The sequence below is a fragment of the Desulfomicrobium aestuarii genome, assembly GCF_055385525.1.
Window position 1 is genome coordinate 2,778,209 of sequence record NZ_AP042427.1, and the last position, 107,366, is coordinate 2,885,574.

Annotated in this window: 128 protein-coding genes, 1 tRNA gene and 1 other RNA gene (1 of these 130 cut by a window edge); 33 read left to right on the forward strand and 97 right to left on the reverse strand. The window is 63.9% G+C overall.

Annotation, left to right across the window (positions count from 1 at the left end; all coding sequences use genetic code 11):
* The 6 genes from ACZ5AC_RS12595 to upp all read left to right on the forward strand — a co-directional run.
* Positions 1 to 85, forward strand: partial view of a Na+/H+ antiporter subunit C gene (locus ACZ5AC_RS12595; RefSeq protein WP_464247950.1) — the final stretch only. The gene continues 245 nt to the left of window position 1, outside the view; 85 of the gene's 330 nt are visible here — the last part of the coding sequence; the start codon falls outside the window, past its left edge; it ends in the stop codon at positions 83 to 85.
* Positions 82 to 1,578, forward strand: coding sequence for a monovalent cation/H+ antiporter subunit D (locus ACZ5AC_RS12600; RefSeq protein WP_464247951.1), 1,497 nt, complete (start codon positions 82 to 84; stop codon positions 1,576 to 1,578). The genes ACZ5AC_RS12595 and ACZ5AC_RS12600 overlap by 4 nt, the downstream gene beginning before the upstream one ends.
* Positions 1,575 to 2,063, forward strand: coding sequence for a Na+/H+ antiporter subunit E (locus ACZ5AC_RS12605; protein ID WP_464247952.1), 489 nt, complete (start codon positions 1,575 to 1,577; stop codon positions 2,061 to 2,063). The genes ACZ5AC_RS12600 and ACZ5AC_RS12605 overlap by 4 nt, the downstream gene beginning before the upstream one ends.
* Positions 2,057 to 2,326, forward strand: coding sequence for a K+/H+ antiporter subunit F (locus ACZ5AC_RS12610; RefSeq protein WP_464247953.1), 270 nt, complete (start codon positions 2,057 to 2,059; stop codon positions 2,324 to 2,326). Before ACZ5AC_RS12605 ends, ACZ5AC_RS12610 begins: the two co-directional genes overlap by 7 nt.
* Before the next feature lie 10 nt (positions 2,327 to 2,336).
* Positions 2,337 to 2,681, forward strand: a complete 345-nt coding sequence (locus tag ACZ5AC_RS12615; RefSeq protein ID WP_464247954.1) for a Na+/H+ antiporter subunit G — start codon at positions 2,337 to 2,339, stop codon at positions 2,679 to 2,681.
* 65 nt (positions 2,682 to 2,746) lie between these two features.
* On the forward strand, positions 2,747 to 3,373 hold the full coding sequence (upp, locus tag ACZ5AC_RS12620) for a uracil phosphoribosyltransferase (RefSeq protein WP_464247955.1): 627 nt from the start codon (positions 2,747 to 2,749) through the stop codon (positions 3,371 to 3,373).
* A gap of 92 nt (positions 3,374 to 3,465) precedes the next feature.
* On the opposite strand, the gene hisA is transcribed toward upp, so the two are convergent.
* The 19 genes from hisA to ACZ5AC_RS12715 form a co-directional block, all read right to left on the reverse strand.
* On the reverse strand, positions 3,466 to 4,197 hold the full coding sequence (hisA, locus tag ACZ5AC_RS12625) for a 1-(5-phosphoribosyl)-5-[(5-phosphoribosylamino)methylideneamino]imidazole-4-carboxamide isomerase (protein ID WP_464247956.1): 732 nt from the start codon (positions 4,195 to 4,197) through the stop codon (positions 3,466 to 3,468).
* Positions 4,194 to 4,817: a hypothetical protein gene (locus ACZ5AC_RS12630; RefSeq protein WP_464247957.1), complete on the reverse strand. Its 624-nt coding sequence runs from the start codon at positions 4,815 to 4,817 to the stop codon at positions 4,194 to 4,196. The genes hisA and ACZ5AC_RS12630 overlap by 4 nt, the downstream gene beginning before the upstream one ends.
* Complete coding sequence (hisB, locus tag ACZ5AC_RS12635; RefSeq protein ID WP_464247958.1) at positions 4,814 to 5,404, reverse strand: imidazoleglycerol-phosphate dehydratase HisB; 591 nt, start codon at positions 5,402 to 5,404, stop codon at positions 4,814 to 4,816. Before hisB ends, ACZ5AC_RS12630 begins: the two co-directional genes overlap by 4 nt.
* A 59-nt stretch (positions 5,405 to 5,463) precedes the next feature.
* On the reverse strand, positions 5,464 to 6,201 hold the full coding sequence (tatC, locus tag ACZ5AC_RS12640; protein WP_464250616.1) for a twin-arginine translocase subunit TatC: 738 nt from the start codon (positions 6,199 to 6,201) through the stop codon (positions 5,464 to 5,466).
* 260 nt (positions 6,202 to 6,461) lie between these two features.
* Complete coding sequence (tatB, locus tag ACZ5AC_RS12645) at positions 6,462 to 6,785, reverse strand: Sec-independent protein translocase protein TatB (protein ID WP_464247959.1); 324 nt, start codon at positions 6,783 to 6,785, stop codon at positions 6,462 to 6,464.
* A gap of 34 nt (positions 6,786 to 6,819) precedes the next feature.
* Entirely contained in the window at positions 6,820 to 8,367 is a 1,548-nt protein-coding gene (gene guaA / locus ACZ5AC_RS12650; RefSeq protein WP_464247960.1) for a glutamine-hydrolyzing GMP synthase, read from the reverse strand.
* Positions 8,368 to 8,412: 45 nt separating this feature from the next.
* Positions 8,413 to 9,870, reverse strand: a complete 1,458-nt coding sequence (gene guaB, locus ACZ5AC_RS12655; protein ID WP_464247961.1) for an IMP dehydrogenase — start codon at positions 9,868 to 9,870, stop codon at positions 8,413 to 8,415.
* A gap of 55 nt (positions 9,871 to 9,925) precedes the next feature.
* Complete coding sequence (locus tag ACZ5AC_RS12660; RefSeq protein WP_464247962.1) at positions 9,926 to 10,630, reverse strand: ABC transporter ATP-binding protein; 705 nt, start codon at positions 10,628 to 10,630, stop codon at positions 9,926 to 9,928.
* Positions 10,623 to 11,411: an ABC transporter ATP-binding protein gene (locus tag ACZ5AC_RS12665; protein ID WP_464247963.1), complete on the reverse strand. Its 789-nt coding sequence runs from the start codon at positions 11,409 to 11,411 to the stop codon at positions 10,623 to 10,625. Before ACZ5AC_RS12665 ends, ACZ5AC_RS12660 begins: the two co-directional genes overlap by 8 nt.
* Positions 11,412 to 12,635, reverse strand: coding sequence for an ABC transporter permease subunit (locus tag ACZ5AC_RS12670; protein WP_464247964.1), 1,224 nt, complete (start codon positions 12,633 to 12,635; stop codon positions 11,412 to 11,414).
* A 37-nt stretch (positions 12,636 to 12,672) separates the two neighbouring features.
* Positions 12,673 to 13,581: a branched-chain amino acid ABC transporter permease gene (locus tag ACZ5AC_RS12675; protein ID WP_464247965.1), complete on the reverse strand. Its 909-nt coding sequence runs from the start codon at positions 13,579 to 13,581 to the stop codon at positions 12,673 to 12,675.
* 106 nt (positions 13,582 to 13,687) lie between these two features.
* A complete protein-coding gene (locus tag ACZ5AC_RS12680; protein ID WP_464247966.1) occupies positions 13,688 to 14,800 on the reverse strand; it encodes a branched-chain amino acid ABC transporter substrate-binding protein in 1,113 nt (370 codons plus the stop codon).
* A 196-nt stretch (positions 14,801 to 14,996) separates the two neighbouring features.
* Positions 14,997 to 15,578 carry a tetratricopeptide repeat protein gene (locus ACZ5AC_RS12685; RefSeq protein WP_464247967.1) on the reverse strand — a complete coding sequence of 194 codons (582 nt, stop codon included), beginning with the start codon at positions 15,576 to 15,578 and terminating at the stop codon, positions 14,997 to 14,999.
* Complete coding sequence (locus tag ACZ5AC_RS12690) at positions 15,565 to 15,696, reverse strand: CcmD family protein (RefSeq protein WP_464247968.1); 132 nt, start codon at positions 15,694 to 15,696, stop codon at positions 15,565 to 15,567. Before ACZ5AC_RS12690 ends, ACZ5AC_RS12685 begins: the two co-directional genes overlap by 14 nt.
* A gap of 10 nt (positions 15,697 to 15,706) precedes the next feature.
* Positions 15,707 to 16,402 (reverse strand): cytochrome c biogenesis protein, encoded by a 696-nt coding sequence (locus ACZ5AC_RS12695; protein ID WP_464247969.1) that lies wholly within the window; start codon positions 16,400 to 16,402, stop codon positions 15,707 to 15,709.
* A gap of 10 nt (positions 16,403 to 16,412) precedes the next feature.
* On the reverse strand, positions 16,413 to 17,087 hold the full coding sequence (locus tag ACZ5AC_RS12700) for a heme exporter protein CcmB (protein ID WP_464247970.1): 675 nt from the start codon (positions 17,085 to 17,087) through the stop codon (positions 16,413 to 16,415).
* A complete protein-coding gene (locus tag ACZ5AC_RS12705) occupies positions 17,084 to 17,743 on the reverse strand; it encodes an ABC transporter ATP-binding protein (protein WP_464247971.1) in 660 nt (219 codons plus the stop codon). Before ACZ5AC_RS12705 ends, ACZ5AC_RS12700 begins: the two co-directional genes overlap by 4 nt.
* Positions 17,740 to 19,623, reverse strand: coding sequence for a heme lyase CcmF/NrfE family subunit (locus tag ACZ5AC_RS12710; protein WP_464247972.1), 1,884 nt, complete (start codon positions 19,621 to 19,623; stop codon positions 17,740 to 17,742). The genes ACZ5AC_RS12705 and ACZ5AC_RS12710 overlap by 4 nt, the downstream gene beginning before the upstream one ends.
* A 49-nt stretch (positions 19,624 to 19,672) precedes the next feature.
* Entirely contained in the window at positions 19,673 to 20,116 is a 444-nt protein-coding gene (locus tag ACZ5AC_RS12715; protein WP_464247973.1) for a cytochrome c maturation protein CcmE, read from the reverse strand.
* Positions 20,117 to 20,341: 225 nt separating this feature from the next.
* Between ACZ5AC_RS12715 and ACZ5AC_RS12720 the strand changes: the two genes are divergently transcribed.
* From ACZ5AC_RS12720 to cydB, 10 genes are all read left to right on the forward strand, one after another.
* Complete coding sequence (locus tag ACZ5AC_RS12720; RefSeq protein WP_464247974.1) at positions 20,342 to 20,956, forward strand: D-glycero-alpha-D-manno-heptose-1,7-bisphosphate 7-phosphatase; 615 nt, start codon at positions 20,342 to 20,344, stop codon at positions 20,954 to 20,956.
* On the forward strand, positions 20,940 to 22,079 hold the full coding sequence (locus ACZ5AC_RS12725) for a glycosyltransferase family 4 protein (RefSeq protein ID WP_464247975.1): 1,140 nt from the start codon (positions 20,940 to 20,942) through the stop codon (positions 22,077 to 22,079). Before ACZ5AC_RS12720 ends, ACZ5AC_RS12725 begins: the two co-directional genes overlap by 17 nt.
* Positions 22,076 to 23,086, forward strand: a complete 1,011-nt coding sequence (locus ACZ5AC_RS12730; RefSeq protein WP_464247976.1) for a glycosyltransferase family 9 protein — start codon at positions 22,076 to 22,078, stop codon at positions 23,084 to 23,086. Before ACZ5AC_RS12725 ends, ACZ5AC_RS12730 begins: the two co-directional genes overlap by 4 nt.
* A gap of 71 nt (positions 23,087 to 23,157) precedes the next feature.
* The gene (locus tag ACZ5AC_RS12735; protein WP_464247977.1) at positions 23,158 to 23,571 is read left to right on the forward strand and encodes a Fur family transcriptional regulator; all 414 of its coding nucleotides are present in this window, start codon (positions 23,158 to 23,160) and stop codon (positions 23,569 to 23,571) included.
* 109 nt (positions 23,572 to 23,680) lie between these two features.
* Complete coding sequence (locus ACZ5AC_RS12740; protein ID WP_464247978.1) at positions 23,681 to 24,061, forward strand: desulfoferrodoxin; 381 nt, start codon at positions 23,681 to 23,683, stop codon at positions 24,059 to 24,061.
* Positions 24,062 to 24,073: 12 nt separating this feature from the next.
* Positions 24,074 to 24,235 carry a rubredoxin gene (rd, locus tag ACZ5AC_RS12745; protein WP_464247979.1) on the forward strand — a complete coding sequence of 54 codons (162 nt, stop codon included), beginning with the start codon at positions 24,074 to 24,076 and terminating at the stop codon, positions 24,233 to 24,235.
* 105 nt (positions 24,236 to 24,340) lie between these two features.
* A complete protein-coding gene (locus tag ACZ5AC_RS12750) occupies positions 24,341 to 25,552 on the forward strand; it encodes an FprA family A-type flavoprotein (RefSeq protein ID WP_464247980.1) in 1,212 nt (403 codons plus the stop codon).
* 9 nt (positions 25,553 to 25,561) lie between these two features.
* The gene (locus tag ACZ5AC_RS12755) at positions 25,562 to 26,269 is read left to right on the forward strand and encodes a DVU0298 family protein (protein ID WP_464247981.1); all 708 of its coding nucleotides are present in this window, start codon (positions 25,562 to 25,564) and stop codon (positions 26,267 to 26,269) included.
* A gap of 12 nt (positions 26,270 to 26,281) precedes the next feature.
* Positions 26,282 to 27,589 (forward strand): cytochrome ubiquinol oxidase subunit I, encoded by a 1,308-nt coding sequence (locus ACZ5AC_RS12760; RefSeq protein WP_464247982.1) that lies wholly within the window; start codon positions 26,282 to 26,284, stop codon positions 27,587 to 27,589.
* A gap of 28 nt (positions 27,590 to 27,617) precedes the next feature.
* Entirely contained in the window at positions 27,618 to 28,643 is a 1,026-nt protein-coding gene (gene cydB / locus ACZ5AC_RS12765; protein WP_028576482.1) for a cytochrome d ubiquinol oxidase subunit II, read from the forward strand.
* A 117-nt stretch (positions 28,644 to 28,760) separates the two neighbouring features.
* Here the strand turns inward: cydB and ACZ5AC_RS12770 are convergent, their stop codons facing one another.
* A complete protein-coding gene (locus ACZ5AC_RS12770; RefSeq protein ID WP_464247983.1) occupies positions 28,761 to 29,933 on the reverse strand; it encodes a TraB/GumN family protein in 1,173 nt (390 codons plus the stop codon).
* A gap of 191 nt (positions 29,934 to 30,124) precedes the next feature.
* On the opposite strand from ACZ5AC_RS12770, the gene ACZ5AC_RS12775 reads away from it, so the two are divergent.
* From ACZ5AC_RS12775 to ACZ5AC_RS12790, 4 genes are all read left to right on the forward strand, one after another.
* The gene (locus tag ACZ5AC_RS12775; protein ID WP_464247984.1) at positions 30,125 to 31,510 is read left to right on the forward strand and encodes an MATE family efflux transporter; all 1,386 of its coding nucleotides are present in this window, start codon (positions 30,125 to 30,127) and stop codon (positions 31,508 to 31,510) included.
* Positions 31,507 to 31,803, forward strand: coding sequence for a hypothetical protein (locus tag ACZ5AC_RS12780; RefSeq protein ID WP_464247985.1), 297 nt, complete (start codon positions 31,507 to 31,509; stop codon positions 31,801 to 31,803). The genes ACZ5AC_RS12775 and ACZ5AC_RS12780 overlap by 4 nt, the downstream gene beginning before the upstream one ends.
* 4 nt (positions 31,804 to 31,807) lie before the next feature.
* On the forward strand, positions 31,808 to 31,963 hold the full coding sequence (locus tag ACZ5AC_RS12785; protein ID WP_464247986.1) for a hypothetical protein: 156 nt from the start codon (positions 31,808 to 31,810) through the stop codon (positions 31,961 to 31,963).
* A gap of 63 nt (positions 31,964 to 32,026) precedes the next feature.
* Positions 32,027 to 32,114: transfer RNA gene (locus ACZ5AC_RS12790), tRNA-Leu, on the forward strand.
* A 251-nt stretch (positions 32,115 to 32,365) separates the two neighbouring features.
* Here ACZ5AC_RS12790 and ACZ5AC_RS12795 read toward each other — a convergent pair.
* The 8 genes from ACZ5AC_RS12795 to ACZ5AC_RS12830 form a co-directional block, all read right to left on the reverse strand.
* A complete protein-coding gene (locus tag ACZ5AC_RS12795) occupies positions 32,366 to 32,869 on the reverse strand; it encodes a hypothetical protein (protein ID WP_464247987.1) in 504 nt (167 codons plus the stop codon).
* A 9-nt stretch (positions 32,870 to 32,878) separates the two neighbouring features.
* Entirely contained in the window at positions 32,879 to 33,538 is a 660-nt protein-coding gene (locus ACZ5AC_RS12800) for a LamG-like jellyroll fold domain-containing protein (protein ID WP_464247988.1), read from the reverse strand.
* The gene (locus ACZ5AC_RS12805) at positions 33,535 to 33,897 is read right to left on the reverse strand and encodes a hypothetical protein (RefSeq protein ID WP_464247989.1); all 363 of its coding nucleotides are present in this window, start codon (positions 33,895 to 33,897) and stop codon (positions 33,535 to 33,537) included. Before ACZ5AC_RS12805 ends, ACZ5AC_RS12800 begins: the two co-directional genes overlap by 4 nt.
* Positions 33,887 to 36,628, reverse strand: coding sequence for a phage tail protein (locus ACZ5AC_RS12810; protein ID WP_464247990.1), 2,742 nt, complete (start codon positions 36,626 to 36,628; stop codon positions 33,887 to 33,889). The genes ACZ5AC_RS12805 and ACZ5AC_RS12810 overlap by 11 nt, the downstream gene beginning before the upstream one ends.
* A 197-nt stretch (positions 36,629 to 36,825) precedes the next feature.
* Entirely contained in the window at positions 36,826 to 37,056 is a 231-nt protein-coding gene (locus ACZ5AC_RS12815; protein ID WP_464247991.1) for a hypothetical protein, read from the reverse strand.
* Complete coding sequence (locus ACZ5AC_RS12820) at positions 37,056 to 37,865, reverse strand: phage BR0599 family protein (RefSeq protein ID WP_464247992.1); 810 nt, start codon at positions 37,863 to 37,865, stop codon at positions 37,056 to 37,058. The genes ACZ5AC_RS12815 and ACZ5AC_RS12820 overlap by 1 nt, the downstream gene beginning before the upstream one ends.
* Entirely contained in the window at positions 37,862 to 38,776 is a 915-nt protein-coding gene (locus tag ACZ5AC_RS12825; protein WP_464247993.1) for a hypothetical protein, read from the reverse strand. The genes ACZ5AC_RS12820 and ACZ5AC_RS12825 overlap by 4 nt, the downstream gene beginning before the upstream one ends.
* Positions 38,777 to 39,027: 251 nt before the next feature.
* Entirely contained in the window at positions 39,028 to 42,198 is a 3,171-nt protein-coding gene (locus tag ACZ5AC_RS12830) for a tape measure protein (RefSeq protein ID WP_464247994.1), read from the reverse strand.
* On the opposite strand from ACZ5AC_RS12830, the gene ACZ5AC_RS12835 reads away from it, so the two are divergent.
* Positions 42,197 to 42,340 (forward strand): hypothetical protein, encoded by a 144-nt coding sequence (locus ACZ5AC_RS12835; RefSeq protein WP_464247995.1) that lies wholly within the window; start codon positions 42,197 to 42,199, stop codon positions 42,338 to 42,340. The genes ACZ5AC_RS12830 and ACZ5AC_RS12835 overlap by 2 nt on opposite strands.
* On the opposite strand, the gene ACZ5AC_RS12840 is transcribed toward ACZ5AC_RS12835, so the two are convergent.
* The 46 genes from ACZ5AC_RS12840 to ACZ5AC_RS13065 form a co-directional block, all read right to left on the reverse strand.
* A complete protein-coding gene (locus tag ACZ5AC_RS12840; protein ID WP_464247996.1) occupies positions 42,333 to 42,620 on the reverse strand; it encodes a DUF1799 domain-containing protein in 288 nt (95 codons plus the stop codon). The two genes, ACZ5AC_RS12835 and ACZ5AC_RS12840, sit on opposite strands and share 8 nt — an antisense overlap.
* 35 nt (positions 42,621 to 42,655) lie before the next feature.
* The gene (locus tag ACZ5AC_RS12845) at positions 42,656 to 42,982 is read right to left on the reverse strand and encodes a hypothetical protein (protein ID WP_464247997.1); all 327 of its coding nucleotides are present in this window, start codon (positions 42,980 to 42,982) and stop codon (positions 42,656 to 42,658) included.
* 9 nt (positions 42,983 to 42,991) lie between these two features.
* A complete protein-coding gene (locus tag ACZ5AC_RS12850; RefSeq protein WP_464247998.1) occupies positions 42,992 to 43,957 on the reverse strand; it encodes a phage tail tube protein in 966 nt (321 codons plus the stop codon).
* Positions 43,947 to 44,141, reverse strand: coding sequence for a hypothetical protein (locus ACZ5AC_RS12855; protein ID WP_464247999.1), 195 nt, complete (start codon positions 44,139 to 44,141; stop codon positions 43,947 to 43,949). Before ACZ5AC_RS12855 ends, ACZ5AC_RS12850 begins: the two co-directional genes overlap by 11 nt.
* Positions 44,138 to 44,518, reverse strand: a complete 381-nt coding sequence (locus ACZ5AC_RS12860) for a hypothetical protein (protein WP_464248000.1) — start codon at positions 44,516 to 44,518, stop codon at positions 44,138 to 44,140. The genes ACZ5AC_RS12855 and ACZ5AC_RS12860 overlap by 4 nt, the downstream gene beginning before the upstream one ends.
* A 47-nt stretch (positions 44,519 to 44,565) precedes the next feature.
* Entirely contained in the window at positions 44,566 to 45,021 is a 456-nt protein-coding gene (locus ACZ5AC_RS12865; protein WP_464248001.1) for a phage virion morphogenesis protein, read from the reverse strand.
* Positions 45,022 to 45,026: 5 nt separating this feature from the next.
* Complete coding sequence (locus ACZ5AC_RS12870) at positions 45,027 to 45,458, reverse strand: gp436 family protein (protein WP_464248002.1); 432 nt, start codon at positions 45,456 to 45,458, stop codon at positions 45,027 to 45,029.
* Positions 45,459 to 45,461: 3 nt separating this feature from the next.
* Positions 45,462 to 45,794: an HI1506-related protein gene (locus ACZ5AC_RS12875; protein WP_464248003.1), complete on the reverse strand. Its 333-nt coding sequence runs from the start codon at positions 45,792 to 45,794 to the stop codon at positions 45,462 to 45,464.
* Positions 45,795 to 45,847: 53 nt separating this feature from the next.
* Positions 45,848 to 46,891 (reverse strand): Mu-like prophage major head subunit gpT family protein, encoded by a 1,044-nt coding sequence (locus ACZ5AC_RS12880; RefSeq protein ID WP_464248004.1) that lies wholly within the window; start codon positions 46,889 to 46,891, stop codon positions 45,848 to 45,850.
* Between the two features lie 27 nt (positions 46,892 to 46,918).
* Positions 46,919 to 47,797 carry a hypothetical protein gene (locus tag ACZ5AC_RS12885; RefSeq protein ID WP_464248005.1) on the reverse strand — a complete coding sequence of 293 codons (879 nt, stop codon included), beginning with the start codon at positions 47,795 to 47,797 and terminating at the stop codon, positions 46,919 to 46,921.
* A gap of 25 nt (positions 47,798 to 47,822) precedes the next feature.
* Positions 47,823 to 48,857, reverse strand: a complete 1,035-nt coding sequence (locus ACZ5AC_RS12890) for a phage protease (protein WP_464248006.1) — start codon at positions 48,855 to 48,857, stop codon at positions 47,823 to 47,825.
* Positions 48,854 to 49,225 (reverse strand): HU family DNA-binding protein, encoded by a 372-nt coding sequence (locus tag ACZ5AC_RS12895; protein WP_464248007.1) that lies wholly within the window; start codon positions 49,223 to 49,225, stop codon positions 48,854 to 48,856. The genes ACZ5AC_RS12890 and ACZ5AC_RS12895 overlap by 4 nt, the downstream gene beginning before the upstream one ends.
* Before the next feature lie 233 nt (positions 49,226 to 49,458).
* A complete protein-coding gene (locus tag ACZ5AC_RS12900; protein WP_464248008.1) occupies positions 49,459 to 50,196 on the reverse strand; it encodes a phage head morphogenesis protein in 738 nt (245 codons plus the stop codon).
* Positions 50,189 to 51,763 (reverse strand): DUF935 domain-containing protein, encoded by a 1,575-nt coding sequence (locus tag ACZ5AC_RS12905; RefSeq protein WP_464248009.1) that lies wholly within the window; start codon positions 51,761 to 51,763, stop codon positions 50,189 to 50,191. Before ACZ5AC_RS12905 ends, ACZ5AC_RS12900 begins: the two co-directional genes overlap by 8 nt.
* Positions 51,760 to 53,070 carry a terminase large subunit domain-containing protein gene (locus tag ACZ5AC_RS12910; RefSeq protein ID WP_464248010.1) on the reverse strand — a complete coding sequence of 437 codons (1,311 nt, stop codon included), beginning with the start codon at positions 53,068 to 53,070 and terminating at the stop codon, positions 51,760 to 51,762. The genes ACZ5AC_RS12905 and ACZ5AC_RS12910 overlap by 4 nt, the downstream gene beginning before the upstream one ends.
* Positions 53,067 to 53,699, reverse strand: coding sequence for a hypothetical protein (locus ACZ5AC_RS12915; RefSeq protein WP_464248011.1), 633 nt, complete (start codon positions 53,697 to 53,699; stop codon positions 53,067 to 53,069). Before ACZ5AC_RS12915 ends, ACZ5AC_RS12910 begins: the two co-directional genes overlap by 4 nt.
* A gap of 4 nt (positions 53,700 to 53,703) precedes the next feature.
* The gene (locus ACZ5AC_RS12920; protein ID WP_464248012.1) at positions 53,704 to 53,946 is read right to left on the reverse strand and encodes a hypothetical protein; all 243 of its coding nucleotides are present in this window, start codon (positions 53,944 to 53,946) and stop codon (positions 53,704 to 53,706) included.
* Complete coding sequence (locus tag ACZ5AC_RS12925) at positions 53,943 to 54,380, reverse strand: hypothetical protein (protein WP_464248013.1); 438 nt, start codon at positions 54,378 to 54,380, stop codon at positions 53,943 to 53,945. The genes ACZ5AC_RS12920 and ACZ5AC_RS12925 overlap by 4 nt, the downstream gene beginning before the upstream one ends.
* A gap of 13 nt (positions 54,381 to 54,393) precedes the next feature.
* Complete coding sequence (locus tag ACZ5AC_RS12930) at positions 54,394 to 54,609, reverse strand: TraR/DksA C4-type zinc finger protein (RefSeq protein ID WP_464248014.1); 216 nt, start codon at positions 54,607 to 54,609, stop codon at positions 54,394 to 54,396.
* Positions 54,602 to 54,898 carry a hypothetical protein gene (locus ACZ5AC_RS12935; RefSeq protein WP_464248015.1) on the reverse strand — a complete coding sequence of 99 codons (297 nt, stop codon included), beginning with the start codon at positions 54,896 to 54,898 and terminating at the stop codon, positions 54,602 to 54,604. The genes ACZ5AC_RS12930 and ACZ5AC_RS12935 overlap by 8 nt, the downstream gene beginning before the upstream one ends.
* Positions 54,899 to 55,113: 215 nt before the next feature.
* Positions 55,114 to 55,554 carry a hypothetical protein gene (locus ACZ5AC_RS12940; protein WP_464248016.1) on the reverse strand — a complete coding sequence of 147 codons (441 nt, stop codon included), beginning with the start codon at positions 55,552 to 55,554 and terminating at the stop codon, positions 55,114 to 55,116.
* On the reverse strand, positions 55,544 to 56,176 hold the full coding sequence (locus ACZ5AC_RS12945; protein ID WP_464248017.1) for a transglycosylase SLT domain-containing protein: 633 nt from the start codon (positions 56,174 to 56,176) through the stop codon (positions 55,544 to 55,546). Before ACZ5AC_RS12945 ends, ACZ5AC_RS12940 begins: the two co-directional genes overlap by 11 nt.
* Entirely contained in the window at positions 56,173 to 56,565 is a 393-nt protein-coding gene (locus ACZ5AC_RS12950; RefSeq protein WP_464248018.1) for a putative holin, read from the reverse strand. The genes ACZ5AC_RS12945 and ACZ5AC_RS12950 overlap by 4 nt, the downstream gene beginning before the upstream one ends.
* A gap of 205 nt (positions 56,566 to 56,770) precedes the next feature.
* On the reverse strand, positions 56,771 to 57,781 hold the full coding sequence (locus tag ACZ5AC_RS12955) for an LAPAL motif-containing putative phage structural protein (RefSeq protein WP_464248019.1): 1,011 nt from the start codon (positions 57,779 to 57,781) through the stop codon (positions 56,771 to 56,773).
* Between the two features lie 36 nt (positions 57,782 to 57,817).
* Complete coding sequence (locus ACZ5AC_RS12960; protein WP_464248020.1) at positions 57,818 to 58,054, reverse strand: hypothetical protein; 237 nt, start codon at positions 58,052 to 58,054, stop codon at positions 57,818 to 57,820.
* A complete protein-coding gene (locus tag ACZ5AC_RS12965; protein ID WP_464248021.1) occupies positions 58,051 to 58,497 on the reverse strand; it encodes a helix-turn-helix domain-containing protein in 447 nt (148 codons plus the stop codon). Before ACZ5AC_RS12965 ends, ACZ5AC_RS12960 begins: the two co-directional genes overlap by 4 nt.
* 2 nt (positions 58,498 to 58,499) lie before the next feature.
* On the reverse strand, positions 58,500 to 58,862 hold the full coding sequence (locus ACZ5AC_RS12970; RefSeq protein WP_464248022.1) for a hypothetical protein: 363 nt from the start codon (positions 58,860 to 58,862) through the stop codon (positions 58,500 to 58,502).
* Positions 58,855 to 59,496: a regulatory protein GemA gene (locus ACZ5AC_RS12975; RefSeq protein ID WP_464248023.1), complete on the reverse strand. Its 642-nt coding sequence runs from the start codon at positions 59,494 to 59,496 to the stop codon at positions 58,855 to 58,857. The genes ACZ5AC_RS12970 and ACZ5AC_RS12975 overlap by 8 nt, the downstream gene beginning before the upstream one ends.
* Positions 59,480 to 59,917, reverse strand: a complete 438-nt coding sequence (locus tag ACZ5AC_RS12980) for a hypothetical protein (protein ID WP_464248024.1) — start codon at positions 59,915 to 59,917, stop codon at positions 59,480 to 59,482. Before ACZ5AC_RS12980 ends, ACZ5AC_RS12975 begins: the two co-directional genes overlap by 17 nt.
* 11 nt (positions 59,918 to 59,928) lie before the next feature.
* The gene (locus tag ACZ5AC_RS12985; protein ID WP_464248025.1) at positions 59,929 to 60,366 is read right to left on the reverse strand and encodes a hypothetical protein; all 438 of its coding nucleotides are present in this window, start codon (positions 60,364 to 60,366) and stop codon (positions 59,929 to 59,931) included.
* Positions 60,354 to 60,623, reverse strand: coding sequence for a hypothetical protein (locus tag ACZ5AC_RS12990; RefSeq protein ID WP_464248026.1), 270 nt, complete (start codon positions 60,621 to 60,623; stop codon positions 60,354 to 60,356). The genes ACZ5AC_RS12985 and ACZ5AC_RS12990 overlap by 13 nt, the downstream gene beginning before the upstream one ends.
* A gap of 290 nt (positions 60,624 to 60,913) precedes the next feature.
* The gene (locus ACZ5AC_RS12995; RefSeq protein WP_464248027.1) at positions 60,914 to 61,180 is read right to left on the reverse strand and encodes a hypothetical protein; all 267 of its coding nucleotides are present in this window, start codon (positions 61,178 to 61,180) and stop codon (positions 60,914 to 60,916) included.
* Positions 61,177 to 61,350 (reverse strand): hypothetical protein, encoded by a 174-nt coding sequence (locus ACZ5AC_RS13000; protein WP_464248028.1) that lies wholly within the window; start codon positions 61,348 to 61,350, stop codon positions 61,177 to 61,179. The genes ACZ5AC_RS12995 and ACZ5AC_RS13000 overlap by 4 nt, the downstream gene beginning before the upstream one ends.
* Positions 61,347 to 61,901, reverse strand: a complete 555-nt coding sequence (locus ACZ5AC_RS13005; protein WP_464248029.1) for a hypothetical protein — start codon at positions 61,899 to 61,901, stop codon at positions 61,347 to 61,349. Before ACZ5AC_RS13005 ends, ACZ5AC_RS13000 begins: the two co-directional genes overlap by 4 nt.
* Entirely contained in the window at positions 61,898 to 62,149 is a 252-nt protein-coding gene (locus tag ACZ5AC_RS13010) for a hypothetical protein (protein WP_464248030.1), read from the reverse strand. Before ACZ5AC_RS13010 ends, ACZ5AC_RS13005 begins: the two co-directional genes overlap by 4 nt.
* Positions 62,146 to 62,382 carry a hypothetical protein gene (locus tag ACZ5AC_RS13015; protein WP_464248031.1) on the reverse strand — a complete coding sequence of 79 codons (237 nt, stop codon included), beginning with the start codon at positions 62,380 to 62,382 and terminating at the stop codon, positions 62,146 to 62,148. The genes ACZ5AC_RS13010 and ACZ5AC_RS13015 overlap by 4 nt, the downstream gene beginning before the upstream one ends.
* Positions 62,383 to 62,637: 255 nt before the next feature.
* Positions 62,638 to 62,814, reverse strand: coding sequence for a hypothetical protein (locus tag ACZ5AC_RS13020; protein ID WP_464248032.1), 177 nt, complete (start codon positions 62,812 to 62,814; stop codon positions 62,638 to 62,640).
* A 10-nt stretch (positions 62,815 to 62,824) separates the two neighbouring features.
* An RNA gene (locus tag ACZ5AC_RS13025) (hammerhead ribozyme type II) lies at positions 62,825 to 62,889 on the reverse strand.
* A gap of 2 nt (positions 62,890 to 62,891) precedes the next feature.
* Positions 62,892 to 63,491 (reverse strand): DUF3164 family protein, encoded by a 600-nt coding sequence (locus tag ACZ5AC_RS13030; protein ID WP_464248033.1) that lies wholly within the window; start codon positions 63,489 to 63,491, stop codon positions 62,892 to 62,894.
* Complete coding sequence (locus ACZ5AC_RS13035) at positions 63,491 to 63,817, reverse strand: hypothetical protein (protein ID WP_464248034.1); 327 nt, start codon at positions 63,815 to 63,817, stop codon at positions 63,491 to 63,493. Before ACZ5AC_RS13035 ends, ACZ5AC_RS13030 begins: the two co-directional genes overlap by 1 nt.
* Before the next feature lie 94 nt (positions 63,818 to 63,911).
* The gene (locus tag ACZ5AC_RS13040; protein WP_464248035.1) at positions 63,912 to 64,457 is read right to left on the reverse strand and encodes a hypothetical protein; all 546 of its coding nucleotides are present in this window, start codon (positions 64,455 to 64,457) and stop codon (positions 63,912 to 63,914) included.
* Between the two features lies 1 nt (position 64,458).
* On the reverse strand, positions 64,459 to 65,169 hold the full coding sequence (locus ACZ5AC_RS13045; RefSeq protein ID WP_464248036.1) for an AAA family ATPase: 711 nt from the start codon (positions 65,167 to 65,169) through the stop codon (positions 64,459 to 64,461).
* A 61-nt stretch (positions 65,170 to 65,230) separates the two neighbouring features.
* Positions 65,231 to 67,258: a Mu transposase C-terminal domain-containing protein gene (locus ACZ5AC_RS13050; RefSeq protein ID WP_464248037.1), complete on the reverse strand. Its 2,028-nt coding sequence runs from the start codon at positions 67,256 to 67,258 to the stop codon at positions 65,231 to 65,233.
* Positions 67,259 to 68,410: 1,152 nt separating this feature from the next.
* A complete protein-coding gene (locus ACZ5AC_RS13055; RefSeq protein WP_464248038.1) occupies positions 68,411 to 68,569 on the reverse strand; it encodes a hypothetical protein in 159 nt (52 codons plus the stop codon).
* Entirely contained in the window at positions 68,566 to 68,784 is a 219-nt protein-coding gene (locus ACZ5AC_RS13060; protein WP_464248039.1) for a helix-turn-helix domain-containing protein, read from the reverse strand. The genes ACZ5AC_RS13055 and ACZ5AC_RS13060 overlap by 4 nt, the downstream gene beginning before the upstream one ends.
* Complete coding sequence (locus tag ACZ5AC_RS13065; protein WP_464248040.1) at positions 68,781 to 69,053, reverse strand: hypothetical protein; 273 nt, start codon at positions 69,051 to 69,053, stop codon at positions 68,781 to 68,783. Before ACZ5AC_RS13065 ends, ACZ5AC_RS13060 begins: the two co-directional genes overlap by 4 nt.
* Before the next feature lie 335 nt (positions 69,054 to 69,388).
* Between ACZ5AC_RS13065 and ACZ5AC_RS13070 the strand changes: the two genes are divergently transcribed.
* The 5 genes from ACZ5AC_RS13070 to ACZ5AC_RS13090 all read left to right on the forward strand — a co-directional run bounded on the left by ACZ5AC_RS13070 (position 69,389) and on the right by ACZ5AC_RS13090 (position 71,579).
* Positions 69,389 to 70,090, forward strand: coding sequence for a helix-turn-helix domain-containing protein (locus tag ACZ5AC_RS13070; RefSeq protein WP_464248041.1), 702 nt, complete (start codon positions 69,389 to 69,391; stop codon positions 70,088 to 70,090).
* A gap of 126 nt (positions 70,091 to 70,216) precedes the next feature.
* Positions 70,217 to 70,483: a hypothetical protein gene (locus tag ACZ5AC_RS13075; protein ID WP_464248042.1), complete on the forward strand. Its 267-nt coding sequence runs from the start codon at positions 70,217 to 70,219 to the stop codon at positions 70,481 to 70,483.
* A gap of 354 nt (positions 70,484 to 70,837) precedes the next feature.
* Positions 70,838 to 71,116 carry a type II toxin-antitoxin system RelE/ParE family toxin gene (locus tag ACZ5AC_RS13080; protein ID WP_464248043.1) on the forward strand — a complete coding sequence of 93 codons (279 nt, stop codon included), beginning with the start codon at positions 70,838 to 70,840 and terminating at the stop codon, positions 71,114 to 71,116.
* An 8-nt stretch (positions 71,117 to 71,124) separates the two neighbouring features.
* Complete coding sequence (locus ACZ5AC_RS13085) at positions 71,125 to 71,439, forward strand: HigA family addiction module antitoxin (protein ID WP_464248044.1); 315 nt, start codon at positions 71,125 to 71,127, stop codon at positions 71,437 to 71,439.
* Positions 71,361 to 71,579, forward strand: coding sequence for a helix-turn-helix domain-containing protein (locus ACZ5AC_RS13090; RefSeq protein WP_464248045.1), 219 nt, complete (start codon positions 71,361 to 71,363; stop codon positions 71,577 to 71,579). Before ACZ5AC_RS13085 ends, ACZ5AC_RS13090 begins: the two co-directional genes overlap by 79 nt.
* A 119-nt stretch (positions 71,580 to 71,698) precedes the next feature.
* Here ACZ5AC_RS13090 and ACZ5AC_RS13095 read toward each other — a convergent pair whose 3' ends face one another.
* Positions 71,699 to 73,030, reverse strand: coding sequence for a hemolysin family protein (locus ACZ5AC_RS13095; protein ID WP_464248046.1), 1,332 nt, complete (start codon positions 73,028 to 73,030; stop codon positions 71,699 to 71,701).
* Positions 73,031 to 73,558: 528 nt separating this feature from the next.
* Between ACZ5AC_RS13095 and ACZ5AC_RS13100 the strand changes: the two genes are divergently transcribed.
* Complete coding sequence (locus tag ACZ5AC_RS13100) at positions 73,559 to 75,235, forward strand: methyl-accepting chemotaxis protein (protein ID WP_464248047.1); 1,677 nt, start codon at positions 73,559 to 73,561, stop codon at positions 75,233 to 75,235.
* Positions 75,236 to 75,334: 99 nt separating this feature from the next.
* Here ACZ5AC_RS13100 and ACZ5AC_RS13105 read toward each other — a convergent pair whose 3' ends face one another.
* The 4 genes from ACZ5AC_RS13105 to pspA form a co-directional block, all read right to left on the reverse strand.
* The gene (locus ACZ5AC_RS13105; protein WP_464248048.1) at positions 75,335 to 75,904 is read right to left on the reverse strand and encodes a hypothetical protein; all 570 of its coding nucleotides are present in this window, start codon (positions 75,902 to 75,904) and stop codon (positions 75,335 to 75,337) included.
* Between the two features lie 24 nt (positions 75,905 to 75,928).
* Positions 75,929 to 76,369, reverse strand: coding sequence for an envelope stress response membrane protein PspC (gene pspC / locus ACZ5AC_RS13110; protein ID WP_464248049.1), 441 nt, complete (start codon positions 76,367 to 76,369; stop codon positions 75,929 to 75,931).
* Positions 76,366 to 76,593, reverse strand: a complete 228-nt coding sequence (locus tag ACZ5AC_RS13115) for a hypothetical protein (RefSeq protein WP_464248050.1) — start codon at positions 76,591 to 76,593, stop codon at positions 76,366 to 76,368. Before ACZ5AC_RS13115 ends, pspC begins: the two co-directional genes overlap by 4 nt.
* A gap of 73 nt (positions 76,594 to 76,666) precedes the next feature.
* The gene (gene pspA, locus ACZ5AC_RS13120) at positions 76,667 to 77,326 is read right to left on the reverse strand and encodes a phage shock protein PspA (protein WP_464248051.1); all 660 of its coding nucleotides are present in this window, start codon (positions 77,324 to 77,326) and stop codon (positions 76,667 to 76,669) included.
* Positions 77,327 to 77,497: 171 nt separating this feature from the next.
* Here pspA and pspF point away from each other — a divergent pair, with 171 nt between their 5' ends.
* Entirely contained in the window at positions 77,498 to 78,517 is a 1,020-nt protein-coding gene (gene pspF / locus ACZ5AC_RS13125) for a phage shock protein operon transcriptional activator (protein WP_464248052.1), read from the forward strand.
* A 34-nt stretch (positions 78,518 to 78,551) separates the two neighbouring features.
* On the opposite strand, the gene ACZ5AC_RS13130 is transcribed toward pspF, so the two are convergent.
* Together ACZ5AC_RS13130 and pal are read right to left on the reverse strand one after the other, a co-directional pair.
* Complete coding sequence (locus ACZ5AC_RS13130; protein ID WP_464248053.1) at positions 78,552 to 79,976, reverse strand: ferredoxin reductase family protein; 1,425 nt, start codon at positions 79,974 to 79,976, stop codon at positions 78,552 to 78,554.
* Between the two features lie 144 nt (positions 79,977 to 80,120).
* The gene (pal, locus tag ACZ5AC_RS13135; protein WP_459827771.1) at positions 80,121 to 80,627 is read right to left on the reverse strand and encodes a peptidoglycan-associated lipoprotein Pal; all 507 of its coding nucleotides are present in this window, start codon (positions 80,625 to 80,627) and stop codon (positions 80,121 to 80,123) included.
* 295 nt (positions 80,628 to 80,922) lie between these two features.
* Here pal and ACZ5AC_RS13140 point away from each other — a divergent pair, with 295 nt between their 5' ends.
* From ACZ5AC_RS13140 to ACZ5AC_RS13155, 4 genes are read left to right on the forward strand one after another with little or no spacing between them, the layout of a single operon-like run.
* Positions 80,923 to 81,363: a universal stress protein gene (locus ACZ5AC_RS13140; protein ID WP_464248054.1), complete on the forward strand. Its 441-nt coding sequence runs from the start codon at positions 80,923 to 80,925 to the stop codon at positions 81,361 to 81,363.
* A 40-nt stretch (positions 81,364 to 81,403) separates the two neighbouring features.
* A complete protein-coding gene (locus ACZ5AC_RS13145) occupies positions 81,404 to 82,225 on the forward strand; it encodes an amino acid ABC transporter permease (protein ID WP_464248055.1) in 822 nt (273 codons plus the stop codon).
* Positions 82,213 to 83,019 carry a transporter substrate-binding domain-containing protein gene (locus ACZ5AC_RS13150; protein WP_464248056.1) on the forward strand — a complete coding sequence of 269 codons (807 nt, stop codon included), beginning with the start codon at positions 82,213 to 82,215 and terminating at the stop codon, positions 83,017 to 83,019. Before ACZ5AC_RS13145 ends, ACZ5AC_RS13150 begins: the two co-directional genes overlap by 13 nt.
* A gap of 8 nt (positions 83,020 to 83,027) precedes the next feature.
* A complete protein-coding gene (locus ACZ5AC_RS13155; RefSeq protein ID WP_464248057.1) occupies positions 83,028 to 83,933 on the forward strand; it encodes an amino acid ABC transporter permease in 906 nt (301 codons plus the stop codon).
* Between the two features lie 8 nt (positions 83,934 to 83,941).
* Here ACZ5AC_RS13155 and ACZ5AC_RS13160 read toward each other — a convergent pair whose 3' ends face one another.
* Positions 83,942 to 86,563 (reverse strand): TonB-dependent receptor plug domain-containing protein, encoded by a 2,622-nt coding sequence (locus ACZ5AC_RS13160; RefSeq protein ID WP_464248058.1) that lies wholly within the window; start codon positions 86,561 to 86,563, stop codon positions 83,942 to 83,944.
* Positions 86,564 to 86,761: 198 nt separating this feature from the next.
* Between ACZ5AC_RS13160 and ACZ5AC_RS13165 the strand changes: the two genes are divergently transcribed.
* On the forward strand, positions 86,762 to 89,668 hold the full coding sequence (locus tag ACZ5AC_RS13165; RefSeq protein WP_464248059.1) for a diguanylate cyclase: 2,907 nt from the start codon (positions 86,762 to 86,764) through the stop codon (positions 89,666 to 89,668).
* Here ACZ5AC_RS13165 and ACZ5AC_RS13170 read toward each other — a convergent pair.
* The 15 genes from ACZ5AC_RS13170 to mraZ form a co-directional block, all read right to left on the reverse strand.
* Positions 89,648 to 91,306 carry a radical SAM protein gene (locus ACZ5AC_RS13170; RefSeq protein ID WP_464248060.1) on the reverse strand — a complete coding sequence of 553 codons (1,659 nt, stop codon included), beginning with the start codon at positions 91,304 to 91,306 and terminating at the stop codon, positions 89,648 to 89,650. The two genes, ACZ5AC_RS13165 and ACZ5AC_RS13170, sit on opposite strands and share 21 nt — an antisense overlap.
* Before the next feature lie 42 nt (positions 91,307 to 91,348).
* The gene (gene ftsZ, locus ACZ5AC_RS13175; RefSeq protein ID WP_464248061.1) at positions 91,349 to 92,602 is read right to left on the reverse strand and encodes a cell division protein FtsZ; all 1,254 of its coding nucleotides are present in this window, start codon (positions 92,600 to 92,602) and stop codon (positions 91,349 to 91,351) included.
* Between the two features lie 62 nt (positions 92,603 to 92,664).
* A complete protein-coding gene (gene ftsA / locus ACZ5AC_RS13180; protein ID WP_028576503.1) occupies positions 92,665 to 93,894 on the reverse strand; it encodes a cell division protein FtsA in 1,230 nt (409 codons plus the stop codon).
* A gap of 38 nt (positions 93,895 to 93,932) precedes the next feature.
* A complete protein-coding gene (locus ACZ5AC_RS13185; protein WP_464248062.1) occupies positions 93,933 to 94,778 on the reverse strand; it encodes a cell division protein FtsQ/DivIB in 846 nt (281 codons plus the stop codon).
* Positions 94,779 to 94,782: 4 nt separating this feature from the next.
* The gene (gene murC / locus ACZ5AC_RS13190) at positions 94,783 to 96,150 is read right to left on the reverse strand and encodes a UDP-N-acetylmuramate--L-alanine ligase (protein ID WP_464248063.1); all 1,368 of its coding nucleotides are present in this window, start codon (positions 96,148 to 96,150) and stop codon (positions 94,783 to 94,785) included.
* Positions 96,151 to 96,161: 11 nt separating this feature from the next.
* Complete coding sequence (gene murG, locus ACZ5AC_RS13195) at positions 96,162 to 97,238, reverse strand: undecaprenyldiphospho-muramoylpentapeptide beta-N-acetylglucosaminyltransferase (RefSeq protein WP_464248064.1); 1,077 nt, start codon at positions 97,236 to 97,238, stop codon at positions 96,162 to 96,164.
* The gene (gene ftsW, locus ACZ5AC_RS13200; protein WP_464248065.1) at positions 97,235 to 98,356 is read right to left on the reverse strand and encodes a putative lipid II flippase FtsW; all 1,122 of its coding nucleotides are present in this window, start codon (positions 98,354 to 98,356) and stop codon (positions 97,235 to 97,237) included. Before ftsW ends, murG begins: the two co-directional genes overlap by 4 nt.
* A complete protein-coding gene (murD, locus tag ACZ5AC_RS13205; protein ID WP_464248066.1) occupies positions 98,353 to 99,645 on the reverse strand; it encodes a UDP-N-acetylmuramoyl-L-alanine--D-glutamate ligase in 1,293 nt (430 codons plus the stop codon). The genes ftsW and murD overlap by 4 nt, the downstream gene beginning before the upstream one ends.
* A gap of 7 nt (positions 99,646 to 99,652) precedes the next feature.
* Complete coding sequence (gene mraY, locus ACZ5AC_RS13210) at positions 99,653 to 100,729, reverse strand: phospho-N-acetylmuramoyl-pentapeptide-transferase (protein ID WP_464248067.1); 1,077 nt, start codon at positions 100,727 to 100,729, stop codon at positions 99,653 to 99,655.
* Positions 100,726 to 102,084 (reverse strand): UDP-N-acetylmuramoyl-tripeptide--D-alanyl-D-alanine ligase, encoded by a 1,359-nt coding sequence (locus ACZ5AC_RS13215; RefSeq protein WP_464248068.1) that lies wholly within the window; start codon positions 102,082 to 102,084, stop codon positions 100,726 to 100,728. Before ACZ5AC_RS13215 ends, mraY begins: the two co-directional genes overlap by 4 nt.
* Positions 102,081 to 103,499 carry a UDP-N-acetylmuramoyl-L-alanyl-D-glutamate--2,6-diaminopimelate ligase gene (locus ACZ5AC_RS13220; protein ID WP_464248069.1) on the reverse strand — a complete coding sequence of 473 codons (1,419 nt, stop codon included), beginning with the start codon at positions 103,497 to 103,499 and terminating at the stop codon, positions 102,081 to 102,083. The genes ACZ5AC_RS13215 and ACZ5AC_RS13220 overlap by 4 nt, the downstream gene beginning before the upstream one ends.
* 9 nt (positions 103,500 to 103,508) lie before the next feature.
* Entirely contained in the window at positions 103,509 to 105,455 is a 1,947-nt protein-coding gene (locus ACZ5AC_RS13225; RefSeq protein WP_464248070.1) for a penicillin-binding transpeptidase domain-containing protein, read from the reverse strand.
* 11 nt (positions 105,456 to 105,466) lie between these two features.
* Positions 105,467 to 105,742 (reverse strand): hypothetical protein, encoded by a 276-nt coding sequence (locus ACZ5AC_RS13230; protein ID WP_464248071.1) that lies wholly within the window; start codon positions 105,740 to 105,742, stop codon positions 105,467 to 105,469.
* On the reverse strand, positions 105,739 to 106,701 hold the full coding sequence (gene rsmH, locus ACZ5AC_RS13235; RefSeq protein ID WP_464248072.1) for a 16S rRNA (cytosine(1402)-N(4))-methyltransferase RsmH: 963 nt from the start codon (positions 106,699 to 106,701) through the stop codon (positions 105,739 to 105,741). Before rsmH ends, ACZ5AC_RS13230 begins: the two co-directional genes overlap by 4 nt.
* A 12-nt stretch (positions 106,702 to 106,713) precedes the next feature.
* Positions 106,714 to 107,169, reverse strand: coding sequence for a division/cell wall cluster transcriptional repressor MraZ (gene mraZ, locus ACZ5AC_RS13240; protein ID WP_464248073.1), 456 nt, complete (start codon positions 107,167 to 107,169; stop codon positions 106,714 to 106,716).
* Positions 107,170 to 107,366 lie beyond the last annotated feature (197 nt).

Here is a 107,366-nt window from a genome sequence, read left to right on the forward strand (position 1 = left end):
GACCGCCTTCGCGGTCATTCTGGCCCTGCGCGCCCGAGGCGAACTGGGCAACGACCATGTCGACGGGAAGGAAGACAACGCATGAGCCACTGGATCGCCTTCCCCCTGCTGCTGCCCCTGGCCGCCGGCATGCTCAACCTGCTGCTGGTGCGCGCCGGAACCGGCCCGCAGCGCGCAGTGTCCCTGCTCACGGGCTTTGCCCTGCTCGTCTTCGCGCTGCTGCTCATGGGCCGCGCCGCGTCGGGGCACATCGACGTGTACGAACTCGGCAACTGGCCCGCGCCGTTCGGCATCGTCCTGGTCCTGGACCGCCTGAGCGCCCTCATGCTCGCGCTGACCGCGCTCCTGGCCCTGCCCGTGCTCGCCCACGCCTGCTGCGGCGACGACCGGCGGGGCAGGGATTTCCACGTCCTCTTCCCCCTGCAGCTCATGGGCATAAACGGCGCCTTCCTGACCGGCGACCTGTTCAACCTCTTCGTCTTCTTCGAGATCCTGCTCATCGCCTCCTACTGCCTGGCCCTGCACGGCCAAGGCCCCCAGCGCACGCGAAACGCCCTGCGCTACGTGGTCCTGAACCTTGTCGGGTCCAGCCTCTTTCTCGTCGCTCTCGGCGTCGTCTACGGGGTCTGCGGGACCCTGAACATGGCCGATCTGGCCCTCAAGGCGGCAGGCAGCACCCCGGACCAGGCTCCACTGCTGCAGGCCGCGGCCCTGCTGCTTCTGACCGTGTTCGGCCTCAAATCCGCGCTGCTTCCCCTGTTTTTGTGGCTGCCCGGGCTCTACGCCGCGGTGCTGCCGTCCGTAGCCGCCCTGTTCGCCATCATGACCAAGGTCGGGGTGTACGCAATCCTGCGCACCCAGTCCCTGATCTTCACGACCCATGGTCCCCTGGCCCAAAGCGCGGCCCTGCTCCTGCCCCTGGCCTTGGCCACCCTGGCGGCGGGGGCCCTGTGCGCGCTGGGCAGCAGGGGCCTGCGGGAGCTTCTGGCCTGGCTGGTCATCGTCTCCGTGGGCACCCTGCTGGCGGGCATCGGCCTGTGGAACGAGGCCGGAATCAGCGCGAGCCTCTATTACCTGCCGCATTCCACCCTGGTCTCGGCCGGGCTCTTCCTGCTGGCCGACCACCTCACGCGCCAGCGCGGCATCGCGGCAGCCCACCTCGAACCGGGACCGCCCTTGTCCCAGCCGGATCTGCTTGGGACCCTTTTCCTGCTCGGGGCCATGGCCTCGGCGGGGCTGCCGCCCCTGTCCGGGTTCGTGGGCAAGGTGCTGCTCCTGCAAGCGGCCGCCCCGACCCACGCTCCCTGGCTGTGGACCGCCGTGCTGGGCGGCAGCCTCCTGTGCCTGATCGCCTTGGGCCGCTGCGGGGGCGTGCTGTTCTGGAAGACCGAGGGCGTGCCCGTATCCGGAACCACCGTGTCCTGGCCGCGACTTGCGCCCGCCGCGGCCCTGATCCTGTCCGGGGCAGCCCTGGCCGTCCTAGCCGGTCCCGTGACCGCCTACACCGACGCCGCCGCCGCGCAGATCCTGTCCCCCGGCAACTACATCGAAGCCGTTCTCGGCGGAGTGAACCCATGAACCGCCTCGTGCCGCAACCCATGTTCAGCCTTTTCCTTTGGCTGGTCTGGCTTCTGCTCGTCAACGCCCTGGATCCCGGACACGTGGTCCTGGGGGCCTTTCTGGCCCTGGCCCTGCCCCTCTTCACGGCCAGATTCTGGCCCGACCAGCCCTGCATGGGCCGGCCCCTGATCCTCCTGGCCTATCTGGGCGTATTCCTGTGGGACATCGTCGTGGCCAACCTGACCGTGGCCCGCCTCATCCTCGGGCCAGTGGGGCGGCTGCGCCCGGCCTTCGTCACCATTCCCCTGGACCTGAAGAACGATTTCGCCATCACCGTGCTGGCCCACTCCATCTCCCTGACCCCGGGCACGGTGTCCGCCATGGTCTCGGAGGACCGGCTCAGCCTGCTCGTGCATGTCCTGGACCTGGACGACGAGGCCCTGCTCGTGCAGCGCATCAAAAAGCGCTATGAAGCCCCCCTGAAGGAGATATTCCCATGTTGAGCGTCGCCGTGCTCATCGCCTTTTTCTGCATCGCCACAGCTCTGGCCCTCAATTTCTGGCGGCTCTTCGCCGGGCCCAGCCTGCCGGACCGCATCCTGGCCCTGGACACCATGGCCATCAACACTATCGCCCTGCTGGTCCTCCTGGGCATCCACCAGAACCTGACCGAATTCTTCGAGGCGGCCCTGCTCATCGCCATGATGGGCTTCATCGGAACCGTGGCCCTGTGCAAGTACCTGCTGCGCGGGGACATCATCGAATAGGAGCCGGTCCATGCCCAAAATCCTGATCGAAGCCGTCATCTCCTTTTTCCTGCTTCTCGGCGGGGCATTCGCCCTCATCGGGTCCATCGGGCTGGCCCGCCTACCCGACCTGTTCACCCGCCTGCACGGGCCGACCAAGGCCACCACCCTGGGAGTCGGCGGCATTCTCGTCGCCTCGGCCCTGCACTTCAGCACCGGCGGGCGGACCTTGAGCCTGCACGAACTGCTCGTAACCCTCTTCCTCTTCGCCACCGCCCCGGTCAGCGCGTACCTCATCGCCCGCGCCGCGCTGCATCTGCGCGCACCGTCCGAACCGGACAAACAGCGCCTTGACCGGACCGGGGCGGAAGAATAGGAAGGGCAACAAAAATCAGGCAATCTGGGCAGCAATCCACTAGTACAGATCAAGGAGACATTCTCATGGCAGTTTACGTGGCGGAACACCCCCTGATCAGGCACAAGCTCGGCCTCATGCGCAAGCACGACATCAGCACCAAGAATTTTCGGGAGCTCGCCTCGGAAATCGCCAGACTGCTGACCTACGAAGCCACCAAGGACCTGGAGACGGAAAAGAAGACCACCCAGGGATGGGCCGGCCCGGTGGAAGTCGACGTCATCAAGGGCAAGAAGATCACGGTGGTGCCGATTCTGCGCGCAGGGCTCGGCATGCAGGACGGCGTGCTGGATCTGGTTCCCGGGGCCAAGGTCAGCGTGGTCGGATTCTACCGCAACGAGGAGACCCTGCAGCCCGTGGAGTACTACGTGAAGCTGGCCAAGAACATCAACAAGCGCATGGCCATCATCCTCGACCCCATGCTGGCCACTGGCGGGACCCTCGACGCCACCATCCGCTGCCTGAAGAACGCCGGCTGCACGAGCATCCGGGGCCTGTTCCTGGTGGCCGCCCCCGAGGGCCTCAAGCGCATCACGGAAGCCCATCCCGACGTGGACATCTATGTCGCGGCCGTTGACGAGCGCCTGAACGAAAACGGCTATATCCTGCCCGGTCTCGGCGATGCCGGGGACAAGATTTTCGGCACGAAGTGATTTTCGGGCGAAGCGCCCTGACGAATACCGATACAACGAGAAACGCCCGGTCACATGGCCGGGCGTTTCTCGTTTTCCATGGCGCAATGAATTCAGGCCTGTGCGGCGAGCCAGTCCAGGGCGGCTTTCAGGTCGAGACTGCCGGCGTAGATGGCCTTGCCGGTGACGATGCCGGCCAGCCCCTTCTCGCGCAGAGGGAAGACGGCCTGCACGTCCTCCAGGGTGGAGATGCCGCCGGCGATGAGCACAGGCAGCCTTGTCATGCCGAGCAGGGCTTCGAGGGCCGGGATGTTCACCCCGGACTGCATGCCGTCGCGGCTGATGTCGGTGTAGATGAAGAACGACGCGCCTGCGGCCTCCAGTTCCGGGACCACGTCGGCCACGGTCTTGCCCGCGTCCTCGACCCAGCCCTTGGTTTTCAGGCTGCCGTCGCGGGCGTCGAGGGAGACGCCGATGCGACCGGGGAAAGCCGCGCACAGTTCGCGGAACAGGGGCGGGTTCTCAAGGGCCACGGTGCCGATGATGAGGCGCTCCACGCCGGCCTCGAGATACTTCGCCGCAACGTCGACGCTGCGGATGCCGCCGCCGAGCTGCACCGGGATGGACACGCCGGAGCACAGTTCGCGGATCAGGTCCATGTTGCGCGGGATGCCGCTGAAGGCCCCGTCCAGATCGATGACGTGCAGCCACCGGGCCCCGACCGCCACCCACTGGCGGGCCATGGCCGCGGGGTCGTCCGAAAAGACCGTGACCTGATCCTCAACGCCCTGTCTCAGGCGGACGCACTTGCCGTCCTTGATGTCGACTGCCGGAAAGATGTTCATAAACCAAGCGCCTTCGTACCTTCTTCGATTGCTTCCGCCGCGATTTCCAGCGGTGTGACCCAACGTCCCTTGCGCTTCACGAAGCGCCTGCCCTGAAGCAGATTCTCGGCCAGCCCCTTCTGCTCCTCCTCGAAATGATACCGTCTCAACTCCCCGCTGGCCGTGGCGATCAGGTAAAGGTCCACGGTCAGGCTGGCCGGACGGGTCACGCCCCACTCGCCGCCTTCACGCTCCTGCCAACGCGTGACGAAGGGCACGAGCAGATAGTCGGCCTTCATGCATTTTCCGACTTCCTTCCAGTATTCGACGGACTCGAAGCGTTGCCGCTCCTTGTTTGCCGTCACGATCTCCTCGCACTGCCGGACCATGGCCTGGTTCATGACCACGCGCCCGGGGGCCTTGGTCAGGGCGGAAAGCAGCTGCTCGTCTATGGCGTCCATGGATTCGGGCGCAATGACGGACGGCTCGTCGGGAAGGACCCCGGCCATGAGTTCCCAGTCGTTTTCGGGATGGACGAAGTGCGCCACGGCCAGAGTCGCCGAAGTCGGCACGGCCTGCCACTGCGTCGGCTTGGCGCAGGCGGCGCAGAGCAGAACGAGTGCCACAAGATAGTATTTCATGCGTCAAGACCTCCCTTGGTGCTGAGCACATCCTCGCGCTCCAGCCGCACCGCCTGCCGCAGGGCCAGCCCCAGGCCCTTGAAGACCGATTCGAGCAGGTGGTGTCCGTTCTGGCCGTAGAACATGCGGACGTGCAGGTTCATGCCCGCCTTGGAGGAGAGCGATTTCAGGAACTCCCTCCACAGATCCTTTTCCTGTCCGGCGATGATGGCGGGCAACACGGCCTCCTCATACACCAGATACGCGCGGCCGGAAAGGTCGAGACACACTTCGGTCAGCGATTCGTCCATGGGCACCTTGGCGCACCCCACGCGGGCGATGCCCTTGCGTTCCCCCAGGGCCGAACTGATGGCGCTCCCCAGGCACAGGCCGATGTCCTCCAGCGAATGGTGGGCGTCGATGTGCATGTCGCCTTCGCAGGAAATTTCGAGATCGAAGCCGGCCCAGTGGCCCATCAGATCGAGCATGTGGTCCGCAAAGCCGAACCCGGTGCGGATGCGGCATGCCCCGGTCCCGTCGATGTTCACGGCCACGGAGATCTTCGTCTCACGGGTTTCGCGGTCCATTCTTCCTGTACGAGCGTTCATGACGACTCCTTGTCAAAGCAAAAGGGCAGGTCCTGGGGCCTGCCCGTTCTCCTTGCGGCTTACGATGCGGCGACCTCCGCCTCGGGTTCCTTGGGCTTCTTGCCGAAGATGTAGGCCACCCAGATGCCTATTTCATAGAGGACGCACAGGGGGCCGGCCATGAGACACTGCGAAACCACGTCCGGCGGGGTGAGGATGGCCGCGACGACGAAATTCCCGAGAATGGCGAATTTCCTGTACTTCCGCAGGGTCTTGTGCGTGACGATGCCCATGACCGAAAGGAAGAACATGAACAGCGGCAGCTCGAAAATGAACCCGAAGGCGAAGAGCATGCTGGTTGAAAAGCTGAAGTACTCTTTGACCGACGGCATGGGCTTGATGAATTCCGTGGCATACCCGAGGAAAAACTGGAAGCCGTACGGAAAGACGACGTAATACCCGAACAGCGCGCCGAGCACGAAACACAAGGCCGAAAAGAAGGCGACGGGAATCATGTACTTGCGCTCGCCTTCGTAGAGGCCGGGCGCAATGAACATCCAGAGCTGGTAGAAGATGTAGGGGCTGGCGACGAACACGCCGGCAATGGCCGCGACTTTCAGGTGCGTGAAGAAGGCCTCGGGCAGCCCGGTGTAGATGAGCGCCCCGCCCGTGGGCTGGAGCAGATCCATCAGGGGCTTCATAAGCAGTTCGAAGAGCTGCTCGGCAAAACCGTAACAGACCAGAAAGCCCACGAAGGCGCCGATGATGCACCGCACCAGACGAATGCGCAATTCGTTCAGGTGCTCGGTGAAGGTCATCTCGTGGACTTCCTCCTTGCCGCCTTCGGCGGGCTCGTCCGATGGCTGGACAGGGGCGTCCGAAGCGAGTTCGGGACTGCCCCCCTCCTTCTCGGCGGGCACATTCTCTTCGGCCTCCGGCGACTCCGGGGCAGCATCTGGACCGGAGTCGCCGTCGACGGCAACGTCTTCGGCCTGCGGCTCGGCCACCGGCACAGTCTCTGCGAACCCGGCCTCGTCCGAGGCCGGCAGATCGTCCCGTTCCGTGGTCCGCTCCTCGCTCATGCCTTGTCCTTATCCGGCCCCGCGGCCGGAACTTCGGCCTGGTCCTTGACGGGCGCCGCGTCCTTCTGAGCGGCCGCAGGAGCAGCCTGCGACGCATCCGTCTCGGGGAAGAGCTCTTTCTTGGCCTGCTCGGTGCGGGCCTTCTGGTCGGCCTGTTCGGCCTCCATTTCGATGGTCCGCTTCACGTCGGTGCTGACGCGGCGGAATTCGCCGAGGGCCTTGCCCAACGACTTGGCCATTTCGGGAAGCTTGGCCGGGCCGATGACGATCAGCGCGACGATGAGAATGACGATGAGTTCCGTGGAACCGATTCCAAACATAAGCGCGTCTCCGGAAAAGGATTGTTGCGGTCGGCTATTCCCACTCGATGGTGCTCGGCGGCTTGGACGAAATGTCGTAGACCACCCTGTTCACGCCTTTGACCTCGTTGATGATGCGGTTGGAGATGCGGCCGAGGATTTCCGTGGGAATGCGGGACCAGTCCGCCGTCATGGCGTCGATGGAGTCGACGATGCGCAGGGCGATGACGTGCTCGTAGGTCCGCTCGTCGCCCATGACGCCCACGGTCTTCAGCGGCAGCAGCACGGCGAAGCCCTGCCAGACCTTGTAGTACCAGTTGGAGGCCATGAGCTCGTGCTGCACGATCTTGTCGGCCTGGCGCAGGATTTCGAGGCGCTCGTCCGTGATCTCGCCGATGACGCGGATGGCCAGGCCGGGACCGGGGAACGGGTGCCGCCAGACGATGAAGTCCGGCAGGCCGAGTTCCTGGGCGACCTTGCGTACCTCGTCCTTGAAGAGCTCACGCAGGGGCTCCACCAGGGCCAGGTCCATCTTCTCCGGAAGCCCGCCGACGTTGTGGTGGCTCTTGATGACGGCCGAGGGGCCCTTGAAGCTGACGGACTCGATGACGTCCGGGTACAGGGTGCCCTGGGCCAGGTACTTGACGCCGGGGATCTTCTTGGCTTCCTCCTCGAAGACCTCGATGAAGGTGTAGCCGATGATCTTGCGCTTCTGCTCCGGGTCGTCGAGGCCCTCCAGGCGGGACAGGAACCGGTCCTGGGCCTGGACGTAGTGGAGATTCAGGTCGAAGTGCTCGCGCAGGTAGCCGACCACCTCGTCGCCTTCGCCGGCGCGCAGGAGGCCGTTGTCGACGAAGATGCAGTGCAGGTTCTTGCCGATGGCCTTGTTCAGGAGCACGGCCACCACCGTTGAGTCGATGCCGCCGGACAGGCCGCAAACGACCTTGTCCTCGCCGATCTGGACGGGCAGGGCGTGCAGCATGGAGTCCACGAAGGAGGACATGGTCCAGGTCGACTTGAGGCCGGCGACGTGGAAGAGGAAATTGCGCAGGATCTCGTCGCCCTGCTCGGTGTGCGCCACCTCCGGGTGGAACTGCAGCGCGTACATCCGGCGCTCGACGTCGGCCATGGCCGCGATCTCGATGCTCTGGGTCTTGGCCGTGACCGTGAAGCCGGGCGGGACTTCGAGGACATGGTCGCCGTGGGACATCCAGACGGTGAGCTTCTCGCCGTCAGCGACGCGGTCCCACAGGGGGCACTGCCGCTGGAAGCGCAGCTCGCTGCGGCCGTACTCGCGGTCCAGGGACGGGTTGACCTTGCCGCCCAGGACATGAGCCATGAGCTGCATGCCGTAGCAGATGCCCAGGACCGGCAGGCCCCAGTCGAAGATGACCGGGTCCACGCCGGGCGAGTCGGGGCTCGTGACCGAGGCGGGACCGCCGGAAAGGATGATGGCGCTGGGCTGCAGGGCCTTCAGTTCGTCAGCGGTGATGGTGCACGGGTGAATCTCGGAGTAGACCCCGGATTCGCGCGTGCGGCGTGCGATGAGCTGCGTGTATTGTGACCCGAAATCGAGGATGATGACTTTTTCTTGAATATCCATGTGGTTCCTCCATCCGTATTGTGGATGGTCATGTTCTCGAAAATTCTAGTACGCGTCCACCCTGTAGTTGGGCGCTTCCTTGGTGATGATGACGTCGTGGACATGGCTCTCGCGCAGGCCCGCGGCCGAGATCTCCACGAACTGGGCCTTGTCCTGCAGGGTCGGGATGTCCCCGGCGCCGAGATAGCCCATGCCGGAGCGCACGCCGCCGACCAGCTGGTCGATGGTTTCCAGCACCGACCCCTTGTAGGGCACGCGGCCGACGATGCCTTCGGGCACCAGCTTCTTGGAGCCCTCCTGGAAATATCGGTCGCTGCTGCCGTCCTTCATGGCGTCGATGGAGCCCATGCCGCGGTAGATCTTGTAGGTGCGGCCCTGGTAGAGAATCTTCTCGCCCGGGCTCTCCTCGGTGCCGGCGAACATGGAGCCCATCATGACCGTGTCGGCACCGGCCACCAGGGCCTTGACCACGTCGCCGGAGAACTTGACCCCGCCGTCGGCGATGCAGCAGCGGCCGGCCTCGCGGCAGGCCCGCACGCATTCCATGATGGCCGTGATCTGCGGCACGCCGACGCCCGCCACGATGCGCGTGGTGCAGATGGAGCCGGGGCCGATGCCGACCTTGACGGAGTCCACGCCGGCCTCGATGAGGGCCTTGGCGCCTTCGTAGGTCGCCACGTTGCCGCCGATGATCTGTGCGCTGGGCCATTCGGCGCGCGTGGCCCGCACGGCGTCGAGGATGTTGCGGGAATGGCCGTGAGCCGAATCGAGGACGATGACGTCCGCGCCGGCCTTGATCAGGGCCTCCACTCGCTCGGCCCGTCCCTTGCCCACGCCCACCGCGCCGCCGACGCGCAGGCGGCCGAGGTCGTCCTTGCAGGCGTTGGGGTATTTGCGGACCTTGTCGATGTCCTTGATGGTCAGCAGACCTTTGAGCTTGTTGCTCTCGTCGACGACCAGGAGCTTTTCGATCCGGTTTTCGTGCAGGTGGCGCTTGGCCTCCTCCAGGGAGATGCCCACGGGCACGGTGACCAGGTTGCGGCTGGTCATGACGTCCCGCACCAGCGTCGACATCTCTGTCACGAAACGCACGTCGCGGTTGGTGACGATGCCGACCAGATGGTCGCCGGCAATGACGGGCAGGCCGGAGATGCGGTAGTCCCGCATGAGCTCCAGGGCGTGCCCGACGGTATCGTCGGGGTCCACGGTGATGGGGTCGACGATCATGCCGGATTCCGACTTCTTGACCTTGACGATCTCCAGGGCCTGCTGCTCGATGGACATGTTCTTGTGCACGATACCGATACCGCCCGACCGTGCCAGGGAGATGGCCATGCGCGACTCGGTGACCGTGTCCATGGCCGCGCTCAGGAACGGGATGTTGAGTTCGATGGCGGCGGTGAGCCTGGTGTGCAGGTTGACCTGGTCCGGCAGGACTTCGGAGTACGCCGGAACAAGCAGAACGTCGTCGAAAGTCAGAGCCTTGCCGAGAAATTTATCCATATTCCACCTCTCCCGAAATGCGGGAACAAGGGTTTTCGTTGATGAACCGGGGCGTCTAGAGCCCCAGATAGGCCTTCTTGACATCTTCGTTGGCCAGCAGCGCCGCGGCGGTGTCCTCGAGGGTGATGCGCCCGTTCTCCATGACGTAGGCGCGGTGGGCGACCTTGAGGGCCTGGTTGGCGTTCTGCTCCACCAGGAAGACCGTGGTCCCGGACTCGTTGACCTTGCGGATGATGTCGAAAATCTGTGCGATGATGATGGGCGCCAGGCCAAGCGACGGCTCGTCCAGAAGCAGCAGGCGCGGCCGGGCCATCAGCGCGCGGGAAATGGCCAGCATCTGCTGCTCGCCCCCGGACAGGGTGCCGCCCATCTGTTTGCGGCGTTCGGCCAGGATGGGGAAGAGCTCGAAGACGTACTCCAGATCCTGGGCGATGCCCTTCTGGTCGTTGCGCAGGAAGGCGCCCAGGTCCAGGTTCTCCATGACCGTCATGTCCGGGAAGATGAGCCGGCCTTCGGGCACCTGGGAAATGCCCATGCGCACGATGCGGTCGGCCTTGAGGGCCTGGATGGGCTGACCGTCGAAGACGATCTCGCCGCTGCGGGGCGGGACGCCGCCGCAGATGGACATGAGGGTCGTGCTCTTGCCGGCGCCGTTGGCGCCGATGAGGGTCACGATCTCGCCCTTGCCGATCTTCAGGGAAATCCCGTGCAGGGCCTGGATGTTGCCGTAGAAGGTGCTGACGTTCCTGAGCTCAAGCATGGGCTTCCTCCCCGAGGTAGGCTTTGATGACCCGCGGGTCGCTGCTGACCTCGGCCGGGGTGCCGTGGGCGATGAGACACCCGTATTCCATGACGTAGATGCGCTCGGAGAGGCTCATGACCATGCTCATGTCGTGCTCGATGAGCAGGATGGCCATGTCCATTTCGTCGCGGATCTTGAGCACAAGGTGCTTCAGGGACTCGGTCTCCTGCGGGTTCATGCCCGCGGCCGGCTCGTCGAGGAGCAAGAGCGCCGGGTCCGTGGCCAGGGCGCGGGCGATCTCCAGCCTGCGCTGGGCCCCGTACGGCAGGTTGCAGGCCTGCTCGTTGTAGAACTTGTGCAGCCCGATGTACTTGAGCAGTTCGTAGCTGCGGTCGACGATCTCCTTCTCCTCCCGGCGCACGGCGGGCGAACGCAGCAGCGCGCCGAGGATGCCGCTTGTGGTGCGGCAATGCCTGGCGATCATCACGTTTTCCAGGACGCTCATGTTCTTGAAGAGGCGGATGTTCTGAAAGGTGCGGGCCATCCCCAGGGCCGTGACCAGGTTGGGCTTCATGCCGTTGACCTTGGTCCGGACTCCCTGCTTGGGCGTGAACCAGACTTCGCCCTCGGTGGGGGTGTAGATGCTGGTTATGCAGTTGAAGAACGTGGTCTTGCCTGCGCCGTTGGGCCCGATGAGGGCCACGATCTCGCCGGAGTTGACCTTCAACTCCACGTCGTTCAGGGCCCGCAGGCCGCCGAAGTTCATGGACACGGCAGTGACGTCGAGTACCGGTTCCATCTAGTTCTGCCCTCCTGTGGCCGTGTTCAGTTCGGGGTCCGACACCGTGTAGGTCTTCCGCTTCTCGGGGATGAGCCCCTGGGGCCGGAAGACCATCATCAGCACCATGGCCGTGGCGAAGAGGATCATGCGGTACTCGGAGAAGGCGCGCATGTATTCCGGCAGAAGCACCAGGAAGGCCGAACCGAGAATGACGCCCAGGTTGGAGCCCATGCCGCCCAGGACGACGATGGACAGAATGATGGCCGATTCGAAGAACGTGAAGCTGGCCGGGTTGATGAACGTCGTCTTGGCCGCGAAGACCACGCCGGCGAAACCGGCCCAGGCCGTGCCGAGGCCGAAGGCCATGAGCTTCACGCCCACCCGGTCGATGCCCATGGCCTCGCAGGCGATTTCGTCCTCGCGCAGGGCCTGCAGGGCCCGGCCGATGCGCGAATCCTTGAGCCGCGTGACGGCGACGATGGTCACAAGAGCCAGGGCCAGCACGATGTAGTAGATGTAGATGTTTGCGCCGGCCACGGACAGCTGCATGTCCAGGAGTCCGGGACGGGGGATGTTGGAGATGCCCGAAGGCCCGCCCGTGATGTCGCTGAAGTTTTCGAGCAGAAGCCGCACGATCTCGCCGAAGCCCAGGGTGACGATGGCCAGGTAGTCGCCGCGCAGCCGCAGGACCGGGAAGGCCAGGGCCACACCGGCCAAGGCGGCCACCACGCCGCCGATGGGCAGCGCCACCCAGAACCCGAGGCCAAAGTACTGGTTCAGCAGGGCGTAGGAATACGCTCCGATGGCGTAGAACGCGGCATGGCCGAGGAAGAGCAGGCCGGCCACGCCGACGATGACGTTCAGGCCAAGGCCCAGCACCACGTAAAGCAGGAACGAGATGAGGATGTTGGTCTGGTAGGTGGTCACGAACCAGGGGATGGTGCAGAACACGGCCAGCAGGACAACCTGGATCGGCAGTCTCAGCGCGGGATTCTCCAGCAGGGCGGAGAGCCGGCCGGCCTCCTGGCCGCCGGACGCGGCTGCGGCGTCCCCGGCTTCCTTGCGGCGCAGTGCCCAGCGCCAGACGAAGGACAGCACGAAGCTGCCGACGCCGACCAGGGCCAGGTTTTCCCAGCGCCAGATCACGGACTTCTCGATGGCGTTGACCCGGATGACCATGATCGGGAAGGTCAGGAACATGAACCAGATGCTGACCTGAATGGATTTGATGAGTTCGTTCATTATCGTCTCCGTCCGTCGAGGGAATGTCGCCAGCCGATCATACCTTTTCCACCTTGGCCTTGCCCATGATGCCCGAAGGCCGGAAGATCAGGAAGACCACCAGCAGGGTGAAGGCGAAGACGTCTTCGTAGTCGCTCGAAATGTAGCCGGTGGCGAAGCTCTCGGACAGCCCGAGGAACAGGCCGCCGAGCATCGCGCCCGGAATGGAGCCGATGCCGCCCAGGACCGCCGCGGTGAAGGCCTTGATGCCCGCCAGGAACCCGATGGCGAAGTTGACCATGCCGACGTGGGAGGCGATGAGCACGCCGCCGAGAGCCGCCAGGGACGAGCCCAGGATGAAGGTGATGGAGATGACCTTGTCCGAGTCGACGCCCAGGAGCATGGCCATCTTGCGGTTCTGGGCCGTGGCGCGCATGGCCTTGCCCATCTTGGTGTACTTGATGAAAACCGTCAGTCCGGCCATGAACAGCGCGCTGGTCACGACGATGACGAAGTCCGAGGAGCCGAAGACGTGGGCCACGGGCTCCAGGAAATCAAAGTCCGGGATGAGGCGCGGAAAGGGCAGGAAGTCCGAGGTCTGGGCCAGGATGATGTAGTTCTGCAGGAACAGGGACATGCCGATGGCGGAAATGAGCGGAGAGAGGCGCCCGGCCCCGCGCAGGGGCTTGTAGGCGATCTTCTCCATGGTGTACCCGTAGCCGGCGCAGTAGATGATGGCCACGACCGCGGCTATGACCAGGATGGCCGGGGCAGGGAACCCCAGGATGCCCAGCACGCCGGCCACGATGAGTCCCATGAAGGCCCCGAGCATGTAGACCTCGCCGTGGGCGAAGTTGATGAGCTCGATGATGCCGTAGACCATGGTGTAACCGATGGCGATGAGCGCGTAGATGCTGCCGCGCGTCAAACCGCCGAGAAAAAGTTCAGTGAAATACTGCCAGTCCATGTTTCCTCGTCCGATCCGGACCGGATCGCTCCTTGCCGTCCTGTTGAAAGAACCGAGGGACAGGCTAGCCTGTCCCTCGGTTGAATCTCGATAACCCTGAAGACCTCTACTTCAGTTCCACGTACACGCCGTTCTGGACCTGGTACATGGAGAAGCCCACACCCTCGGCGTCGCCGCGGGCGTCAAACTTGATGGTGCCGACGGTGGTGTCGACCTTTTCCGTGCGCAGCACGTTCATGATCTTGTCTGCGTCGGCGGAGTCGGCCTTGTCGATGGCGTTGACCAGGGCCTGCATGGCCGCATAGGCGGCGTCGAAGAACGCGCCGGGCTCGGTGCCGAATTCGGCCATGTGGGCGGCCTTGGCGGCCTTGTTCATTTCCAGGCCGCTGACGTCCTGGGGACCGGAAGCGTACACGCCCTCGGCGTCGGCGCCGGCGACCTTGATGAAGGTGTCGTCCTTGACGCCGTCATCGGAGATGAACTTCACGTCGACGCGCTTCTTCTTCAGCTGGGCCACGATCTTGGAGGCTTCCGGATGGTAGCCGCCGAACATGACGGTGTCCGCGCCGGACTGGCGGATCTTCTGGACCACGGAGGAGTAGTCCACGGCGCCGGGGGTCACGCCCTCGAAGAGCACGACTTCGGCCTGGCCGCCTTCCTTGATGAACTTCTGGGCGTATTCCGCGTAACCCTTGCCGTAGTCGCCCTTGTCGTGCAGCACGGCGATCTTCTTGGCGCCCAGCTTGGCGAGGGCGAAATCAACGCCGAGCTTGGCCTGGGCGTCGTCGGAGGCGATGGTGCGGAAGAAAGTCGGGTACTGGCCGCTCTGGGTCAGTTCGGGGTTGGTCGCCGAGGGGGACATGGTCACGACCTTGGCCTCGGTGTAGATGGGCAGGGCGGCCTTGGTGGCGCCGGAGCAGATGTGACCGACAACGACGACGGCGCCGTCGGAGACCAGCTTGGTCGCGGCGTTGGTGGCCTTCTCGGGCTTGCACTCCTCGTCCTGAACCAGCAGCTCGATCTGCTTGCCGTCGATGCCGCCCTTGGCGTTGACGTCCTTGGCCACCAGCTTGGCGGCGTTGACCGTGGGCAGGCCGTAGGAAGCCAGATCACCGGTGTGGGCGCCCGCAACGCCGATCTTGATGGTATCGGCGCCGAAGGCCGAACTGGTCAGCAGGGACAGACACGCAGCGATCACGAGACCAGAAAAACGTTTCATCAGTTCCTCCACAATGTTCGGGTTAAGGGCAACAGATCACGGCTCGGTGCGAGCCTTTGTTCATGCGGAATCGAATCGAAACCCGTTAGCATCAGCCCCTTGCCGGTGTCAAACAGGACGGGGGGAAGTCCCCCCCCCCGCAGCCTGCGCACGGATAGTCCGGAGAGCGGCCGGCGGGAGGCGCCGGCCTGAGGCATCACTTCGCGGACAGTTCGCGGCGCGCGTTCTCGACGAGTTCGGGGTCGTCGGGAGCGGCATCGACGACGGCCTGGAAATGCGCCGCCGCCTTGTCCGGCTGCGTGAGGTAATGCTTGTAGATGACGCCCAGATTGTAGTGGGCGTGATAGTTGCCGGTCTCTATGGTCAGCATGCGCTCGAAGAGTTCGGCCGCCTCGGCGTACTTCTGGAGCTCGAAGAGGCAGAACCCTTTCTGGTTCAGCGCCATGACGTCGCTTGGGTGTTTTTCGAGGACCATATCCCAAAAGGACATGGACTTGTCCCAGGCCTTCATCTCCATGAAGGCCATGCCAAGGCCCCGCATGGCCTCGACATCGTCGGGGTTGGCCTGCAGCTTCTGCATCATGGACGAGATGCCGGCCATGTCCCCGCCCATCTGGCCCATGCCGCCGGGCATCTCCTGACGTTCCTCGTGCTGCACGATGGACGGGTTCTCCACGCGGTAGACCACGGCGGCGAAGACAATGGCACCCAGGCAGGCCAGAAGGAAAAAGACGACCCTGCGGCGGGCGGTTTGGGGAAAAGCGTTATTCGTCTGCATCGAGTATCTCCAGCTGCCGAACGCGGCGCTCCAGGACGCTGTGCTGCCGGGCCAGGAAAAGGACGTATCCCCCGACACCCAGCCAGACGCACACATTGGCGATAAAAAGGTAATTCATGACTGTCCTCTCATTGCAAGGTCTTTTCCTGAATCCGGACCAGGGCAGCCTCGACCCGGCGCGCAAACCCCGCGCCGTGGTAGCGGGCCAGGACGATGGCCGCGAACAGGGCGCCCCAGGCCAGAAGGTTGATCCACACCGTCGTCCACATCTCGGGCTCCAGCCCCCCGCCGCGCGAAGCGAGCACCGCCGGGTGGATGGACCGCCACAGCCGGGCCGACAGGAACACCAGCGGGACATCGACGAAGGCGACGATGCCGAGCACGGCCCGCATCCTGGCGCCCTTGGCGCCGCCGGCGTCGGCGGCCCGCAGGACCAGATACCCCGAATAGACGAACCACATGACCAGCGTCGTGGACAGCCTCGGGTCCCAGGTCCACCACGTGTTCCAGGCCGCCCTGCCCCAGATGGAGCCGGTGATCAGCGCCAGGCCGCTGAAAAGCACCCCGACCTCGGCCAGGCCCCCGGCCAGGACGTCCCACTTTTCCTTGCCGGTCCACAGGACCATGACGCTGGCGGCAAAGACGCCGAAAAAGGCGACAAAACTCCACCAGGCCAGGGGAAGGTGGAAATAGAAGATTTTCTGCACCAGCCCCATGGTCATCTCTTCGGGCGCGTAGAACCAGATGGCGTACTGCCCGCCGGCCATGAGCGCCATGGCGGCGGCCGCGAACAGCGTCAGCGTTTTCGGATAGATGCGAAACATGTCTGCCCCTTCATTCACCCCGGAAAACATGGGGAAAGAGAAATAGCGCCGCGCCGGAAAAAACCGCGTCGAACGCCAGTACGAGCCCGAACCACTCACCGAGGTCGGCCAGGGGGACGCCCTGCATGAGGCCGACGCCGATGCGGATGCCCCCCAGGAGCAGCGGGACCTGCAGCGGGAAGACGATGATGGTCAGCAGCGCGTCCTTGGCGCCCTGCCCATGCCCCATGGCGCCGATGAGGCCCCCCAGGATGCACAGCCCGAGATCGACGCCCAGGGCCATGAGGAGGAGCCCGCCGGGGCTCCCCCCGGGATCGAGGCCCAGAAAGACCAGGGCCGCCGGGAAAAAGAAGACCTGGCACAGGACGAGCAGGACGAGCCCGGCCAGGGTCTTGCCCAGCCACAGTGCCTGCACCGGCAGCGGGGACAGGAGCAGGGCCGTGGCCGTGTCGTTCTCCTCCTCGAAGCGGAAGAGGAGCGAAAAGATGAGGACCACCGCGAACGAGCTGCACAGCCAGAAGATGGCCATGGCCTGCTGGGGTGAGAAACGGTCACCGGGAGCCGCCGAGAGGCTGAAGATGAAGACCAGCAGAAGCCCCAGCAGCACTGCCTGCACGGGCCCCTGGCCGCCGGCGAAGGCCAGGCGCAGGTCCTTGGCCGCGATGGCAAGCCACGACGCCCTCACGCCGCCTCCCTGGGGAACTCCCCGGCAGGGCCGAAATAGGTCATGGACCTGCCGGAAAGCTGCAGCACCGTGTCCGCACGGCCCAGATCGCGCTCCAGATCGTGGGAGATCCAGACGATGCCCGCCCCCCTGGCCCTGGCCGACTCAAGCTCGGCGTGCAGCAGGGCCTGGGAGGCCGTGTCGAGGCCCGTGGACGGCTCGTCCAGGAAGATGAGCCGCGGTTCGACGAGGAGCACCCTGGCCAGGGACAGACGCTGGGCCATGCCCCGCGAGAACGTGCCCGCGGCCTCCAGGGCGAACCCCTTGAGCCCCACCCTTTCGAGAAGCCCGAACAGCCCCGCGTCGTCCAGGCCGCGCCCGTAGACGCGGTTCCAGAACTCGAGGTTGCCCAGGGCCGAAAGCGCCGGGTAGACGAAGGTCTGGTGCCCCATGAAGGCCATGGCGCGATCCTCGACGCGGCGCTGCACGGTGCCGGAACGCGGCGGCAGCAGCCCGGCCATGATCTTCAGGAGGGTGGACTTCCCGGCGCCGTTGGGACCGGCCACGAGCATGATGCTCGCCGGCTCCAGGACGCAGGACACCCCCTTGAAGATCAGCCGCGAGCCGAAGAAGTGGCTGACGGCCCGCAGGTCGAGAAGCGTGCCGGAAGCCATCATTGACGCTCGATCTTTCTCCAGCACAGGAAGGCGATCAGGCAGGACAGTGTGCCGCCGATCCAGATCCAGTTGACCAGCGGGTTGAGGCTGACCTTGAGGCTGACCTCGCCGGCCTCGTTGAACCCCAGCAGGGTCGAGTATATCTCCTCGCCCAGCGAAGGGATGACCGAGACCTCGGCAAAGGTCGACTGCTGGAAGCTGGCGTAGAGGCGCTTCTCCGGGGCCAGCTTGCCCACCTCGCGTCCGTCGCGCAGCACGGTCAGGGCGGCAGAGTGCATGTCCATGGCCGGGTTGTCGTGATGATGCAACAGTTCGTCGAAACGCACCTCGTAGGCGCCGACTGTCATGGACTGACCCTTGGTCAGCACCGCCTCCTCCTCCACCTTGTACGGTCCGGAGAAGGCCACGCCCACGACCATCAGCGCCACGCCCAGGTGCACGCCGTAGGCGCCCCAGGACGGCATGAAGGACCTCAGCCCCTTGTTGCGCACGAAGACCAGACCCACGGAGACCGCGATCATGATGCCCGACACGGCGGAGAGGAGCGCCAGGGGCTGCCTGTAGCCCAGGGCGAAGATGACGGCGCCAGACACGGCCCCGGCACCCAGGACCAGCCCCAAGGCGAGCTTGTCGCCGATGCCGCTCTTCTGGGAGAACCAGGGGCACACGGACATGATGAAGGCCAGGACGCTGAAGAGCGGCAGGCAGACCCGGTTGTAGAACCCGGCGTCGAGGCCGACGGGGTTCTCGCTCCAGATGCTGCTGATGACCGGCCAGAGCACGCCCAGGAAGACGATGCCGGCCAGGCAGAGAAAGAGCCAGGAAGCCAGGAAGAGCATGCCGGGCCGGCTGGTGAAGTCGTCGATGGCCGTCGTGTCGTCCTTGCGTGAGACCAGGCAGACGTACAGTGTCAGCGCGGAGCCCGCCGTGAGGAAGACCAGGAGCGGGACGCCCATCTTGCTGCCGCCGAAGGCGTGCAGGGACTCGATCATGCCGCTGCGCACGACGAAGGTGGCGAAGAAGCACAGCAGGAAGGTCAGGGCGATCAGGAACACGTTGGTCCGCAGCAGGGTCTTGCGCGTGCGCCCGACGATGGCCGTGTGGATGAAGCCGGTGCCGGCCAGCCAGGGGATGAGGGAGGCGTTCTCGACCGGGTCCCAGGCCCAGTAGCCGCCCCAGCCCAGTTCCATGTAGGACCACCAGGCCCCGAGGATGATGCCCGAGGTCAGGAATACCCAGGCCACGATGTTCCAGTTGCGGCACAGGTCAAGCCACTCGCGGCCGTTGCCCGAGAGGCGGGACGCCAGGGCCAGGCAGCACGGGATGGTGTATCCGGCGTAGCCCAGGAAGAGCAGGGGCGGATGGAAGATCATGCCCGGGTTCTGCAGCAGGGGGTTGAGGCCGTGTCCGTCGGCCGGGACGGGGTCGAGCTTCATGAAGGGGTTGCTCGGCCCGGTCAGGGCGAAGAGGAAGAATATCTCGACGAGGAAGAAGAGGATCCAGAAATAGACCTTGGTCCGATTGTCCAGGTGCGAGTAGCCCGGCGTGTAGATCATGCACCAGCCCATGAGGGCCACGCACAGGTACCAGAACAGGAAGGACCCGTTCTGCCCGGCCCAGAAGGCCGTCACCGCGTAGAACATGGGCAGCAGGTTATCGGTGTAGTCGCGGACGTAGACGTAGGAATAGTCCCTGACGACCAGGGCCTGGAGAAGAATGACGGAAACGCCGAGAACGACCATGGTCAGAAAGATCTGGCCCTTCTCGAAGAGGGCCACGGTGCCATAGTCGTCTTTGAGGGCCTTCATTCCGGCCATGACGGTCAGACCGACGGCGGCCAGCATGCTCAGGAGAAGTGCGGTGAAGCTGATGGCGTGCATGAAACGGGGTATCCTCGCGGGGTTCTGGTTGCGGAAGAAAGAGACGAGCTTAGCCCTGGTATCCGGGAGGACGCATCTGTCCCTTCTCGTTCTTTTCGTATTTGGAGGGGCACTTGGTCAGCAGGGTCGTGGCTTCGAACTGCTTTGCGCCGGCCTTGAAGCGGCCTTCGAGGATGACCTCCACGCCGGCCTTGAAGGTGTCGGGGACGGTTCCGCGATAGGTTACTCGTATGGACTTGGTCGGGTCGTCCTTGTCCTGGACGTTGAAGTCCACGCCCATGGACGCGGGATCGCGGACAATGTCCTCCGCGGCCACGTTCCCGAAGAGCCGGGCCTGGGTCAATTTTTCGGCCGGCATGGCCAGCGCCTCGGAAACGTTGAGGAAATAGACGGAATTCTGGGACAGCCCGCTGAAGATCAGGTATCCCACTCCGGTCGCGACCAGCAGGACGGCGGCCAGATAGACCCATTTCTGATTCTTGGAAGTGCTCATGCAATCTCCGGTTTCAATGTGCCCCGGCTCCTAGCATGAACCGGCGCGACCTGTCACGACGCGAAGCGCGCTCGTCGCACGCGCTATCCACAACCAGACCCGTTTCGTCAACATTTTCGTCCGCCGGACCCGGATTCCCGAGTCAGGCGCGGACCATTTCCATTCTTGACCTGCCTGGGCGAAGGGATCAAAAAAGCCCATCGCAAGCCGTTTTCAAGGATACCCATGACCCGCATCGAAACGATCCTCCTCGACCGCGACGGAACGCTGATCGAGGAGCGCCACTACCTGCGCGACCCGGAACTGGTCGCCCTCATCCCCGGCGCGGCCGCACCCATGCGCCGTCTGGCGGAACTGGGCTGCCGATTCTTCCTGGCCAGCAACCAGAGCGGCATCGGCCGCGGGCTCCTGACGCCGGACGACTATTTCGCCGTGCACGCCAGGCTGGAGGAGCTGCTCCGGGCAGAGGGCATCACCCTCGGCGGCGCGGCGTTCTGCCCCCACGGCCCCGGGGAGGATTGCGCCTGCCGCAAGCCCCGCACCGGCATGTGGGACGACCTCGCGGCCCGCTTCGGCCTGCGCCCCGAATCCACGGTCATGGTTGGCGACAAGGCCGCGGACATCGCCTTCGGCCAGGCTGCGGGCTGCGCCGAGACCGTCCTGGTCCTGACCGGCCACGGCCCTTCGGAAGCGGCCGGGCTGGGGCTTGAGCCCGTACCGTCGGGCGTGCGGGCCTGCCCTCCCGGACCGGGCAGGCCGGACTGGATCGCCCGGGACCTGGGCAGCTACCTCGAACTGCTTGTGCAAAATAAGGGACGTGTGCATGCACATCGGCTTTGACGGCAAACGCTTCTTCCAGAACGTCACTGGGCTGGGCAACTACGCACGCAGCACGGTTCTCGGCCTGGCGGAACACTTCCCGGAAAACCGCTACACCCTGTTCGCGCCGCGGCTGACCGGACCCTTTTGCACAATGCCCCTGCCCGAAGCCCTGCATGTGCAGGAAGCGTGCCCTGCAGGCCGCGCCTTCCCGGCACTTTGGCGCAGCCTGGCCATCCCCGCCGCGGCCTCCCGCGACCGCGTCGACATCTTCCACGGCCTGTCCCACGAGCTGCCGCTGACGAATTTCCCGCCGCAGGTCCGCACCGTGGTCACCATGCATGACCTCCTTTTCCTGACGCACCCCCATCTTTACCCCTGGATCGACCGCAAGCTCTACGCCTGGAAATACCAGCGCAGCTGCCGGCAGGCGGACCTCGTCGTGGCCATCAGCGCACGGACCGCCGAGGACGTGCAGGAACTCTTCGGCGTCAGACCCGACCGCATCCGCGTGGCCTACCAGAGCTGCAGCCCCGCCTTCTCGGCGCCCTTGGACGCATCAAGCCTGGACGGCCTGCGCAGCCGCCTCGCCCTGCCCCGGGATTTCGTCCTCTTCGTCGGCTCCCTCATCGAACGCAAGGGCGTACGGACCCTGATCGAGGCAATCTCCCTTCTCCCGCAGGGTGAACGCCCGCATCTGGTCATCGCGGGCACCGGGCCCCTAGAGGCCGCACTACGCGACCAGGCCAGGACCGCGGGGCTCGAAAGCCGGACCCGCTTCCTCGGCCGGGTGGCCGACGCGGACCTGCCCGGCCTCTACCGACTGGCCCGCGTCTTCGCCTACCCGTCCATGGGCGAGGGTTTCGGCATCCCCATCCTCGAAGCCCTGGCCGGCGGCACCCCGGTCGTCACCTCCTCCGGCTCCTGCTTCGCCGAGGCGGGCGGGGACGCGGCCCTCTACGCCGCGCCCGCGGACGCCGGGGAACTGGCCACGGCCCTGGCGCGGGTCCTGGGCGACGAAGAGCTGCGCCGCGGCATGATCGAACGCGGGCTGCGACACGCGGAAAATTTCCGGATCGAGCGCACCGCGGCCCGGCTCATGGACATCTACAAAGAGCTGGCCGCTGGGGGAAAGGCCCGATGACCGCGCGCCTGTCCAACCGCGAATGCGTGGCGGTGCGCCTGAGCGCCCTCGGAGACGCCATCCTGACCACGGGAGTCCTCGAATACTGGCGGCAGGCCGGGCTGACCTTCCACGTGCTGACACGGCCCGCCCTGGCCCCGGTCTTCGACCGCCACCCCGCCGTGCTCCGGGTGCTGACCGTGGGCGAAGAGGACCTGCGCGGCCTGCGCTGGGCGCGTTTCTGCCTCGGCCTGGCCCGCACCCACGGGCACATGCCGCTCATCGACCTGCACTCGAACCTGCGCACCATGATTCTGCGCACCCTGTGGCCCGGCCCCACCCGAACCTATGCCAAGCGTTCCCTTACGCGGCGCCTGTTCCTGGCCACGCGCCGCCCGTCCCTGGCCGCGCGCCTCGGGCGGGAGAACGTGCCCCAGCGCTACAGCCTGGCCCTGGAGGAATCGGCGCCTGACGCCGCGCTCCTGCGCCCGCGCATCTTCCTGGGCGAGGACGAGAGCGCCCGCGCCCGGGAAACCCTGGCGCGCCTGGGGCTTTCGAACCCCGTGGCCGTGCACCCCTACGCAACGCACCCGGCCAAGAGTCCGTCACCCGAGGTCTGGCGCGCGGTGATCCATGAACTGGAGGGCCGTGGCCGGGAGGTCCTGGTCATCGGGCGCAATGCGGCCCCGCTCCTGCCCGGCTCCCCGCGCGACCTGACGAACGCCACGGACCTGCGGGCCACGGCCGCCCTCATCGCCCAGTGCCGCTGCCTGATCACGGGAGACTCGGGCCCCATGCATCTGGCCACCGGCGTAGGCACCCCGGTCGTCGCCCTCTTCGGCCCAACCACCAGGGAATGGGGCTTCTACCCCTCCGGTCCCCGCGACATCGCCCATCAGATCGCCTGCCCCAAGGCGCCCTGCTCCCTGCACGGGCAGGACGCGTGCGATCTCGGCAACGCCTGCATGAAAAGCGTTAAGCCGTCACTTCTCATTGAACTCCTTGATTCTTTGGATTCCGTAAACTAATTTCCCGTTCTTCTTGACGCCGCACCGGGATTTTATTAGTAATAATTATTAAATTTTGACCGAGGTGCCCCATGAAGGAACTTTTGGGTAAAGACATGCGCCTGACCAACCAGCGCAAGATCATCATGGAACAGCTCCAGTCCGTGACATCCCACCCCACGGCTGATGAAATCTACGGCATGGTCCGCGAAAAGATGCCGCGCATCAGTCTCGGCACCGTGTACCGCAACCTCGAAGTGCTGAGTACGCTGGGCCTCGTGCGCAAGCTCGAGAACGCGGCCGGCCAGAAACGCTTCGACGGGGACATGTCTCCCCATCACCATATCCGCTGCCAGGTCTGCGGCAAGGTCGGCGACATCTTCGACGCCCCCGACATTTCCGGAATCGAAGACGAGATCGCCACGGATTTCGAAATCACCGGCGTCAGCCTGGAGTTCTCCGGGATCTGCCCCGAGTGCCGTTCCCATCGCGATCCCGAGCAATAGCCGCTCCTTCGCAGCCAAAGCAAAGCAAACGCAAAATGACTGGAACAGTACGCCGTTCTCTGCTACAGGTCCGGTGTAATCCACCTTTCGAACTTCACGGAGGTAACAAATGGCTGAAAGACTTGAAGTGTACAAATGCGATCTGTGCGGCAATATCGTCGAGGTCATGCACGGCGGCGGCGGGACACTGGTCTGCTGCGGCGAGGACATGAAGCTCATGGTCGAGGGCACCGTGGACGCGGCCCGCGAAAAGCACGTCCCGGTCATCGAGAAGACCGCGACCGGCTACAAGGTCAAGGTCGGCGCGGTGGCCCACCCCATGATCGACACCCACTGGATCGAGTGGATCGAACTCATCGCCGACGGCAAGGTCTACCGCGAGTACCTGAACCCCGGACAGGCCCCCGAGGCCGAGTTCTGCGTGCAGGCCTCCAAGGTCACGGCCAGGGAATACTGCAATCTTCACGGACACTGGAAAACCGAAAACTAGGAGAAACCCGACATGGACAAATACGTTTGCACTCTCTGCGGCTACGTCTACGACCCCGCCATCGGCGACCCTGACAGCGGCGTGGCGCCCGGCACCAAGTTCGAGGACATCCCCGACGACTGGTCCTGCCCGGTCTGCGGGGCTGGAAAGTCCGATTTCGTCAAGGAAAGCTGATCGACGCTTCCTCTCAGCCCAGGCCTTCCTGGGCTGAATTTGTTTGCAGCACAACCATTTCCCCCGCCGACGGCGGGTTAACATATCCATAAAGGAACACCAGCCATGCCTGTCACCGAGATCAAGAAAGACATCTACTGGGTCGGCGTCGTCGACTGGAACATCCACGACTTCCACGGCTATTCCAGATCGCCCCAGGGAACCACGTACAACGCCTATCTGGTCATGGACGAGAAGATCACCCTGTTCGACTCCGTCCCTGCCAAGTTCCAGATGGACCTGTACCACCAGATCCGCTCCATCATCCCCCTGGAGAAGATCGACTATATCGTCTGCAACCACATCGAGCCCGACCACTCCGGGGCCATGCCCTTCCTCGTGGAGAAGATCCAGCCCGAGAAGGTCTTCTGCTCCAAGCTGGGCCACCGCATGCTGCTCGACCATTTCCACCAGCCCGACTGGCCGTACCATCCGGTCCAGACCGGCGACTCCATCAGCCTGGGCAAGCGCACGGTGCAGTTCATGGAAGCGCGGATGCTGCACTGGCCCGACTCCATGTTCTCCTACATCCCCGAGGACAAGCTCCTCATCTCCAACGACGCCTTCGGCCAGAACATCGCCTCCAGCGAACGCTTCGACGACGAGGTCGACCTGGCCATGCTCATGAAGGAGAGCTCCCACTACTACCACAACATCATCCTGCCGTACTCCCAGCGGGTCACGGCCGTGCTCGACGACGTGGCCAAGATGGGCATCGAGATCGACATGATCGCCCCGGACCACGGCATCATCTGGCGCTCCAACGTGCCGCTCATCCTGCAGGCCTACCGCGAGTACGCCGAGCAGCGGCCCAACAAGAAGGCCGTCATCGTCTACGACACCATGTGGCACTCCACGGAGAAGATGGCCAAGGCCATCGCCGAAGGGATCATGGAGGAAGGCGTGTCCGCCAAGATAATGGCCCTCAAGCAGTACCACCACAGCGACGTCATGGGCGAACTGGCCGACGCCACGGGCATCGTCTGCGGCTCGCCGACGCACAACAACGGCATCATGCCCCTGATGGCGGACTTTCTGACCTACATGAAGGGCCTGCGTCCCGTCGGCCGCGTCGGGGCCGCCTTCGCCTCCTTCGGCTGGAGCGGCGAGTCCCTCAACGTCCTGACGGATTGGCTCAAGTCGGCCAAGATCGAGGTCGTGGAGCCGGGCGTGAAGGGCAAGAACGTGCCCGACCACGCCAAGCTGGCCGAGTGCAAGGAACTCGGGCGTCAGGTGGCCAGGGCCATCAAGGCCAAGGTCGCCGAGGCCGAAGCCTAGGAGACGGGTGTGGCACAGGGCAGGGAACTCAAGCGGCGCATCCACGAACTTCTGGCCGGCGACGGCTGGGAGGACGGGCTGTCCGGACTGGCCGAACTGGGCCAGCAGGCCGTCGCGCCGCTTTTCTCGGCCCTGTGCAGTTCCTCTCCCCTGCTGCGATGGCGGTCAGTGACGGCCTTCGGGCCGGTCATCGCCGCACTGGCCGCCCGCACGCCGGAAAAGGCGCGGGTGGTCATGCGGCGCTTCATCTGGAGCCTCAACGACGAGTCCGGCGGCATCGGCTGGGGAGCGCCCGAAGCCATGGCCGAAATCATGACCCAGAGCCCCCTCGTGGCCGCCGAGTACCACAACCACGTCCTGGCCTACATTCATGAAGACCACTGCCGCCCCGACTGCTACCTGGAGCACGCCCCCCTGCGCCGCGGGGCGGTCTGGGGAGTGGCCCGGCTGGCCCAGGCCAGGCCGGACCTGGCCGTCGCGGCCGAGCCGGACCTGCTCTGCGCCCTGGGCGACTGCGACGCGGGCATCCGCGGCCTGGCTGCGTGGGCCTGCGGCCTGCTGGGGCTGACCTCGGCCCTGCCGCAACTGGAGGCCATGACCGCAGACGCCTCCGCACTCGAAATCTATCGCGACCGGACCCTGGCGGAGACCTCCGTCGGGGAACTGGCCACCGAAGCCATCACGCGGATCACGGGTTCCTCACCCGCACTCAACTAAAGGAGACTCACTATGGATGTGCTCATGTTATCCAGGCTTCAGTTCGCCATGGCCACCATGTTCCACTTCATCTTCGTGCCCCTGACCCTCGGGCTCTCCATCATGGTGGCCATCATGGAGACCAAGTACGTCCGCACCGGCGACGAGACGTACAAGCGAATGACAAAGTTCTGGGGCAAGCTCTTCGTCATCAACTTCGTTCTGGGCGTGGTCACGGGCATCACCCTGGAGTTCCAGTTCGGCACCAACTGGTCGCGCTACTCCGAATACGTGGGCGACATCTTCGGGTCGCTCCTGGCCATCGAGGCCACGGTGGCCTTCTTCCTCGAATCCACGTTCCTGGGCGCCTGGATCTTCGGCTGGAACGTGCTCTCCCCCAAGATGCACGCCCTGTGCATCTGGCTGGTGGCCGGCGCGTCCAACCTCTCGGCCCTGTGGATCATCATCGCCAACGGCTTCATGCAGAACCCGCTTGGCTACGTCATCCGCAACGGCCGGGCCGAACTGGCCGACTTCTTCGCCGTGGTCGGCAACCCCTTCGCATGGCAGCAGTACGTGCACGTCCTGAGCGGCGCCTTCGCCCTGGCCGGCTTCTTCGTCATGGGCGTCTCCTCGTACCATCTGCTCAAAAAACAGAACGTCGACTTCTTCACCCGCTCCTTCAAGCTGGGCATGGTCTTCGGCCTGGTCTTCTCCATCCTCGTCGCGGTCCAGGGGCACCACCACGCCCAGGAAGTGACCCGGATCCAGCCCGCCAAGCTGGCGGCCATGGAATCCCTGTGGGAAACCCATGAGGACGGCGCGCCCATGTACCTGCTGGTCGTGCCCGACGAGAAGAACGAAAAGAACGCCATCGAGCTGTTCGGCATCCCCGGCGGCCTGTCCTTCCTGGCCCACAACGACTTCAAGGCCCCGGTCCAAGGCCTCAAGGACTGGCCGGCCGAAGAGCGCCCGCCCGTCATGCTGACCTTCCTGTCCTTCCGGACCATGGTCGGCCTTGGCACCCTCATGCCGCTCCTGTGCATCTGGGCCTTCCTGCGCCGCAACAGGCTGACCGAGACGCCCAAGCTCCTGAAGGCCATGATCTTCGCCATCCCCATCCCCTACCTGGCCATCGAGGCGGGCTGGGTCGTGGCCGAGGTGGGCCGGCAGCCGTGGATCGTCTACGGCCTCATGAAGACGGCCGACGCGGTCTCGCCCATCGTCACCTCCCAGGTGGCCTTCTCCCTCGTGGCCCTGACCCTGCTCTACGCCCTGCTGGGGGCCGTGGACATCTTCCTCTTGTTCAAATACGCCAAGAAAGGCCCGGCCGAGGCATAACCGTTCGGATCACAAGGAGGATTGACTCATGCTCGAAACCATCTGGTTCCTACTCTGGGGTGTGCTCTGGGCCATCTACTTCATTCTTGACGGCTACGACCTGGGCATCGGGACCCTGCTCCCGTTCCTCGGCAAATCCGACACGGACCGCCGCATCATGCTCAACTCCATGGGCCCCTTCTGGGACGGCAACGAGGTCTGGCTGATCACCGCCGGCGGCGTGACCTTCGCCGCCTTTCCCAAGGCCTACGCGGTCATGTTCAGCGGGCTCTACACCCCGCTCATGCTCCTGCTCTTCGCCCTCATCATCCGCGGCGTGTCGCTTGAGTTCCGCCACCAGGTCGACAGCCCGGCCTGGCGCAGGGTCTGGGACTGGGGCGCGACCATCGGCAGCTTCCTGCCCGCCCTGCTCCTGGGCGTGGCCTTCGCCAACATCTTCATGGGCCTGCCCCTGGACGAGAAGGGCGTTTTCCAGGGCAACCTGCTGACCCTGCTGAACCCCTACGGCCTGGCCGGCGGCGTCCTCTTCGTGCTGCTCTTCGCCATGCACGGCGCCCTGTGGCTGACCATCAAGAGCGAGGGGGACCTGCAGCGCCGCGCGGCAAACCTGGCCCGCAAGCTGTGGCCCGTGCTCGTGGTCCTCATCGGGGCCTTCGTGGTCCTGACGGTGATCTACACCAACCTGCTGGCCAACTACCTGACCAACCCGCTGCTCCTGGTGCTGCTGGTCGCGCCCGTCCTGGCCCTGCTCCTGCTGCGCCAGCAGATCGGCAAGGAGGACTGGTGGTTCGCCTGGGGCCTGTCCGCGGCCATGATCACCGGCCTGACCCTGTTCGGCGTGGTCGGGCTGTACCCGGCCCTGCTGCCTTCGAGCATCAACCCGGACTACTCCATCACCATCGCCAACGCCGCCTCCAGCACCCTGACCCTTTCCATCATGCTGGGCGTGGCCCTGGTCTTCGTGCCCATCGTGGCCGCCTACCAGTTCTGGCTGTACCGCACCTTCTCCCACAAGGTGACCGAGAAGGAACTTGGGCACGACGGCGCGTACTAGCTTCACGCCCAATCCGGAACGAACATGAAAAAAGGGTGGCCGAAATGGTCACCCTTTTTTGCGTTTACGCTCCGGCGAAACCCGCCGCGTCGATGAGACAAATGCGACTGCGCCGGTCTAGAACACCCTGGCCGCGATCCAGCTCCCCGAGACGAAGACGCCGATGGTCGCGCCCAGGTTGGCGAAGATGACCACCAGCAGGATGCGGCTGACCGGGTTCACCCAGAAGCCCTTGACCGTCATGACGCTCATGGGCAGCTCTTCGAGGTCCGAGACCGTGGGCTTCTTGACCCAGGCCTGGACCAGGCCGGCCACCCAGCCCGCCGCGATGAGGGGGTGCAGGGTGGTCACGGGCGCGGCCAGGAAGCTTGAAAGGATGGTCAGGGGATGGCCCAGGGCCGCCAGGGACCCCAGGGCCGCGCCGACGCCGGTCACCAGCACCCAGATGGAGAGGGCGTCCACGGAGGTGTCAGCGCCGCCGCGGAAAAAACCGATGACCAGCAATGCGACGAAAAAACCGGGCAACCCCCATTTCCAGAAGGCGCCCCACCTCGACGGCGGGGGCAGTTCCTCCAGCGGGGCCAGGTCGACGTCATGGCCGAAATGCCGCTGCATGCCCGGCACGTGCCCGGCGCCGACCACGGCCACGATGTTCTCGCCCGGGGCCTTGCGGATCTTCTGGGCCAGGTAGATGTCACGCTCGTCGATGAGGCGCTCCTTGATCTGGGGGAAGTTCTCGGCGAAGGCGCCCATGATGGCGGCCAGCTGGTCCTTCTTCTTCATGTCCTCGATGAGGGCCTTGTCCACGTCGTCGTCGACGAAGATGCTGGTCAGCATCTGGGTCAGGAGCTGGCACTTCTTCCAGAAACCCAGGAACCCCCAGACCCGCTTCAGGGTGACCTGCACGTCGCGGTCGGCCAGGACCAGGGTCGCCCCGGTCTCCTCGGCCAGGCGCACGCCCTCCATCATCTCGGCGCCGGGCTGCACGCCCAGCTTGTCGCCGATCTTGCGGTAGAAGGCCTGCAGCACGAGCTGGATCATCAGGAAGACGGCCTTGCCCTCCTTGATGACCTTGTAGATGTCCATGCGCTTCCAGTCGTCGCGGCGGGTCATGGCCTGATGGCGGGCCGGACAGAGTTCGACGCAGATGGAATCGGGCCGGACGATCTCCACCGTCCGCCTTACGTCCTCGACGCTTTCCTGGGAGACGTGGGCCGTGCCGACGAGGAAGAAGCGCTTTCCCCCCTCCTCGACCACGGTCACGCTCTCGGGCAGATTTTCAAATTCCACGAAATACCTCACGGGCCAAGCCCCGGAAAACGTCCCGGACAGGGCCCTGTTGTGTGATCAGGATGGGTTCCGTTATCCGGCCGTCCGGGGGAAAGCAAGCCCGCCGGGGCACCGTCGCGCGCCTGCAACATTTTTCCTTGTCAAATCGAGCACCCTGAAGCATGGCGTCACATGCAGCACCCGGAGAACACATGACCACGAGCGATTTCGACCGGCGCATGGAGCGCGCCCCCTACTCGACCATCTGGAACCTGGCCTGGCCCCAGGTGGTCATGATGTTCTTCCATTTCCTGATCGGCTTCGTGGACGTCTGGGTGGCCGGCCGCATCGGCCGCGAGACCCAGGCCTGCATGGGCGTCATGAGCCAGGCCATGTTCTTCTTCATGGTCGTGGCCATCGCCCTGGCCAACGGCAGCGTGGCCGCCATCAGCCAGAGCTCCGGGGCCGGGCTGCCCAAGCGCATCAAGCGCTTCGTGGGTCTGGGCGTGGGCCTGGGCGTGGTCACGGGCCTGGCCATCCTGGTCTTCGGACTGTGGTTCGACGAGCGCTTCCTGAACCTGCTGCAGATCCCGCCGGAGCTCATGCCCATCGCCGAGTACCTGCTGGAGGTCAGCCTGTACCTCATGCCGGCCTACTACGTCTTCACCATCACCAACGCCTTCTTCCGGGCCCAGAAGATCGTGACCCTGCCCCTGTACTCCATGATCCTGGTCACGGGCGTGAACACCCTGGGCGACCTGGGCCTGGGCCTGGGCCTATGGGGTCTGCCCGAACTCGGGTACAAGGGCATCGCCTGGGCCACCTTCGGCTCCGTCGTCTGCGGCACGATCTACAACGTCGTCATGCTGCACCGCTGCGGCCTGCTCTGCGCCCAGTGCTTCGCGCCCTGGCGCTGGACGCGCCTGGCCCTGCCCTACCTGATCAAGGTCGCCTGGCCGGCCGGGCTCATGCAGCTGGTCTGGCATTCGGCCTACATGGTCCTCTACGCCATCACCGCGAGCCTGCCCGAGGGCAGCGTCGTGGCCATGGCCGGCATGAGCGCCGGCGTCCGCGTCGAGGCCGTGCTCTTCCTCCCGGCCATGGCCTTCAACTTCACGGCCTCAATCCTCGTCGGCCACTATCTGGGCCAGGACCGCCGGACCGAGGCCAAGCGCGTGGGATACCGGATCATGGCCGTGGGCGTGACGGTCATCAGCATCTGCACGGCGCTGCTGTGGACGGTCATCGGCCCCGTCACGGCATTCATCGCCCCCGACCCCGAGGTGCAGGCCGAGGCCGTGAACTACCTGGCCTGGAACATGACCGCCCAGCCGCCCATGCTGGCCGCCATGATCCTGGGAGGGGCCTTCACCGGCGCCGGCGCGACCATGTACCAGGCGATCATCTTCGGCACTTCGGCCTGGCTGGTGCGGCTGCCTCTGGCCTACGTGCTGGGGCACGTCGTGCTGCGCTCGTCCGACGGCGTGTGGATGGCCATGTTCGCCTCGGTGCTGGTGCAATGCGGCACCATGTTCTATTTCTACCAGTTCAAGGACTGGTTCCGCTTCACCCTGCGCAAGAACAGGAGACCCGCGTGAGCGAATTGCCCGGACACTACCTCGGTTCCGTAGCCAACTACGCAGCCGACACGCCCTGGGACCTGGAGTATTCCCTGACCCTCGACGCCCACGGCCATTACCGCTTCTACTCCCGCAACCCCGAAGGCCTGGTCCGCCTGCGCCATGCGGGCACCTCGGGCCGCGCCTTCGCGCAGTTCGCCGTCCAGAACGGCTTCGACGTCGACGATCTCCAGCGGGACCTGCGCTACATCGACAGCGGTTTCGCCGCAGACTTCACGTCCTTTATGGACCAGCGCAACACCAGGGCCTGAAGCCATGACCGAAGCCATCGAAAGGACGTCCCCGACGGCCCCCGCCGTCAGAAACGAAACCCCGCGCCGCGACCAGGACCGCCCGTCCCCGGACCCGGCCGAACCCAGGCGTCCCACCCAAGATCCGCACAAGGGCTCCCTCGTGGACGTCTTCGTCTGACCCGCCCTCGCCCAAGAAAGAATTGACGCTCCAGACAGCCCTGTATATTTGAAAAAACTCCCTGCCCGGGTGGTGGAATTGGTAGACGCCAGGGATTTAAAATCCCTTACCTCTTGCAGGTGTGCGGGTTCGAGTCCCGCCCTGGGCACCATAAAAAACAATGGGTTAGCATGAAATTGCTAGCCCTTTTGTTTTTCGCCTAGATGCACTTCGGCTTTTCTCTCCCAGTCCTCTCCCAGTTTTTTACGAGCAGGAATATCCAGGGTGTGAGCGCGCACGACAAATGAGAATTTGTGTCACGAGAAATGAGAAATTCCAGACGCCCCGCATTTCTCATTTCTCGCGAAAAATACTTCAGCGCGACACATCAAATCGCCACCCCTGCAGGCCACCCATCCGAACCTACTCCGGCCAGACCATGACCGGAAGCTCCGCAATCAATTCTTCCGGCGTCGGGATCGCCCGCGAACCCGACTGGCACTCCGCCAAAATCTGATACCCCGTCGTCCAGCACGCATCCCTCCACTCGACTCCTGCCTGGCCTTCCGCCGCAAACCTGGGCGACGGACTGGTCGCGTAGGTACAGAGCGAGAGGATGCCGTCGTAGGCCCGCGACTGCGCCGTCGTGTCGAGGTGCTGCTGGATCACGCCGACAAGGTGCGCCTGCACTTCCTCATGCGACCACGGCACGACCTGCCACCCCTGCACCCATCTGCCGTCAACCTGTAGCGGGTCAGCGGGCACGACGCGCTCAAATTGTCCGCACTGTGGCGGTGTTGTCGGAGCAACCCAGACATATCCATCGGGCGGCGAGGCGCGGGAGAGGTCAACCGGGAAGCTGGTGTTCGGGAAGTCGGCTTGCAAGCTGGCCGGGATCGGGATGCCGTCAATTATTTTGTGGATCATGATTATCTCCTATGATGTCGGGAATGGCAATGATGGCGTACCCGACACGTCACGAGCAACGCCTTTTGTTATGCGGACGCCTCGCACATAGGCGTTCAAATATCCGAGATTATTCTGCGACTTGCCTATATACACATCAGCTGCAGAATATGACGTAGCGTCATTGGCAGAGCCAATCTGTACGCCATTCAGCCACAACGACATTGCTGACCCAGCGCGACGTACCGCGACATAGCTCAGCGCGTTTATGGCCGGGATTGCCGATCCCGTGATGAGCCAAACCACATCTGCCTTCGCCACGCCTACAGCGTTTGTCGTTCCGACCCGCGAAAATTGTATGAGTCCACTTGCCCCAAATTTTATGAGCATACTGTTTGACCCCCAAGCGATAGGGTACAAAAATATCTCAAGAGTGAAATCCCCAGGCAGGGCAAAATCTGCATGACTACTTAACTTTAGCGACGCCCCAGTTCCATCAAGATAAATAGCAGGGTATCCAAGTGTATTTTTAATGCGCGCAGCACCCAAAACCGTGACTGTTTTCCCCGTCGCGTCCGTGATTGCTGTGCTGTCGTCAACCCCGGCTGGGTTGATACATAGGACAGTGTTCGCCCAATATGTGTCCGTTCCGTCTTCTATACCCATCATCAACCGCTTCGCCAGTTTCATACGACCGTCCCAGGAAGCCGCGCGCCGCGTAATGTCGTGCCAACCTTCCACAGCACGATCACGGTGTAGCCGGTCGCCTCCAGCGCCGGGGCCGTGCCGCCAACCCAGTTCATCGTCGGCCATGCGATGGAGCAGGCGGACCCGTCGTCGATCATCAGCGTCATGGATTGACCGTCCGTCAACGTGTCCACGGGAGTGGAGTTGCCTGTCAGCGTCCACGTCTGGATCGTGCCAAGGTCTGGGTCCAGGTTGGGCGTCGTGCCCGTCAGGGCATATACCTCCTCGGTCATGGCGATGGAGTCGGGAGCAACGGCAAATTGCGTGCCCCCAGGCCCGTCAAGCAATGGTTCAAATTTCATGGTAAACCTCGGTTGTGCCGTGATAGACTTGTGATGCGCCGTGATACACCGGCATTTGCGATATGTAACCAAAGGTGTGCGAGAAAATCTGGAAACTCGCCAGCCCGTCACGCACAGACCAAACCTCCAGCCTCACCTCGCCGCGATAGGCAGGCGCGAATGTGGCCGTCACACCGCTGATTGCAGTGGACGAATCGAGTTCGACCTCTGTGTCCGTGCGCACCAGCCTGACAGAGTACGTCACGCCCGCTTCCGGGCCGACACTCGCATCTGTCCAACCCAGGACGGTGCCGCCTGTTTGCTGCAGGCGGTCCCGGTGCGCCCAGGTGACGACGATGCCGACAAGGTCGTCGGCAACGACCAGCGCCGGGTAGTAGGAGCCGCCGACCTGGACGTTTGCGGGCGGGTACGGCCTGGTGGCGCGCTGGTTCATCGTCACCGAATCAACCGGGGCGTCTGCGATGGCCAGCGGACCCTGGCCCGTGACGGTTAGGATCTTCACGTCCACTTCATCACTGGCGACATACTCAACATCATCGCTTGCCGTGTACCCGTCCCAGATGATGACTTCCGATCCGTCCGCGTGCGTAGCCGGAACGGTGTCCAGGCACCCGCGCCTGATCGTGGCCACGCCGTCCGTGATGGACTCGATGACCACAATCTCATCGTCAATCTGGGCCAGGCTGCCGTCCGCAAACTCATCGAGATCAACGCCGTCCTTGAGCGTGGCCGTCGTTTCGAGATGGCCGATTGCCCCGTCCAGAACCGCGCATGGGCAGAAATCCAGCGCGCCACCTTCGACGTACCCGGCGCCGGAATCAACCTGCAGCTCGGCGTTGATCTCCGCAGCCTGACGCCCTGCGGCCACCGTCAGATAGCCGAGTTCTGGCAAGCCAGAGAGCTTCGTAGCAGCATCCACTTCGCCCAGCTGGCGCACGATCTCGTAGTAGGGCGTCTCCATCACCAGGCTGGGCGTGGCCGGGAGTGGTGCGACCGAAGGATTCGTCCATTCGGTCGGTTCGGCCTCGACATAGACGATGTCCGGGAGCGCAAACACGTCCTGGGCGCATTGGATGCGGACGGTGTTATCCACGCCATCACCGAAGGCAATTTCAGTGACACGCATGATGTATGATGTTGCAATGCCGCTTCCGTCCTCGTCCGTTTCGATCCAGTTCCATCGAAAAACGCCGCCGATATTGAGGCCCGCCGCCTCACGGTTGGCGGAGATCGTGGCCGTCACGAGCGGCGTGCTCATGGCTTTCAGGTCACGGGCCGCGGCCTTCGCGGCGATGCGCTGGTGGGCGAAACCAGGATAATCCACGGTCGCCGGGATGATCGCGCCTTGCTGTTGGATCATGGCCAGATTCTGAAGCGTCACCGTCTCTGTCTGGCCTGTCTCATTCGAGTTGTAGGTGACGGTGATCTCATTGACGAGTTCGGCCAGTGCCTGCTTCGAATATCCTTCGACGCGGCTGATGTTCGATTGATCCAGTACAAGAAGTTCATCGACGTCATAGTCGTCACGAATCAGCTGCAGCTCAAACTTCCCTGTCGTGCGGTCAACGTAGAGCGCGGCATCAATGTGCCGCAAAATTTCTTCAACGAAATCCTCGATACTTGTCTGCTGACTCCAGAGGATCGAAATGCCCATTCCTTCGGAATAGAGCCTGTCCGCGGCATCGACGAACGAATCACCCATGTCTTCTTCTGGATAGCCCATGCCCCAGTTTGCATCCGTCAGGCATTCACGGATGATGTGGGCAGGATTCATGTCGCCATAATCGCCGAAATAATAAATCCACGCATCGCTTGTAGTGACTTCTTCCTGATAGGCATAGGCGTCAAAATAGGTATAATTTGAGCCTCCAACCAAGGGCGTGTCATCGGTCAACTTCACGACGATCTTAATAGAGTCCGAAACAGGAGTATGGACTATGGTCCCGCTCCATACTATTTCAGAAACAAAAATGTCATTTATCCAGACTTGGGCTCGGTTATCGCAGTACAGGGATATGCGTACTGGCCGCTTGTCCGTGACGTATATTGTTTTTCCAAACCAGTGCGTGTCGCTTCTGCTTATGGGTTGATAAACGGTAGCATTTGGAAAATACGGATGCGGCAACCTATCCGCAAACGGGGCCTTCCACGAACCGGCAGAGCCTACGGTCAAGTGATAGTCTGTAGTGTCCGTGTACGGCACATTCAGCCACGCCCAGGTACTGCCGACAGGGAATAGCAACTTATACGACAGGTCGGGAGGTGGAAGATATTTTGAGTCCGAAAGCTGGTACGCACCGATCTGGGCCTTGGCGTCGTGCCACTGCACCTCTCCGTTCTTACGCGTATGGACGCGCTGGAGCAGCCACCCCCAATCTTTCAAGTACGGGTTCAAGCCGATGTAGACTTGCCGCAAAACGGCGCAGCATACGCCGCGAAACGCAGGCAGCAGGTCAGCGCCGAGCTTGGCCGCCAGGTAGGAATTTTGACCCTGCGTAGGTGCGCCCATCTCGATGTCCACCTGCCCCGTGACGCCGCCCTCGCGCTTCTCGCCGCCGAACAGGTCTTTCTTGTCGATAGTCAACGCGCCGCCGGTGTGATTGCCGACCCAGGCTTTCCTCCCGCCAACCATGATGCGCACGAGCTTGTCCACTGGGCCATGGCACAGCGCCATGTGCATACCGACGTAGTATTTGTAACCGACCGTGACTTTCTTGCTGCTGCCGCCCATGCGCTACCCCTGCTCCGCTCGTGCGGCCTGTGCGACCTGTATGGCCATGGTGTCGCCTGTTTGCTCCAAGTCCTCAACGGGCACGCCAGACCTCAAAAATTCGGACCAGTCCAGCCCGTGCTTGGCGAAAAAAGCCCTCGCTCCGCGTGAGCACATCTTGCACTGGCGAATGTGTTTCATAGTGGCTCTGATCTCGGTCATTTCTTACCGCCTGACTTTTTAATGGCTTTGGTCTTCGTGTCGCCCCACCAAACGATGTTCTGGCCGGTGATTTCCCTGGACCCGAAAAGCACCGGGATTTCAGCCCCGGCGGTGGCGATGGCCTTGGCCTCGATTGTCCCTGGCTTCGGCGAGTCGTATTTGACCTTGGGCCGGAAAATGTAGCCGATGACCAGCGATGCGACGAAAAAACCGAGTTCGACCCACATTACACAAGGCTCCTGCCGTCAAAGGGGTTGCGGAGCGGAATCCAGGGCCAGCCGCCGAAGTTGAGGATGTTGTTGAACTTGTTCTTGCACGTTTCGCGGTTGCGGGCGCAGCCGGGGTAAAGCGTCACGGCATCGGACACGGCCAGCGCGCAAGTATTCGCCAGCGTGAGCGACGACCCGGCGTGGGCGGTCACAAAAAGGAACCCGCCCGTTGGTGTCTCGACCATCCCGCCAGAAAACCAGCCGTCAGCCAGGGCGTCGGCTGCGGCCACGGTCAGCACGGTCTTTGCTGCGTTGATTGCCGACACGGTCCCGGCCACAGCATAGGCCGCTTTGTCCACGTTACACCCAGTCTCATAAAGGGCACGGCGGCAGGGCCGCTGATACCGCGCCCGCAGTCCGGGACGCTTGAGGCTCGTAAACACGCTCTCGCACTTGAGGCTCGCCGTTGCTGGGTCGGGCCAGTCGCACGACACTATGCGTCCCTTCCAGTACACGACAGGGCCGTCGCTTGCGCCAACATGGAACCGGAACACTGTCAGTGTGATGATGTGTTCGGGATTCCCGGCCAGGTAGAGCAGGGACAACTCGCTCGTCCTGGGGATCAGCACTTCAAGAGGCGACTTGTGCAGTTCCTTGGTCTGCTGAATGTCGTCGCGGCCGATGGGAAAATGCGCATACGTCTCTCCGCCGTGCTCGATCTCCGGGCCGCTACTGTAGGTCCAGACGGTCGTGCCGTGGACGAACCGGAAAAGCTCGACGGGGCGGCCACCATGGACGGAGGATTCAAGATCGGAATACGTGCTCATGCCGCCACCCCCGTCATGGACGCCCTACAGGTCGCCACGCCGATACGATCCCAGGTCAGGGATATGCGGTCTGCGGCGAAGCGATGCAGGCAGAGGAAGGAAATTCTGGCTACGTCCGTGAAGCCGAGTGCCGCGTTGATCGTCAGGTTCTCGCGCCCCGCGCTTCCGGCCACGGCCCCGGTGATCTGCCTGCAGACGAACGCCCCGGAGGCCGAGAATGCCGCAATGTGCGTCATGCCAGGGACGCCAAGTCCGACATTGCGATAGTTGACGTCGCGGACCTCCAGCGTCGTGGCCGCCGCTGTCGGTTGGACGGCCAGGGCCAGGTCATGGGTGCGGGACGGAATCCACACTGGGTTGAGCCTACCAGCCCTGCGGTGCAGCCAGCGACGGAACGCCCATGCCTGCGCTGGAGTGCGCAAATACCATTTATGATCTGTGGAGATGGCCGGATAATCAGTCCTGGCAAACGTGGCCCATGCGCCTGGTCCCGGATCGAGGATGTCGAGAGGCCTGTCGATCTGACGCGGCATCGTCTCACCAGGCATCAGGAGCGGATCGGACAGCACGTCGTAGCCGAGATACTGCATGGCTGCGGCCTCGGTCGTCAGCTCGGTGTTGTCCGTGATCTGCATCGTCACCGAGTAGCGCGAGGCCTCCACGGCGTAGTCTTCGCGCCGGGCCTGGCCCGCCATTTTGGCCATGCGCAACGGCATCACAGCCGCGCCTGCAGGATGCTCCATGGTCGTCGGCGCGACCAGAGACAGCGAGCCGGCGGCCACGGTGTCGACCTCCACGACCTCGTAGAGCGACGGGCTCTGGTGGACGATGGCCAGTCCTCCGGCCCTGAAGTCGGACGCCGTGGTGTCGATGCCGATGGACGAGGACGCGGCCGGGAACACTGCGGCCAACTCGACGGCCTCATGCCAGCATGGCCACCCCCATTCACGATGTTGCCACGCAGCGATAGCCACTCGAAGCCTGGATAGTTCCGCCGGGTCATTGGGCAGGATGACCACCTCAAAGCTCTGGCGCGGTTCCTGGCGCACCCTGATGCGCTGTTCTGCGCCGTCGTGCGCTTCGATGATGTCCGTCATCCATTCGAGGTGTTCGGTAATCGGGCGGAGAGGGCGCCATGGCCAGACCAGGTAGTTGCTCATCACTACCCCAGAATGCGCCGGATCGCGCTGGCGTTGCGCCTGACGTGGGCCAGGGTCATCTGCTCACCCTCGGACCCGCTCAGTTCATTGGCCACGGTCCGGCGGTCGAAGGCAAAGACGTTCTTCTGCGCCTTCTGGGCCCTGGTTGCGGCGATCAGTTCCCGTAGCAAGGACTTTGTTTCCGGGTCAGATCCGCCGCCAACGGCCTGCACGCCGAGGTCTCCTGTGGCCGTACGCCGCAGAGGGAAGATGCCTTCCCAGCCGGCTTCGGCGAACACGCCGGCGCCCTGGGCAAAAGCGAAGAGCTGGGGAGAATTGTAGATCCCGTTGGAATATGCGGAGAGGGACGGGCTCTGGTAGGCGTTGCCCTTGGCGTTGCGCGAGAAATAGCTCGACAGCTCGCCGGCGTAATTGAAACCGCCGCTGGCGGATCCAGCTGCTGCAGATCCGCCGCCGAAATACGCAGACGCTGCCGACAAACCAGTCTTCAGCAAACCGCCAAGCCAATCGTAGGACTGCGAAACCAGCGAGCGGAAAGCCAGGCGCGCGATCTCGGCGTTGATGCTCGTCACCATGTCGGCGACTTCGACCTTTCCGGTCTTCGCGAATTGCACCACCGCGTCTTCGGCGGTCTGGAATGCCTCCGACGCCGCGTCCCGGGCAGTCTGAAAAGCGTCCTTGGCCGTGGCCCCGTAATCGGCGACGCCCTGCTTGATGCCGTCTATCCACGTCTGGTTTCTGGCCGTGGCCTGCATCTCGCGGATCTTGTCCATGATCGCCTGAAGCTCCGCCCGGGCGAGCGGGTTCGAAGCAACGAGCATCAGCCGTTCGATTTGCGGGACCAGCTCGGACTGCAAAGCCTGGGCTTGCTCGCCAATGGCGGCCTTGAGCTTCGCCCGGGCTGTCGCCTCGGTTTCCAGGCCGGTGACCACCCTGGACTGCAGAGATTGCTCCTTGGCGCTGATGATTGCCTGGGCATCGTTCATGGCTTTGTCGATGCGATCTTTGGCCGCCTTGGTCTGCTCTGCGGCCAGCTCCGCCACAGACGTTGCGGTCTGCGTCTTCAGGACATCCACGCGGGCCTGCGCGTCGGCGATCTTCTCGTCGAGAGCGCGCAGCTGATCGGATATCTGCTCCTGGCCGCGGGTACCGCCGGGGCTCATTTGCCTGAGCCGCTCCTGCTCGGCCCGCGCCTTGGCGATGGCCTTTTCCTGCACGGCAATTTCAGCCGCCGATTCCGCCTCGATGACGCGCCGACGTTCTGTATAGTAGGCCTCCAGGCTGGTCGTACCGGCTTCAAAACCGCGCTGGGCGAGGCTCAGCTCGCCGGCCAGCTTGGCCTTGAGGATATCCAGCTCGCGGCGGGATTGGGCCTGCAGCGCAGCCAAGGCGCTCGCTCCGTAGTCGTCCAGATCCAGAGACTTTCCGGCCGCCGTAGACTTCTTCGCGTAGGCCTTGCGGACCAGAGCCTCGGCGTCCTTGTACTGCTGAGAGTCGACGGCGATGCCCGCTTCCTTGGCCTTGGCCGCCAGCTCCTTGAGGGCGCCGCCAACCGGGTCGATCCTGTCCCGGAATTTGTCGAGCCACGTGTCGAAAGATTGCCCCATGATATTAAAGGCTGGCGAAAGAGCTTTGGTCTGTTCGGATTCGACCTTCTTGCGCTGGATCCGCGCGGCCTCGTGCAAGCGCGCATAGGCGGCGGTAACCTTTGCCTCCGCTGCGGCGATGGCTTTGTCATCCACGTAGGTGAAAAACTCGACGTCGCCGGACGGGTTGACGCTATAGCCGCTCCTGACCTTCCTGGCTTCGGCCAGCATGGTCTCTGCTTGGGCGATGTCCTGGCGGAATGGCGAGAGAGCGTCTTCACCAAAGGCCTGGGCGGTGCGCATGCGCCGGATGGCCTGCTCCGCCTCTTCAGCTGCTGTCTTGGCCTTGTTCGCGGCATTCTCCGCCTTGTCGCCCCAGATCATCCATGCCGTGGCGCCGGCGGTCAGCAAAGTGGTGATGATGCCGATGGAACCGCCCAGGGCGGTGACTACCGTGGACAGGCCGCGAGACACCACGGAGGCGCTCGTCTGGGCGGCAGCGAGGGCGCTTGTGGCCGTGGTCAAATTCGTCTTGGCCCGCTGCAGCGCGACGTCGGCGGCGACCTGGGCCCAGTAGTCCTTCACGGCAGCACGGTGCGCGGTCGCAGCTGCCACGGCGGCCTCGGCTTCGGCGACCGTGGCCCGATGCAGGGCGATGGAGCTGGCCGCGGCGGCGTTTTGCGCGGGGATGGTTTGCGCCGCCCAGGCGACGGCCGCCGCTCCGCCTTTGACCATGGCCAAGGTCATGCCGGACACTGCGGCGACGGCCACGCCGCCCAGCATCTCCTGCATGTGGTCGGCCACAAAATCGAAGGTGGACACAACGCTCTGGCCAGCGCCCGTCCACTGGTTCGCGGCATCAACCATGCGGCCGAACTCGTCCGTCACACGCGTTGCGGCTTGGCCCATGGTCCGCTGGTAGTTGGCGGCCTCCGCCTCCAGCACGCCAGCCTGCGACTCCAGGGCAGCGACTACGACGTCCGTCGTCAGGAGACCCTGTTCGGCCAGGCCACGGAGCTTGCCGATGGGCAGCCCCAGGCCGTCGGCCAGGGCCTTTGCCAGCCTCGGGCCATTCTCCATGACGGAATTGAATTCTTCGCCGCGGAGCACGCCGGAGCCCAGGGCCTGGGAGAGTTGGCGGATGACCGCCGAAGATTCGGCGGCCGCCGCTCCGGAAAGCTGCAGCGACCGCGCAGTGACCTGTGTCGTGGTCGCGATCTGCTGCTGAGTAAGGCCATAGCCCTGGCCGACCTGACTGAGTCGCGCCAGCAGCGTTGCGGTTGATTCGTACCCGGCGCCCGTTTTGGCGGAGATCTCATAGCCGCGCGCCTGGGCCGCGCTGAACGCCTCCGCGCCGCCGACGGCGATGAGCAGTCTGGAGTTGAGCCCCTGGACCGAGTCCGCGAGGTTGGCCAGGTCCCGCGCGGAGCTTGCCGACGTCCACACCCCGAAGGCTGCCAAGGCGCTCGACCGCATGCTGTCCAGCTGGCGGGAGATCGACTCGATGCCCGCCTTGGTCTTTCCCAGCGCTGGACTTGCCTGGTCCTGCGCTGTTATCCTGATTTTCAGATCTCTGGAGGTAGACATGCTTTCCCGCCTGGTCTTTCAGTTGCTGTGCTACGCCGGCGCCGTTGTCGTGGGGGCCTTGCTCTGCGGCTTTACCGGGGCTTGGATCTTCCCGGCCTTGTTCGGGGCCGTCTTTTTTGCGGGGCTGAAGGGCGTCATATAGACCGCTCCTGCCAGATCTTGAGAGCCTCGCCCTCCATGACCCGGATATCCCTGAAGGCCTGGGGGCGATCCAGGACGCCCATCATCTCCATCGCCGCGTTCAGGGCCTGGTAATCCAGACCAGGTGCGCGGCCACCAAGGCCGCCGAAGTGCCATTGGGTTCGCAAGGCCATGAACAGGTCGACGCTCTCAAGACACTCCGGCCAAACCTCGAAATCGTCGGGCTCGTCCGTCACCAGGAGGATACCCAGGGCAAGGGCGCTGTCCTTGGCCTGGGTCATGTCGCCTGCGCCCAGCAGATGACGGACGGCCCCGATCAGTTTTTTGCCCTGCCCTCGGGGCTATGGGCTTCGACGAACGCCCGGGCCATGGCCGGCAAAACAGGCCAGAGGCTGAAGACCAGCTCCCTGTTTTCCTCCGTGAACGGGAGAGGGTTCTCCGCTTCGTCAACGACGCCGCTCCAGCCGAGCAGATTCTCGCGCATCAACTCAAGGTCCTTCTTGCTCTGGACCTCGACCATTTTCTCGCGGGAAAGACGGCGAAATCGCGCCTTGAACTCGTACGGCACCTCGTTGCCGTTCTCGTCCAGGATTTTGACTGCTACCGGGTACCAAAACGCTTCAGACTGTCCGATTTTCAGCATCCAGGCCCCCTATTTCACGATGATGAGCAGTTCGTCGTTCCCGGACACGGGGCACAGACGCATGTCCACGGACACGGCCAGGCGACCCTGGGCGTTCTCGTACTTGGGGCGCCCGAACTGGCACGCCGGCGCGTAGCACTGCACGATCTTCCCGGCGCCGACGCCGTGCTTGAAGCTCACGGACTTGGTGGTCACGGTCTTGGCGTCGGTGAACATTGTGACCTCTGCAGCCGCTTCCAGGCGCATCTTGGCCGTGCCCTTGATTTCGCGGCCGGTGATGTCGACCTCGGACGAGCCCATGAGGGCCATGAACTCAACCGACCCGCCCAGATCCAGATCCACGCCGATGGACGGCAAGGCTGTCCCGCCGGTCACCACGCCGGCAGCGTACGTGCCGCCGATCAGGATGTGGCCGGTATTGTCCGCGGCCACGGGCAGAGGTGCCTTCCAGGCCGTCATGACCACGCCGGACGGGTTGGCCAGGGCCTCGGGGTCGGCCTGCTCGATGCCGATGAACTTGAACTTGAGGGACGGCTTGCTGCCCGGAGCGATGGACAGGGTGGCCGTGCCGCGGGCATCCTTGACCCGGTGCGTGACGCCGTCCACGGCGTAGAGGATGGACAGCGACTCCTGGGCGGTGGTGATGGGGTTGTAGATCACGTGCGCGCCGGCGGAGACCGTTTCGGCGAACGCGCAGGCGCGGAGCAGCTTGCCCCATGCCGGCGCCGTCCCGGCCGCCCCGGATCCGGCCAGCTCGACTTCGAACTCGATATTGACCGGGCTGTCGCCGATGAGCTGCTCCGCCGCCCCGAAAAACTCCCGCAGGTAGTCGCGCTCCACGATCTGGTCATCATAGCCGATGGTCGCGTTGCTGATGAGCAAGGCGTCCGTGGCCGCGGCCGGGGCCTCGTACGTGCCGACGTCTTCCTGGATCTTGGCCAGGATGACCATGTTGCGGAAATATCTATTTGCCATTGCCGGCCTCCTTGGTCTCGTTCAGTTTTTCGGCGGGCTGCGCCTGCGTCTTCTCGACTTCGGCGGGCTGCGCCTGCGTCTTCTCGACTTCGGCGGGCTGCGCCTGCGGCCATTTGGCCTTTTGCAGCGTGCCGTCCTTCAGCGCGTAATAGCTGCCGCCGGCCTGAGGTAACGGGGTACTCATGGGATCCTCCGCAGTTCTTGTTCCAGGGTGAAGATAATTTCGTAACCGAACACGCCCTTGCCGGGCGCAACCGGCGCGACCTGGTCGCGACCTTTTGTCAGCGGGGCGCCCAAGACCATGGCTCCGGCGAGGATGCCCACCACCAGCTCCAGGAGCGCGAGAGCTCCCTGCTTCCGCTCCTGGGAAGAGCGGTAGCGCTTGGACAGCGCGTAGACGGCCCAGGCCCACGTTTCGGGCTGCACATGGGCGCCCATCATGGTGTTTTCCTTCGATGCGCCCGCGGCGTAGACCACCCAAACCGCCTCGCCCGGGAACCCGTAGACGTCGTCTTCATCCAGCCCCAGGGGCATGGGCCCGACCTTCACGGCTGCCGGCAATCCAGCTCGCAACAGCCCGAGGATCGCGTCTTCAGCGGTCTGCCTGCTCATTTCAGATACCCCCAGATGGTGTGCTGGATCTCTTCCCAGTCGATCGAGGTTTCATCAGGCAGGAACGGCCGCGCCGGCATGGTCACCGATTTTCGCACGATGCCGCCAAATGCCAGGGCCTTCTTGGTCTTCGGACGGATCACCCCGCCGAGTTGATGGATGGCCGCGTATGCGACATTGGTGCTTACCTCGACCTGCTTGGCCGAAGCCTCGGATGTGAACGAGAGCCGGAGCCGTGCAGTATTGACCAGGGTCTGGCCGCCTTTTTCTCTGACCCTCGCCGACGGCTTCCAGGGCTTGCCCGCCGGCGATTGCCCCTGTTCGAAGGCCTCGTCCGTCTGGTTGACGACCACCTCGCCGATGGCGCGCATGACCGGCGTCATGTCGTCAAGGCGCTCCGCGACACGCTGAAGCATGTGCAAGACAGGCTTGGTGTCGATCTCGATGGTCACGCCGCTCACAGCGTCCTCCGCGACATGAGTCGGGGATTGGCCGTGAAAGAGGCGGTCCCCTGACTCGGCTCGGCCGATCCGCCGATCTCCGCGCCCAGAGCCATCTTGCCGGAGGCGATGGCTTCCAGCAGGCGCATGCACCGGGCTGTCTCGCGCTGCCAATTTTCATCCTCAGCGACCCCAGGGCGGCGCAAGAAGAGGTGGTGGATGGCGAGCTTGGTGGACAGGTTCTCGATGAGCGCCGGGACCACTGCCAGGGGCACCGGCTTGACCGTGCCGACATAGGCGTCGATCTCCCGGTCAGCTTGCTCGATGGCCTCTTCAAGCACGGCGGTGACCGCAGGATCCGAAAGGACGCCCGCGTCATCGTCGTCAGCGAGCTGCAGGACGGTAGACTCCGGGAGGAGCTTCAAAATGGCGGCGACGGTGCTGTACATGGGCTATTCCTTGGGCGCCTTCTCGCCGCCCTTTTTCGAAGCGGCCCGAGCTTTCGGGGCTGGCTTGGTTTCGGCCGTCTCGGCCAGGTGGTCTTCGGCGGCTGGGGCCGGCGTTTCCGCTACGGCCGACTCCGCAACGATCTTCTCATTGAGGGGCGCTGGCTGGTCAGGCTCTTTCTGAGCTTCGACGACGAGCTCAACGACGAGCATGGGCTCAGCCTGCAGCTCTGCCAACTGTTCGGAGCTGAATGCGTCGGCCGGGTACTCGACCCGCTTGGCGCTGTGGGCGATCCCGCAGCGGCGGAAGCCGTCTTTTTTCGCTGTGATGATGATCATGCTCACTCCGTGTTCAAGAGGCCGGGATCACTCCCGGCCCCTTGAAGTTGTCGTTACTCGCCGGTGCCGGTGCTGCCGTAGGACATCTGCCAGAAGGCATAGCCGCCGGCGGCGCGGGCTTCGGCGCCGAAGCGGTACTTCTTGCGCATGAACACGTTGTCCGCCTGGGGGTCGGTCTGCTCGACGAACACCGGGGCCTTGCGCTCCTGGTAGACGAAGGGCTTCACCGGCATGCTGGTCACGTGCAGGAACCAGGCGGTGGTCGAAGTCAGGCGCGGGTTGACCACCAGCTTGGCCGTGCCCTTGAAGGGGTTCGGGGTGTCGTCGGCCAGCTTGTCCATCTCCAGCAGACGGCGGCCCTCGGTCTCCAGGGCGGGCGGGACTTCCAGGACGTCAGGGATCAAGCCCAGCGGCCGGCCCTCGTCGTCCTTGAAGCTCATGATGGCGGTGCGAGCGGCGCCGTAGCTGGCAACGGCCGCGGCCTGGGTCGCGCCGGACAGAGCGACGGTCGACTTGTTGCTGACGCTCACCCCCTCCACAGGATGATCCGTGTCGTAGAAGTACTGGCCGTCGTAGCAGGGGCTGGCGAAGGCGGCGTTCTTCAGGTCGGCCACGATCTCGTCCGGCAGCTGCTTCGCGCTGAAGCCGGCCATCTGCGCCTGCGGGGCGTAGATCCCGAGGTTGTCGTCCTCGATGTCGTTGCGGTCCACCTCGACGGTGGCCTCGAAGTCATCGTTGACGATGGAGTACTTGAACGCCTCCAGCGCCTTGACGGCCTTGTCGCCGATCCACTTTTTCATGCGGGGGAAGGCGGACAGCCATCCGTAGTCGTTTCGGCTGGACCCGCTCGGGACCTTCATGGCCGTCAGTTCCCACTGGCTGGGCGCACCGGCGAAGGCGTTGTTGAACGTCGTCTTCAGGCTGGTGAACAGCGCATCCAGGGTCGCCTTGTTCACCAGCAGACCGGCCATCCCGACGCCAAATCCTGCCAGATCCATGGTCCGAACGTCGGCGGCCATGCCGGACACGGGCACCGCGAACAGCACGCCGGCGACAAGCACCGCCCAGACGCACAGGGTCGTGATCATTTTGCTCATTGTATGGTTCCTCTCCATGCTTGATGGTTAACCGGCCGTGGTCAGGCTGCAGCCGTCATTGACGACCAGGCGCCACGCCTTGGCCGCTCCGATCACCACCGACGTGAGCACGACGGTGTCTCCGGCGTCGCCCAGGGTGATGGTGTTGTTCCCGGTCTGGTTGATGGGCGCAGCCACGGTCACGACACAATCTCCGCCCCCGTCGACGCCCAGGCACAGGGTCAGCATCAGGCCGGCGGTGGCCGGTGCGGCCAAAGTCCTGGTCTGCCCGGTCGCGCCAGTGGTCAAAGACACGGCGGCGGACCTGTTTGCGGGCAGCGCCTGTCCGTTCCCGGGGTCAGCCACGGGCAGGGGCGCCTTCCCGTAGAGTTCCTGCAAAGCGCCCTCGACCGTGGTCTCGGCCGTGAACGCTCCGGCATCGGCAACGGAAATGGCCGATGCGGCGTGCGCGGCGCTGGTGTCGGCGATGTGGGTGGCCACGTCGGCCTGGCGAATGGCCGGCTCGATGTCGATCCAAGCCTGATTCGCGGCGATGAATCCTGCGATCACGCCGCAGAAGATGGCGTTGGTCACGTTCGCGACCAGGTCCACGGTCTGGTCGTCGACCAGGAACACGCTGTCACCGACATTCGCCTGGGAGATAGTGTGTCCGAGGGTTGCCTTGATCAGGCCGCGCCGGCGAAGGACGACCATCTGGTCGCCGTCCTGGCCCAGGGAGTTGTCGACGTGGTGGATGGACACGCCCTGGAAGATGAGGCCGGCCGTATCCGATCCGGGGACGGCGTACCCGGCCGCGTTGACGCACACAAAGGCGCCACCGTAGATGACGTCGCCGTCATCAATGGGGAAGGCGAGCTCGACGCCCTCGGTGTATTCGAGCCGCTTGTCCGCTGCTAAAGCTGTCATGGTTCATTCTTCCTTGCCGGTCGGGCTATTTGGATTTGGGGTTGTACTTCTTGAAGGTCTCGTCATCGATGCCCATCATCGCGTTCACCGCCCGCTGAACATCGTCGATGGGCGCGCCCCCGTCGGGCTGCTTATTGTCCATCCTGGACGGGTCGGCGATCACCGGAGCGGCCTTGCAGTAAGCGTCGAAGCGTTCCAACCCGCCTTCCAGTGCGCACTGCGCCTTGTGGTAGTCGACGGTGGCCGGGGTGATCTTGCCCTCGGCCAGGGCCTTCTCGATGGCGGCCTTGATGTCCTTGTCCTTGGCCTGCTGGTTCAGAGCAGTCAGGGACGCCTCGGCGTTGGTGGCGCGGGCCAGGGCTGCATCGAAGTCCGCGCGCGGCACGAACTTGTCCAGGGGCGGGCTGGCGGCGGCGTTGGTCGCCGTGACCAGGTCACCCTTGAGCTTGCCGATATGGGCCAGTGCCGCCTCGAATGTGGTGCCCTTCGGCAGCCCAAGCGCGGCCAACAATTCTTCCAAAGTCATACGATCCTCCTGCCCATTCAGGGCCTGTAAAAAGAGATTCGGGCGATTGGTCAGTGCCGCCGACGTGAGCGCCACCACCCGTTTGGACGCCCGTTCGAAAACGAAGACGGGGCTTACGTACCGATAGGACTTGGACTCCACCGCGTTGCGCCCGGCCTCGGTCCATTCGACACGGCCCCAGATATGGCCATCCCGGATCTGCAGTTCCTGGATCCAGCCGACGGCGGGCGCCGGGTCACCCTGGGGCGCTTTCAGTTCCGTGGCATGCTCCAGGTCCACAGGGAGGTCCGCGCCACCGGCGGCGAACGCGCCTATCACGAGCTCCGGGCTGTCGTTGACCCACTCCCGACCATCGCGGCCGACGACCTGGCCGGCTGGAACCAGCGGGATCCACTCCGGGGCGTGTCCGGGAACTTCCAGCTCCTGGGCGTTGATGCCCACGGCGGTCATGGCCGTGGACGCGGAGTTGAGCGCCTTGAGCAGACAGGGCGCGAAACGGCCGTCGTCGATGACGAGCACCGTGGGGCTGCTCACGCCTCGTCCTCCAGCATGTCCTTGAGCGCCTGGGCCGCGCGGAATTTGACCGCCGTCCTGGCCGGCACATCCATGGACACTCCTCGCGGGGTCTGGATGGACCGGGCCGCCAGCTGCTTGAGCTTGAGCTTCCCGATGCCGGGAAGGTTCAGGCTCATGCCATCGCGGAGAGCGCCCTGGGCGACGGCGGCCAAGGCATCAAGGACCCGCTCGCATGCCGCCCGGCTCTCTTTGGAGGCTACGGACAGGGCCTCAACCAGTTCTTTTTTCTTCATCTGACCTCCATGCCCTGGACGGGCCCGATCGTTTCCGGCTCGTCGGTGACGTCCGATACGCCACCCAGACCGGTCGAATTTCGCAAATTGCACTAGTGCAAAACTAGTCTAAGCCCCTCGACCCTACCCAGCGTCCGGGACAGCAGGCCTGACGCCTTAGAAGGCGTATTTGGGCCAAATTCGATTTTTCGTGAGATTTCGAGATGTGCTCAGTGGTTCGGGTCGCCTTCATAAGCGCGACAATGCCGCGATTTCAGGCGAATTTCTGAAGGTAGGACGCGTGGTGCGGACAACTTTTGGACGGCTCCAGCAGGGGCGGGCCGCCCTTATTTTGGAGGTTCTGACCCTGGGAGCATCCGCGTGAGCTTCTCCTGCAGGACCTTGGGGTATCTGCTCACATCCGGAGACCAGGCTTCCTTGCCAGGGTTGCCCTCAAAACCCTTGTCCGGCATCAGCGGCCTGGCCGGCATCGGGCCATTCGGGCCGATCGGCTCGATCAGTTCTCCCAGGCCGTTGCCCTCCATGACATCGAGGCCGCGATCCCGCACCTGGCGATCGCTAAGGGTCTTCACCTTGCACCTGCACCTGTGACCATTCGGCGGGTACCACGTGTCCCAGAATGGGCTGTCGAAGCGGTAGACCCGGCCATGGAGGGCGCGGTGCGTCGGGCGCGTGCGAGAGTCGTTGACGGCCGAGTACTGCCAGAACGGCCTGGCGTCGGAGACCAGCATCATCTGCTTGTACCTGCCGACGTTGTACGCGGTCTGGATGTTGGTTCGAAAGATGGTGTCGATACGCCAGGCCTGGAGGCCGACCCAGCCATTCTCCACCCAGATGTGCTCCAGGTCCTTAGACCAGGTCTCAAAGCTCGTCCCGTCCTGGATGGCCCGGTAAATGGCCTCGAAGATCTCCGCCAGCATGTCGGCCCGGGCCAAGCGGCTGACCGTGAAAGCCAGCACGCGGTACTCTTCGGCCAGGGCGTAGAACTCCCTGGGCGACAACTTGACCTTGGAGAGCCAGTACTCCAGGGCCTCGGACATGGGCAGGGCCTTGAGTTCAGTCATCGCCATCGCCTCCGATCACGTCACGGCCGTGCATGTCGGCGGCGACCAGGGCGCGTTGCATCACGTCCTGCAGCGGATCTTCGCCGGCCTCATCCAGGTACGCGGCGAGCAGCGCCTGCAGCTCCTCGAAGGACTTGGCCTTGCGGATCAACCCGTCGATTTCCCGGCCCATGGTGGCCGCGGCATTCACGGCGTCCGGCATGACCCCAGCGATCAGCCCTTCCAGGGCCTGCTGGTCGGCGGAAAAGCGCGGCGCGGCCTCCCGGTTCATGGCCTGAGCCTTTGTGGCTGGCTGTAGTACTGGGGCCGGTGCAAACGCGGCCGCAGGCTGTAGACACTCCGCCTTTGGATCCGGGTCGCTGAATCCCAACTTGTCCCGCACCTCGCTTGTCTCGACGCGCAGGCCAAGCGGCACCAAAACGGCCAGGGCTTCGGTCAGCAACTTCACGTCCGCACTCTCCGGCTCGCGGAGATGGACGGACGGGTAGTTCTTCTGCGGGCCCCAATTCAGGGTGATGAACGGGATGACCAGGTCGCGCTCCAGCGTCTCTTCCAGCTGGTCGGCGTCGGCGTCACGCAGATCCTTGCGGACCTCGTTGTGCACCTCCGCCTGACTGCGGCTGCTGCCGTCGTCCGTGGTCATGGTCTGGCCCAAGACCGCCTTGCTGATCTGCGCGTCGAAAAACTTGGCCATGCGCTCGAAGAGCTCGGCACCTCCGGCCACATTGGCCAGTTCCTCGAACTCGATCTTCATGCTCTCGGGGATGACCGCGCTGGCGTCAGTGCCCAGGTTGGCAACGGCCATGCGCAGGATGTCGACATTCTCCGGCGTCTCGCCAGAGGGATACTTGCCGAGGCGCAGCGGCATGCCGAACACTTCGGCAAAGGCCATCCAGTCCTTGATCCCAAAGCTCTTGAGCATCCACGACCAGGCCGCCAGTCTGGCCAGGCCACCGCGGATCGGGATGCCGGACTTCAACCGCGGGTCGTGGACCATGAACTTGTACGGCTCCAGGGCCAGGCCGCCCAGCATGTCGCTCTCGTCGCGCAGGCGCACTTCGCGCCTGGTGGCCTGGTCGAACTGGAAAAAGCGCGGGTCGCGCCATTCGTAGCAGGCTGGTGCCCAGGGTGATGCCTTGCGGTCCCACATGATCTCGACGACCGAATACCCCTTGCCCACGCTATCCATGAGATCCTGCAGCAAGGCCCTGATGCCGCGCCGCTTGAACAGCAGGCGCACTGCATCGGCCAACTTCACGTCGCTGGGGTCGTCGCTCGCCGCTTCAACCACCACGGGCAGGCCACTGACGGCGCGCTTGCGGGTGCCCAGGACGCTCGCGTAATGCGGGTCACGCTCTTCCATTTCTTCGGCCAGGGTCAGATAGGCCTCGTGGTCGCCTTCTGCGGCAGAACGTAGCACTCGGGCCAGCCTGGCCGGGGTCAATCCGCTGGTGACCTCTCCGAAATTCCAGAGGCTACGCAAGCCGGTCAGGGACGGCGCAGCGATCTGCCTGTCGAGCAGCTGACGCCGCACCGGCCGGCCGTACTGGTCCAAGATCTGGGTCATAACGATCTCCTGTTGCCGCGCATGGAATTCTTGTTGGGCACGGGGTGGTAGGCGTATTCGACTGGGCCTGTTTCTGCGGCATTGCAGGCGAGAAAGCACGCCCAAGCCCGGTCAGCATGGCCGCCGGCGTCGGACTCCGCCACGAAACGCGGCGCTCCAGTCGGCCCGGCGACCTTCTGCAGCTTATGCAGATCCGCGCGCAGAGCCTGGTTCCCCATGGGGATACGCAAGCCCTTGTCCTCGAAACGCTGCTTGCCGACCGTGGCCAGGGTCAGCTTGTTGGGGCTGGTGAACAGCACACCTTCAACCCTGGTCGATCCGTGCCGGCGCTGCGCGTCCTCGACCGGCTTTTCGCCCATGCCCGTCTTGTCCATGCAGCAGCGCATGACACGGTAGCGGCTGAAAACTTCATCGAGAAGCTGGTCCTGTTCGGCAAAGGAGGCGCCACGACGCTCGATCACCTGCCGCGTCCAAAGCACGTCGCCAACGAGCTCGAAGACCCAGATCACGAACAGGTCCTTGCGACGGCCGATGTCGATGCCGACATAGCAGGGCCCCCCGGCGTACAGCTCGGGAATGCCTGCCTGGTCGTGCTCGACGCCGTTGATCAACTCCCAGGGCAGCCAGGCACTGGCTTCGTCCAGCCATTCCAGCTCGTACTCCTGCCTCCAGGCGTCATCGTCGTTCAGGGCTTCTTTCAGGGCTGCGATGTCCCGGGGGAGGCCGTCTTTCACGGCCCTGTAGATGTCGACCACGTGCCGGGACCAGATGTCCGCCTCTCCGGTCATTAGCTCGTAAAACTTGTTCCCCTTGCCGTTGGGGGTGCTGGTCACCCGCAGCTTCAGGCCCGGCTTGGAGACGACCGGGAAGAGCGCCCGCCAGATGGCATGGCTGTCCTTGTGGAAGGCGAATTCATCCAGGAAGACGTTGGCCGAAAAGCCGCGAGCGGTGTCGGGGTTCGCCGGCAGGGCCGTGATCTTGGATCCATTGGTCGTGGCCACTTCCAAAGCCCGAACCGTCGTCTTGTCCGACAGCCGGAAGTCCGTCTCCATGGACTCAAACCCGGCGTTCAGGGCTCGAAGGTGCAGCTTCACGCCCTCGTCCATGGCCTCCTTGGCCTGCCGCTCTCCGCGAGACAGGATGACCCAGCGCACGCGGCGCTTCTCCAGCTCGGCGAAGGCCACGTCCTGGGCGATTTCAAGCGTGGTGGTGAAAGTCTTGCCGGTCTGGCGGGCGAACATGCCGATCTTGAACCGGCTGTCATCCTCCAGCCATCGCTGCTGGTACGGATAGAGCAGGCCGCTCATGCCTCGCCCCTGTAGACGGCCAACATGCGTTCCTTCATCTGGGCCGCCGTCATGGGCTCGCTGGCCTCATCCGCCGCCTGATCGATGGCCTTGATCAACAACTCGCCCTTGGGCAGCCCGGCCTCCAGTTCGTCAATCAGAGCCAAGCACTGGGTCACGTCCTTGACCGTGGCGCTGGTGATGAGGCCCGGATCCGCGAGCGCCAAGCCGAGCTTGTTCTCTATGGCCGCGCGAAGGACCGCCACGGCATCGGCCCGGGTGGCGATGGTTGGGCGCTTTTCGGCAGCTCCGGACGGGATCTTTCCAGAGGCGGCCATCTCCTGCTGCTTGAGCGCGAGGTTTTCCAGGGCCGAGACGGCGAAGGACAGCTGGGAGGCCTCCATCCCGCTCGTGGCGACGATCAGGCGCTCCAAGACCTTCTGGCGGCCCAGAATGGTGCCGTACCGAATGTCGCTTTCAGCCTTGGCTATCTCCTCGCGCTTATCGCGCCAGCCGTACTTGTCCGCCCACGCCTTAAGCGTCGTGGCCGAAACTCCGGTAAGTTCGGCCACACGGTCAAAAGAGCAGCGGTCAACGCAGTAGAGCTCCTGCGCCTTCCACACGGTTTCGGGTGGATGTTCCCAGCCCATACGCCTACCCGTCCAGTTCGCGCGTGAGGATGGCGATCTTGCGGTCCAGGCCGGCCAGTTCGTCGGCCTTTTCCTTCATGGACAAGCTCAGGCTCAGGACGTGCTCACCATCGATCTCGTGCACTTCGCCGGCCAGGGGCAGGGCTGCGCGGATGGAATCCCGCAGGGCCTGGACTTCCGCTGCCACCAGCTTACGCCTGGAGCGCAGGTCTTCCCGATGTCCGATATTCTCGCGTCGTTCGCTCATTTCGCTCGCGCCTCCACGATTGTGATGAGCCGTTCAACGGCCCTCGTGTTATTGACAACCAAGGTCTGCAGTGCATCAGCCATCCGCTCGTAATCCTTCACCAGCTCCACGTTGTCGTTGTAGAACCTCACGGCCTCGGCGTGCTCCTTGCCCAGCTCCTTGCAAACGGACTGGGTGTCCACGCGGTACGCCTCCAGGATCTTGCTCGTGTTGTTCCGGTACGCATCCAGAATGCGCGCGGTATCGGCGCGGAACTCTTGCTGCATCACCGCCATGCGCGTGTTCCGGATGTGGTCGAGCACGAGCACGGTCACAAGCACCAAGGCCGGAGCGGCCAGGGCCAGGGCAATAAGCCCGGGCACGCCCAGGCCGGAAAGAACGGCGGCGATGGTCTGCATGGCGCTGATCAAGGTCTGGATTTCTTGGGGATTCATTCACGCTCCTTGTTCACGAAAAATGAGAATTGCCGTCCTGCTCGGCCTGGCATGCGGCGCACAGCCTGCAGCCCGGGATGGCCTTGCGCCTGCGCTCCTGGATTTCCTCGTCGCACTCGGCGCACCTGGTGAAGCTCACGAAGCCAGGGTTCCCCACCGGACGGTTGGCGGCCAAGGCCTCTTGGATGTAGAGGCTCTCCGCTTTCTGGGAGTCGTCGACTTCATCCATGCAGCGTGCCCTCGAACCAATCCCGGAGCTTGCGCAGTGCGGCCACGTCGTCTTCAATCACGGTCTCATGCCCGGTCAGAGCGTCCCGGATGATCCGCGTCTCCCGTGCCGTGAGGAACGGCTGGAAGAACTGGCGGTCTTCGCTGGGCTTCTCGCCTAGCCTGTGCCGCATCAGCATCTCCGCCTGGGCCAGCACCTCGGACAAAGGGGCGTTGGGCCAGGTCGTGGCTCGGGCGGCCTCCATGATCTTGGGCGGCACCTTCGCCAGGCGCTCGGAAAAATCAGTCATGGCCGGCCTCGGTCTGCGCCCGGTAGCATTCCACGCAGCTTTCCAGCCCGCGGATGTAGCCGCGCATGATGTCGTCGCGCAGCATGATCGCCTCGATGTTCATCGGGCTGTCGAGGGGACTTGCCGGGTCCAGCCCAGGCAGCTCCGGACGCGGCGGCGCCGGACATTCGACGACCGGCATGGTCACCGCGACCGGAGGCGTGGCAGCAGCGCAGCTACAGAGGACGATTGATCCGACCAACAACAGCAATACGTGTCGCATCGTCGATCACCTCCGTGGTTTCTGCTTCTGCCCCGGGCCGCGTACGCATCTGGTCCAGAATCCGCTTGCGCGCGGCAGCTGCGCCGGCGGCCTCGGCCTCGCGCCCCAGGGCCTGGCGCAGGCTCTCCTGCACGGCAGCGGTGGAGTTCCGGGCCAGATCCAAGGCCGCCTCCAGCCTCACGATCTCGTGGCCGGCGGCGGCCAGCCGCAGACGGGTTTCGTCATGGGCCACTCGCTCGGCCTGGATCTGCCTGGCGGCGTCCGCCCGGGCGGCATCGAGACGTAGGCCCTGCACGTAGATCCACCCGAGGGCGGCCAGGAGCAGGGCCGCCATGGCGGACAGCGGGATGACGCCCCGCTGGCCGGTGATGAGATTCAGGATCCTACTCCACATCGCACCCTCCCGAGCCCCACCCAGCCGCCCGATATAGTTCTGTCCACCTGCCCAGAATTTTGGTCGGGTAGGCCCGGTTCTCCCTGATGTTCGCGGAGGACCTTCCGGCGTTGTGCAAGGCGACGTGGCTCCATAGGAGCGGGTTCATGTGGGCCATCCTGGCCTGCGCCTGGTCGCGTTCGAGCCATCCCAAGCCGCCGTTGTAGGCGCTCAGGGTCATGTGCCAGCGGTCGCAGTCCGACGCCGCCGTGACCCGCTTCCAGAGCCAGCGGTCATAGGTGATCATCGCGCGGATCGACCAGGATGGCGAAAAAGGCAGAGGTTCTCCGGTTTCGGGGGCGACCTGGGGCAGCCACTTCGCGGTCGCGGGCATGAACTGAGCTAGGCCCTGGGCCCCAGCTGGCGAAACAGCCCGTTCGTCCCAGCGTGATTCCTGGTGGATCTGGCCGGCGAAGGTAGCGACAGGCGCGTCGAGGCCCCAGACCATGCGGGCTTCCCGGGTCAGGAGCGAGCGGTGTTGGTTGGCCTGGGGCGGAATGAGGGGGCCGCACGTCGCCCAGGTGGCGGCGAGCAGCAGGACTGCAAGCGCGGCAAGGATGATCAGCGCCTGGCGGAGCGTCACAGGCCCATCCCCACGGCCAGCATGCCGACCACAAAGGCCAGGGCAGCGCAGAACAGGCACGTGCAGAAGATGGCCTCGTAGCCCGGGGCGACTTCGAAGTCGGCCTTGCCGTCGATGTCTGCGTCCGGATCGCTGCGCCAGTCCTTGACCAGGTAGCGCGACGGGGTGGCGTAGGGCACTAGGGCGAGCCACACGCAGCAGCCGGCAAGACCGCCAAGCGGCGCCAGCAGGAGCTTGTAGACCACGACCGGGATCTGTTGCGGGCTGTGGAGCCACAGCGCGATGAAGAGGACGGCCACGGCCAGGAAGCAGTAGACGATCTGCAGCTTTGTGCTGCCGAGAAACGCCTCGACGCCCTTGACGGCGACACCCAAGATACGACGGAGCATGCGGCCTCCTGGTTTGGTAGTTGCCCCGCCGGGCCCATTCTCCGGCGGGGCGATGTTTGGGAGGTGGTCGATGGCTGTTCGACCATGCAGAGCTCAGAATGCGGGAAATGCGGGGGGATTTCAGAAGGAGAGGCGCGAGGTGCGGAGGACTTTTAGACTAGTTTGGACGTTGGGATTTGGGTAAAAGAAAACCCCCTCGCGGGGGCTATTGCATCAAGGGCAGATACATTTGTCGACCTGGGCGGGTGTGCTCTAAAATCTTTGTCGCTTCATATTCAGTTTTGAGGCCCTGTTTTGTTTGCGACTGGCGGGTGACCAGCTTAATTTTAAGCATGTCGCCCTTTGCGAATGACCTTGATCCGGAGTTCACTTCATCCAAGAATTTCTGGTCCGTGATCGTGACATGGATAGGCTGGGAACCATCGCTGAGTTTCCATTTGTTGTCTTCTTTGAAACTTAGCGAAATGATTGAAAAATATCTTATTTGCGGAGTCTCGTCGATCTCCAACGGAATCGGGTCGATCTCCTGAGGGACAAAGAATTGAGCTTCGTACGCGGAGACAAGCTCAACCTGCTGTGCGCCATCTTTGACGAATATCTTGTCTATCCCTTCACCGCGCAGCGGTTCAAGCGCCTTGTTCAACGCGGTCCGAACATCGTTGTCGCCATAAAGCTCGGCGACCTCGGCCGGGACCTCAATGTCTTCATCTTGGAATGTGAGCACAACCCTGTTGTGTTCGATCGGCGTCGCCTTCTTCGGCCTTCTCCCCTTTGCCTTTTTCAGCAGCAAAATCAGGCCGGTTCCTATCGTTACTGGGTTGAGCCCGAGCAAATTGAGAATCTCAAGAGCGCTGTGGACCTTCGACCCCGGAGAAAGCATTTCCACGAATTGAGACATGAAGCCCTGGACCGTCTCAAAGCTCACGCCAAAACAGCCCCGGGGGAACCCCTTCACGCGAACAGAAACGGTGACTTCAGGGCCATTCACCACCCTGTTTGCATGTTCTAGCATGTCGCCAAGCGCAAGCATCGCCGGCGCCAGATCCCGGACGTCCATGGTCCCTTCGCGAAGGGCAGGACCATCAAAATAGATGGAAAATTGCGCTGTATTCATGCGGATGTGGATATTCCATTGATTGAAAAAAGCAACCAGAAAGCCCGCGGAACATGGTGCTAGAAAAAACGAAGCCCCGCGGTGGCGGGGCTGTGATGGCACCAGGTGCTACCTGCGCTACGATCTCGGGCCTGGACCTCAGAACGGCAGCCTCATCTGCGCCGCAGTCTTCACAACTTTCGCCTCGCGCAGGACGCTGCCCGGCATGATCCTGGTGATCTTCAGCGGGCACCAGGGCAGCAGGAACATCACCAGGTAGTGGCCCTCAAGATCCGCGGCAGGCGCCACTACCCGACCTTCCCAGCCGTCCTTGGGCACGATCCACGGATCTTTGCACCCCGCCGGCACAACCACCCGCACGCGAGACCCGGTCATTCGTCAAAGTCCTCCATGGCCGCCGCGACATCGGACGCCCGCACCCGGACGGGCTTGTCGCGCAGGGCGGCGAGCTTCCCCTCGTAGATCATGGTGTAGACGTGCCGCTCGCTGATGTTCAGGCAGTAGGCTGCCTCGTCGACGCGCAGGGTGTGCCTGCGGGCCACCATCTCCTGGGGCGAGAGCTGGAAGGGCTCCGACATCTGGGGGTAGTTGATCGGCAGGAGCGGCGGGAAGCCGCTGGGACGAACCAGGCTGCACGCCCGCTCACAGGCGATGCAACAAAAAATGTCGCCCCGTACGAACCAGTAGGGGCGTTTGTGCGGCTTGGCCTGCACGTTCGGGCACGCCAGCCGCTCATAGACTTCCGGCTTGGGCTGGGCGTCGTACGGGCGCCACCCTTCCTGTATCAACTTTGCCACCTGCTTGATCAGACTCTTCATGCTCACCTCTTTTTCGCCAGAAACTCCTGTACGGCTTGGGCCTCGCGGCCCGTCTGGATTCGGCAGCCCCTGCACCCGCGACGGTCAGGCCGCCTGCACCTGGCGCAGCGGGCCGCCAGGATGACCTCAACCAGTTCCTCGGCGTCCGGCAGCTGCCAGGAGGCCTGAGCGTCGTCTCCGGGCACGCCCTCCAGAGCCTGACGGATGGTCGTCATCTGCCGGATCATGTTGCCCGGGTAGCGGTCTCCCAGGACCTGGTAGACCGTCGACCTGGTCAGCTCGGGGTGGCGCTTCAGGAACGCGTGAACGGATCCATGCCGGGCCACGACGGCCTGGCGGAGGGCGTGTCCTGGCGTGTCACCCATTCAGAGCCGCCTTGTTCGGGTCAAAGGCCGGGCCGCGGAACTCCAGCTCCGACAGCAGCATGGAGACCAGCTGCCCACTACGCAGCTGCGCGAAAGACTCGACGCCGAACCAACGGCACACCAGCGAGTCCAGGCTCTCCCTGGGGTAGCCGCGCTCCTCCCAGATCGCCAAGACGGCCTTCTTGTCGAAGGTCACCTCGCGCTTCTGCAGGTCCGACAGCAGGGCCGAAATCTTCCTCTCGTCATGCAGCCACGCGAAGGACTCGACGCCGAACCCTCGTTTCACCCTGGTCTCCAGGCTGCTCATGGAGTAGCCGAGCTTCTTCCAGATGGCCAAAATGGCTCGCTTCTGGTCGGCATGCGGGTCGCCCGCCTTGACCTCGATCCAGTCAGGCCGAGCCTTGGAAGTCACCTTGGTGTTGCTCATGCGCTGCCCGGGCTGGGTGTAGACGGCCCCCATCTCAGCCAGAAGCTGCACGAGGGCGGAGAGCTGCACGAAACTCAGCGTTGACGCGCTGCGCACACCGAACTTGTTTTCGAGCAGGGCGCGGTAGGCGTCTTCATCCATGTCGACGAGCTGCTTCCTGGCAATGGCGATCTTGGCGTACAGGGGCTTCCTATTTGGTGCGGCCACGGTTGCCCTCCTTGGCGATGATGTCATCCGCCGGGACGTATCTGGTCCCGCCGTACATGGTCACAGGGACCCACCAGCGGCCATCGTGGCCGAGGATGGGCGCAGCGGCCACAAAGCCGCCCTCGACACGCCTGACGCCGCCCTTTTCAAAGCGGACGCTGACGCGGTCGCCGCGCTGAATTCCTGGCTGCGTGGCTGGCTCGGGAAGGCCTTCCAGGGCCGCGCCGACAACCAGGTCGGCCAGCCGGGAGCGGTCGAAAAACAAGGGCTTTCCGTCTGGCCCGTCGTACCACTTGCGGTCGATCCGGACCCGGAACGAGCCCTCTGGGCCGCCGTGGATCTCCGCCGGCGACAGCTCGAAGCGGGCGCGGCGTGTGTCAATTCTGACACTGAATGATCCTGAAAATTTGCGTTTATCCACCATCTGCTCCGTCAAAATTCAGATTTCCGCAGTTCGTCCCAGCACTCCGGGCATCGCCACCAGTAGCCGCCGGAGAGGGGCGCTCCGCAGTCCTTGCACCGGCGCGTCGGCCTGTTCGCCCGAGCCTTTGCTTCGCGGGCCTCGACTTCCGCAGCCTTGGCTGCCGCACGCTTTCCCGCACGCATCTGGACGACTTCGGCGCGGATCCGCTCTATCCATTCTTCAGTCGGCTCGAAGGAGATGCCCCAGATGTCCCGCATGGCGTTCCGAATCATCAGCGCCACGCACTTGGAGTTACCCACGGGCACCGGGTACATGGCGGAGGCCGGACGATGCGAGTGGCGAAGCCGCGGGCTCACATGCGACCTGGGCCCGCGCAGGCGGCCCTGGTTGGAAAGCTCGTACTTGGGATGGCCGGGAAGCGGCCGCCATTCTTCTACAGCGCCCATGACCGCAACCTCTTGTTCACGGATACGCAGAGCTGAAGCGCGCCCTGGAAAGCGATCTCGTTCTTGAAAATTGTCATGCCCTCGGTCGCCAGGGCCTCTCGAAGCTGGGCCGCATCGGCCCCGCAACGCTCAGCCAGGAATCCGAGACCCAGAGCACAGGCTTCGGCCTGGGGCAGCGCCTCGCGCACGGCCTGGCGCACGGCGTCAATGGTGACCGGGGCAGGCGCTGGGACCGGGGCCGCTGCAGGAGCAGGCACGGCCGGAGTCTTCCTGGGCCGACCGCGCCGCTTGGGCTGCTTCGGGCCAACCTGGGCAGAAGCTGGAGCCGGAACGGTTGCAGGAGCAGGAACGGCCGGTGTCTTCCTAGGCCGACCGCGCCGCTTGGGCTGCTTCGGAGCGACTTCGGCTGTGGCCGGCGGCCACTCCACGGCGCGGGACATGCGCGAGATCCCGGTCGAGCAGGCCAGGCATGGGCCGCTGTCCCGATGATGCCGGGCATGGGAGTGCCTGAGCATGCACTCACGGTCGTCCGCGGCGATATGGCACGTCATGACGCGCACGCCTCAGCTTCCAGCAGGTCGCATCTGGCGAGCAGCTCACGGTTCTGGATGGCCAGCATCTGACGGTGGCGCTCGCTCTCGGCCAGCTCGCCTCCAAGGCCGCGCAGTTGCTCTTCCTGGGCGTCGATCGTGCACAGGCAGCTGCGCAGGTAGGCGTGCTGCTCTTCAAGACGGTCGGCGATGGCCTGGAGCGTCTTTTGGCTCAGCGGCTGGGTGTTGGCCCGGATCAGGTTGATCATGTCGGGGGTGGTCATTTGTCACCTCGCTGTTCGGCCATGTCGCACGTGTGCTTGCGGCCGGTGACGTAATAGCGCTCGGGGGATACCTGGCATTCCAGCCGGCCTCCGACCGCTCGAACCTTTGAATGACGGCACTGTTCGCACGTCACGTCGCCCTTGCTCGCCTTGCGATAGCTCATGTTCATGATTCCTCCTTGGTGACTCCCAACTTCTCCCGCCAGCCCTTGAGCCCTTCGGCCAGGGGCACAATGTGCTCGTCTCGCTCCGGATCCCGCCGGCGTTGCGGCTGGGGATCCTGGGGCCGATGCTTGGCCTCTTCCTCGCGGCGCACGTTGCCCTGGTGCCAGGCCTTTTCGGCCAGCTCATAGGCCACGGCTCTCAAGTAATTGTGCCCGTCCAGGGGCCGCTCCAGCTTACCCTGGGCATCGCGGTCCAGGACGAGCTTGATGGCCTGGGCCCAAAATTCGGGGCGGTTCTGCACCACCCGGCCGCCTTTCCACTGCGTTTCCGGCTCGGCCACCAGGGCGGCCAGCTCGGCCACGATCCTGCCGGCGCGCTCCCAAGTCAGTACCCGGGTGGACCCGGGCTTGCGGAACAAGCCGAGGTACGCCCAGCAGAGGCGTGGCAGGTCGCCTGGCAACTTGCCGACGGCCACCACGGCCCGCTTGGCGTCGTCGTCCACCAGGAAGGATTCCAGGGGGCCATAACCCCCGCAGACTGGGCAGGTGGCTTTCATTCCACTTCCAGTTCCATCTGCTTTAGTTCTCTTGTGATGAGGCGCAACAACGTGCGTAGGGTGGCTTCTTTCGCGCCCGAACACACGCATGTGTTGTGGTCATTAAACGTGCAAAGCTCTGTACCGTCTGGCGGCATTGTGTGACATAACGAGAACTTGCACTTATCTGCCCCTACGCACTCATAATATTGTTCGAATTTTCCTTCGTAGACTGTCATGTGGATATTTGCTGATTTTGTGGCTTTCATGCCGCCACCTGCCTCTTTGCTTCCTTCAGGCGCTGCTTGGCCTCACGGACCAACGCTCTTAATTCTAATTCGAGATCACCAACTCTATCAAAAGCATCCGAGATCTCACTGTCCGAATCAAAGGCGCCCCAAGGCATGGCGTCGCAAAGGGAGTGCCTGCATTTACCAGCTTCATTCGATTTCTGCGCAACTTCGTCGATCAACCAATTCAGGACTTCTTCAGCTTCGCACATAGACTCATCTTCTCCTTGATGCGTTTCCATTCCCACCGGCAGCGCCGCTTCCCGTCTTCGTCCGGAGGCCAAACGATCCGGGCGCAGTAGCTGGCGTCCTGCTTGTTTCTGAGCTTCCGCTCTGTCCAGGCAAGGCAATGATTCTTGCAAAAAGCCCGCGGTACGTCGTCAATAAGGGGTACGTCGGCATCAGTTCCGTCACCGTGCATTCGATCCCGTCCACGAACATCCTCTGTCGCACCAGGACCAGCTCCATCATGCTGCAGCATCCTTCCCTCCCAGGGCGGCAAGGTCATCGGCGGTAAGCGTCGCCGGCACGTAGGCGCCGAGCAGACACTTCGGGCAGATCCAGTCCGGCCCGCACTCCTGGTCGCGCGGCACGAATTCGTCCGCATCGCCCCGATACTCGCAAAACCCACACTTGATCTGCATTTGGATGACCTCCTGGCTGCTCATCAGGCCCCGGCAACCACGCCGGGACGACGGCCCCGCAGGGCCGTTTCGCGTGGTCAGACCGCCGCCATATCGAGAGGCACGCTCACGTACCGATCGCCATTCCCAACGCGCTCATAGAGCCTGAAATACGCCGTCGTGCCCGTCACCTGCAGGCTGTCGGAGATGGCCTCCATGGCCCTGTGCCAGCGGTCGTCGTCGATGTTCAGGCGGCGCAGGCCGAGGATGCGGCCGGTGTTGATGCGGCCTTCCTTGTCGACCTGGAATGCGTCGTTGATGAGAGCCTGCAGCTCGGTGCGGCTGCCCTGGGTCCATTCCCGGATGCACTCGTCAATCAAGCTCTTGGCCGCCTGCAGGCGCTCGTCGAAGCTCAGATTCTCGGAGATCTGCCGGCGCAGCTTGAAGCGGCCATCGAAGGACATCAGGGTCACATTGCCTTTCTGCCCCCCAACCTGGGCCTCGTACTTCTCGGCCGCGAGCGACACGAAGGCCTCGATGTCGCCCATGATTTCGGCCTTGAGCTGGCGCAGCTGCTCCTGCGCGGCCTTGATTTTAGCCGCCTTCTCCATCACCAGCTCGTCGCGGGCCAGATCGATAGGCTGGATCTGCTCGACGGGGACCAAGTGGCCCATGGCGTTTTTCTTGTAGCCGTCCATTACGCTACCCCCTGGGCCTTGGCGTGGACGCAGCCGTCGCACTCTCCGGGGCAGTCGGCTGGCAGCGCGCCAATGAGGGAGAGGATCCTGCGCTTAGTGCGCTGGACGGCGCGCTGCAGGGACTCCTCATCGATCTTGACCTCCTGGATCGTGTTCACGACTTTGAACTGAGGGGCCAGCAGCCCGCGCTCCAGCTCCTCGGCATGGTCGGCGGCAGCCACCAGGTTGGTCTTGACGAGCCGCAGCACCGCGGCCTGCTCTTCGCCGACCTGGTGCAACAGCGCGCCCAGGGCGATGGCGTTGTTTCGAATTTCCTGACTTACCATAACAACCTCCAATGGTTATATTATCTGCCCCAGATCGCCCAGCCGAGCGCAAGCCCGACCACAAACATCAATATGCACAACCCAGCCACCCAATTCATGAGACAGCCTCCTCAAGTTCCTTCACCGCAACGGTTACCTGCTCCATGCGTTCACGCACTGCGGCCAAAGCGTTGCGCACGCGGATTGCCTTCAGCTTCTCGGCCTTGGTGACGTCTGAAGGCATCACCACCGGGTCGGTCACCAGTTGCACGCGCCCGTCCTCCAGCCGCCGGACCACCTCGTGGCCCTCCAGCATCGTTGTCCATGCACGGGCGTAATTGCGGCTCGCTCCGGTCAGCTCCATCAGGTCCTCAATACTGACCACGCGGCGGGCGCGCAGGATGGACCACATCTTCTGCCGCAGCTGCACCGGCTCCTTGCGGGCCGCCCAGCGGTACTCGCCCTCGGAGATCCTGGCCGCCTCGCCGGAGCGCAGCAGGTCGCGCATCACGGCCTGCACCATGGGCCGGACCTTGCGGCCGGCCACCTGCTCAGGGTTGGCCGAGACGATGGCCGTGACGAGTTCGGACACCGATGCCCGGCATCTGGCCTGCAGCAGCTCGCGGACGATGTTCGCAAAACTTCCTTTTCTTCCTGCCATGCTACGCCCCCTTCAGTGCTTGCTTGGCTGCGATACTGACCATCTCGGCATTAACGTCCGACGAACCTTTGCCTTCTGCCATTCTGGCCAGGGCCACCACCAGACGGCGGACCTGCCGGAAGTCACCGTCGGAATCTTTGGCGGCCAAGGCAGCCGCCGCCTTGTCAAGGCGGAGCCCAGCCACTTCAGCCGAATAGAACACGATATCCGAAGCTCCGATGGGCTCGAATTCGACGACCTGGAACACGCGGCTCCAGACTCTGCGCTCCGCTTTCAGGTAGGTCAGAAGGTCGACCTCACCGACGAAAACCACCGGAACCCCGGACAGGTCCGAAAGGTCTCGGACGAAGCCCAGAAACTTGGGCGGCATCTTCTCCATTTCATCCAGGATGACTGGCCTTTGGTCTGCCACCAGCTTGTCCATCACCACTTTGAATACCGAGGCTTTGGACCATGGAATGGCGCGCACACCCAACTCTGTTGCCAGCGCCCGCAGAAAGTCCCGTTCGCTGGTGTTCCAGATGGACAGCACGCGCAAATACACGCTCTGGTTCTGGGCCGCATACCACTGGCTGGTCCGCGTCTTGCCGCGGCCAGCCTGGCCAAAGACCAGCCCGAACCTGCCGTCACCCTCGGCGAGGGCCAACGTTTCCATCAGGTCCTGGAAATTGCGCACATTGCGCGTCTTGACAAAGGACGGGTTGAGCTTCACTCTGAGTTCTCCTTTTTGTTGTGGCGGCCGCAGTGGTTCCAGCAGCGCGGTCGCCGTTTTTTTACGATCTTGCCGATGCTTCAGCAGCCGCCGGGGCCGCATGCAGTAGCGCCATCTTCATTCGAAATTCCTCGAAATAATCGCGCATGCGGCCGTACTTCTCGGTCTGCTCGAAATAGCGCATGAAAGCCGTGAACTCCGCCGGGATGACCATGCTCTGGGCTTCGGCCTCCAGCAGCATCTCGTAGCGGTCTTCCTCTGGGTACGTGCCGCGCACGTCCGTCCAATATTGATCCGCAGAGCTGATGACGTAAGGCTCGAAGTCAGGCTCTTCGGATTCCGTTTCCGGCTCCAGATCGGGCTGGTTCATGGCGTGCAGTTCGGCCAGTTCGGCCTCGAAATCTTCGTCTGTGGGTACTGAGATGGCCTGAGTGGTCTTTGCCTTCGTCGTCCGGGAAGATGGTGTGACTGGGAGTTCCGCCTGAACGGATGAGAATAGACCCATGCGATCCAGACTGGCCGCGTAGCCCGGCAAGATTTCGCCCACCAGCAGCTCCCTGGCTGTGGCCGCGGCCATCTTTTCTGCGTGCTTGCGCAGTTCCAGCTTCGCCTGCAGGCGCTGCTGATCCTCTTCGGAGCCGAGGAGCCTGGCCATGGGGTGGTCCTTGCCCTTGATCATGGCCGTGACCAGAAATTCACCTGTCATCTCGTACACATCCACGCTGGACAGGTCCTGCGGATCGTACTTCACGATCACATCGTGCTTGCGGCCATACAGCCGCTCGTCAAAATAGGTGATTTCCGTGTCTGACCCGATCATGCTGCCCGGCAGTTTCACCTGGCACTTGGCTACATGCCGCTTGCGGGCCGTGAGCATGCATTCCCGCAGACACAGTAGATGCTCTTCGCTCAGGCCGTTGCCTCGCCCGGCGTCGAACACCTCGCGCGGGCAGCGACCCTTCAAGTGACTGCGCGACTGGGGCTGCTCCACGTAATAGTCCACCCAACTGGCTATAGCCCTATGCGCTTCAGGAAGGGTCATGACCGGAGAGCCGCTGGCTTCCCAGATCTCCTTGTGTACGAACTCGCCACGTTTTTGATATGCAGGCTTGAGGTCGATACAGGAGCCCGTGCCGCCAGGCATCAACTCTTCCAGTTGCCGGAGATACAGGAAAAAGCGCTCTACGGTCTTGGACTGGCCGTGGTAGGCCCAGGCAAAGGTTGTTTCCATGCCCAGGCGCTTGAACAGGCCGTCCACGCCGCTCTGGCTCAAATCGCCAGTGAAATAATGGCTGCGTTCAGCCCGGCCATTGTCCATGTAGGCCACCCGGCCCGGCTTCCCGAGGCGCAGCAGAGCCCTCCGCAACCCGGCAACCAGGGCTTCGGTGTTTTCTTCAAAAGCGATCTCCCATCCAGCCGGGTAATTACTGGCCATGTCGTACCACATCACCAAGGTCATGCGGCATGGACGGCCCAAGAACGGGTGGATGATCTGAAAATTCAGGCGGTGCCCATCCGCAACCAGAACGTCTCCGGGCTGCAGCACGCTCAGATCTCGATCAATATACATGGCAACCTTGTCATTCCATGCCTTCTGACCTTCCCTGCAAAACACCCACACATCCTGATTGCGCTCCTGGAACATGCTCAGGAATCTCCGGAAAGTGGTGCCCGAAGGCACATATTCAGCGCCCTGAGCCTCCAACATCTTCTGCGTCATACTGATACAGGTAGACAGGCGGACCCGATTCGGATGGAGGGCCAATCGCAACACAGCCTGCTTCATGGCGTCCGTCAGGCTACTCTGGCCGCGCTGAGCCAGCCCGCGCCGATCGGCCAAAGTAAAGGCGTCCCCCGTGCGCTGCATTGCTACCTTCCAGCGCTCGATCGTCTTCCAGGAGGTGGGGCCCAGCTCGCGCAGCAGCTCCGGGTACGCCCCGGCGTGATAAGCCTGGATAAAGCCATCCCGCGCGAACGCCTTGTTGGATGCGCGGGATACGGATGCAGTGTAGTGCCGCACCAGGTCTGCCCGCAGCATGGCTTTTTGCTTGCGCGGGATATCCAGCGCGCGGGATGGAAGGGCGGTCATGGATGGGGCCAATGAGCGAGGACGCACCGGGGAAGATGCGACTGCTGCCAGGGCCGCGACTTCAGCTGCGGCAAGGGCCTGGCGAGCCCCAGCCGAGAGCACCTCTCGCTCATGGTCCTCAACTTTCTCGCGGATATCCGTCGGAAGGTCCTTGGTCGCAAAGAGCTTTCCGCCACCCTTGCCCTTTCGCTTAGTGAACGGCCATGACTCATCAGCTGCTCTCCGCTGTATTTGTCTCGTGGTAAGCCCGACAATTTCACCAATTTTTTCAGCTGCGTACACTTGAAACCCTCACTCGTTTATTGGTCGCCACGTCCTGAACGTGGCGACGGATAAAGGACTGAAGATTACCACCCCTGGCCAACTCGCGCCCCGTCATTCACTACGACAAGTGTTCCATCTTCGAGACCGGTGCGAATGCGCCGCCCACGCAAGACGACGTGGCCGCCAATGACTTTTCTGACTCCCAGGACGACTTCTTCATTCGTCGCTTCGCGAATCGCCTCTTCCAGGTCCTGGGCGCAGAGTTCCATGGCGCCAACTTGGTTCAGCAGGCATGCACGCGTGACGTGGTCTGCTGGATACGTTGCTGCGAGCGCCCGCAGCCTCGACCCAGCCTCGCGCCATGCGGCCGGCAATTTGTGGGCATTCATCTGTTACAACCCCCATTGCCACGCCACGTGTCGCGGATAATAACCGCGACAAGAGCAATCGGCGGCGCGGCGAGGGCCACGAAGACGCAGGTTGGTACGATGATTTCAATCATCTACGCAGCCTCCCTCGGGCGCACGGAGTCCGGGAAAGGGATGGGCTCCGGGCCAGTAAGGTGACTGGCGTAGTCAACGACCTGGAAGCGAACCCCCATGCTGCGGCACATCTTTCGGAACAAACTCCAGAACTTACGCCACCCAGCCTTGCCGCCTCTGACCTGGTAGTGGGCCGTGCTCGCCTCCCAGAGATCGACATCCCAATTCCCGGCGCTCTTCCAATCATCCTCGCCGAGCTGCAGAACCACCCCGGCGTCATCCGGGACCGTCTCAACAACACAGTCGCAACTCTCGCCTGGAAAGGGCCTTCTGATTTGAACATTCAACATGGAAACCTCCCTTTGGTTTATGAATGATGCCGCCGGAGCCACCGGCGTCACCTGACTCACTTCGTCGAATCTTGCCGCATCCGCGCGGCCATCTCGCTCCACCCGTCGCGCACGCTGCACCGGTCTTGATCGCACGGCTGCGCCTCTTTCTTCGGGGCCCGCTTCAGACCAAGCACCAGGCAGATCCAGCGGATGATTTCTTTCAACATGCTCATGCCGCCCGCACCTCCTCGTATTTCGTGCCCCGGAAATAGGCCCTGGGGCACCCCTTCAAGATCAAGTGCTCGGCGATCCGCCGTGAATCGCTCTTTCCGCGCAGCCATGCGCTGACCATCTGCCTGGACACGCCCAGTTCGCTGGCCAGGGCCGCCGGAGTGATTTCCTGCAGGACCATCCACGCTTTGATTTTGAGGGAAGTGTCTTTATTCATATCCCGAAATTCCCCTTTATTCCGCGCAGTTTAGCGGCAATCTTTCGCTCCTCGACGATCGTCTTCCCCAGCTCGGCAAAGGACCTCGTCTCCTCGTCGGCCAGCCCCTGGCCCGTTCCGTCCAGGACCGCCGAGACAAGGCCGTAATCTCCAGTCACAACGCAAAACGCCGTCACGTATTCGAGCGGGAAACGCCAATCGCGCTTGCTTTCGGCGCACCAGTTGTCCAGGTGCGCACGGGTGATGGGTTCGCCGGTCAACCTAGACATCTCTGCGGCCACGTCCTCCCTGGACAACCCGCATGAGGAAAGGCCGGACGTCAGAGCCTCGTGCACGGCGTCCTTGCGGGCCAACATCCCGGCACGAAAGGAGTTTGAGCGGCCCCTAAACATCGGAAGGGGAAGCTGCTTGGCGGTTGCGTCAGAAGGGGGGCGTTTTTTCGACATAGACTGGCAAACTTTAGTTGGTTATTGGTTGCTAAGTGCGCCTTGCGTTTTTCAACTAACTGATGTCGGAGTAAACCAACGATTCAACCAATGTCAAGGCAGTTTTAAAGTCGTAGTTCAAAATTCTGAAACGTTGTCTTAAATTTCGATAAAATAAAATGAATTCAGACAGTAAAGATAAAAATAACAGCCCGAATATGAGTTCGGAGTTTATGTCGGAGTTTAAGGACCAAACTCCGACATCCTTCGACGCCATTTTTTCCAGGCTTCAGGAGGCAATTGGCTCCACAAAAGATTCCGCTCTTGCGGTCGCGCTGGGCATTACGCCGCAATCTGTCTACGGGCAGAAAAAGAAGGGCCAGATCCCGGACAGCTGGTATGTCAAAATCGCGGAAGGGTACGGAGTGTCTATCAAGTGGCTCAAGACTGGGGAGGGCGAAAAACGCGTAAATAGAGGCGCTGCAGAGGAGCTGGCCTACATGGCCCAGGGCCACGTCGCCAGAGACCTAGCCATGAAGATGCCCGGAATTGGCTTCCCGATGTCGAGCACATATAATGACCATGAGGATTTCGACTTCGCTGAGGTCATGGCCCAAACCATCGACATCCTGAAATCGAAGACCGTGTACACGACGGCGATCGTCAGTAATATAAAGGCCTTCCACAAGGCCATCACCACTGAGCAGCAGATCGAGAACATGCAGGGGCAACTGAATCAGGCCCTCGCTTCGTTTGCGTCGTTCCAGGACCAGCTCGACAAGACCAATCAGGTCCTAGCCAGCCTGCGGCACGAGAACGAGCAACTCCGCCAGGAACTGGAGCAATCCCGCGCTGGATCAGCGCTTTCGGACACGGGTTAACCTCTGGCACCATGCACTGACGCGGCAACGCGCCTGGGAGCGAATCGGCAACGTCATCCACGCGGCCGGGTGTTGGGAAGCCATAGGGTGGAGGAACGCAGGGGCCCTGCTACCGGCGGCAGCCTGATGTCTGACACGCCACCTACAACAGCAACAATTTTTGCACGCCGTCAGACGCAAAAAAGCCCTTCGTTTTGTGTCACTATCGACACGACCGAAGGGCTTTCAATTCTCATTTTGCGTGAAAATCAGGCCGGAAAATCGCCAAAATTCTCAACTCATTCTCCGCCCCGAAAATTTCCGACCCGCCGCCCGCCAGCCCGCACCCAGCAAGCATTCGTCAAGCAACCGGCCACCTCAACCCGCTCATCCTCTCATTCTCATTTCTCGTGACCCCCCATACAGGGCGTAGCGGTTGCCGATCAGCAGTCCGATGGACTGAGGCTTCGGGGTCAAGACCTGGGCTCTGCTGGGTCTCTGAGACCAAGAACTGCCCTATTTCAGTTCTTTCCATTCACCATTCACCACTCACCATTCACTACTTTCTTTTCTCCCCGCTCTACCCTGCCAGCTACGCACTTGATCGAATTTCTACACGAAGTGGACCCTGATAACTTCTGCATCCGCCATATCCTCGCTGACGCGCATTAAACCGCGCAGTTCAGAAAATATGGCATGATCGGTTTTGTGGTTTTCATTCGAGCAGGTGATCGGCTTTGACAGCCATAACCAACATGGTTACAAAACATGATAAAGACATTCGCACACAAGGGGCTTGAAGCATTTTTCAGAACGGGCTCGACAAAGGGGATTCAAGCCAAGCACGCATTCAAACTGTCATTGATACTTGACCGACTTGATGCCGCAACCTCCCTTCGAGACGTTCATTTCCCAGGCTCGGGGCTTCACCCTCTCCAGGGCAACCTCACTGGCCATTGGTCGGTCAGGGTTTCAGGCAACTGGCGGGTGACGTTCCGACTCGAAGATGGTGACGTTCACGTCGTCAATTATCTCGACTATCACTAGGAGGCCGCATGCAGACCAGAACCCGCAAACCTACGCACCCGGGCCGCATCATAGAGCACCACTATATGAAGCCTATGAATCTGACCGTCACGGCCCTGGCTGCGCACCTGGGCATATCCCGGAAGCACCTTTCCAACCTCGTCAACGAAAAGGTGGGGATAACCTCAGATATGGCCATGCGCCTTTCCCGCGCCTTTGGCACTTCTCCCGACCTGTGGATGAACATGCAGAAGTCTCGGGATCTATGGGAAGCAGAACACGAGCGCACCGACTGGGAGACCGTGAAACCTTTGCCCGGAGTGCACGGGGTCTGCGCGGGTTGACACAGGCTGCCCCGGCCGCCGCCATCGGCGTCCACAAATCCCATATCTCCGGCATGGAGCGAGGCGTCCGCCCCATTGGCAAGGCCATGGCCAAAAAGCTTGGCCACGCACTGGTGATGAATTGGCGGATATTTTTGTAGCGACCTAAATGGAATGGGGAAAGTCAGCGGCATCTGCACGACCCGCCTTCGCAATGGCAGCCCCCGCGGCGAACTTAAGTCCGTCAACCCGCGGAAGCCGCAGGGGAGCCCCGCCGCGGTCAATCCAGCCCGGTGTTTTCCCCCGTGTCCCCGAGCGGCTCGGCAGGAACTTTCGAAACCAGGATCTTGTCGATCCGCTGCCCGTCCATGTCCACGATCTCGAACCTGAAGCCATGATGATCTACATGGTCGGCTTCGGCGGGCATGCCGTCGAGGTGGTGCAGCATGAAGCCGCTGATGGTGTTGAAGCCCGGCGCAGGCTGGTCGGTGTGCACGTCCAGGCCGAGGCGGTCGATGACATCGTAATACGGGGCGTGGGCGTCCACGAGGAGGGAGCCGTCCTCGCGCTCCAGGATTTCTGGGTTCTCGAAAGGGTCTTCCCTGATTTCGCCGATCAGGGACTCGAGGATGTCCATCGGCGTGACCAGGCCCTGGATGTCGCCGTACTCGTCGATGACGATGGCGATCCTGTTGCCGGTCTCCCTGAAGTTCCGAAGGAGGGACAGGGCCGGGAACGACTCCTGGATGAAGATCGGCTCCTGCAGCACGCTGCGCAGTCCCTGTGCGTCGGGCCTTTTGCCGTAGAGGTCCTTCACTGCGACGAAGCCGACGAGGTTGTCCGGGGAACCGTCGACCACGGGGTACGACGAATGATTGGCCTCGCGCATGACATCCACGTTCTTCTCCGTCCCGTCGGCCAGGTCGAGCTGCACGATGCGCGAACGGTGGGTCATGACGGCCGACACGCGCAGGTCCGCGAAGCGCATGACGCGGTGGAGCATGTCCTTCTCCTGCGCCTCGATGACGCCGCGCACCCGGGCCTCGTCGATGACGGACCGGACGTCGTCGTCCGTGAACACGTTCCCGTCGTCGCGGATCCCGAACAGCCTGCTCAGGGCCCGGACATTGTGCGAGATGACGGCCACGACGGGCCTGGCCGCAATCTGCACGAGCCTGATGATTGGGGCGATGGCCTTGGCCGAGGAGTTCGGGGAAAAGAGGGCGATCCGCTTGGGCAGGAGCTCCCCGAAGATGAGCGTCAGATAGGTGATGGCCGAAACCGTGACGAAAACGGCCACGCCTTCGGCCATCTCCACGGACAGGCCCGCCGCCTCCGCGATCCTCGCCGCCAGAACCTCAGAGATCGTGGCGCCGCTGAACACGCCCGTCAGGATGCCAATGAGCGTGATGCCCACCTGGACCGCCGACATGAAGCCCTCGGGATGGCCGGCCAGCTCGAGGACCATGCCCGCCCTGGCGCTGCCCCTTCGGGCCTCCTTTTTGAGCTGGTGCCGCCTGGACGTCAGGACGGCGATCTCGGACATGGAGAAGATCCCGTTGATCCCGATCAGCAGGGCGATAAAGCATATTTCGAGAACAAGAACAGACATTCGTCAACCTCACTTTTGCCAGGCTTCGGTTGCTCCGCACGGGTGCCGCACCCGCACATATGACCTCTCCGGGCGTTGGAGGCAAGCGGCATCCCGCCCGGACGACATGCTTGGCCGCGATGCGCGAGGCTTCACCAAACGGCTCTTTCGTACCGGCACCGCATGCACCGGCCTGGCCGGCGCACCGTGCCGCCTCGACACTGCTCCCGTCATCCGATCACGCGCCATGAAGAATCATTACGTGCGCGCGACACTCCGCCACAGGAGGCGATGCCGAGGACTGCGTTCAGGCGTTGCATACAATACAATGGATATTTCTCAATAAAATCCTTGTGCGCGGATTTCCGCTCGTGTACACGTTGCAAAATTTATTTTCTATCACACATCTTGCAGCGCTGAATGGGAGCGTATCACGATTTTACATCATCAAGACACAAAACAATCACTATTATCGATAGAGCACGAGATGGGCCCAACGGAAACGGAACCTCTTTCAGCAACATCATCCAGCGAACAACCGGTAAACGCATGAACATGAAAATCAGAACCAAGCTCGTCCTCATTGTATTCCTTCTGTGGCTCTCTGGGTCGGCACTTCTTGTTTTTCTGTCATACAACACCGCCAGAGAACAGCAGATAGAAAGCATCCGGGCCAGGGTCCGCGACTATGCCGCCTTGGGCGCCATGAGCGTCCCGGCCGAAGACCACGCCCGGCTTCTGGCTCCTGAAGACGAGGAGGGCGAGGCGTACGCCCGGATCGCCGAGACCCTTCGCGGCATCAAGGCCAACAGCTCGGACATCGAGTTCGTCTACACGTTCAGGCGCAACGACGACGGGTCCATCGTCTTCGTCGTCGACGCCGACGAGGAGGACAAATCCCACCTGGGCGAGGTCTATGACGACGCGACCCCCCTCATGGCGCAGGCGGCCCGGGATCTTTCCGCCCCGGCGGTGGAAGAGGATTTCTACGAGGACCAGTGGGGGACGTTCCTGAGCGCCTACGCGCCCATCCGGACCCCGGACGGGAAGCTGGACGCCGTCATCGGCGTGGACATCTCCGCCGGGAGCGTCCATGCCATGTCCATGACGCTGCTTTGGCACATGGCCCTCTGTTTCGCCGCCATCACCGCTGCCATGATCCCCGGCATCTTCCTCTTCGCCAGGAACATGGTCCGGCCCATCACCGGCTGCGTGGAATTCACGAACCACCTCGCCCAAGGGGACTTCTCCCAGGACGTCCCTGCCGGGATACTCGCGCGAGCGGACGAAATCGGCGACCTGGGTCGGGCCTACGGCTCCATGATCGCCAACACCAGGGGGCTCCTGCGCAACATGCATGAAGGCGTGCAGACCCTGACCGCCTCCGTGGAGAATTTCTCCACCTTCGCCGCCCAGACCACATCCGGCATCCACACCCTGTCCGACAACGCCACCGCCGTGACGGCCGCAGCTCGGGAAATGAACGCCGGCACTGTTTCCGTGGCCGCGAGCATGGAGCAGACCTCGACCAATCTCGCATCCGTGGCCGGTGCCACCGAAGAGATGACCTCCACCATCGCCGAGATCGCGGAAAACTCCGAACGGGCCCGCGTGACGACCGACAGCGCCTCCGCCCAGGTCCAAAGCTTCGCCAGGGTGCTGCGGGAGCTCGGCGCTTCGGCCGACGAAATCGGAAAGGTCACCGCGACCATCGCCGACATATCCAGCCAGACCAACCTGCTGGCCCTGAACGCCACCATCGAGGCGGCCCGGGCCGGCGACGCCGGCAAAGGCTTCGCCGTGGTCGCCAACGAGATCAAGGAACTGGCCCGTCAGGCCGCGCAGGCCACGGACGACATCAGGGCCAGGATAGAATCCATCCAGGGCGCGACGGGAAGCGCCGTGGCCAACATCGAGGACATCGTGCGGGTCATCGGCGACGTGAACGGCTTCGTGGTGTCCGTTGCGGCGTCCATCGAAGAACAGTCGGCGGTGACCCGCGAACTGGCTTCGAACATCGCCGAGGCCACCGGCGGCGTCCGGGACGCCAACGGGCGGACGGCGAACATGTCGGCCGCCTCGGGAGAGATCGCCGCGGACATCGCCGCGGTGGACGCAGTCGCTTCCGACATCCGCTCCGGCTGCTCGCTGGTCCGCGACAACCTCTCGGATCTGGCCAGGCTGGCCGCGCAACTGCGGGAGATGGTCGGCCGCTTCACGATTTAGGCAAGGGGCGCAAAAAAATGGACGCCGCGGCCGGTCAGAGGCGACCGGCCGCGGCGTCATGCGTTTCCGAGGAAAAGAATTCCTGCCGAGGGAGGGGTATTAGACGGCCGTTTCCCGCGGCTTGTCCTGCGGCTGGGGCTTTGGGGAGGGCCCGGTCCCGTTGTGCGGTTCGACCATCTCGAGCCATTCGAGAAACGGCATGAGAAAGCGCATGAACTCCCCGACGGGCACGCCCTTGTCCTGCAGCCAGCGGAAGAAGGCCTCGGGAATGCCGGTCAGCTCGGCGGCCATGCGGATGCCTTCCTCGCGCCAGTCCTCGAGCTTTCGGTCCTGCCCCTGCTCGGCCGCGGCCAGGACGACCAAGCCGTGCGGATGCACGCGGCCCGCCCCGGAATCATGCTCCGCCAGCGAACCGGGAGCGACCCCTTCGCTCACGAGAACGCCCCGCGCTGATGCGGGCACCATGCCTGACACCTGGCGGCCATGTTCGAGCAGGCCTCCCGGTACGGACGTCACGGCCCGGGAATCGTTCCAAGACACGGCCGCCACGCCCAGTGACGCGACAATGACCGCGCCGGCGAGTAGACGGAGCGGCCAGGCCGCACCGCCCTGCCGGCGGGTGAAGTTGTCGCCCTGCGGCGTGTCACCGTCGCTGCGTGTTCCCCTCATGCTTTCTCCGGGGTTAAACGATGCTCAACTCCGCATGCGGCGCTCCCACTGGAAATCGCGGCTGGTGACCACGTCCTCCATGCGCCGAAGCCTCCTGTCCAGGCTCTCGAACTTGCGCTTGATGCGCTCCAGGGCGCCAGTCCGCGAGGTGGAGTAGGAATCGTAGAATTCCTGCTCGTCGGTATTGTGGATGGGCACCACGGGCTCCATCTTCATAACCATGGCCGCGATCAGGTACAAGAGCCCGACGGGCCAGATACCCGTGATCAGGAACAGCACGACCACGATGGCGCGCAGGAGCCCCACCGACAGGTCGAACTGCCGGGCCAATCCCTTGCACACGCCCAGAAACATCCCGTCGCGCGCGCGGTACAGCCTGCGCCTTTCCTCGATGGGCCGGCGCCAGCGCGAGCCGAAGCCCCTCTCGTGGCCCATGCGGTGACTTCCGTATCCGTATGCCTTCATGACTGTCTCTCCTTGTCCTTCTCCAGCAGGATCGTCTCAAGGGTCTCGATGCGCTCTTCCATGCGCGCCAGGCCCTGATACATCTCCTGGATCATCTGCGCCTCGCTTTCGCCCCCCTCCCGGCCGGTGCGCGTGAACAGCCGGATGATCCCGAAGATCACCGCGCCGACCAGCAGAAGGCCCGCCGCCATGAGGATGAAGAAAAAGCTCAAGAGATGTTCCATGCGCGTACTCCTTGGGTGTTCGTCCCTGCGTAGCCGAAGCCGGCGCCCGAGCCAAACACAATTTCACGAACCGTCATTTCTGCCTGGAGGAGCGCATGGCGGCCAACTGCTCCTCGATCTCGTCCCCGCCTTCGAGCAGGGCGAACTCCTGTTCCAGATCGCGCCCGCGGCGGGGCGCCGCCAGATCGGCCTCGGCCTCCATGCGCTCGATGCGCTGCTCGAACTGGTCGAAGCGCATGAGCACCTCGGCGGACTGCGCGCGGGTGGCGTTGGCGCGGGCCTTCAGGCGCTGATCGGCGCGGACCACGCGCTTGGCCAGGCTGCGCTGCCGCTCCTTGGCCGACTCGAGCTTGGCCTCCAGGAGTTCGATATCCTCCCGGGCCTGCTCGATGAGCACGGAAAACCGCTCCACTTCGCGCTCCAGGCCGTCGCAGGCGCGCTCGGCCGAGAGCTTCTCGGCCAGGGCCTCGCGGGCCAGGTCCTCGCGCCCGCGGTCCATGGCCAGGCGGGCCCGCCCGTCCCAAAGCTCCACGCCGGAACGCGTCTGGTCCTGCTCGCGCACGATGCGCTTCTGATCGGCCATGAGCCCGGCGCAGGAGGCCTTCAGCTCCACGAGGGTCTCCTCCATCTCCTGGATCATCAGCCGGATCATCTTTTCGGGCTCCTCGGCCCTGTCCAGCATGGAATTGATGTTCGCGCTGACGATATCCTTGAACCGGGTGAAAATGCTCATCTCGTCCTCCCATTATGCCTGGTGTTGACTGCGTTTGCATCACCCGAAGCACGGCCCGTGCCATGACCCGCCTCGACGCAACATACCGTAAACACAGGACCTCGGCATAAATCTCACCCGAAACACTGGCGATTTATTGCACTACTTGGTCAATTCAACTATTATTTGGCCATGAAAACCACTTCTTCCCGCCCTTCCATGGAAGCCCTCGGCCAATCCGACGCGTTCCTGCGATTCCAGGAACGCCTGTCCAGGGTCGCGCGCGTCGACAGGCCCGTCCTCATAATCGGCGAGCGCGGAACCGGCAAGGAACTCGCCGCCGCGCGGCTGCACTATCTGTCGGCGCGCTGGCAGGGCCCCTTCATCACGCTCAATTGCGCGGCCCTGGCCGGGTCGCTTCTGGACTCGGAACTGTTCGGGCACGAGGCCGGCGCCTTCACCGGTGCCGTGGCCAGGCGCAAGGGGCGCTTCGAGAACGCCGACGGTGGCACCCTCTTTCTGGACGAGATCGCCAACCTGTCCATGGAGGCCCAGGAAAAGATCCTCCGCGTGGCGGAATACGGGACCTTCGACCGCGTCGGGGGCGGCGCGGCCGTCGAGGTCAACGTCCGCCTGATCGGCGCGACCAACGCCGACCTGCCTGCGCGGGCCAGGGAGGGAAAATTCAAGGAGGATCTGCTGGACCGCCTGAGCTTCGAGGTACTGACCATCCCGCCCCTGCGCGAACGCGAGGGGGATGTGGAACTGCTGGCCGGGCATTTCGCCACGCGCATGGCCGTGAGCCTGGGCATGACCGAGCGCCCCGCCTTCTCGGACGAGGCCATGGCGGCCCTGCTGCGCCATGCATGGCCGGGGAATGTACGGGAACTGAAAAACGTGATCGAGCGAGCCGTCTACCGGGCCGAAGGCAATGTGGTGGTCGATGTGGACTTCGACCCGTTCGGATCACCACGCCACGCGGCTGGAGCGCCGGGGCCGCACCCCGGCCCGCCGGACAACGCCCCGGGCGGCATGCCGAATCCGGCCGATCTGGGCCTGCCGCTGCCCGAGGCCCTGCGCCGGGTCGAGGAATCCTACATGCGCACCGCACTGGAGCGAAGCCGCCACAACCAGAAACGCGCCGCGGAACTTCTCGGCCTGACCTACCACCAGTTCCGAGGCCTCTTCAGAAGGCTCAACCCGCGGCCGTAGCGGGAAAGAGCGCGCGACACGCCCACTGCGCGCCCTAAAGCAGATTGAAGTCCTCGACGATGATGCGGTCCGGCGGCACGCCCAGGGCCAGAAACTGAGCCCGCAGACTTTCGATCATCGTCGTCGGGCCGCACAGAAAGACGTTCTTGCCCGCCACCCCGCCGCGCACCCGCGTCTCGACGTACGCAGCTTCCATGCGCCCCTGGCGTGACGAAACGTAGAGTTCGTAGTGGTGCCCCCTGGCCTCGAAAGCCGGGAATCCCCTGAACTGGCTGAGAATGACCTCGTTGCGGATGTCGTTGTCGAAGCTGGCCTGCTCCTGCGTGGAGACCACGTAGAACAGGGATACCGCGGGTGCGCGCCACCCCGCACGGATCTCGGGATGGGCGGCCTGTTCGGCCGCATCGGGCAGCGGTCCGGGCAACCGTTCTCCCGAATGTACGGCCACGTGCCACATGCCCAGAAAAGGGGTGATGCCTATGCCGGCCCCGATGAAGACACAGTCCCGCTCGGCGGCCAGAAAACGATCGCTGAACCGGCCGTAGGGCCCATAGACAGTGACCGGATCACCGGGGGCCAGCGCCGCGAGGCTGCGCGTATGGTCCCCGACCATCCTGATCCCGAGCTTGAAGCGGGATTCGAGGTTGTAGCCGCAGGCGATTGAATACGGGTGGGGCTCGGGTGAAATGCCGGCCCGCTCCACGACCAGGTACACGAACTGGCTGGGCTTGAAGGACATCGCCTTCCCGCGGGGTACGAACGTCACCTCCAGCACGTCGCCGTGCCGCTCGATGCAGTCGACCCTGTAGCAGTGGCGGGGCCCGAGAAAGCGGTACAGAAAACGAATGTAGACATACGCTGCGGCCGCGGCGGCAAGACACCCGAAAATCAATACGCCGAGCACGGGATAGGCCCTGACATCCCTGTTCACCACAAAGACGTGCAGGGCGGCGACCGCCAGGAAAAGGCCGAACCACTCGTGGCTGCGCTTCCAGCGGTGATAGGGAACTCTGACCCACAAGGTCGGCAGCATGAGGCACAGCAGGACCGCAAACGCCGCGACCCCGAGGTTGTGCCCGAGGAGGTAGCTGTCACCGCGCCATTGCTGGAGCCAAAGCATGCGCAGGAAGGCGCCGGCGTCGGGCAGCCTGTCCATGGCCAGAAACACGGGATGCAGCGCAATGAGCCAGAACGCCGTTTTCCCTAGGCGCTTGTGCATCTGGTAGACCTTGTCGAGCCCTCCGAACCAGTCCTCGAAAACCGCGCCGCGGGCCGAAAGGACGAAGCACCAGCACATCATGACCGTGGCCGACAGCGAGGCGGCCTTGGCCGCGTACTTGTAGGGGTTGTCGAACCAGTCGGCGAAATACCACTTGCTGCCGAGCCACACGGCAAGCGTCACGGCCAGGCTGAGATTGACGGGGCTTGATCTGAGGGCGAGCCGGGATGTGGAGAGCATCGTGTCCTGCCTGCGCGACAGGAAGCCGCCGCGGAGCGTCCCGGCAGGGCTCTGGCCATGCGGGGCAAACGACAAAAAAAACCGCACCGGAGGGTGCGGTTATGGAGCCCGCCGCGCGGGGCGGCGGGCACTCGTAAACCGGACCTAGTTCGCGGTGGCCTTGAACTCGCAGCGTCTGTTCTTGGACCAGGCTTCTTCATTGGCGCCGGCGACGGCGGGACGCTCTTCGCCGTAGCTCATGATGCTCAGTCTGGTGGGCTCGATGCCCATCATGACCAGGTAGTCATAGGCGGCGCGGGCGCGGCGCTCGCCGAGAGCCATGTTGTATTCGTTGGTGCCGCGCTCGTCGCAGTGGCCTTCGACCAGCAGGGACAGGGCCGGGAAAGACTTCAGCAGTTCGGACTTCTCGGTCAGGATCTGGCGGGATTCCTCGGTCAGATCGCTCTTGTCGAAGGCGAAGTAGATGCGGTCGGCGCCGATCTTGTCGATGGCCTTGAGCTGGGCGTCATTCACGCCGCTCGGAGCGGCGGCGGAACCTTCGCCGGCGCCGGAGGCGGTGGTGCCGGCCGGGGTGGAGGCCACTTTCTTCGCACAACCGCCGGCCATGGCCAGCGCGAACACCAACATCAGCAGAACAGTCAACTTCCTCATGAGATTCCCCTTTTGCAAAAACAGTTTAAATTGTGAAAAAAAGAAAAAAATCGATGCGTGGGAAAGTACACTATTTCCTTTGCGTTGAATAGATGGAATCTGCATGGTCGCCGCATTTTTTTTGCGAAAAATGACCCGTCGAGCCACAGGCAGCGCCCGCCGCGCCGAGGAGGGCGCAAAAGCGGGTCCGCCATGTTTTCGCCAGCTCATCCTTGCAATGATTTTCAGCTGTGGTAATTTTGCTTCATGGCACAGACCGGATATGCAATTGAAATGATTACCGGGAGGTAGAGCGATGAGCATGTTCAAGAGAATTCTCTGCCCTGTTGATTTTTCGGACGCCAGCGCGGCCATCGCCAGGACGGCCCGCGAGTTCGCCCTCAAGTTCGACGCTGACGTCCTCGTGGTCTACGTGGCGCCGTCCATGATCCAGTACGAGATCTTCGACCTGCCGGCGGCCTCCCTGCCGCAACTCGTCGGCGACATCGTCAGCGGCGCTGAGAAGACCATGGCGGACTTCGTGGCCAAGCACTTCGAGGGCGTCCGCGCCACGGGCAAGGTCGTCAGCGGCGACGCGGCCGAGGCCATCGTCAATCTCGCCGAGGCGGACAAGGCGGACATCATCATCATGGCGACCCACGGCCGGCAGGGCCTGAACCGCCTCCTCTTCGGCTCCGTGGCCGAGAAGGTGGTCAAGACGTCCCCCGTGCCGGTCATGACCCTGCGCCCTGAATAACCTCCTCCCTGCGGCCTCCCGGCCGCAGGGCCCTTTCCCCATGGACACCGGCGCCACCCTCTCCCGCCTGCGCTGCCGCTGCGGCACGCTCTGCTCCGTCTGCGCATACGTCCTAACCATGCTCGGCGTGGCCTGGGCCGTCCTCGGCGGCGCGGAAACCATGGGCTACAACTGGCAGTGGTACCGGGTCCCGCGGTTCATCGTGCTCCCCGACGGAAGCCCCGGGCCACTGCTGCAGGGCGCGGGCGTCACGCTGCTGGTCTCGGGCCTGGGCCTGGCCGGCGCCGCGTTCCTCGCCCTGGGCACCGCGCTGCTGCGCCTCTCGGGCTCCCTGGTCGGCCGGGGCCTGGCCCGCGTCTACCTGGAACTGATCCGCAACACCCCCCTCCTGGTCCAGATATTCTTCATCTACTTCGTCCTCGCCCCGGCCGTGGGTCTTGGCCGCCTGGCCTCGGCAGTGCTGGCCCTCTCGCTGTTCGAAGGGGCCTACGCATCCGAGATCATCCGCGCGGGCATCCTCGCCATCCCGCGGGGACAGTGGGAAGGCGCCCTGAGCCTGGGCATGACCAGGGGCAGCATCTACCGCCAGGTCATCCTGCCCCAGGCCCTGCGCAACGTTCTGCCGCCGCTGACCAGCCAGGGCGTATCCCTCATCAAGGATTCCGCCCTGGTCTCGACCATTGCCATCTACGACCTGACCATGCATGGTCAGGCCATCGTGGCCGAGACCTTTCTCAGCTTTGAAATATGGTTCGTCGTTGCGGCCATTTACCTGCTTTTCACCGGCATCCTGTCGGCGCTGGTCAGACTTTTGGAAAAGCAGTCACCTACACCTCATCTGGAGGACTCATGTACAGAATGATCCTTATGCTGCTGTGCAGCCTGGTTCTCGGAGCGTTCCCCGTCGACGGGCGGGCCGAGGAGAAGAGCGTGCTGGACCAGACCCTCGAGCGCGGGGTGCTGCGCGTGGGCTTCGACACCTTCGTGCCGTGGGCCATGAAGGACAAGAACGGCGAGTACATCGGCTTCGAGATCGACGTGGCCCGCCGCCTTGCCACGGACATGGGCGTACAGGTCGAGTTCGTGCCCACCAAGTGGTCGGGCATCATCCCGGCCCTGCTGACCGGCAAGTTCGACATCATCATCGGAGGCATGGGCATCCAGCCGGCCCGCAACCTCAAGGTCAATTTCAGCAACCCCTACGAGTTCTCGGGCATGTCCATGGTCGCCAGCACTGCGGCCGCTCCGGGCCTGTCCACCCTGGCCGACTTCGACAAACCCGAGATCGTCCTGGCCGCCAAGACCGGCGCCACGTCCGTGGCCGCTGCCAAGAAGCACATGCCGAAGGCCACGGTGCGCATGTTCGACGACGAGGCCCAGGCCCTGCAGGAGGTCCTAAACGGCCGGGCCCACGCCATGGTCGCCTCGGCCCCCTTCCCGGAGCAGCAGGCCATCCGCAACAAGGACAAGCTCTACCTGCCCCTGGCCGGGGACACGTTCACCAAGGAGCCCATCGGCTTCGCCGTGCGCAAGGGCGACACCGACTTCCTGAACTTCCTGAACAACTGGATTCTGGTGGCCGAGTCCGAAGGCTGGCTGGCCGAGCGGTATGACTACTGGTTCAAGACCATGGACTGGGAAGCGCTGATCAAGTGAGGCCAGAAATGCGCCCGGAATCCGGAGGCGCGCCCCACTCGGGGGGGCGCCGCCGGCCGGGCCCGACCCGGCTGGATTTCGTCCTGCTGGGGCTGTTGGCGGCAGGCCTCGCGTACGTCGCCTGGCGGGTGCACGCCCTCGGCGGGACGGCCTGGGAATGGCATGTGCTCGGGCAATATCTGTTGCGGGAGGACGGCCGGCCGGGCCTGCTGCTCCAGGGCGTGTTCACGACCATCCGCCTGACCTGCTGGTCCGCCGTCATAGCCTTGTTCCTGGGCGTTTGGGCCGGCATGGCCCGGACCAGCCCCAGCCTGTACCTGCGGCTGGTGGGCGGCACATACGTAGAGCTGTGCCGCAACATGCCGCCTCTGGTGCTCGTCTTTCTGTGCTATTTCTTCCTGGCCGACCAGATCGCCCCGGCCATAGGCCTGCAAAGCGCCCTGCGCACGGCCCCGGAATGGGTCAAGGCCACGGCCGGCGTGCTCATCGGGCGCATCGACCAGGTCGACGCATTCGTCACGGCGGCCTTCACCCTGGGCCTCTACGAAGGGGCCTATGTCGCGGAAATCGTACGGGGCGGCGTGTCATCGGTCGGCGCGGGGCAGTGGGAGGCGGGACGCGCTCTGGGCTTCCCGCGCCCGCAACTGCTGCTGTTCATCATCATGCCCCAGGCCGTGCGAAACATGATCCCCCCCCTGGCGGGCCAGATCATCTCCACCATCAAGGACTCGGCCATCGTCTCGGTCATCTCCATCCAGGAACTGACCTTCCAGGGCATGCAACTCATGGCCACGACCTACCTGACCATGGAAGTCTGGACCTGCGTGGCCCTGCTGTACTTCATCCTGACCTTCTCCTGCTCCCTGGCCGCGGGGCGGCTGGAACAGCGCCTGCGGAGAAGATACACGGTCTGAACGGCCGTCTAGAATTCGCAGCGGACGCCGGCGTAGTATGCGCGGCCGTATTGGCTGCGCGGGAGCGTATACCCTCCGCCGTCAAGCTCGCTGACGCCCACGTGCCCGTCGGAAGAGAACACGTTGAACACGTCGAGCAGCAGGCTCAGGGTGAACATACTCTCCTTGACCGCATCAAATTCCAGAGAGACGTCCGTCACCAGTCCGCCCGATATGACCCCCTCCATGTAGGCGTCATGGTACTTGCCCTCGGGGCCGATCCATTCTGCGCTCTCCGTCGTGGTCTTGGATGCCGTCGTGCCGTAAGGCGTCTCGTCGGCGGAGCGCTTGTCCGGCCTGATACCGGTCGTCGAATCCCTCCACCGGGAAACGCAATTGACGCGAAATCTGTTGTCCCAGAAACTTCCCAGCCACGAAGCCGTCAGCACCAGAGGAGCGTTGAAGTCTTCGGCCGGCATTTCGTTGCGATCAATGAGCTCGCCATCGAAATACACCTGATCGTAGTCGTACTCATACCCGTTGCTGAGATCGTTCACATTGACGTCGCTGTAAAACGCGCCATTGAAAGTCTTTGTTCTGGACTCCGTTGCACCGAAGGCCAGGATGTGCGTTCCGAAGCGTTGCGTCTCAAAGGCCCGGGACAGGGTGAAGGTGATGCCGTCGTAGGTGCTTTTCCCGTCGTTGGTAAGTTCGTAGACATCCTCGTCGTCTTTGCTGTCCTCAGACAGCTTGCTGATGATCTGGTCGCGGTGATCCCGATGCACGAACTCAAGGCCGTATGTGAAGCCTGCGGCGGCGCCCAAGACGCCCCCCATCAGCTCATCGGAATACGGCGTATCGAGCCCCTTGGCCTGATAGCTTATATCGTCGTCTTCCGTATACGTTACGGTAAGGACTTTTTTCTTGTTGTTCCAGCTTTCGCGCTTCATTTCATAAGGACGCCACCTGTCAAAGGCATAAGCACGGAGCTGCCCTCCGTAATACCGGTTCACGCCGGAAACCAGCCGCAGGCGGCCGTCGCCGAAAACGTCGAACTCACCCTTCAGGCGGTGGGCGACGTCCATGTTCTGGGAATAGTCATCGTGGTCGAGACGCAGTCCCGGGACCAGCGTGAAACGCCCCAACCGCATTTTCGTCTGCAGGTAATAGCCGATGGTGTTGAGCGTCTCCGTCTGATCCGATTCCGGGTACACCGCCTCGAGCCGCAACCAGTTCCCGTTCGTGGGGATCGTCATCGTTCGCACCACGGCGTCCTCGTTCCACATTTCTGTAGTGACGGTGGCCAGATCCAGCCCGGTGGACACCTCCCAGCCCAGAACTCCGCTGCGAACCTCGTCAAACTCCAGGTCGAGGCCGAAATCGACGCCCTGGTTCGTCACGCGGGCATCTCCGAGTCCCCCGCGGAAGTATTCCTCGTCATCGGGCACGCCCGTTCCGCTGAGCTGTTCGCGCTCGTTGACGGCGGAATCCCTGCCGTACCCGTTCCGGGAGTACACAAGCTTGCCGGTCAGCTTGCCCCAGCCCGCCAGGTACGCAGCCTCGCCCGCCAACCGCCAGGCCTTGTTCTCGAGGTCCCAATCGCTGTCCGGCCAACCCGAGCGCCAGCGTTCCTCGACATATGGGGCGTAGGTCGCGTCCAGGCGCAATTCCAGGTCGCGGCTCGGCGTGACGAGCATCTTGGCAAAGAAGTTCTCATTCTTCCGGAACTGATCCTTGACGTGTTCGGAACCGTCGTTCTCCTCGAAGAGCAGCGGGATGACGGACCACCGTCTCGTCGATGAAAGCAGCACGGCCATGTTCTCGCTGACAGGCCCGTCCACGGCGCCCTGCAACACGTAGGTTTTGAAGCGGGGCTGGTTGTCCGAGGACGTCGACTCGTCGTCCACCCCCCGCAGATCGAACCATTCGCTGCGCGTGTGCTGTCCGGAAAGCGTCCCGTGCCATCTGTCCTTCCGCGGATCCTTGAGTTCGGCATCGACCACCCCGCCGACGAAGGATCCGTACTTGGCCGGCACGTTGCTCGTAAAAACCGTCACGGAGTCCAGCAGGCTCGTGTCGTAGAATATGGTCTGGTCCGCGCCGCCGACGTCGAGCCGACTCGGGCCGAATGAATCCCCGTCGGCTCCAAGCCCGATGGGGTTGAGGGAGTTGCTCACGCTCGTCCCGTCTATCAGGAAATTGTTCTCGTAGGGTTTCGCGCCCGCGATGGAAGCGCGGGGAGGGCGGATCTCGCCCGCCGTGAGCGACGAGGGTTCCTCGTTGGAAAACTGCACGCCGGGCACCACCTTGAGGGCCTCTGTCACGGAACCGCTGCGCGATGGCATCGACTGCAGCGCCTGCCCTTCGACGGTGGCTTCCCCGAGTTCGACGCGCTCGGCCACGACCCGGAGCGTCTCAAGGCGGTAGACCGTATCCCCTTGATTCTCCAGTGAATGGGTCGCGTTTTCATCGCCCGGAGAGGGCACGTCATCCCGCGTCGTACGGTTGCCTTCGCCTGCCGCAGTGAGCGGAATGTCGCTGCCGTCTCCCGCTACCTCGCCGGAGACGACGTCCGCGCCCGATGCCCCTCCGCCAGTCAGGAACGTCTGAAAAATCAGGCAAAAAAGAATCCGAAGAAAAACGTTGCGCACTTCGTCCTCATTGGGCATCCCTGACCCGGTATGCTCATAAAATTATACTGATCTACCACTAATCGACCCGTTTGTACGGAAGCAGTCTTGCTGCATGTCATACAAAATATCAATAGTAATATGCGTAGCCTGATTTTTGCTCTCATCCTGCTCATTACGCCCATCGCCGCAAGCGCATTTGAGGATATCCCCCTAGGCGTGGATCAGATCGATGTGTCCTCGAAACGCGCCAGCCACAACACCGTCATCGACGCCGCGCAGGATTCCGACGGGTATATCTGGCTGGCGTCCCTCCCCGGTCTGTACGTGTATGACGGCAACCTCGTGCGCCCGGTTTTGGAGGATGTTCTCGGGGGCACCCGGATCAGGGACATGCATATCGACTCCGACGACACCCTCTGGCTGGGCACCAACTCCGGCGTCCTCTCATATTCGCTGAAAACCCGGACGGCCCGCTGGTATCGCGATACGAATTCGACCGATGGCCTCGCCTCGGACACCGCCCATACCATGTTCGAGGATTCGAGAGGGACGCTGTGGGTCGGGACCGCAATCCGGAAATATGAAGACCTCGAGCAGACGAAAGAGGCTGCGTCGACCTTGCACCGCTACGAACCATCCTTCGACAGGTTCGAGCGGACCGGGAACCTCTCCCTCGGCCCGAACGGCAGAGCCGCAATCCTGCACATTCGCGAAGACGCTCACCGCAACCTGTGGCTGGCCACAGACCAGGGACTCTACCGACTCAACGGGAACCAGGGACCGGCCACGTTCATTCCCCTGTCCACGCACGAAGGGTACTCCGCAAAAAAGATCGCCTTCGACTCCCGCGGCAACCTCTGGGTCAGCGTCTCGAAACGCGGCCTGTGGACGCTGCCGGCCGAATCGGACCGTTTGGAGCTTCACAGGGTGACCGAAATCCAGGGGGACCATATCCAGGACCTTCTAACCGATTCGGATGGGGACATCCTGATATGCAGCAACAAGGGGCTGTTCCGATACGCGGCCATGGACGACAGCTTTTACCGGCATCCATTCTTTTTCTCGGGACAGCCGCGCCAGGATCCCGAGCACGTCATGTCCATCCTGGAGACATCGTCGGGCAACCTCTGGATCGGAACCATCAACCAGGGCGTCCTGCGCCACACGATGCATCCCGGCGCTCGAATAGCCGCGCTGACCGTCGATGAAAGCAAAGCAGGACAAACCTCCGCAAGTCTCGACGACATCCTCCACGTCACGGTCGCCCCGGACTCCCGGATTTATGTCAGCCCCAAAAGCGGAGGCGTATTCAGGTCGCGCGGTCCGGTCACGGCCAACAGGCTGAACCATTCCGCAAAAATCGAACTCGAACCTTTTCTGGAAAAGGCCAAGATCAAGTCCATGGACTGGGCTCCGGACGGTTCGCTCGTGTGCGGTCTGCACAACGCCGTGCTGCGGATCGCCCCCGATGGGTCGACGGAAAGGATCCAGATCGAGCCGAGCCCCGAGACCGTCTTCGTCGATCTGGACATCGAGCATCTGACATGCATGGAGGACGGAAGCTTTTGGGTCGGGACGAAATTCGAGCTTTTTTCGTGGAAGCCAGGCACTCCCGTAAAAAGGTCGGAGGGAGTGAAGCCCGAAAGCGGCCCGATCAGTTGCCTGCATCGTTTTGAGGGCACCGTCTGGGTCGGTCACGGCCAGAACATCACCGTCATCGACGCGGCATCGGGAAAGCGGACCCGGCTTGATGTGCCCCAGGCGGCCTGGACGGACAAAGCCACCATCAAGAGCATCCTCGTCGAAAATTCCGCAACAGCCTGGCTCGCCACGACAAAAAACGTCTTTCGCTTCGACATGCGAACCGGAAACCTGACGCCCGTTCTTACACGGGCCCAGCAGCGGATCCCCCAGGCGCTGTCGTTGTGGCGGAACCCCGACGGCGGCGTCTGGCTGCACACGCAGGACAAGATATACAGGATTTCGGCGGGCTCGGAACGGGCCGATGAGGTCCTGCTCGGCGCGGACCACCCGTCCGTCAGCATTTCCTCCGGCCCGGCCCTCGTGGCCGGGCACGTCCTCGCCTACGGGCACACCGACGGCCTGCTGCTCATCGACCCCGAGAGAATCGTCAGGTCCGGCCGAATCGCCCCGAAAATTTCCGAGGTCCGCATTTTCGGCACGTCACTGCCCGCGACTCGGCTCGGCAGAATTCCCGACCATCTCGATGTGGACCATCACCAGAACTATCTGACCGTCACCTTCTCGCTGCCCGAAGCGAGCACATTCCACCCCCCCCGATTCTTCTACTTCCTCGAGGGCGTGGATTCCGCATGGAACGACGCCGGTTCCCAAACAACCGTCAGCTACGCCCACCTCAAACCGGGCCGTTACGCCCTGCACGTCAAGGACGGATACGACGGCGAGCATATCTCATCCCTGGGCATCGACATCAGGGCGCCGTGGTGGCAGACCGCCTGGGCCAAGGCGGGATACGCGCTGACCTTCGTCCTGGCCCTGCTCACGGCCTCGCGCGTGTTCGCCCATGTGCAGACCACGCGGATCCGCAAGGAGATGCTCGAAACCCTGGTCATGCAGGACCCTCTGACCGAGGTGCCCAACAGGCGCAAGTTCAAGGAGGTGCTGGCCTCCGAGAAGAGCCGCTGCAAACGCAGCAACCATCAGATCTCGGTGCTCATGATCGACATCGACTTCTTCAAGGGGTTCAACGACCGGTTCGGTCATCAGGCGGGAGACAAGGCGTTGAAGCGGGTGGCGCAGAGCGTGAGCTCGGCACTCAGGCGGCCCGAGGATTTCGTGGCCAGGTTCGGCGGGGAGGAGTTCGTGGTGGTGCTGCCGAGCACGAACAGGGCCGGGGCCGAGCGCGTGGCCCAAAAGATTCAGGACGCCATCTTCCTGGCCAACATCCCCTACCCCGGTTCCCCCCTCTCGGACAGGATCACACTGAGCATAGGGATTTCAACCTTCAGCCCGCAAAGCGACCTGCACATCGACTCGGGCCTCTTCTCGGCCGACCAGGCCCTCTACCAGGCCAAACGCAACGGCCGCAACTGCGTCTTCTACAAGGACCACTGCCTGGCGCTAACGCCCGTGCGGCAGTGACAGGAAGTCGTCCATGCCGCACAGCCCGCAGGCCTGACACCCGTCCTGCGGGCATGGCGGCGTGACCATGCCGCGCCCGTACTTGATCCATTCCGAGTACAGAAACTTCCTCGATACCCCGATATCCAGCCGGTCCCATGGAAAAACCGTGTCGCGGTCGGGGTGGCTGCGCAGGACGTCGTGCACCAGGGCGTCGTGCTCCCGCATGGCCGCGGACAGGCCGATTTCCGCCGCGCGTTCCAGGCAGGGGAAGATTTCTTCCCCTCCCCTGGCCAGAAACATCTGCACCCTCGCCTGCGCCGGGTTCTCACCAGCAAAGCGCATGCCCTTGAAGCGTCCCACGATGCCTTTGAATCGCTTCATGGCGGCCTTGAGACGGTCCTCGTCCGGCGTGTCGGCCCACTGCAAGGCCGTCCACGGCTTGGGCACCAGGCAGCTGACCGAGAGGGAGACGAGTTCCACCCCCTTCTTGCGGTTGCCCTGCCCTTCACGGCGGGCGGCATCGACGCAGGCCATGAATTCCTCGAACTCGGCCCAGTCCTCCTCGCTCTCATCCGGCCAGCCCGTGATCATGTAGAGCTTCAGCGTCCCGAACTGCAGGCGGCTGACCCGGGCCACGGCCTCCAGGAAGGCTTCCTCGGAAAAATGCTTGTTCATGGCCCGGCGCAGGCGGCGGCTCGCGCCCTCCAGGGCCAGGGTCACGGAGCGGGTTCCGGTGTGCCGCAGGAAGCCGAGCAATTCGTCCGTCAGTCCATCTGCCCGCAGGGACGACAGGGAAAACTTGACCTTGCGCTCCGCCAGCCAGCGCAGGAAGGGGAGCAGGTCCGGCCAGTCCGTGAGCGCCGTGCCCACGAGGCCGACCTTGTGCGGTTCGCAGCGCTCGACAATCTCCTGCAGCGCGGCCATCTCGGCGTGGCGGGGGGGCTTGTAGATGCTGCCGGCCGCGCAGAAACGGCACCCGTACGGGCACCCGCGGTTGACCTCCAGCAGCAGCATGTCCCGGAACTGGGCCTCGGAACTCACGAAGCAGGAGTAGGCCGGGCTGCCCAAGACATTTGAGGTGCCGACGATGGCCCGCCGCACGGGCTCCTGGCTCAGCCCCGGGACCATGACGCCGGGCAGCGGCGCGACGGACTCCAGGGCCGCCTGCTTCCTGCCGCCATCGACCCAGGTCCTGGCGACACGCTCCACGACGTCGGAGAGCCCGGCTTCGGCTTCGCCGACAAAAAGCCCGTCCAGGGCGGGCAGCATGGGAAAGGGGTTCAGGAAGGCCACGGGCCCGCCGGCCAGGACCACCGGCCAGGACGGGCGGTCCGCCGCGCGGACGGGGATGTCCGCATCCATCAGCAGCTTGAGCGCGTTGGGAAAGTCGCCTTCGAAATTGAGGCTGAAGAGAACGAGGGGGAAGAGGCCCAGGTCGCGTCCGGAGTCGACGGACCTGGGCCTCGGGGAAGTGGAATCCCAGAAAAAACGCTCGACGGCCAGCCGCTCGTTTGCAGCGAGCAGCCGGTAAACCACCTGCCACCCCAGGGTGGAGAGGCCGTGCTCGGCAGCCTCCGGAAAGACCAGGGCCACGGGCAGCCGTCCTCCCCAATCTCGCAGAGGCGGGGACGAACGGCCGCAGTACAGCTCGGACACAATCTCCTCCTGGCGCGCAGGCGGCTCGGGTCGGGGGGGACCCTAGTCGGCCTGCATGCGGATGAACGAAGGAATCTCGAATTCCTCCTCTTCGAACAGGAACTCGGCGTCATCGCCGCCGTTGACGATCTTGCGCGGCTCGTGACGGCGCTCCTCCACCCCCGACTGGCTCCTGGCCGCGCGGATGTAGGTCGGGACGCTCAGGTCGGCGGCGTCGTTGACCGAGATCTTGCGGGTGCGGGGGCGGATGATGAGGCCCTCGCTCTCGGCAGACTGGCGCCCGCCGCCGGACGCGGGGTTGATGACCGAAATCTTGCCGCCTTTCTCCACCGGCACGTTGCCGTCCTGGATGCCGGTGGCGATGACGGTGATGCGCATCTCGTCCACGCAGTCCATGTCGAAGACAGTACCGAAGTAGATCTTGGCGTCCTCGTGGGCGGCTTCGTGCACGATGCTGGCCGCTTCGCTGACTTCCTCGATGGTCAGGTCCGGACCGCAGGTGATGTTCATGAGCACGCCGCGGGCGCCGTCGATGGTCACGTCCTCAAGCAGCGGGCTGGTGATGGCCTTCAGGGCGGCCTCGCGGGCGCGTCCGTCGCCCGAGGCGATGCCCGTTCCCATCATGGCCAGGCCCATCTCTTCCATGACGGCCTTGACGTCGGCGAAGTCGAGGTTGATGAGGCCCGGCACCATGATCAGGTCGGAGATGCCCTTCACGGCGTGGAAGAGGACCTCGTCGGCCTTGCCCAGCATGTCGACGAAGGAGGCCTTCTTGGAGGCCAGGGTCAGCAGGCGGTCGTTGGGGATGGTGATGATGCTGTCGACGATGTCGCGCAGCTCCTTGATGCCACGCTCGGCCTGCTGCTGCCGGCGCTTGCCTTCGAAAAAGAACGGTTTGGTCACGACGGCCACGGTCAGGGCGCCCATGTCCTTGGCCACCTGCGCGATGACCGGGGCCGCGCCCGTGCCGGTGCCGCCGCCCATGCCGGCGGTGACGAATACCATGTCGCAGTCGCCGAGCACGTCGCGGATCTGGGACTGGCTCTCCAGCGCCGCGTCACGCCCCATGTCGGGGTTGGCGCCGGCGCCCAGGCCCTTGGTCAGCTTGTCGCCGAGCTGGATCTTGAACTCGGCCTTGGAGTGCTTCAAGGCCTGCATGTCCGTGTTGGCCGCGATGAAGGTCACGCCCTGCATGGCGGCCTTGATCATGTTGTTGACAGCGTTGCCGCCGCCTCCGCCCACGCCGATGACCTTGATCAATGCATTGTCTTCGCGTTCGATTTCCAGGAAATCCATACTTCCCCCTAAAACGTTGACGTTGTTCCCTGTCTCCGATTTCCCCGTGTCCCCGATGCCACTCAACTGATGTCGGCGAACCACTTCTTCATGCGCGCCAGAATGGAGTGGAAGATGTTCTTGTCGCGGATGCGGATCTTGTTGTCCCGCCCGTGCTTTTCCGCGCCGTAGAGCAAAAGTCCCACCGCCGTCGCGTACATGGGACTGTCCACCACGTCCTTGAGCCCGCCGACTCCGGCAGGCGAGCCCGTTCTGGTCGGCAGGTTGAAGACCTGCTCCGCCAGCTCCTGTATCCCTTCGATGCGCGACGCGCCGCCCGTCAGGACAACGCCTGCGCCGATGAGCTTCTTGTACCCGGAACGGATCAGTTCCTGATCCACCAGCGCCAGGAGTTCTTCCATGCGCGGCTCGCAGATCTCGGCCAGGACCTGCCTGGTGAGCTTGCGCGGCTCGCGCCCGCCGACGCTGGGCACTTCGATGATCTCGTCCTTCCTGACCAGTTCGGCCAGGGCGCACCCGTACTTGATCTTGATCTTTTCCGCCGCCTGGGTCGGCGTGCGCAGACCGAAGGCGATGTCGTTGGTCAGGTTGGTCCCGCCCAGGGCGATGACCCCCGTGTGCTTGATGGAATTGCCGTGAAAGATGGCGATGTCCGAGGTGCCGCCGCCGATGTCCACCAACGCCACGCCGATCTCGCGCTCCTCGTCCGTCAGCACGGCCTTGGAGGAGGCGAAGGCCTCCAGCACGATGTCTTCGACGTCGAGGCCCGACTTGTGGCAGGACTTGACGATGTTCTGAGCGCTGGTCACCGCGCCGGTCACGATGTGCACCTTCACCTCCAGGCGCACGCCGGCCATGCCCAGGGGATCGGCGATGCCCGACTGGTCGTCGACGATGTACTCCTGGGGCAGGATGTGGATGACCTCGCGGTCCAGGGGGATGGCCACGGCCTTGGCCGCGTCGATGACTCGCTCGATGTCGCGCGCCGTGACCTCGCCGCCCTTGACGGCGATGACGCCGTGGCTGTTGAAGCCCTTGATGTGGCTGCCGGCGATCCCGGCGTACACGGCCCGGATTTCGCAGCCGGCCATGAGCTCGGCCTCTTCGAGGGCCTTCTTGATGGACTGCACGGTCTGCTCGATGTTGACCACCACGCCCTTGCGCAGGCCCGTGGACGGGCTGGTGCCGATGCCGATGATGTCCACCACCCCGTCGGTGCCCACTTCGCCCACGACGGTGCATATCTTGGTCGTTCCGATGTCCAGACCGACGATCAATTCAGACTTGCCCATACTTTCCCTCGTCTCCCGGCGCAGGCCGGCATGAAATCCTAGAGTGTTTGATCCGCGGTGAGCCTTACCCAGGCCCGCTCCGGCGTGACGAACATCAGGGCCGCGCGGCCGAGTTCACCCCGACCGTCCAGATCGGCCCACAGTTTGCCCAGGCACGCCAGGGTGGCGCGCAGATCCGTCCCATCCAACTGTACGAGAACCCTCGGTCTTTCCAGAAAAATGCTGAACTGCTCGGCGCTGTCCTGACGCAGCAGGGCAATCTGGCTCATGCCGAAGGGCAGCGCGTTCCGCGAAACCTCCTCCAGCAGCCGACGCACGCCCGTTCCCACCGGGACGCCTTCCTCCTTCTCCAGGAGTGGCAGGGAGATGAACTTCTCCACGCCCACGGCCACGATGGGCTGGCCGCTCGCGTCGGCGTAGTAGAGCTGCTCGTCGCGGCGGACCAGGAACGCGGGTTCGTGCTCCCTGATCTCGATGGTCAGGCCGTCGGGCAGGATCCGTGTCACGGACACGCTCTCCACCCACTCGCTGGCGGCGATGCGGCGCTGCACCTCGGCGATGTTGATGCCGAGCACGTTCTGGCCCGCGTGCACCCCGCCCAGAACAGCGATTTCCTCGGTGCTCAGACGCCGGCCGCCCTCGATGTGCAGGTTGGTCAGGGCGAAGAACTCGTGGGCCGTGACCCAACGGTAAGACAGCAGGATGGCGAAGCTGACCGCCAGCACAACGGAAATGCCCAGCATCCACTGAGTCAGCGCGAACACGGTACGTCCCAGGCCAAGAAAGACGCCGCCGACCACCGCGCCCGTCTCGACGGGTTTGCGGCGCTCAGTCTTGCGGTGTACGTTTCTGCGTACTTTCTTGCCCAGCACGGCCGTGCTCATGTCCTTATTCCTTTCCCTCAAGATAGTTCTGCCCCACGGTCCAGATGCTGCCCGCGCCCAAAGTCAGGAAAAGGTCGCCTTCACGCAGGATTCCGCCCAGCGCGGCCTGCATGGACGCGAAGTCCTCGAAAAACTGCACCGGCGTCGAGGTCACCTGCCTGATGGCCTGCGCCAGGCTCTGGCCGCTGACCCCGGGTATGGGGGATTCGCTGGCCGGGTAGATCTCCGTCAGCAGCAGCTGGTCCACGCCTTCGAACACCTTGGAAAATTCGCCGAACAGTGCCTTGGTCCGGGTGAAGCGGTGGGGCTGAAAAGCCACCACCAGGCGCTTGTGCGGGTAGCACAGGCGCGCCGTCTCCAGGGTGGCGGCGATCTCCGTGGGGTGGTGTCCGTAGTCGTCGACCACGAGCACGCCCCCGCGCTCGCCCTTGTGCTCGAAGCGCCGCCCGACCCCACCGAAGGCGCCAAGGCCTCGGATGATGTCCTTTTTGGGCACGCCCGCCTCCATGGCCACGCCGATGGCGGCCAGGGCGTTCAGCACGTTGTGCCGCCCGGGGTGGGTCAGGGAGACCTCGCCCCAGAGGTCGCCGCGATTGTAGACCCTGAAGCGCGACCCAGCCTCGCAGGTGATGATCTCGGCCCGAAGGGCGTTGCCCTCCTCGAACCCGTAGGTCAGCACCGGCCGGCGCACTCGCGGCAGCACAGACTGCACGCCCGGGTCGTCGCCGCAGACCACGTTCAATCCGTAGAAGGGGACGCTGTTCATGAAATCGACGAAACTATCGCGTATCTCGTCGAGATCCTTGTAGTAATCGAGATGGTCCGCGTCGATATTGGTGACGACGGACAAGCGCGGCAGCAGGCACAGGAAGGACCCGTCGGATTCGTCGGCCTCGGCGATGAGGTAGCGGCCCTGGCCGAGCATGGCGTTGGTGCCGTAGGCGTTGAGACGGCCGCCGATGATGACCGTGGGGTCGAGGCCGGCTTCCATGAAGATGGTGGCCAGAAGGGACGTGGTCGTGGTCTTGCCGTGGGTGCCGGCCACGGCCACGCCGGTCTTGAGGCGCATGAGTTCGGCCAGCATCTCGGCCCGGGGGATTATCGGCACGCCCTTGGCGCGGGCCTCGACCAGTTCGGGGTTGTCGTCGCGCACCGCCGTGGAGCGGACCACGACCTGCGCGTCGCGCACGTTCTCGCGGGCGTGTCCGGCGTGCACCGTCGCGCCAAGGGATTCGAGCCTCTGGGCCACCTGTCCCTTGACCAGATCGGAGCCCGAGACCTCGTAGCCCAGGGTCAGGAGCACTTCGGCGATGCCGCACATGCCCGCTCCGCCGATGCCCACCATGTGAATTCTCTTGATCTTTGATTTCATGCTCATCTGTTTCAGCCCTTCTTGCCGGCGAGAGTCATCAATTCACGCACGACGCGCTCGCCTGCGTCGGGGATGCCCATGTCGCGCGCGGCCCGGGCCATCCTGGCCAGGGTTTCGGGCATCTGGAAGAGATCGCCCACCGCCGCGGAAAGATTCAGTTCGTCCAGTTGCCGCTGCTGGAAGACCAGGGCCGCCCCCGCCTTCTCAAGCGACCTGGCGTTGTTCAGCTGGTGGTCGTGGGTGGCGTAGGGGAACGGTACCAGGATGCTCGGCTTGCCCGCAGCCGTCAGCTCGGCGATGGTCGTGGCCCCGGCCCGGCAGATGACGAGGTCGGCGAACCGGTAGGCCTCATGCATGTCGGAGATGAAGGGCTCCACCCGCGCCTGCGGGTACTTCTCGGCATAGGCCGCCTTCACGGCTTCAAATTCGTCCTTGCCGGTCTGGTGCCAGATGCCCAGACCGAGGTTCTTCAGCCCGTCGAGTTCCCGCAGCATGAAGCGGTTCAGGGCCGAGGCGCCCTGACTGCCGCCGACGACCAGGATGTTGCGGCCGAGCACCCGCGGCTCGTCGCGCAGGCGGCGGATCTCCGCCCGCACGGGGTTGCCCGTCAGCACGGCCGGGGGCGCCGTGAAAGCCGGGGCATCCATCCCCTTGAAGCTGACCAGCACGCGGTCCACCCTCTTGGCCAGCACCCGGTTGGTTACGCCCGGGACGCTGTTCTGCTCGTGGATGGCCGTGGGGATGCCCATGAGGGAGGCCGCCAGGGTGCAGGAGAAGCCGGCGTACCCACCCAACCCCAGTACGGCGTCGGGCCGGTAGGAGCGCAGGAGCTTCCAGGACTTCAGCAGGCTGCGCCCGAGCCACCAGGCCGTGGCCACGCTCTTCAGGCCGCGCCCCACCACACCTTGGGCAGGCAGCGCCACGAACTCGATGCCGGCCCTGCTCACCCACTGCCCTTCGGGCCCCTTGGTGCCGCCGACGAACAGCAGCTCGCAGCCCGGCACCATCTCGCACACGGACTCGGCCACGGCCAGGGCCGGAAAGATGTGGCCCCCGGTGCCGCCTGTGGTCAGGATGAGCCTCTTCATGCCTTCACCTTGCGCGATAGGTTGAGGAGCACGCCCGCGCAGAAGAAGCCCGCCACCAGATGGCTGCCGCCGTAGCTGATGAACGGCATGGGCACGCCCTTGGGCGGGATGGCGCCCATGACCACGCCCATGTTCAGGAGCCCGCCGATGATGATTATGGAGCCCATGCCGAAGGCGGTGATGCGGTCATGCATGGATTCCTGACGGATGCTGATCATGACCGTCCGCCACAGGACCACGCCGATGAGGATGATGACCAGGGAAATTCCGATGAAGCCCAGCTCCTCCCCGATGACCGACATGATGAAGTCGTTGTGCGCCTCGGGCAGGAAGAAGAGCTTCTGCTTGCCTTCGCCCAGCCCCTGACCCATCCAGCCGCCCGAACCCAGGCCGTAGAGGGACTGCACGAGCTGGTAGCCGGAGTTCTGCGCGTCCTTGAACGGGTCGAGGAAGGAGAAGACGCGCCGGAACCGGTACGGGGAGTTGACCACGAGCAGCGCCGCGGAGACGAGGGCGAGCATGCCGGCCGAGGCAAGAAAGATGATCCGCGTCCCCCCCACCAGGCACATCAGGAACAGCAGGGCCGACAGGAAGACCGCGCCGCCGAAGTCCGGCTGCAGGAGGAGCAGGAAGCACAGAGCGCCGGTCATGAGGATGGGCGGCAGGAAGCCCACGCTGAAGGTTCTGACCAGTTCCTGCTTGTTGGCGAAGAAATAGGACAGATAGAAGACCAGCGCGATCTTTGCCGCCTCCAGGGGCTGGACGGAGAACGGCCCGAGCCGCAGCCACCGGCTGGCGCCTCCCGCCGTGGTCGAAAAGGGAGAGAATATCGTCAGGATCAGCAGGCCAGCGGCCATCAGCAGCCAGATGTACGTGTTGCGGTAGAAGAACCCCATGTTGGCGCGCGCGGCGAAGATCAGCACCGTGAACCCGGCGACCATGAACAGGACCTGCTTCCAGAACAGGGCGTACTTGTCGCCGTAGACCTTCTCGGCCATGATCCCGCTGGCGCTCAGGACCATGATGAGTCCCAGGGAGGCCAGGCTGATGACCGCGCCCAGGAGGATGACGTCGTAGTTCATGAACTGCTTCGCGGCTTCGCGCTGGGTGATCTTCATGCCGTTCCCTCCACCCATTCTCGCACGGCGCGCTGGAAGACCTTGCCCCGCTCCTTGTAGTTGGCGAAGAGGTCGAAGCTGGCCGTGGCCGGCGAAAGGAGCACGCATTCGCCAGGCCTCGCCTCGGAAGCGGCACGGAAAACCGCCTCTTCAAGCGTCGGGTCCCAATGAATCTCCAACCCGCATCCGGCCCAGGCTCCTTCGAAAATTTCCCTCGATTTCCCGAACAGGTAGATCCCGCGCACGCGTTCCCGGATATGCGGCAGCACCGCGGCCAGGTCCCCGCCCTTGAACACCCCGCCGGCCAGCAGGCGCACGGGGCGGTCCTGGCTCTTCAGGGCCGCGATCATGGAGTCGGTGGTCGTGGATTTGGAATCGTCGACAAAGGCGATGTCGCGATGCTCGGCCACGGCTTCCAGGCGGTGCGGCAGGGACGAGAAGCCCTCGATGCCGCGGCGCACGTCGTCCTCGCTCAGGCCGAAATGCCGGCAGACCAGGTACGCGGCCTCCATGTTCTCGCGGTTGTGCTCGCCGGGCAGGCCGGGGCATTCGAACCGCCGGCTGGCCACGAAGTAGATCCGGTTCGCCCTGGTGAAGGAGCGGCCCTCGAGCTCTTCCTTCATGGACAGCGGCGCCACGGCCAGGTCGCGAGCGTCCATGTGCCCGAACATGCTGAGCTTTGCGTCGAGGTATTCCGCCATGGTCTCGTGGTAGTCCAGGTGGTTGGCCGAAAAATTGAGCAGCACGGCGACATGGGGATGGAAGGACGGGGAGTTCTGGAGCTGGAAGCTCGACACTTCGAGCACCAGGAGGTCGGCCCGCTCCTCGCCGGTGACGTAGTCGCTCAAGGGGGTGCCGATGTTGCCGCCCACAAAGACGCTGCGCCCGTTTCGCTCCAGGATGCGGCCGATGAGCGTGGTCGTGGTGGTCTTGCCGTTGGTCCCGGTCACAGCGATGATGGGCTCGGACACGAACCAGCTTGCCAGCTCCAGCTCGGACACCACCTGCGCGCCCTCGGGCAGCAGGGAAGCGACCTTGGTCCGGGGGATGCCAGGGCTCAGCACGACGAGGGTCGCGCCCTGGAAATCTTCCGGCCTGTGCTCCCCGCCGCGGACCTCGAAACCCTGGTCCGTCGGCACGGAGGCGGCCACGGACTCGCTGCGCTCAAGCAGCCGCACCGTGGCGCCGAGGCGGACCAGCAGGCGCGCGGCCGCGATCCCGGACGAACCCGCGCCGAGCACCACCGCCGTGTGCCCGCGAAGCTGATCGCCGTGAATGAACTCGCGCATGTCCGCCCTACCTCAGTTTGAGCGTTCCCAGAGCCATGACCGCAAGCAAGAGCGACAGGATCCAGAAACGGATGATGATTTTCGACTCGTGCACGCCCTTCTTCTCGAAGTGGTGGTGCAGAGGGGCCATGCGGAAAATGCGTTTGCCGCCGCTGACCTTGAAATAGCCGACCTGCAGGATGACCGACAGGGTCTCGACCACGAAAAGCCCGCCCACGACGACCAGCAGGAGCTCCTGCTTGCACAGGATGGCGATGAACCCGAGGGTGCCTCCGATGCTCAGGCTGCCCACATCGCCCATGAAGACCTGGGCCGGAAATGCGTTGAACCACAGAAACCCGAGCCCCGCCCCGATCATGGCCCCGCACAGGACCGCCACCTCGCCCACGCCGGCGATGTAGGCCACCTGCAGGTAGTTGGCCATGTTCACATGCCCGGCCACGTACACGAAGACGGCGAAACACCCGGCCGAGACCACGGCGGGCCCTATTGCCAGCCCGTCCAGGCCGTCGGTCAGGTTCACGCCGTTGGAGGCGCCGATCATGACGAAGACGCCGAAGGGCACGTAGAACCAGGACAGGTCGGGGTTCACGTTCTTGAAGAACGGCACCATCAGCTTGGCGGAGTATTCCGGGAACGAGACCAAAAGGGTCACCGCGCCGATGCTGATCACCAGCTGTCCCAGCAGCTTGGCCCGCGCCGAGAGGCCGTCGTTGTGCTTGCGCACGACCTTCAGGTAGTCGTCGGCGAAGCCCACGGCCCCGAAGCCCACGAAGACCATGATCGTCAGCCACAGGTACTTGTTGGTCAGGTCGCTCCACAGCAGCACGCTCAGCAGCATGCAGAACCCGAAGAGCAGCCCGCCCATGGTCGGGGTTCCGCTCTTGGCCTGATGGTCCGGCCCGCCCTCCTTGATGTACTGCCCGAACTTCAGGCGGCGCAGCCAGCGGATGCACAGGGGGCCGATGATGATCGACAGGATGAGCGCCGTCAGCATGGCGTAGATGGAGCGGAACGTGATGTAGCGGAACACGTTCAGCATGCTGATCTGGTCGCTCAAGGGGTACAGCAGATGGTAGATCACGCCCAGGCCCTCTCCATGAAAGAATAATATTGCTCCATCCTGCACCCGCGCGAACCCTTGAAGAGCATCACGCCGCCCTCGCCGCGCAGACCCGCCAAGGCCTGCAGCAGTTCCTCGCCCGAGTTCACGGACGCAAACACGCCGCCATAGGCGCCCAGTCCGGATTGCACGTCCGACACGTGGCGGCCGTGGAAAAAACAGTGCGTGGCCGGGGTGGCTGCTACGAGGGAACCCAGTTCGCGATGCGCCCTGGCGCTGTCCTCGCCGAGCTCGCGCATCTCGCCCAGGACCAGGACCAGCCGCCGCCCCTGGGCGATCCGCTCGGCCTCCCGGATGGATTGGGCCATGGACACGGGGTTGGCGTTGTAGGTGTCGTCGATGAACAGCCACGAACCTACGTGATTCTGCACGAAGCGTTGCGCCACCGGGCTGAAGGACGCCAGTCCGGCCTCAATGGTGCGCGGCGGGACGCCGAGTTCCATGGCCATGGCCGTGACCGCGGCCACGTTTTCGGGCACGTGAACCGTGGCCGAGACATGCAGGCGCATGTCCCGTCCCTTGGCCCGAAGGGCGTAGAGGATGCCGTCCGGGACGCTCTCCTGCCCGGTGCAGGAATAGTCGGCCCCCGCGCCGCAGCCGGAGAACGTCACCTGCCGCAGGGCTCGTTTCGCGCATTCCCTTGCCAGCAGGGGATAGTCGACGCTGACGCAGGCGAACCCGCCGGCCCTGACATGGTCCAGCAGAACGCTTTTCTGTTCGGCCACGCCTTCAAGGCTTCCCAGGCCTTCGAGATGGCATCCGCCGATGTTGATCAGCAGAGCGGCATCCGGGGCCAGGATGTAGCCGAGTTCGTCCATGTCGCCGGGACGGCTGATGCCCAGCTCGAAAACCCAGAAATCTTCCTGCCCGGACGTTTCGAGGATGGACAGGGGCAGGCCTATCTGGTTGTTCAGGTTGCGGAAATTTTTGGACGCCGAGCCGTGCAGGGACAGGACCTGGGCCAGCATCTCCTTGACCGTGGTCTTGCCGGCCGAACCGCTGACGCCCACGACCCGGGCAGAGGAGCGCTCGCGCCAGCTGCGGGCGAGGCGCCCAAGGGCCAACGTCGTGTCCCGCACCAGGAGCACCGGCACGGGCAACTCCAGGGGGGTGCTGGCGACCACGGCGGCAGCCCCGTTGTCCACGGCCTGGCGGGCGAACTCGTGCCCGTCGAGCTTCTGGCCGACGATGCAGAAGAACAGGTCGCCGGACTGCACGGCGCGGCTGTCGATGCTGACCCGCCGGATCACTCGCTCGTGATCCTGGTCGATGCTCGCGCCCATGGCGGCGGCGATGTCCTGCAGGGTCATGTTCATGCCAGGTGCTCCAGAACCGCTTCGAAATCCGAAAAGTGACGTTTCTCCGTGCCCACGATCTGATAGTCCTCGTGCCCCTTGCCGGCGATGAGCAGCGCGTCGCCGGGGCGCATGGCGTCTATGGCCAGCCCGATGGCCTTGCGGCGGTCGGCCTCGCGCAGGACGTGCCCGGCGCCGTTCAGCCCCGGCTCGATCTGGTCGAGGATGGACTCGGGGTCTTCGGTCCGCGGGTTGTCCGAAGTCATGACCACCACGTCGGCGTGGCGCGCCACGGCCCGGCCCATGAGGGGACGTTTGGTGGCGTCGCGGTCCCCGCCGCAGCCGAAGACCGTGATGAGGCGGGCGAAGCCCATGGCCTTCAGGGCCACGGACACCTTTTCCAGCGCGTCGGGCGTGTGAGCGTAATCGACGAAGATGTCGAGGCCGCGATCGTTGGGCACCCGCTCCAGCCGCCCCGGCGCCCCGACGGCGCCGGCCAGGCACTGCAGTGCGCCGGCGTCGAGGCCCAGCAGCAGCCCGGCGCCCATGGCCGAGAGCAGGTTGTAGGCGTTGTGCCGCCCGACCAGGGGGGTCTTCAGCTCGAAGGCGGCACCGCCGTGGCTCATGGCCAGTTGCATGCCCCACGTGCCGTAGGATCTGATTTCCGCCCGGAGCTGCGCGTCGGCGGCCTCGATGCCGAACCCGAGCAGGTCGGGACGCACGGCCTTGAGCCGCCTTCCGTACTCGTCGTCCATGTTGACCAGCCCCGTGGCGCAGCGTTCCTCGCCCAGGAACAGACGGGCCTTGGCCTCGAAATACCGTTCCATGTCGCCGTGGTAGTCCAGATGGTCCTGGGTCAGGTTGGTGAAGACGCCGACTTCCACGGGCAGGCCCGCCAGGCGCTGCTGGTCCAGGGCATGGGAGGACACCTCCATGACCAGGCACTCGACGCCGTCGCGCGTCATGCGGCCGACCAGTTCGTGCAGGCTCAGGCAGTCGGGGGTGGTCATGGCGGCCGGGATGTCCGTACCCGGCCAGGAACAGCGCACCGTGCCGATGAGGCCTGCGGAAATGCCGTTTTCCCGCAGCAGGTGATGCACCAGGTGGGCGGTGGTCGTCTTGCCGTTGGTGCCGGTCACGCCGATGACCCGCGGCAGGCGCTCTTCCGTGCCGAAAGCCGCGCGCGCAAGCAAGCCGAGGGTCCTGGCCGGGTCGGCCACGGGCAGATAGGCCACACCCTCGCGCGGAGTCACTTCGGCGGCCGATCCATGAACCACGACGCGCGCGCCGCGGGCCACGGCGTCATCGATGAAGCGCGCCCCGTCAACCTTCGTGCCGGAAAGCGCGACAAAGACATCGCCGGCCTGCACCCTGCCCGAGTGGGTGCGCAGGCCGGTTCCGTTTCTGAGCATGTCCAGCACGTTTTCGAGATTCATACCGCCGTCCTATCCTGGCTGGTAGGCCAGCCAGAGCTGACACTGCTTGTCCGCCGGCCATTTCTCGCCGGGGAGGGGTTTCTGTTTGCCGACGATGACGCCCTGCCCGCTGATCTTGGGCACGATCCCGTGCCCCACCAGAATTTCCAGCGCTTCGCGCACGGTGGCGCCCTGCAGGTCGGGCATGGATTCCGCGTCGGCCACCATGCTCTGCTGGCGCTCCACCGGGCCTGCGAAACGCTGCGGCCGGGCCTGCGCCTGGGCGACCTGAACCGCGGGAGGCTCCACCGGGGCCGTCAGCATGCCCGTTGCGGTCAGGAGCTGCACGCCTACATTGCGCACTTCCGGGGCCACCAGCACGCCGCCGTAGTGCCCGGCCTGCGGCTCGTCAACGAGCATGTAGACCAGGTAGCGGGGCTTCTCGGCCGGGAACACGGCAACGAAGGAGGCCACGTACTCCCCGCCGTAACCGCCAGTTGGGCTGGCCTTCTGGGCCGTGCCCGTCTTGCCGGCCATGCGCACGCCTTCGATGCGCGCCTGGGTGCCGGTGCCGTCCAGCTGGACCACCTCCTCGAGCATGGCCATGACCTGTGCGGCCACCTCCCGATCGAAGACGCGCACGCCCTCGACGGGGCGGCCGGGCTCGTGCAGGAGCCGCAGCGGGATGCGTACCCCGCCGTTGGCGATGCACAGGTAGGCCTCGGCCATCTGCAGCATGGTCACGCCGAGCCCCTGCCCGAAGGCCATGTTGGCAAGTTCGACCTCGCGCCACTGGCGTGCGGGCCTGAGCAGCCCGGCCGACTCGCCGGCCAGGGGCAGGCCCACCGGGCGTCCGAAGCCGAGGGCCTGAAGGTACCGGCTGTATTTCTCCGCCCCCATGGCCAGCCCGATCTTGGCCGACCCGATGTTGCTGGAGTAGCGGACGATCTCGTTCACGGTCAGGTTCTCGTACTTGTGCGTGTCCTTGATGCGGCGTCCCTTGACGCTCCACTTGCCGTTCTCGCAGTAGTACTTGGTGGAGGGCTGGCAGACCTTTTCCTGCAGCGCCGCCGCGACCATGACGGGCTTCATGGTCGACCCGGGCTCGAAGATGTCCACGGCGATGCGGTTCTTCCATTCGCCGCTGACCTTCTGCACCGAGTTGGGGTTGAAAAGCGGATAGTGCACCCAGGCCAGGATATCGCCCGTGGGCACGTCGACCACCAGGGCCATGCCGGTCTTGCCCTTGGCCCTGGCCACGCTGCGCGCCAGGGCGTCCTCGGTGGCCAACTGCACCTGGCTGTCGATGGTCAGACGCAGATTCTGCCCGTCGAAAGAAGCCCTGTCCTCCCCGTCGATCGAGGACAGCCGGTTGCCGGCGGCGTCGCGCTGGACCGTGTACTTGGTCGAGGACGGGGCGAGATGGTCGTTGAAGGCCTTCTCCAACCCCTCGATGCCCTTGCCGTCCATGTTCACGAAACCGAGCAGCTGCCCGGCCATGTGCCCCTGCGGGTACTGGCGGGAATTCTCGGCCTCGAGATACACCCCGGGCAGGGCCTCCTCGCGGACCGCCGAGGCCTGCGCGTCGCTGATCTTCCTGGCCACCCACACGAAGCGCTTCTTGGTCTTGAGCTGCCCGGCCACGTCGCCGGGGTTCAGGCCGAGAATCTTGCCCAGGCGCTGGGACACCGCCCAGACGTCGCCGACCTCGTTCGGCCGCACGTAGACCGACGGGCTGGCGATGGACTTGGCCAGCAGCAGCCCGTTTCGGTCGAAAATCTCGCCGCGCTTGCCGGACACCGTCTCCGAGGCCCAGTACTGCCGGTTGGCCATCTTGGCGTATTCGGGACCCTTGACCACCTGCACGTGGTAGGCGCGCGCCCAGAGCCCCATGAGGGCCGAAGCGAAAAGAACCCCGGCAAAGATGATCTTGCCGCGGCTCCAGTCCCTGGGTGGTTTGCTTCCTGTCTTGGCCACGATTGCCTCGCCTACTCCTGCAAGGTGCGGATCTGGTCGCGATGCGGCGGACGCAGCCCGGCCCCTTCGGCCCTGGCGCGCAGCGTCGGCGGCGCGAGCAGGTACTGGCGCTCCACCTGCAGCTTCGAATGCTGATCCCGCTTTTCCTGAAGATCACGTTCCAGGGTCTTGAGCTCGTAGGACAGGTCGACTCTCTCGATGTTGACCCAGACGAGCCCCAAACCCAGAACGATGGTCGTCACAAACACGAGCCCCAAGCCCAGAAACCCCGAGCCCAGGCCCTTCACTCCCCACCCCCTGCGATGCGCTCCGCCACGCGCAACTTGGCGCTGCGGCTGCGGCTGTTGACCCGCATCTCCTCCTGGCCCGGCAGCAGGGGCTTGCGGAAAGGCAGGCGGAGCCTCTTCTCGTGACCGCACGTGCATACGGGGTACTCCCGCGGACACAGGCAGCCCGTGCTCTCCGTGCGGAAAGCGCGCTTCACGATGCGGTCCTCCAGGGAGTGGAAGGATATGACGCAGATGCGCGCGCCGGGGCGCAGGTGATCAACGATGCGCGCCAGAAAATTCTCGACCTCTTTCAGTTCCTGGTTGACTTCCAGCCGCAGGGCCTGGAACGTCTTGGTCGCGGGGTGGTTGCGGGCCAGGGCGCGGCGCTTGGCCGGGTAGGCGGCGGCCACGATGCGGGCAAGCTCCAGGGTGGTCTCGATGGGGGCCTTTTCCCGGGTCTCGACGATGGCGCGTGCGATGCGCCCGGCCATGGGCTCCTCGCCGTAGTCCCACAGGAGCTGGCGCAGACGTTCGAAGGAGGCGCCGTTGACGATGTTCGAAGCGGGCTCACCGCCTGACCCCGGATCCATGCGCATGTCAAGAGGCCCGTCGTGCAGGAAGGAAAAACCCCGCTCCGGGCTGTCGAGCTGCAGGGACGAAACCCCGAGATCGGCCACGACCCCGTCCAGAAGGTCCCAGCCGATCTCCCGCAACGCGCCGGAAAAATTCTGGAACGACGTGTGCGCCAGCTGCACGTTCTCCCCGTAGCGGGCGAGCCGCTCACCGGCCTTACGCAGGGCCTGCATGTCGCGATCCAGGCCAAGGAGGTGGGCCTGACCGCCGGTCAGCTCCATGAGCCGCGCGGCGTGCCCGCCAAGGCCCAGGGTGGCGTCCATGTAGTAGCCGCCCGGCTTGGGTTCGAGCCAGTGCATGACCTCGTCGATCATGACCGGGATGTGTTCGGAGTATGCGTCCATGGCCCCTTCGGATCAGAACCGGAGTTCGAAGCCGTTGCCGGCCAGATCGTCCATGACCTGGTCGAAATTCTCCTGCATGGCCGTGCGCTGCGCCTCGAACCGTTCCAGATCCCAGATCTCGAACTTGCGGCCCACGCCGGCCAGGACGATGTCCTTCTGGAGTCCGGCGTAGTTGCGCAGATGAGGCGGGATGAGGACGCGCCCCTGCTTGTCCAGGGTCACCTCGGCCGCTCCGGAGATGAAGAACCGGTGGAAGTCCCGCACGCGACGGTCGGCCATGTTCAGCTTGGAAAAACTCTGCTCGATCTGCTCCCACTCGGGCAGGGGGTAGGCGGCCACGCAGTCGTCGAAATTCGTCAGGATGAGCTTGCCCTCGGGCGACTGGGCGAACACCTCGTCACGGAACTCCGGGGGAAGCATGAGCCGCCCCTTCGGGTCCTGCGAACGATGTGAATGCCCTCTGAACATGTTTTTCCCTCACCCTTTCCCACTTTTTACCACTTTTTACCACTCTTACTCACGCACCTCCCGGCGAGTCAAGCCATTCCACCACTTTTACTCAAGGTGGACGCGAAAAAAAATGCGCCTCTCCCCCCGCCCCGACCTGGCGTTTCCGCGTGCCGACCGGGACGGCCCGCACTCCGGACGGTTCGAGTTCGCCCCTG

Bases quoted from the DNA above. Each gene is read 5' to 3' on its own strand.
- ACZ5AC_RS12600 (WP_464247951.1), top strand. From the start codon at position 82: ATGAGCCACTGGATCGCCTTCCCCCTGCTGCTGCCCCTGGCCGCCGGC.
- ACZ5AC_RS12605 (WP_464247952.1), top strand. From the start codon at position 1,575: ATGAACCGCCTCGTGCCGCAACCCATGTTCAGCCTTTTCCTTTGGCTG.
- ACZ5AC_RS12610 (WP_464247953.1), top strand. From the start codon at position 2,057: ATGTTGAGCGTCGCCGTGCTCATCGCCTTTTTCTGCATCGCCACAGCT.
- ACZ5AC_RS12615 (WP_464247954.1), top strand. From the start codon at position 2,337: ATGCCCAAAATCCTGATCGAAGCCGTCATCTCCTTTTTCCTGCTTCTC.
- upp (WP_464247955.1), top strand. From the start codon at position 2,747: ATGGCAGTTTACGTGGCGGAACACCCCCTGATCAGGCACAAGCTCGGC.
- hisA (WP_464247956.1), bottom strand. From the start codon at position 4,197: ATGAACATCTTTCCGGCAGTCGACATCAAGGACGGCAAGTGCGTCCGC.
- ACZ5AC_RS12630 (WP_464247957.1), bottom strand. From the start codon at position 4,817: ATGAAATACTATCTTGTGGCACTCGTTCTGCTCTGCGCCGCCTGCGCC.
- hisB (WP_464247958.1), bottom strand. From the start codon at position 5,404: ATGAACGCTCGTACAGGAAGAATGGACCGCGAAACCCGTGAGACGAAG.
- tatC (WP_464250616.1), bottom strand. From the start codon at position 6,201: ATGACCTTCACCGAGCACCTGAACGAATTGCGCATTCGTCTGGTGCGG.
- tatB (WP_464247959.1), bottom strand. From the start codon at position 6,785: ATGTTTGGAATCGGTTCCACGGAACTCATCGTCATTCTCATCGTCGCG.
- guaA (WP_464247960.1), bottom strand. From the start codon at position 8,367: ATGGATATTCAAGAAAAAGTCATCATCCTCGATTTCGGGTCACAATAC.
- guaB (WP_464247961.1), bottom strand. From the start codon at position 9,870: ATGGATAAATTTCTCGGCAAGGCTCTGACTTTCGACGACGTTCTGCTT.
- ACZ5AC_RS12660 (WP_464247962.1), bottom strand. From the start codon at position 10,630: ATGCTTGAGCTCAGGAACGTCAGCACCTTCTACGGCAACATCCAGGCC.
- ACZ5AC_RS12665 (WP_464247963.1), bottom strand. From the start codon at position 11,411: ATGGAACCGGTACTCGACGTCACTGCCGTGTCCATGAACTTCGGCGGC.
- ACZ5AC_RS12670 (WP_464247964.1), bottom strand. From the start codon at position 12,635: ATGAACGAACTCATCAAATCCATTCAGGTCAGCATCTGGTTCATGTTC.
- ACZ5AC_RS12675 (WP_464247965.1), bottom strand. From the start codon at position 13,581: ATGGACTGGCAGTATTTCACTGAACTTTTTCTCGGCGGTTTGACGCGC.
- ACZ5AC_RS12680 (WP_464247966.1), bottom strand. From the start codon at position 14,800: ATGAAACGTTTTTCTGGTCTCGTGATCGCTGCGTGTCTGTCCCTGCTG.
- ACZ5AC_RS12685 (WP_464247967.1), bottom strand. From the start codon at position 15,578: ATGCAGACGAATAACGCTTTTCCCCAAACCGCCCGCCGCAGGGTCGTC.
- ACZ5AC_RS12690 (WP_464247968.1), bottom strand. From the start codon at position 15,696: ATGAATTACCTTTTTATCGCCAATGTGTGCGTCTGGCTGGGTGTCGGG.
- ACZ5AC_RS12695 (WP_464247969.1), bottom strand. From the start codon at position 16,402: ATGTTTCGCATCTATCCGAAAACGCTGACGCTGTTCGCGGCCGCCGCC.
- ACZ5AC_RS12705 (WP_464247971.1), bottom strand. From the start codon at position 17,743: ATGATGGCTTCCGGCACGCTTCTCGACCTGCGGGCCGTCAGCCACTTC.
- ACZ5AC_RS12710 (WP_464247972.1), bottom strand. From the start codon at position 19,623: ATGCACGCCATCAGCTTCACCGCACTTCTCCTGAGCATGCTGGCCGCC.
- ACZ5AC_RS12715 (WP_464247973.1), bottom strand. From the start codon at position 20,116: ATGAGCACTTCCAAGAATCAGAAATGGGTCTATCTGGCCGCCGTCCTG.
- ACZ5AC_RS12720 (WP_464247974.1), top strand. From the start codon at position 20,342: ATGACCCGCATCGAAACGATCCTCCTCGACCGCGACGGAACGCTGATC.
- ACZ5AC_RS12725 (WP_464247975.1), top strand. From the start codon at position 20,940: ATGCACATCGGCTTTGACGGCAAACGCTTCTTCCAGAACGTCACTGGG.
- ACZ5AC_RS12730 (WP_464247976.1), top strand. From the start codon at position 22,076: ATGACCGCGCGCCTGTCCAACCGCGAATGCGTGGCGGTGCGCCTGAGC.
- ACZ5AC_RS12735 (WP_464247977.1), top strand. From the start codon at position 23,158: ATGAAGGAACTTTTGGGTAAAGACATGCGCCTGACCAACCAGCGCAAG.
- ACZ5AC_RS12740 (WP_464247978.1), top strand. From the start codon at position 23,681: ATGGCTGAAAGACTTGAAGTGTACAAATGCGATCTGTGCGGCAATATC.
- rd (WP_464247979.1), top strand. From the start codon at position 24,074: ATGGACAAATACGTTTGCACTCTCTGCGGCTACGTCTACGACCCCGCC.
- ACZ5AC_RS12750 (WP_464247980.1), top strand. From the start codon at position 24,341: ATGCCTGTCACCGAGATCAAGAAAGACATCTACTGGGTCGGCGTCGTC.
- ACZ5AC_RS12760 (WP_464247982.1), top strand. From the start codon at position 26,282: ATGGATGTGCTCATGTTATCCAGGCTTCAGTTCGCCATGGCCACCATG.
- cydB (WP_028576482.1), top strand. From the start codon at position 27,618: ATGCTCGAAACCATCTGGTTCCTACTCTGGGGTGTGCTCTGGGCCATC.
- ACZ5AC_RS12775 (WP_464247984.1), top strand. From the start codon at position 30,125: ATGACCACGAGCGATTTCGACCGGCGCATGGAGCGCGCCCCCTACTCG.
- ACZ5AC_RS12785 (WP_464247986.1), top strand. From the start codon at position 31,808: ATGACCGAAGCCATCGAAAGGACGTCCCCGACGGCCCCCGCCGTCAGA.
- ACZ5AC_RS12795 (WP_464247987.1), bottom strand. From the start codon at position 32,869: ATGATCCACAAAATAATTGACGGCATCCCGATCCCGGCCAGCTTGCAA.
- ACZ5AC_RS12800 (WP_464247988.1), bottom strand. From the start codon at position 33,538: ATGAAACTGGCGAAGCGGTTGATGATGGGTATAGAAGACGGAACGGAC.
- ACZ5AC_RS12805 (WP_464247989.1), bottom strand. From the start codon at position 33,897: ATGAAATTTGAACCATTGCTTGACGGGCCTGGGGGCACGCAATTTGCC.
- ACZ5AC_RS12810 (WP_464247990.1), bottom strand. From the start codon at position 36,628: ATGGGCGGCAGCAGCAAGAAAGTCACGGTCGGTTACAAATACTACGTC.
- ACZ5AC_RS12815 (WP_464247991.1), bottom strand. From the start codon at position 37,056: ATGTGGGTCGAACTCGGTTTTTTCGTCGCATCGCTGGTCATCGGCTAC.
- ACZ5AC_RS12820 (WP_464247992.1), bottom strand. From the start codon at position 37,865: ATGAGCACGTATTCCGATCTTGAATCCTCCGTCCATGGTGGCCGCCCC.
- ACZ5AC_RS12835 (WP_464247995.1), top strand. From the start codon at position 42,197: ATGCTTTCCCGCCTGGTCTTTCAGTTGCTGTGCTACGCCGGCGCCGTT.
- ACZ5AC_RS12830 (WP_464247994.1), bottom strand. From the start codon at position 42,198: ATGTCTACCTCCAGAGATCTGAAAATCAGGATAACAGCGCAGGACCAG.
- ACZ5AC_RS12840 (WP_464247996.1), bottom strand. From the start codon at position 42,620: ATGACCCAGGCCAAGGACAGCGCCCTTGCCCTGGGTATCCTCCTGGTG.
- ACZ5AC_RS12845 (WP_464247997.1), bottom strand. From the start codon at position 42,982: ATGCTGAAAATCGGACAGTCTGAAGCGTTTTGGTACCCGGTAGCAGTC.
- ACZ5AC_RS12850 (WP_464247998.1), bottom strand. From the start codon at position 43,957: ATGGCAAATAGATATTTCCGCAACATGGTCATCCTGGCCAAGATCCAG.
- ACZ5AC_RS12855 (WP_464247999.1), bottom strand. From the start codon at position 44,141: ATGAGTACCCCGTTACCTCAGGCCGGCGGCAGCTATTACGCGCTGAAG.
- ACZ5AC_RS12870 (WP_464248002.1), bottom strand. From the start codon at position 45,458: ATGTACAGCACCGTCGCCGCCATTTTGAAGCTCCTCCCGGAGTCTACC.
- ACZ5AC_RS12875 (WP_464248003.1), bottom strand. From the start codon at position 45,794: ATGATCATCATCACAGCGAAAAAAGACGGCTTCCGCCGCTGCGGGATC.
- ACZ5AC_RS12880 (WP_464248004.1), bottom strand. From the start codon at position 46,891: ATGAGCAAAATGATCACGACCCTGTGCGTCTGGGCGGTGCTTGTCGCC.
- ACZ5AC_RS12885 (WP_464248005.1), bottom strand. From the start codon at position 47,797: ATGACAGCTTTAGCAGCGGACAAGCGGCTCGAATACACCGAGGGCGTC.
- ACZ5AC_RS12900 (WP_464248008.1), bottom strand. From the start codon at position 50,196: ATGACTGAACTCAAGGCCCTGCCCATGTCCGAGGCCCTGGAGTACTGG.
- ACZ5AC_RS12905 (WP_464248009.1), bottom strand. From the start codon at position 51,763: ATGACCCAGATCTTGGACCAGTACGGCCGGCCGGTGCGGCGTCAGCTG.
- ACZ5AC_RS12910 (WP_464248010.1), bottom strand. From the start codon at position 53,070: ATGAGCGGCCTGCTCTATCCGTACCAGCAGCGATGGCTGGAGGATGAC.
- ACZ5AC_RS12915 (WP_464248011.1), bottom strand. From the start codon at position 53,699: ATGGGCTGGGAACATCCACCCGAAACCGTGTGGAAGGCGCAGGAGCTC.
- ACZ5AC_RS12920 (WP_464248012.1), bottom strand. From the start codon at position 53,946: ATGAGCGAACGACGCGAGAATATCGGACATCGGGAAGACCTGCGCTCC.
- ACZ5AC_RS12925 (WP_464248013.1), bottom strand. From the start codon at position 54,380: ATGAATCCCCAAGAAATCCAGACCTTGATCAGCGCCATGCAGACCATC.
- ACZ5AC_RS12930 (WP_464248014.1), bottom strand. From the start codon at position 54,609: ATGGATGAAGTCGACGACTCCCAGAAAGCGGAGAGCCTCTACATCCAA.
- ACZ5AC_RS12935 (WP_464248015.1), bottom strand. From the start codon at position 54,898: ATGACTGATTTTTCCGAGCGCCTGGCGAAGGTGCCGCCCAAGATCATG.
- ACZ5AC_RS12940 (WP_464248016.1), bottom strand. From the start codon at position 55,554: ATGTGGAGTAGGATCCTGAATCTCATCACCGGCCAGCGGGGCGTCATC.
- ACZ5AC_RS12950 (WP_464248018.1), bottom strand. From the start codon at position 56,565: ATGCTCCGTCGTATCTTGGGTGTCGCCGTCAAGGGCGTCGAGGCGTTT.
- ACZ5AC_RS12960 (WP_464248020.1), bottom strand. From the start codon at position 58,054: ATGACCGGGTCTCGCGTGCGGGTGGTTGTGCCGGCGGGGTGCAAAGAT.
- ACZ5AC_RS12965 (WP_464248021.1), bottom strand. From the start codon at position 58,497: ATGAAGAGTCTGATCAAGCAGGTGGCAAAGTTGATACAGGAAGGGTGG.
- ACZ5AC_RS12970 (WP_464248022.1), bottom strand. From the start codon at position 58,862: ATGGGTGACACGCCAGGACACGCCCTCCGCCAGGCCGTCGTGGCCCGG.
- ACZ5AC_RS12985 (WP_464248025.1), bottom strand. From the start codon at position 60,366: ATGGGCGCTGTAGAAGAATGGCGGCCGCTTCCCGGCCATCCCAAGTAC.
- ACZ5AC_RS12995 (WP_464248027.1), bottom strand. From the start codon at position 61,180: ATGACCACCCCCGACATGATCAACCTGATCCGGGCCAACACCCAGCCG.
- ACZ5AC_RS13000 (WP_464248028.1), bottom strand. From the start codon at position 61,350: ATGAACATGAGCTATCGCAAGGCGAGCAAGGGCGACGTGACGTGCGAA.
- ACZ5AC_RS13005 (WP_464248029.1), bottom strand. From the start codon at position 61,901: ATGAAAGCCACCTGCCCAGTCTGCGGGGGTTATGGCCCCCTGGAATCC.
- ACZ5AC_RS13010 (WP_464248030.1), bottom strand. From the start codon at position 62,149: ATGAAAGCCACAAAATCAGCAAATATCCACATGACAGTCTACGAAGGA.
- ACZ5AC_RS13015 (WP_464248031.1), bottom strand. From the start codon at position 62,382: ATGTGCGAAGCTGAAGAAGTCCTGAATTGGTTGATCGACGAAGTTGCG.
- ACZ5AC_RS13020 (WP_464248032.1), bottom strand. From the start codon at position 62,814: ATGCAGATCAAGTGTGGGTTTTGCGAGTATCGGGGCGATGCGGACGAA.
- ACZ5AC_RS13030 (WP_464248033.1), bottom strand. From the start codon at position 63,491: ATGGACGGCTACAAGAAAAACGCCATGGGCCACTTGGTCCCCGTCGAG.
- ACZ5AC_RS13035 (WP_464248034.1), bottom strand. From the start codon at position 63,817: ATGGTAAGTCAGGAAATTCGAAACAACGCCATCGCCCTGGGCGCGCTG.
- ACZ5AC_RS13040 (WP_464248035.1), bottom strand. From the start codon at position 64,457: ATGGCAGGAAGAAAAGGAAGTTTTGCGAACATCGTCCGCGAGCTGCTG.
- ACZ5AC_RS13050 (WP_464248037.1), bottom strand. From the start codon at position 67,258: ATGACCGCCCTTCCATCCCGCGCGCTGGATATCCCGCGCAAGCAAAAA.
- ACZ5AC_RS13055 (WP_464248038.1), bottom strand. From the start codon at position 68,569: ATGAGCATGTTGAAAGAAATCATCCGCTGGATCTGCCTGGTGCTTGGT.
- ACZ5AC_RS13060 (WP_464248039.1), bottom strand. From the start codon at position 68,784: ATGAATAAAGACACTTCCCTCAAAATCAAAGCGTGGATGGTCCTGCAG.
- ACZ5AC_RS13065 (WP_464248040.1), bottom strand. From the start codon at position 69,053: ATGTCTAGGTTGACCGGCGAACCCATCACCCGTGCGCACCTGGACAAC.
- ACZ5AC_RS13070 (WP_464248041.1), top strand. From the start codon at position 69,389: ATGAATTCAGACAGTAAAGATAAAAATAACAGCCCGAATATGAGTTCG.
- ACZ5AC_RS13075 (WP_464248042.1), top strand. From the start codon at position 70,217: ATGTCTGACACGCCACCTACAACAGCAACAATTTTTGCACGCCGTCAG.
- ACZ5AC_RS13080 (WP_464248043.1), top strand. From the start codon at position 70,838: ATGATAAAGACATTCGCACACAAGGGGCTTGAAGCATTTTTCAGAACG.
- ACZ5AC_RS13085 (WP_464248044.1), top strand. From the start codon at position 71,125: ATGCAGACCAGAACCCGCAAACCTACGCACCCGGGCCGCATCATAGAG.
- ACZ5AC_RS13090 (WP_464248045.1), top strand. From the start codon at position 71,361: ATGGGAAGCAGAACACGAGCGCACCGACTGGGAGACCGTGAAACCTTT.
- ACZ5AC_RS13095 (WP_464248046.1), bottom strand. From the start codon at position 73,030: ATGTCTGTTCTTGTTCTCGAAATATGCTTTATCGCCCTGCTGATCGGG.
- ACZ5AC_RS13100 (WP_464248047.1), top strand. From the start codon at position 73,559: ATGAACATGAAAATCAGAACCAAGCTCGTCCTCATTGTATTCCTTCTG.
- ACZ5AC_RS13105 (WP_464248048.1), bottom strand. From the start codon at position 75,904: ATGAGGGGAACACGCAGCGACGGTGACACGCCGCAGGGCGACAACTTC.
- pspC (WP_464248049.1), bottom strand. From the start codon at position 76,369: ATGAAGGCATACGGATACGGAAGTCACCGCATGGGCCACGAGAGGGGC.
- ACZ5AC_RS13115 (WP_464248050.1), bottom strand. From the start codon at position 76,593: ATGGAACATCTCTTGAGCTTTTTCTTCATCCTCATGGCGGCGGGCCTT.
- pspA (WP_464248051.1), bottom strand. From the start codon at position 77,326: ATGAGCATTTTCACCCGGTTCAAGGATATCGTCAGCGCGAACATCAAT.
- pspF (WP_464248052.1), top strand. From the start codon at position 77,498: ATGAAAACCACTTCTTCCCGCCCTTCCATGGAAGCCCTCGGCCAATCC.
- ACZ5AC_RS13130 (WP_464248053.1), bottom strand. From the start codon at position 79,976: ATGCTCTCCACATCCCGGCTCGCCCTCAGATCAAGCCCCGTCAATCTC.
- pal (WP_459827771.1), bottom strand. From the start codon at position 80,627: ATGAGGAAGTTGACTGTTCTGCTGATGTTGGTGTTCGCGCTGGCCATG.
- ACZ5AC_RS13140 (WP_464248054.1), top strand. From the start codon at position 80,923: ATGAGCATGTTCAAGAGAATTCTCTGCCCTGTTGATTTTTCGGACGCC.
- ACZ5AC_RS13145 (WP_464248055.1), top strand. From the start codon at position 81,404: ATGGACACCGGCGCCACCCTCTCCCGCCTGCGCTGCCGCTGCGGCACG.
- ACZ5AC_RS13150 (WP_464248056.1), top strand. From the start codon at position 82,213: ATGTACAGAATGATCCTTATGCTGCTGTGCAGCCTGGTTCTCGGAGCG.
- ACZ5AC_RS13155 (WP_464248057.1), top strand. From the start codon at position 83,028: ATGCGCCCGGAATCCGGAGGCGCGCCCCACTCGGGGGGGCGCCGCCGG.
- ftsZ (WP_464248061.1), bottom strand. From the start codon at position 92,602: ATGGATTTCCTGGAAATCGAACGCGAAGACAATGCATTGATCAAGGTC.
- ftsA (WP_028576503.1), bottom strand. From the start codon at position 93,894: ATGGGCAAGTCTGAATTGATCGTCGGTCTGGACATCGGAACGACCAAG.
- ACZ5AC_RS13185 (WP_464248062.1), bottom strand. From the start codon at position 94,778: ATGAGCACGGCCGTGCTGGGCAAGAAAGTACGCAGAAACGTACACCGC.
- murC (WP_464248063.1), bottom strand. From the start codon at position 96,150: ATGAAATCAAAGATCAAGAGAATTCACATGGTGGGCATCGGCGGAGCG.
- murG (WP_464248064.1), bottom strand. From the start codon at position 97,238: ATGAAGAGGCTCATCCTGACCACAGGCGGCACCGGGGGCCACATCTTT.
- ftsW (WP_464248065.1), bottom strand. From the start codon at position 98,356: ATGAAGATCACCCAGCGCGAAGCCGCGAAGCAGTTCATGAACTACGAC.
- murD (WP_464248066.1), bottom strand. From the start codon at position 99,645: ATGCGCGAGTTCATTCACGGCGATCAGCTTCGCGGGCACACGGCGGTG.
- ACZ5AC_RS13215 (WP_464248068.1), bottom strand. From the start codon at position 102,084: ATGAACATGACCCTGCAGGACATCGCCGCCGCCATGGGCGCGAGCATC.
- ACZ5AC_RS13220 (WP_464248069.1), bottom strand. From the start codon at position 103,499: ATGAATCTCGAAAACGTGCTGGACATGCTCAGAAACGGAACCGGCCTG.
- rsmH (WP_464248072.1), bottom strand. From the start codon at position 106,701: ATGGACGCATACTCCGAACACATCCCGGTCATGATCGACGAGGTCATG.
- mraZ (WP_464248073.1), bottom strand. From the start codon at position 107,169: ATGTTCAGAGGGCATTCACATCGTTCGCAGGACCCGAAGGGGCGGCTC.